This window comes from Sphaerobacter thermophilus DSM 20745, assembly GCF_000024985.1.
Taxonomy (GTDB): Bacteria; Chloroflexota; Chloroflexia; order Thermomicrobiales; family Thermomicrobiaceae; genus Sphaerobacter; species Sphaerobacter thermophilus.
This window is the reverse complement of sequence record NC_013523.1, coordinates 342690-456182: the sequence shown is the minus strand read 5'-3', so window position 1 is coordinate 456182 and position 113493 is coordinate 342690. Positions and strand designations below refer to the sequence as shown.

Sequence of the window (113493 nt, the reverse complement as noted above, 5' to 3'; positions counted from 1 at the left end):
ATCCCGACCAACACCTGATCCAGCCCGACCAGCTTGATCAGCAGCGGGCCGAGCGCGGCGAACCCCGCGAGCTGCGAGGCGGTGAAGGTCAGGTTGAAGAGCGCGTTGGCGTGTACGGTGTCTTTGGCGGGCACAACCTCCGGGATCGCCGCCCCGAGCGCCGGACCGAAGAACTGCCCGACCGTGCCGGAGATAAAGGTGATGGCGTAAACCGTCGAGAGCGCCAGCAGCGCCCGCCAGTCGTCGCCGATCAGCACGAAGCCGACTACCGCCAGCCCGCGCAGCGCGTTCGTGACGATCAAGACGGTGCGCTTCCGCGCGCGCTCCACCACCACCCCGGCGACCGGCGCGAAGAGGATGGCGGGCACGCTGAAGCTGAGCACGGCGATGCCGACGGCTGTGTTCGCCTGGCTGATCTGGTGCTGCTGCACGATGCCCGCGACCAGGATCAGCACGGCGAAGTTCACCATGTTCTGGCCGGTCTGGGAGAGCGCCTGGACGAGCCAGAGCCGGAGGAAGGGCCGGTTCCGCAGGACGTCGAGCAGGCGGCCGCGCGGCCGAGTGTGTTCCGCCACCGCCGGCTCGTGCATACCCCGAACTAGCCTTGTTCGGTGTCGCCGGGGTAGTCCGGCCCGCGGCTGACGAAGGTCTTCAGGCGCTTCTCGAGCGTGCGGCGGGGCAGGAGGACCCGGTGACCGCAGCCGTGGCAGCGCAGGCCGATGTCGGCGCCGAGGCGCACCACGGTCCACTCGCTCGACCCGCAGGGGTGCGGCTTGCGCAGGCGGACGACGTCGTTCAGGTAGAGTTCCAGCGGCATCGCCCCTCCATGAATGACCACAGTGCGAACTCGATCCACGGTGCCGCTGCCAGGACTCGGACGGGACCCAGAACCCACCTCGGCGCGGGCTCATCGGGTACCGTCCGGGCAGGCCACATCGGCCTGTGGCGAATTATAGTGCACGCGGCGCACGCCCCTGGCTCGCCCGGAGAAATCGCTGGTACACTGGCCGCGGCTGGTGGGCTGGACCCGCGCTTCGTGACAGGCTCGACGGAGATGGCACGGTGCGGTTCTTCACCCGTGTGATCCCCGCCCTCTTCCTGATTGCGGCGGCGATAGCCGCCTGGGGAGCGGTCTACTACTGCATCGTCGTGGCCGACGTCGGCGCAGAGCACGACTTCTGGGCCGGACGGCGCCTCATGGCCTACGGCGCGTTCGTGCTGGCCCCGACCCTCACGTTCCTCCCGATCGGGCGCCTGCTCCGCATCCCGCTCTACGACCTGGAGGCGATCGTCGGCTGGTCCACCCTGGCCTACGTCGTGACCTTCGTCCACCCGGGCGAGCGGCCATCGCGGGCGGTCCTGCTGCTGTTCCTGGTCCCGCTGACGATGTCGCTGGCGACCATCTTCACGCTCGTCTCCTACGCCGTCGGCCTGCGCCTGCTTACCCGTCGCAGCCAGCGCTACGACTTCGTCCGCGCCCGGCGCGAGGGGTATCTGGTCGCCATGTTCATCGTCGGCTGCCTGCTCCTCTCGCTGCTGGACGTCCTCACCGCGGTGAACGCCGCGTTGCTCGCGCTCATCCTGATGTTGCTGGAGGTCTTCCTGCTGTCCCGTGGTCCAGCACCACGCCAGCCCGCTCCGGCTCCGCTTGATCCCTACACCGACACTCCGTGACCGACGGTCGATCGGCACCGCACGCAGGACTGGGACAACACAAGAAGAGCGGCGGGGGAATCCCCCGCCGCTCGCCATGTCCGTCTGGTGGTTGTCCGCAATCCTACCCGGCCACCGCCACCACGAGCATCTGACGCAGGACCCAGATCAACAGGATCGCCACAATCGGCGAGAAGTCAATGAACCCGGCCGTCGGCAACACCCGCCGGATCGGCGCCATGATCGGCTCGGTGATCTGCACCAGGATCTGCGCGACCGGGCTGCGCATCCCGCGATCGAACCAGGACAGCAGCGCCCGCGCGATGATGGCGAACTGCATGACCGTCAGGAAGGTCATCAGGATATTGAAGATGAGTGCCACGCTCAGCGCCTCCGCCCGCGGCCGCGGGCATGGATTGCATGCAAGCGGCCCGGATGGCCGCTCACCGCAACGTTAACACGCGGCCGAATCGGTGTCAATGCGCGGAAAACCCCGACCAGCGCGCGCGATCGGCACACCCGCGCTACAATCCCGCTCACGGGTTCGCACTAATCTGGAGGGACGACAGGATGGGCAAGGATGTGCTGATCCTGACGAGCAAGTTCCGCGGTCGCGCCGACGTCGCCGCCGAGTTCCTCGAACAACGCGGCTGCCGCCTGGTCGAGCGCGAGGTGGTCTACCCGGTGACGGAGGATCACCTCTGCGAGCTGGTCCGGGACGTGGACGGGCTCATCACCGGCCTGGAGCCGATCACCGCACGCGTCCTGTCCCACGCCAACCGGCTCAAGGTCATCAGCGCGGCCGGCGTCGGCTTCGACCACATCGACGTCGAAGAGGCTACCCGCCGTGGCATCGCGGTCTGCAACTGCCACGGCTGCAACAACCACTCCGTCGCCGAGCTGGCCTTCGGCATGATGATCGGCCTCTCGCGCAGCATCTACACGCTCGACCGCCAGATCCGCAACGGTGGCTGGGGCCCCGTCCCCTTCGGTCCGGAGTTGTGGGACAAGACCCTCGGCATCGTCGGACTCGGCCGGGTCGGGCGAAGCACCGCGCTGCTTGGCCGCGCCTTCGGCATGCGCGTGCTCGCCACCGACATCGTCTGGGACATGACCTTCGCCAACGAGCACGGGATCAGCTACGTTCCCCTCGAGCGTCTGCTGCGCGAGTCGGACTTCGTCTCCCTCCACGTCCCGCTGACACCGCAAACCCGCCATCTGATCGACGAGCGGGCCCTGGCGCTCATGAAGCCGACCGCCTACCTGATCAACACCTCGCGCGGGCCGGTGGTGAAGGAGTCGGCGCTGGTCGACGCCCTCCACGCCGGGCGCATCGCCGGTGCCGGGCTCGACGTCTTCGAGGTCGAGCCGCACCCGAACAACCCGTACGTCGAGTTCGACAACGTCATCCTGACGCCGCACATCGGTGGCTCGACGCACGACGCGTCCGAGCGCGCGTTCTACCTGGCACTGACCAACGTGGCCAATGTGCTCAACGGGGAACCGGCTCACTGCCAGGTAAACTGAGCGGGCGGCAACAGTCATGAGACAGTGATGTTGCCGCGGTGCATCCCCCCGCCATCCCTGTCATCCTGAGCGGAGCCGCCTGCCGCTCCCGCCGCCCCCAGTTCCGCTCAGGATGACGGCCAAGGGTGACCAGGGCACCGAGCGTGGCGATCGTTATTGCGGAGGAAGGATCAAAGCTTGAACGAGCAGAGCAAGCGGTTTCTCTTGGATCTCCTCGACACGGCCAGCCCGTCCGGCTTCGAGGAACCGGCCGCGCGCCGCTGGCGCGCCGAGGCGGAGACCTTCGCCGACGAGGTGCGGGTCGACGTCAACGGCAACAGCTACGCCCGCCTGCGCGGTGAGGGGCCGGTCGTCGTCATCGAGGGCCACATCGACGAGATCGGTTTGATGGTCACTCACGTCGACGACGACGGCTACCTCTGGTTTCGGCCGATCGGCGGCTGGGACGACCAGATCCTGACCGGGCAGCGCGTGCGCGTCATGGGCCGGAATGGCCCGGTGCCCGGCGTCATCGGCCGGCGCCCGGCGCACCTCCTGACCCCGGATGAGCGGGACAAGGCGAGCAAGATCAAGGACCTCTGGATCGACATCGGCGCGCGCAACGGCGCCGAGGCACGGGAACGTGTCCAGCCCGGCGACCCGGTCGTCATCGAGCAGCCGCCGCTGGAACTGGCGAACAACCGGCTCGTCGGCCGGGGTATCGACAACCGCATGGGCGCCTGGGTGGCGCTGGAAACACTCCGCGCTCTCGCCAACGACCGGCCGCCCGCCGACATTTACGCCGTGGCCGCGACACAGGAAGAAATCACCTTCCTCGGCGCGCGGACCAGCGCCTTCTCCCTCGATCCGACCGTGGCGATCGTCATCGACGTGACCCATGCCACCGATCACCCCGACTCCGACAAGCGCGGTGGCGGGGATGTCAAGATCGGCGGTGGGCCGGTGCTGGGACGCGGCTCCGCAATTCACCCGCTCGTCTACGAGCGCCTCGCCGCTGCGGCGCAGTCCGAGGGAATCACCTTCGCAGTCGAGGCCCTGCCGCGCAATACCTTTACCGACGCCGATGCGTTCGCTCCGGCGCGCGCCGGCATCCCGACCGGGCTCGTCTCCGTCCCGAACCGCTACATGCACTCGCCCAATGAGCTGATCAGCCTGGACGACCTGGACGCCACCGTGCGCCTCATCGCCGCTTTCGTCCGCGCGCTCGGCCCGAACCCCGACTTCTCGCGGGTCTAGTCAACCCGTCCGAGTAGAGGCAGCCCCCCTCTCCCCTCGTGGGAGAGGGGACCGGGGGGTGAGGAGAAACCGCTTCCCCCACCCCCATTGCCCACGCCTTGCGGTCCTTGTCAGAAGCCGCCCGGGACCGTACGCTCTTGGCGAGCCGGAGGGGCGTCGGTATCCACGTCTGCCGCTGAGGAGGGGCGATGGTAGACCAGGAAACAGCCGCGCGTGAGCACATGGCACGGATCATCGCCGATCTGAGCCGGACTGAAGCCTACCCGCACCCGGTCACGGAGATCGCGATCGAGGAGACGCACGCCTCCATCGTGTTCCTCGCCGACGACCTCGTCTACAAGATCAAGAAGCCGGTCGACTTCGGCTTCCTCGACTTCAGCACGCTGGAGCGGCGTCGCCACTTCTGCCACGAAGAGATCCGTCTGAACCGACGCCTCAGCCAGGGGGTCTATCTGGACGTCGTCCCGGTCGTGGAGGTCGGGGGGCGGCTCCAGCTCTTTGGAGACGGTCCGGAGGTCGAGTATGCCGTCAAGATGAACCGGCTCCCGGACAACCAGATGCTGAACTATCTCATCACCACCGGCACGGTCGACGAGCGGGTCTTCCCTGCCCTGGCCGACCGGCTCGCCGCGTTCTATCGGGAGGCGGCGACCGGGCCCGGCGTGGACGAGTGGGGCACGGCCGAGGCGGCGCACTTCAGCATCCGAGAGAACGTGGAACAGACCCAGCCATACGTCGGCACCATCATCGCGCCGGTGCAGCACCGGCTCATCGACGAGATGTCGGCGCGCTTCTTCGCGGAGCACGCGGAACTGTTCCAGCAGCGCATCGCGGCGGGCCGGATCCGCGAGGGGCACGGTGACCTCCATCTGGCGCACATCTGCGTCCAGGGGCTGCGCCCGGAGGAACTGCAGATCATCGACTGCGTCGAGTTCAACCCCCGCTTGCGCTGCGGAGATATCGCCGTGGACATCGCGTTCCTGGCGATGGACCTGGACTACCACGGGCGCCCAGATCTGTCCCGGTCGCTGGTGAACATGCTGGCCGAGCGGCTGGGCGATGACGACCTGCCGCTCCTGGTGCACTTCTTCTCGGTGTACCGGGCGCATGTGCGCAACAAAGTGGCCTGTTTCCGGCTGGACGAGATCGCGCCCGAGCTGCCTGAGTACGTCGCCGTGAAGTCGGAGGCAGAGCGCTACATCGACCTGGCGACCTCGTACCTCGTGGAGCCGGAGCGCCCGACGTTGTTCCTGGTGGGCGGGCTGTCCGGCACCGGCAAGAGCGTCATCGCCTACCGGCTGGCGCGGGCGCTCGGGGCGTCGCTGTCGTCGTCGGATGTGGTGCGCAAGGAGATCGCCGGGCGGCCCGTGGAGAGCCACGAGCCGGTCCCGTACGGGACGGGCATCTACGAGCCGAGCTTGACCGCGCGCACGTACCAGGAACTGCTGGATCGGGCACGCGTCGCGCTGACCGCCGGGCGCTCGGCAGTGCTGGATGCGACCTTCCTCGACCCGTCATGGCGGGAGGCGGCCCGCGATATGGCCGCCGAACTGGGTGTCGATCTGCTCCTGATCGAATGCCAGGCTCCGCCCGCGGTGGTGGAGGAGCGCCTCGCGCGCCGCAGTGGCCTGATGGCCGACCCGAGCGAGGCCGACTGGGCGGTCTACCAGGAGCAGCGCCGGCGCTACGGTGACGTGCTCGCCCCGTTGGAGAACGTGCCGCAGCTCACGCTCGACACCAACCGCCCATCGGCACAGGTGCTCGACGACATCCTCACCCACATCTCGCTCCGTCCGCGGCTGTGATCCCACGGCTTGCGATCGCCGATCTTGGCGTCATCCTGAGCGAAGCGAAGGATCTCTTGCTGGGGCGACGGCGTGCGCCGGAGATCCTTCGCTTCGCTCAGGATGACAGAAGCCGCGGCGGGTGGCGGGAAAAGGCCAGCGTCAGGTGGTGTGGCCCACCAGCGCCCTTAGGTGCGGGGAGGGGCGGATTGCTCCGCGAGGAGCGGCGGCTCGGCGAGCTTGATGTAGCGACGAACGCTCATGCGGTTGCGCGAGTCGTCAGCCAGGCCGAGCAGGCGCAGCAGTTCCACCTCGTCGGCCCCCTCACGGGCACGATTGACCGCGAAGGTGTCGCGGAGCGTCTGCGGCGTCACGTGCCGCTGAATCCCGGCCGCCAGTGCGACCCGCTCCACCAGCTTGTTGAGCGACTGCGGCAGGATCGGGATCAGGTAGTCCAGCGGGCCGTGCTCTTCGACGAGCCGGCGGTAGATCGCGGTGAAGGGAGCGCCCGCGGCAAGCTTCCGCTCGCGACCCCGGTGGCGCGGGTTCTCGTAGAAGACATACACGACCGGCTGCTCGGGGTCGGAGAGATCCACATGGTCGGCGCGCAACTGCAGCACCTCGCCACGTGAGAGCCCGAGGCACAGCATCAACCAGACGGCAGCGTGCGCGCGGGGACCATCCGCCTCCGCGGCTGCGAGGATACGCTCCTGCTCCTCCCGGAAGAGGGGCCGGGGCGTCTTCAGCGGGATGTGCTCGGGGTAGAACGACTCAGTCGGGTCGTGCTCCAGCACCTGCGCCTTGTCGATAAGGAACTTGAAGAAGCCCGAGACGGACGTCAGCCGGCGCTTCCGCGTGGAGCGCGTCTGGCTGTCGTCGAGAAAGAGCGCGATGTCGCGCGGGCGAATCTCGCCGATCGGCTTGGAGCCGATCAGCATCTCGAACACCGCCAGGTCGTAGCTGTAGGAGTTGACCGTGTTGCGTGGGTGTCCGGACTGCTCCAGGTAGCGGCGATACCAGTAGCGTGCGATCTCCAGGCTGGAGTCCGGCGTGAGGTCAGGGACGAGCGCGACATGCCCACGGAGCCGCCCATCGGTGCCCAGTTCGAACAATGGCGGCTGAAGCGGGCGGCGGGGTGCCTGCGCTGGGGGCGTTCCGTCCGATCGCGACATGCGGCATCCCTTCGCCTTACGCCAACGTCTCTGGTAGGCTAACCAGGACGCGATCGAATGTCAAGCTGGGTGGGGGCCGCACCGGCGTTAGCAGGATCCCACGTGGTGCGTCCGGTAACGCTTGGCCTGGTGCATCGCCGCATCGGCGCGGGCGATCAGATCGCTGGCGCAGGTGCCATCCTCGGGGAATGTCGCCAGTCCCCAGGAAACGGTGGGGAGCAACTCGGTCTTGCTGGCCTCGGCGATCGCCTGGTCGATCTCCTGCAGGCGGGCTTGTAGCGTCCAGGGGGCCATCCCGGGGACGATCAGCGCGAACTCGTCGCCGCCGTAGCGCGCCACGACATCGCCGGGCCGGACGTGGGCCGCCAGGATCCCGGCCAGGGTGCGGATGGCATCGTTGCCCTGCTGATACCCGGCCGCGTCGTTCAGCGCCTTCATCCCGTCGGCATCCAGGATCGCGATCGAAAGCCGGTTTCCGGTCTGCCGTGCCCGCTCCACCTCCTGTTCGAGGCGCTCGTGGAAGGCCCGGTAGTTGAGCAGCCCGGTCATCGGGTCGAGGTCGGCTTGACGCTTGAGCTGGTCGTGGAGATGGGCCACCTCCATAGCCTGGGCCACATAGGTGCCGATCATCTCCAGCACCTGCTGGTCGGTCAGCGAGAAGGCGGCGGCGTGCGGGCTCTCCAGGTTGATGACACCGATGCAGCGCCCGTCGATGAGGAGCGGCACCGCCAGCTCCGAGCGCATCGGCTGGTGCCCGCGCACGACGTAGCGCGGATCCTTCCTGGTGTCGGAGACATTCTGCGAGACCCCGTGGCGGGCCACCCACCCGGCAATGCCCCGGTCCTCTTCGAGGATGTAGGTACCGGAGAGGACGGTCAGGTTCGGGTACTCGCTGTCGGGCGTGACGAGCATCAGGTAGCCTCGCTCCGGGTCGCGCAGCAGAATGTCGCAGACCGAGTCGGGGAACTCGGCCTCCAACACCGAAACCAGGCGGCGCAGGAAGCGGTCAATGTCCAGCAGCGCGCTGACCTCGGCGCTGATGCGCTGGAGTAGGCCAAGGGCGCGGGCCTCAGCGCCTGCCGCACGCGGCATCGGCAGCGATCCGGTCGGAGGCGGATCATCCCGGATCGGCTGGAGCGTGCCCGTCTCCAATGCCGTCAACAGGGCGTCCACGACCTGTGGGGCGAAGTGGCTCCCCCGGCAGCGACGCACCTCCGCCATCACGTCTTCCCAGCTCATCGCGAGGCGGTACGGACGATTGGACAGCATCGTCTCGAAGGCATCAGCGAGGCCCACGATCGCCGCGCCGAGGGGGATCTCCTCCCCGGCGAGCCCGTCCGGGTAGCCGTGTCCGTCGTACCGCTCGTGATGGTGCCGGATGATCGGGACGATGGGAGCGAGCGCCGGGTTGTCGGCCAGGATGCGGGCGCCCAGATCGGGGTGACGACGGATCATCGTCCACTCGTCAGCGTCGAGCTTGCCCGGCTTCTGCAAGACTCGATCGGGGATACCGATCTTGCCCACGTCGTGCAGGAGCCCGGCCAGCTCGATAACCTCCACCTCGGACGGCGGGAGCCCCATGGTCTGCGCAATCTGCCGGCTGTAGGCGGCGACACGCCGGGAGTGGTTGTGGGTGTATGGGTCCTTCGCGTCGACGGCGGCTGCGAGCGACGCGACCGAGGCACGGTAGAGATCGCGCGTCCGGTCGGCCAGAAGAGCACGCTCGAGGGCGACCGCCACCTGGTGCGCGAGGAGACGCAAGAGCGCGGTGTCCAACTCCCCGGGCGTGCGCGGCTCCGGGTGGAAGAGCGCAAGAGTCCCCAGCAGGTCGTCCTGCTCCCCGATGAGCGGGACGGACCAGACGGTGTGAAGCACAGGGAACCGCGCCGCCAGCTCAGCCGCACGGGGCCAGCGCGGATCGGCTGCCAGGTTGGTCGCCACCACCAGATCCCGCTCGACGGCCGCTGTGCCGCAGGGCGTGGTGCCGAGCGCGATGTGCTTGATCTCCTCGGCCGCGCCCGCTGGCAGGCCGGTGCTGGCCGTCAGCGTCAGTAGATTGTGGGGTCGATCGAAGAGATGCAGTACCGCGCCGCCGCTCCGGATCACGGCCGAGATTTCCTCGACCGCGACCTCGGCGATCGCCTCCGGCGTCGGTGCGCTGTTCAGCCGCCGTGCCAGGCTATGCACGCTCGTCAGAATCTCACGATGGCGGTCGGCGGCCTTCACCAGGCGCTCCTGCTCGATTGCGAGCGCCGCATCCTCCGCGAAGTACTCTGCGAGCGCGACCTGCTCCGCGGAGAACGGCTCCGCGCTCGCGCGGTGCAGGCACAACGCGCCGAGCAACTCATCCCCGACGCTGATCGGGAGCATCAAGCACCATGGGGACCGCCCGGCGCCGCTGAGGTCCGGACCGACCCAGCAGGTACGCCGCATCTCCGGATCATCCCATTCGGGCGGGAGCGGCGGCGGGACCAGATCGTCATGCCCACTCCCGGCGATGACGCGTGGGTGACTGTTGTGCCCCTCTCCTTCCGTCGCGTGGACAACGACAGCCGCGGCATCGCTCCCCGTCGCCGGCGCCAGCTCACGCAACGCCCCGGCGAACAGGGACTCCAGCGACTCCCCGGCGAGCAACCCACGGACAAGCGCGGCCAACACATGTGCCCTGCACGCGCCGTATGGAGATGCACCGTTGACCCCTACCGCGTGCGTGCACGCGTGTGCGACTTGGTCCCGCACGATGCTTCGCTCCATCTCTAGATACCCTGACGGGAGTATCGGCAAAGAGACGCGCATGCGGCAGGGGCGATAAGTCATGGACTATCGGGTACCCGCGTCCTGACTACCGCGTACGAACGATATCATCGGACGAGCGCGGCACCGTCCTCGGCCCTTGCCCGTGCTTGGTAGGCCCGGTTACGATGCAGACCACACGGCATGCCTGTTCCGACAAGGAGAGCGAGGCGCGGGTGGGCAAGGACTACGCGGGGTACAGCTTCTGGCTTGCGACATCGGGTGACGACCTGACGCCGCGGCCGCCGTTGGACGGCTCGATCGAGGTCGATGTGGCCATCCTGGGCGCCGGGTTCAGCGGACTGTGGACCGCCTACTACCTGCTCCAGCGGCAACCCTCGCTGCGCGTCGCTCTGATCGAGGCCGAGATCGCCGGCTTCGGCGCGTCCGGGCGCAACGGCGGATGGTGCAGCGCGAGCTTCCCGTACCCGCTGGCCAAGCTCGCCCGACGGCACGGTCGCGAGGGGGCGCTGGCGCTCGTGCGAGCGATGCGTGACACCGTCGACGAGGTGGGACGGGTTGCACGTGCCGAAGGGTTGGAGATCGACTACGTCAAGAGCGGCACGCTGCTCCTGGCCCGCGGTGACCACCAACTCCCCGCGCTGCAGGCGGCGTTCCGCAGCGCGCAGGAGCTCGGGGTTGCCGACGACTACGAGTGGCTCGACGCTCGCCAGGCCGCGGAGAGGATCCGGGTGACCAACGTCCGCGCGGCGTACTTCAACCCACACTGCGCCACGATCCATCCCGGCAAGCTGGTGCGCGGGCTGGCACGGGTGGTCGAGCGCATGGGCGCGACCATCTACGAGCAGACACCGGTGACCGCCTTCGAGCCGCGTCAGGCGGGAGTACCGGGCAGCCAGCCGCGGCTGATCACGACACGGGGCGATGTGCGCGCTGAGGTGGTGGTTCTGTGCGGGGAGGCCTACCTCTCGCGGCTGCCCGGCCTGCGCCGCCAGTTGATCCCGGTCTATACGCAGATCGCGATCACCGAGCCGCTCAGCGAGGCGCAGTGGGCCGAGATCGGCTGGGCGGGACGGGAGACCGTGGCGTCGATGCGGCTGGGGGTGGACTACCTGCAGCGCACCGCCGACGGCCGCATCGCGTTCGGGGAGCGTGGCTCACCCTACCGCTTCGGCTCTCGCATCAGCGACGACGACGATGTCTACGAACCTGCCCGCGCCGCCCTGGAGCGCATGACCCTGGAGTGGTTCCCCATGCTGCGCGGCGTGCGCTTCACCCACCACTGGGGCGGGCCGATCGGCATGCCGCGCGACCGGATGCCGACGATCGACTACAACCGCCCGACCGGGATCGCCACTGCCCGGGGCTATACCGGCCTCGGCGTCGGGACCACCAACCTGGCAGGACGGATCCTCGCCGCGCTGATCTGTGACGACGACTCCCCGCTGCGCCGCTTGCCGATCGTGGGACACCGCTCGCCCAACTGGGAGCCGGAGCCGCTGCGCTGGATCGGCACGCGCTACGTGCAGCGCACCCTGCGCAAACGCGACGAGGAGATGGAGCGCACCGGCGTCGCGCCCCGGCGGCGCTCCCTCGCCGAGCGACTCTGGCAGCGCTCATAGTCCCGCACCCCAACTCGTCGCCCTGGCCGAACAATCGTTCTCATCCTGTCCTCATGGACAGGTGACAACCGCCCATGTGTACGTATACTTAGAACAGATGATCGCATGTCAGCCGGACAGCGGTGTGTCACCGCCCGAAGGGCATCCGAGAGGGGGTCTTGATGGCGACGATCCAGCCCATTCTCCACGTGCCGGACGTCGACGCCACACTGCGTTACTACCGCGACGTCCTGGACTTCACGGTGGACTACGTCCTCCCCGATGAGACTGGGCGAACGATCCACGCGGAGCTGAACTGGCGCGGCGCTGATCTGATGCTGGCACCCACCGACACGTTGTCACCGGTGGCTCGCTCGCTCCTCGGCGCCGGGGTCATCCTGTACCTGACCGACCCCAACGGGGACATCGATACCTTCTACGAGTGCGTGCGGGAGCGAGGCGCTCAGATCGTGGACCCGATCAAGACCCAGGAGTGGGGCCACCGGACCTTCACCGTCAGCGACCCCGACGGCTACCGGCTGATGTTCGCCGCGCCGGTGCAGGAGCCGGGCCCGAGCGTGGTGGCGGACTAGTGTCGCTCACCGGCCCACCGACCGCTCAGACCGCCGCCCGGCGCTCACCGGGCAAGCGGACGCAGAGACAACCCGACGCTCGCCTCACCCCGGAGGGAGCAGCGCCATGATACCCCTCGACCCCTGGATCGCTCATCGCCTTGCCGGAGACCGGCAGGCGGAGCAGATCCAGCGCGCGGAGCAGGAGCGTACGCTCGGCGTGGCCACAACCGGCCGGGAGCCGACGCGCTCTGCCCGGCGCTTCATTGGCGGCCTGCTGATCCAGGCCGGTGTCTGGATCGCCGGGAGGCCGCTCAACCCGGAGGTGGCTGCCGGGCGCGACCGGGTACTCCCCGCGAAGACGTGACCCGTGTCGGTGGCTTCAGGCGGGCGACCCGGAGCCGCTGGCACGGCAACCCATGCGCATCGCCGGCGATCGTCCCAGAACCCGCCGGGATCATGCTCGGGGTGAGGGCTCTGCGGCGCTCACCCCGCCGCGGCCACTCCGCGCGCGAACCGCGCATGGGAAAACAACGCGATGTTGTGCGCCGTCCGGCCGTCGAGTGCCAGGTCGGCCAGCACTTCGCCGACGACGCTGGCGGCCTTGAAGCCATGGCCCGAGAAACCGCAGGCAAACACCACCTGCGGGTACTCCGGGTGCCGGTCGATCACCCAGTGCCGGTCGGGGGTCATCGTGTACATGCAGGTCAATGTCTGCATCACCTCGCCGCCCGCACCCGGCAGGTAGTCGTTCAGCCGCTCGCGCAGCGCCGCGACCTCTCCCGGGTCGATCTCACGGCGGATCGTCTCAGGCGTCGTTGGCTCGCCGACATCATGCCGGCCGAATTTGACACCGTGCCCCGGTAGCGCGGTGAAGGCGGCGTAGAACCCCTCCGGTACCTCCCACATCGCCCAGGGGCAGCGACCCAGTCCGAAGCGCTCCTCGTCGTCCGGCTGGAAGTGTGCGTGGACGATCCGCCACACCTCCAGCGGCACCCCGAGGCCTGACAGAAGCGAACCCGCCCACGGCCCGGCCGTGACCACCAGCCGCCCGGCGTGGTACGTTCCCTGCTCCGTCTCCACCCGTCCACCGTCGCCGTCGGCCGCCCACCGTCGCACCGGCTCGGCGCAGCGCAGGTGTGCGCCGTGGGCACGCGCCAGATCCAGGTGCGCCACGACGCACGCCTCCGGGTCCATCAGCCCGGCCCCCGGCTCGTAGACCGCCATCTGCCCATCGCGCAACCGGTAGGCAGGGAAGCGGCGGTTCACCTCAGCGGCATCCAGGTACTCGTGCGGCACCCCATGCGCCCGCGCGCTGGCGAGGGTCCCACTCACCAGTTCCGTGTCGGGCGCACCGAAGCAGAGCCCGCCGGTCACGGTGAGCAGCGTCCGCCCCGACGCTTCCTCCAGCTCCCGCCACAGCGCCATCGCCCGCCGCACCAGCGGCACGTACTCCGGCGCCTCGTAGTACGCCTCCCGGTAGATCCGTGTCTTTCCGTGCGACGACCCGAACGGGTGCGGCGGCGTTTGGGCATCCAGACCCAGCACCCGCGCGCCGCGGGAGGCGAGATGGTACGCCGCCGCGCTCCCCATCGCCCCTAGTCCCATCACGATCACATCGTAGGCCTCAGATGGCCGACTCCCCATCGACGCCCACCTTCCCGCTCCGGTTCCCGGAGGATGGTCCTATCGTCACCGTCTATCGCCAGTGTGCCGACATTGTACCCGTGATACCCGACCCCGCCGTGCCAGGCTGTCCCCTTACGTGGTACCAATGGGTGGAGTGCGAGGCCCTATGCAATTGTGCAGGCGGTCGGCATGTGCCCGGGGCTGAAGCCACCGGCATCAAGCGCGGGAGGCCAGGACGGGTCGCTCCCCTCTCCCAAGGTTGGGAGAGGGGTCGGGGATGAGGGCCATTCTCGGCGGATTGAGCCCGGCAGGGACGCCCGCGCGCCACGTTGCGCTACAATCGCCTCACAAACCCCGACATGAGTTGAGGTTCGAGGCGGGAGGGACCGGTGGCGAAGCCGAAGTGGACCAGCGCCGAGTTGACACCGGGAGAGCTGTCGGCGCGCAGCGGCGTCTCGATCTCCGCGCTCCATTTCTACGAGCGCAAGGGCCTCATCCACAGCCGGCGCACGCCGGGGAACCAGCGCCGCTATCCCCGGGAGACGCTGCGTCGCGTCGCGTTCATCCGGGTATCGCAGCGGGTCGGCATCCCACTGGCTGAGATCCGGGCTGCTCTGGACACGCTGCCGGAGGGCCGCACGCCCAGCCGCGAGGATTGGGAGAGACTCTCGGAGCGCTGGCGCCGTGATCTGGATCGGCGGATCGAGCAGCTCATCCGCCTGCGCGACGACCTGACGAATTGCATCGGCTGCGGCTGTCTCTCGCTCGATCGCTGCGCGCTCGCCAACCCGCGCGACCGCCTCGGCGACGAGGGCCCCGGCCCGCGCCTCCTCGCGGTTGAGGGCGACTGATTCGTCGGCCGATGCCGCGTCCGGGATCGCCGCCTACGCCGCTGCCTCCGCGCGCGGCGGGGCGAGTTGCGTGCGGTACAGCTCCGCGTAGCGGCCACGGGCCGCCAGCAGGTCGTCGTGACGGCCACGCTCCACGATCCGGCCGCCTTCCACGACGAGGATCAGGTCGGCGGCGCGGACGGTCGACAGCCGGTGGGCGATCACCACCACCGTGCGGCCGGCTAGCGCGTCGGTCAGCGCCTCGGAGACGGCCGCCTCGGATGTGGAGTCCAGGTGTGCGGTCGCCTCGTCGAGGATCACCACCCGCGGGTCGGCGAGCAGCAGCCGCGCGATCGTCAACCGCTGGCGTTCGCCGCCCGACAGCCGGTAGCCCCGCTCGCCGACGACGGTGTCCAGCCCGTCCGGGAGCGTCGCGACGACGTCCGCGAGCCGCGCCCGCCGCAGCGCGTCCCACAGTTCCTCGTCCGTGGCCTCGGGGCGAGCCAGGCGCAGGTTCGCCCGAACCGTGTCGTGGAACAGGTGCCCGTCCTGGGTCACCATTCCCACCGTCTCGCGGATCGACGCCGCCGACAGGTCGCGCACGTCGATCCCGGACAACCGCACCGCACCGCTGTCGACATCGTAGAGCCGAGGAATGAGCTGCGCGATGGTCGACTTCCCGGCGCCGGATGACCCGACCAGGGCGACCATCTGCCCTGGCTCGGCGCGGAACGACACGCCGTGGAGCACCTCGACCCCACCGCGCGTGTCGAGTTCAGCGACGTCTTCCAGCGACGCGAGCGATACCTTGTCTGCCGAGGGGTAGCTGAAGTGCACGTCGTCGAACTCGACGGAGACGGGGCCGTCGGGCACCCGGCGGGCATCCGGCTTCTCCTTGATGAGCGGTTCCAGGTCCAGCACCTCGAAAACACGCTCGAAGCTCACGAGTGCGCCCATGACCTCCACCCGCGCCCCGGCCAGGGCAGTAAGCGGCGCGTAGAGCCGGGTCAGCAGCAGGGCCAGCGCCACGACCGCGCCCGCGTCCAACTGCCCCCGGAGCGCATAGAAGCCGCCGAGCCCGTACACGAGAGCCAGTGCCAGCGCCGAGACCAGCGTCAGCGCCGTGATGAAGACCCACTGCAGCATCGCAGACCGGACACCGATGTCGCGCACCCGCCGGGCACGGGCTGCGAACTCCCGCGACTCCTCCTCCGGCCGGCCGTACAGCTTCACCAGCGTGGCGCCAGGCGCGGAGAAGCGCTCCGTCATCTGCTCGAGCATCGCCGCGTTGTGGTTGGCCGCCTCACGCCGGAGCTGCGCCAACCGCGTGCCCATGCGCCGCGCCGGGAGGACGAACAGCGGGAGCAGCAATAAGGCCAGTAGGGTGATCTGCCAGGAGATCTCAACCATCACCGCGAGCGTGAGCGCCAGCATTACCAGGTTGCTGACCACGCCGGAGAGCGTGTCGCTGAACGCACGCTGGGCGCCGATCACGTCGTTGTTCAGGCGGCTTACCAGCGCGCCGGTGCGGGTACGGGTGAAGAACGCGATCGGCATGCGCTGCACATGGTCGAACACCGCAGTGCGGAGATCGAGGATCAGCCCCTCGCCGATCCGCGCCGATAGCCAGCGATTCAGGATCCCTATCCCGGCTTCCGCGACCGCGATGGCAGCGATGAGGCTCGCCAGCAGCACGACCCGGCGTGCTGATGCTCCCGCGATGATGGCGTCCACCACGCGCCCGGCGAGGATCGGGGTGGCGACCGCAAGGATCGCCAGGACCACGCTGAGGGCCAGGAACAGCACAAGCTGTCTCCGGTGAGGCCGGGCGAACGCGGCGATCCGCCGCAGCGTGGCTCGAGAGAACGGACGCCGGTCCTGCTCCGCTCGCAGCACCTTGAACAGTGAATCCCAGGCGACGGCTTCCATGTCTGTGGCTCCTCGTGAGTCGTGGGCGACGGCGGATCGGGCTCCGGCGACCCGCGCTCCGAATGGCACCAGCCGTGCCCCCACTTGAGAGGACAGCGTACGGCTCGTGCATGGAGGTCGCCGCCACACCGGCGACGACACGCACACCTTACAACCTCAACATTGGTTGAGGTCAAGGCATTCCGGATTCGAGGAAGGTTCGGAAAGCCCGTTCAGGTTACCAGCAGCCAGAGGGCGACACCAACGCCGTAGATCAGCACCACCGCCCGCAGGCGACTCGGGCTCAGCCGCCGGGCAACGCGCACGCCGAGATAGCCTCCGGTCCAACTGGCCACGGCCATCAGCGCCGCCACCGGCCAGACGACGGGCCCGAACAGGGCAAAGTACAGAGCGGACACTCCATTGATGACCACGCTGAGCAGGCCCTTCAGCGCGTTCAGCCGCTGCATGTTGTCCCGTAGGAAAATCCCGAGGAAGGCAAGGATGAGGATCCCGAGCCCGGCAGTGAAATAGGCTCCATAGATGGACGCCAGCAACTGCGCGCCGATCACACCCGCGGAGCGCTCGCCGCTGGCGTCGTCCCCCTGGCGGCGTAGCACCCAGAGCGCCAGCCGCTCCTGCACCGCCAGGAGCGCGCAAGCGAACAGGATCAGGAACGGCACGATCTGGTCGAAGAGCCGGGCCGGGCTGGCCAGGAGGAGCACCGACCCGATCAACGACCCGACAACCGAGGTGATTCCGAGCAGGACGATGCGGTCCCGCTGGCCCTCCAGCTCGCGGCGGTAGGCCAGCGACCCGCCGATGGTGCCGGGCCAGACCGCGACGGTGTTGGTCACGTTCGCGGTGATGCTCGGGTAGCCCACCGCCAGCAGCGCCGGGAAGGAGATCAGTGATCCGCCACCGGCGACGGCGTTGATCCCACCGCCGATGAAGCCGGCGCTGCCGAGCAACGCCGCCTCCCCCAGCGTCACCATGTGGCGACCATACTCATGTCATCCCCCGCCTCACCAACCCTCGCCCGACATGACCGCACCGGGACGCGGGACACCCTGGCATTGTCCACTGCGCACCGCTGAGTGTCCACAGCCCGCCACGCAGCGCCACGTGCCGGAAGGGGCGTACGTATAGGGCTTCAGCGGAGAGCCGCAGCGTCTCTTTACTTGACACCTTACGGCGTCCGGTGTAGGATACTGATGATTACGGGCGCCCCGCCGGTTCCGAGAGGCACAGGCCATCATGAAAGTATCGACGCGTGGCGAATACGGAATGCGGGCGATGGTGTCGCTAGCCCGAATGTACGGCCAGGGGCCGGTGCCGCTGGCCGCCATCGCATCCGATTCCGCCGTGCCGGCAGCATATCTCGAACAGTTGATGGGGCCGCTTCGCCGGGCGGGCCTGGTGACGAGCACGCGCGGTGCACATGGCGGCTACGAACTGGCGCGTCCACCCGCCGAAGTTCGCGTCGGCGAGGTCTACCGGGTCATGGAAGGTCCCATCGCCCCCATGGCTTGTGTCAGCGAAGACAGTGGCGACGAGGACCTCTGCCCCATCATCGACGGCTGCGCCACCCGCGCAGTTTGGATCAAGGTCCGCGACAGCATCGCCGCCGCGCTCGACTCGACGACCCTGGCCGACCTGCTGGATCAGCACGCCGCGGCGGCACGCTGACGCCCATGACCGGCGGGCTGTCGATGGCGCCTACACCCACTCAACTCCCTGCATGCTCGCAACACATCACTTAGAGGAGGGGTCCGTGAACCAGACGGACATCTATCTCGATCACGCTGCAACCACGCCGCTGGACCCTGCGGTCCTGGAGGCCATGATGCCGTATCTCACCACGCGGTTCGGCAACCCCTCCAGCATCTACGCCGCTGGCCGGGACGCCCGCGCCGGGCTCGACTGGGCTCGGGCCAGCATCGCCAAGATCCTCAACTGCCAGGCGCGTGAGATCGTCTTCACCAGCGGCGCAACCGAGGCGGACAACCTTGCCGTCAAGGGTGTCGCCTGGAAGCACCGGCTCCAGCACCCCGACCGCCCCGGCCACATCGTCACCACCGCGTTTGAGCACCACGCCGTGCTCCACAGCGTCGAGTACCTGGAGAAGTTCGGGTTCGAGGCGACATACGTCCGGCCCGGGCCCGACGGCATCGTCCGGGTCGAAGACATCGCCGAGGCCATCCGCGACGACACTATCCTGATCTCGGTCATGTACGCCAACAACGAGATCGGGACCATTCAGCCGATCTCGGAGATCGGGAAGCTGGCCCGCGAGCGCGGCATCCCGTTCCACACCGACGCGGTGCAGGCAGCCGGCTGGCTCCCGCTCGACGTCCAGGCGCTCAACGTGGATCTCATGTCGCTGTCGGCCCACAAGTTCTACGGGCCGAAGGGTGTCGGCCTCCTCTACGTCCGCCGCCAGACCCCGATTCTCTGGCAGCAGAGCGGCGGCGCCCAGGAGAACAACCATCGCGCCGGGACCGAGAACGTGGCAGGGATTTACGGCATGGCGGTCGCCCTCCAGCGCGCCGTGCAGGAGCAAGAGGCGCGCACGGCCCATGTCCAGGCACTGCGGGACCGGCTGATCGACGCGCTGCTCACCCGCATCCCCGGCACCCGGCTCAACGGAGACCGGGAGTTGCGCCTGCCCAACAACGTCAACGTCTCGTTCGAGGGCGTCGAAGGGGAGACCGTGCTCCTCAACCTCGACATGCACGGCATCGCCGCCTCCAGCGGTTCGGCCTGCACCACCGGCTCGACCGAGCCGAGCCACGTGCTCACGGCGATCGGACTGCCCCCGGCGCTCGCCACCAGCAGCATCCGGCTCACCCTCGGCAAGGACAACACCGCCGAGGAGATCGACCGCGCCGTCGAGGTGCTGGCCGACACGGTCGCCCGCCTGCGCAAGATGGCCGTCGTTTCGGCCGACTGAGCCGCCAGCGGCTCGCAGGAGCGCCCGCACCGTGCCGGCTCACGTTTGGGACATGACCGGAGCCGACACGATGCGGGCGTTTTAGTACCCACACGATTGGACACACATGTACCAGCGAGACTACCTGCTCCGCCTGATCGCCCAGATGACGGAGGTCCTCGCCGTCGTGCTGCGGCTGAGGCGGCGCGGGGAACCGGAGCAGGCGCAGGCACTGATCGATCAGACCATGGGGCGCCTCGTCGGACTCCATCTCGCCGACGCCGATAGCCTCGACGCCGAGCAGATCGCCAGCCTCCTCCGCGTCGTCAAGGCCGATCACCCCGGCCCGCCAACGGTCGCCGAGCAACTGACCGTGATCGCGACCCTCCTGCATGAGTCTGCGGACCTGCGGACGACCGACTGGGCCTTCGAGCGGGAGTACGCCCGCCGCGTCAAGGCGCTCATGCTGTACCTGATCGTGCTCCACGATGAGGAGCCGGACTCGGCCCAGGCGATCGAAGGGGTCGACACCGTGCTCCGTGCGCTGGACGGCTACGAGTTGCCGGGAAGGGTGCGCGACGAGCTGTGGCAGCACTTCGCGCGGCGCGGGCAGTACGCCCGGGCGGAGGACTGGTTGTTCACGCTGGTCGACGACCCGGAGGCGCCGGATGACATCCTCGAACGCGGGATGGTCTTCTATATGCGACTATGTGAGCTAAGTGACGCAGACCTGGAGGCCGGGAATCTCCCCCGGGACGAGGTTGACACCGGCCTGGCCGAGCTGCGAGCCATCGCGGCTCGGGCCATGCCCGGCAAGGGCGAGGCAGAAGGAGGTGACGCATGAGCCCAAACCGGCTGGAGGGGAAGGTCGCGATCGTGACCGGTGCCGCGAAGGGCATCGGCAAGGGGATCGCGCGCGTGCTGGCGGCGGAGGGCGCCAAGGTCGTTATCGCGGATGTCGATGAGGCCCGAGGGATGGCGACGGCGGAGGAACTCCGGCAGGCCGGGCAGGAGGTTGACTTCATCCGCACCGACGTCACGAAGCGGTCGGACGCCGAGGCGATGGCGAGCTTCGCGGTGAGCCGTTTCGGCGGGCTCCACATCCTCTGCGCCAACGCCGGGATCTTCCCGTCGGCTCGGATCGAAGACATGACCGAGGCCGACTGGGACCTGGTGCACAACATCAACCTCAAGGGCACCTTCTTCACCGTCCAGGCTTGCCTGCCCCACATGCGGCAGCAGCGCTACGGGAAGATCGTCGTCACCTCTTCGATCACCGGGCCGGTCACCGGATTCCCTGGCTGGGCTCACTACGGGGCCAGCAAGGCGGGCCAGATGGGGTTCATTCGGACGCTGGCCATCGAGGTCGCGCGCGACAACATCACGGTCAACGCCGTGCAGCCCGGCAACATCCGCACCGAGGGCATGGAGGATGTCGGGGAGGAATACATCCGCCAGGCCGAGGCCGTCATCCCGATGGGGCGGCTGGGCACCCCGGAGGATGTCGCCTACGCCGTGCTCTTCCTGGCCAGCGACGAGTCGAACTACATCACCGGCCATGCCATCGTCGTGGACGGCGGCCAGATCCTGCCGGAGTCACCGATGGCCCTCTCCTGAGGGGCGCGGGCATCGCACGGTGCTTGGCCCGGGCGCGTTGGGGAGCTCATCCCTCGTCCTCGGGCCCTGGCAGGTCGTCGGGGGGAGGTGGTAGTTCGGCGAGGCTGCCGAGGCCGAAGAAGCGCAGGAACTCGGTGGTGGTGCCGTACTGGATCGGGTTGCCCGGCGCCTGGAGCCGGCCGACCGGCTCGATCAGGCCGCGCGCGAGCAGGGTCTGAAGCACGCCGCTGGAATCGACGCCGCGGATGGTATCAATCTCGCCGCGCGTGATAGGCTGACGATAGGCCACGAGCGCCAGCGTCTCCAGCGCCGCCTGCGACAGGCGCACCGTCCGCTCCAGGCCGAGGAAGCGCTGCACCTGCCGCGCATAGCGCGGCGACGACACGACCTGCACTTGATCCTCGCCGCACCACTGCACCATCAGCCCGACGGCGTCCAGGCGCGCGGCCAGCTCCTCGAGTGCAGCCCGCGCCTCGGCCAGGGTACATCCCACGTGCTGGGCCAGCACCGCCACCGGCACCGGGTCGCTCGCTACGAAGAGCAACGCGCCAAGCGCGGCGGCCCGCTCCTCTTCCGCCACCTGTTCGAGCGGCAACTGGAAGGGCTGAACCGAGGGTTCAGTCATCGGCCGCCTCCGCCGCACTGTCGAGCCGCCAGACCTCGATCTCGCCGAAGAGCGTGGACTGGGTCGCGTCGACGACCCGCTGGCGCAGCAGCGAGAGCAGCGCGATGAAGCCCACGAGGTACTCCCCCCGGCTCGGCGAGTCGCCGAGCAGCGCGCTGAACCGGCTTCGGTCGCGGAGGCGCGACAGCAGGCGGCTCGTCATCTGCGCCAGCGTGATGATCGGCGTAGGGCGGTACGGGCGCGGTGCCGGGCGGACGCGTCCGAAGCAACGGCGCAGCGCGCGGAGCAGCGACGGCAGCGGCACCGGTGCCAGGTGCTCGGTCACGGGGAGGCCATCCAGCCGCGCGGGAGGACGCGCAAAGGCACGCAGCCCGCTCCGCTCCCGCACCTGCAGATGCCCTGCCGCAGCTTTCACGGCCTGGTAGACCCGGAGCTGGCGCGTCAGATCGTCCGGCTCCGGCTCCTCCACCTCCTGCGGCGGCGCCGGGAGGAGCGAGCGCGACTTGAGCGCCAGCAGCCGCGACGCGACAGCCGTGAACTCAGCCAGCAACTCGGGCGGGGTATCCGACAGCGCCGCGACGTAGGCGAGGAACTGGTCGGTCACTGCCACCAGCGACACGTCGGTGATGTCGAGCTGGTTCCGCTCGATCAGGCGCAGCAAGACGTCCAGCGGCCCCTCGAAGGTGGGCAGCCGGAGCTGGCAGTCGGCAAGTCGCAAGGGCGGCGCGACCGTCACCCCCACCCTTCCATCCCTTCATCCGCCGCCTGGAGCAAGCGCAAGCCAGGATCCTCCACGGCCTCGGCGTGGTGGTGCGCGATGAGCCAGCACACCCGCTCGTTGCAGCCGGCCTGGCGCGCCTGTTCCGCCCCCAGGCGCGCGTGCTCCCGGGCAAGGTACAGCCCGTGCCGCCAGCGATCGCGGCCAGGGCGCGCCAATGCCGCAAGCAGCCCGGGCGCGAAGCGGCCCAGCAGCACTGCCGCGACGCGCTGCGACACACCGGTGCGCGCCCGCTCGTCCGCCTTGCCCACGTCGTGCAGCAGCGCCGCCAGCAAGACGTCACAATCCTGGCAGCCCTGAGCAACCAGGCGCCGGTAGACCCCCAGCAGGTGCGCACGGTCGGCACGGCTCAGGCGCGCCAGCAGCGCCCACTGCTCCGGGGTCACGAGTCGCCGCAACTCGCGATCCACCGCCCCGCGGCGCGGGCGGATGTAGGCGAAGAACTGCACGACCCGCTGGACCGGTCGCGCCGCCGCGCCGGCCGGGAGCGGTCCACCACCCAGCCCCATACGACACATGGCTAGATCGGCACAGGGCCGGCGATCAGCGACCTGAGGAGGCCGTAGACCGGTGCGTACATCGATACCAGGATCGGTTGGCCGATCCGCCCGATCATGATCAGCCCCAGCAGGATCAGGACACCGTACCGCTCCAGCGGCGCAAGGTAGGGGTACCAGAAGTCGGGCAAGAGCCCGGTCAGGATCTTGTGGCCGTCGAGCGGCGGGATCGGGATCAGGTTGAACGACGCCAGCAGGATGTTGACGAAGACCATTCGGTTCAGGAAGACCTCGGCCGCGTACGGCAGGTCCGCCTGCCCGAAGCGGAGCGGGATGATGAACAGCGTCGCCAGCACGATATTCGACGCCGGCCCGGCCAGTGCCGTCAGCGCCACGCCCCGCTGCCGGCCGCGCAGGCGCGCAGGGTTGATCGGGACCGGACGGCCCCAGCCGATGCCGAAGCCGGCGACGGCGATCAGCATCATGCCGAGGAACCCGATCGGGTCGAAGTGCGCGATCGGGTTCAACGTGATCCTGCCCTGACGCTGGGCGGTATCGTCGCCGAGCATCAGGGCAGACCACGCATGGCAGAACTCGTGCACGGTCGTCGCGATCACGAACGCGAGCATCGTCATGATGATAACGGTCGCGTCCGGTCGCGCGCCGGGAAAGCCGATCACGAGTGGAGCCGCTCGATCCTAGCGCTAGGCCCCCGAGTTCGGATAGAGGTGGCAGGCCACGAAGTGCCCACCGCCCTGATCCACGAACCGGGGCTCGATCGTCCGGCACACATCCATCGCGTACGGGCAGCGCGTGTGGAAGTGGCAGCCGGACGGCGGGTTGATCGGGCTCGGCACGTCGCCGGTCAGGATGATCCGCTCGCGCTTCTTCTCCACGACCGGGTCCGGGATCGGCACCGCCGACAGTAGCGCCTTGGTGTACGGGTGCAGCGGGTCCTCGTAGAGCGCGTTGCGGTCCGCCAGCTCCACGATCTTCCCGAGGTACATCACGGCCACCCGGTCCGAGATGTGCCGCACCACGCTCAGGTCGTGGGCGATGAAGAGGTACGTGAGCTGGAATTGCTCCTGCAGATCCTCCAGCAGGTTGATGATCTGCGCCTGGATCGACACGTCGAGTGCCGACACCGGCTCATCGGCCACGATGAACTCCGGGTTCGCCGCCAGCGCCCGGGCCACGCCGATACGCTGCCGCTGACCGCCCGAGAACTCGTGCGGGTAGCGGTTGGCGAAGTACGGGTTCAGACCGACCGTCTCCAGCAGCTCCTGGACCCGCTCGTTCCGCTGGTTCTTCGGCACCAGGTTGTGGATCTGCATCGGCTCGCTGATGATGCTGCCGACCGTCATGCGCGGGTTGAGCGACGCATACGGATCCTGGAAGATCATCTGGAGATAGCGCCGCATCTTGCGCATCTGGCCGGCGTCGAGCTTCGTCAGATCCTGGCCCTTGAAGAGAACCTGGCCGGCAGTCGGCTTGTAGAGCTGCAGGATAGCCCGGCCGGTGGTGCTCTTACCGCACCCCGACTCGCCCACCAGCCCCAGGGTCTCGCCCTTGCGGACCTGGAACGTGACGCCATCAACCGCCTGGACCGCGCCAACCTTCCGCTGGAAGATGATGCCGCGGGTCAGCGGGAAATGCATATAGAGGTCGCGCACGTCGAGCAGGATTTCGCCCTGCTTGACCTCGCCGTTGCTTGTCACCTGCTCCGTCGCCATCGCCTATGCCCTCGGCCCTTCCTTGCTGACTTCCTCCCAGTACCAGCAGGCTGATCGATGCCGCTCATTCACGTCAAGCAGCGGCGGATTCTTCTGCTCACACTTCTCACGCGCATAGTCGCAGCGAGGGAGGAACGGGCACATGTCCGGCAGGTCAATGAGGTCCGGCGGCAGACCGCGGATCGGCTGGAGCTTCTCCTTGACCTGCGCGTCCAGGCGCGGGATCGAGTTCAGCAGGCCAACCGTGTACGGGTGCCGCGGGTTGGCGAACAGCTCCTCCGTCGGTGCCGTCTCGACGATGTGCCCGGCATACATGACCTGGATGCGATCCGTCATGCCGGCCACGACCCCCAGGTCGTGGGTAATCATCATCAACGCGGTGTTGTGCTCCTGCTGCAGGTTCCGCATCAGGTCGAGAATCTGGGCCTGAATCGTCACGTCGAGCGCGGTGGTCGGCTCGTCGGCGATCAGCATCCGTGGGTTGCAGGAGAGGGCCATCGCGATCATCACGCGCTGGCGCATACCGCCCGAGAACTGGTGCGGGTACTGGTCCACCCGCTCCTCGGCGTTGGGGATACCCACCATCTTCAGCAACTCGATGCTGCGCTGGCGTGCCTGGCTGCGGCTCATCCCCAGGTGCAGCTCGAGTGCCTCGCTGATCTGGCGGTTGATCGTCAGCACCGGGTTGAGCGACGTCATCGGGTCCTGGAAGATCATGGCGATCTTATTGCCCCGAATCGAGCGGACCTCTTCGTCGCTCATCTTGAGGATGTCTTCACCCTCAAACAGGATCTCGCCACTGACGATCTTGCCGGGTGGCGATGGGATCAAGCGCATGATCGACATGGCGGTAATGCTCTTACCGCAGCCGCTCTCACCCACCACTCCCAGCGTCTCCCCGGGCATGATGTGGAAGGACACGTCATCGACGGCCTTCACCACACCATCCTGTGTGAAGAACTGGGTTCGCAGGTTCCTCACCTCGAGCAGCGGTTCCATTGCCTCTCCTTCACCTCTCCGCCTGCCGCCGCCACACCGTCACCCGCTCGGCAACCGCGGTGCATTCGCGCTCAACGGCTCCGCTCGCGCGGTTTCCGCGCGAGTTGAGTGCCGATTCCCAACCAGTTTCGAGGTACGGATGCTGAAGCTGCCATCTGCGTCATCGGCAGTGTAGCACGGGCGCCGCAGGTGGTCAAACCTCCCGCTGCCGGCAAATGATATACCGATCTCGATCATTCGCCTACGACCGGAACCCACTGCGCGATATCCGCACGATTGCGCACCAGGATAACGGTAATCTCGCTGCCCTGCAAGCGCTCCGATCGCGCCACCAGTACATGGGGGAACGCGAGCGGCAGGACCGGCAGATCCTGCATCACGTGCTCCTGCATCTGCGCGTAGAGCTCCGCACGCTCCGCCCGGTCAGTGGCCTCAAGTGCCTGCTGCAGCAGCGCATCCACCTCGGCGCTCGCATAGTGCCCGATATTCAGTCCATCGAAAAAGGAGTCCGAGGACCATAGCATACTCTGATCCGGGTCAACCGGCCAGCGGTAGCCCAGGAGCACCGCGTCAAAGTCGCCCTCGCGGACCACGCGCTGCCGTACCGTGCTCCAGGTCTCGAACTGCGGCTCGACCGCGATCCCCAGCGCCTGCCAGCTCCGGATCAGCCACTCCGCCACCTGCCGCCGCCGGGGATTGTCGCCGTTGGTCGTGAGCGTGAAGCGGAGCGGCACGCCGTCCTTCACGCGGACCCCATCCGGCCCGGGCACCCAGCCCGCCTCGTCGAGCAGTCGCCGGGCGGCGTCGAGGTCCGCCCGGTAGACCGTTTCGCTGGTGCGATACGCCCACGAGGCCGGTGGCAGCGTCCCGTCCGCTACGTCTGCGTGGCCTTGCCAGAATTCGGCCACCGCGGCCTCGCGGTCGAGCGCCAGCATCAGCGCCTGCCGCACGCGCGGGTCGCTGAAGAGCGTGCTCTTGGCCGGGTCGAGCTGGAGCGCGACGTAGGTCATATCGAAGCTCGGCAGCCGCTCGATCACCACCCCATCGATCTGCTCCGCCTCAGCCACCATCGCCGGGTCCAGCTCCGCCCAGTCGATCATGCCCTCCCGGAGCGCGGCGAGCAGATCCTCCGGCGAGCCAAGGACCTGGTACACGTACTCCTCGGTCGCCAACGGCCCGCCGTGGTAGCCGGCGTGGCGGCGGAAGAGTATCCGGTCGCCGCGGATCCACTGTTGCAGGCTGAACGGCCCGGTACCGACCGCTGTGCTCAGGCCGAAGGGGCTTGTGACCAGCTCCTCAGGCAGCACACCCGCGAGCGCATGCTGCGGGACGATCCCCAGGGTGGCCAGCGTCGTAAGGAAGGAAGCATCGGCGTGGACCAGGTGGAACTCGACCGTGGCGGAGTCAAGCGCCCGCACCTGACGCACGCGCTCCACAAGGCGCGAGTAGCGCGGCGACCGCACCCGGTCGTTCATCATTGCCTCGTAGGTGAAGACCACATCCCGCGCCGAGAATGGCTGTCCGTCGTGCCAGACGACACCCTCACGCAGGTGGAAGGTATAGGTCAGCCCGTCCTCGGAGACGTCCCACGACTCGGCGAGATCGGGCCGCGGCTCGGCGCTGACCGGGTCGACCGCCACCAGCCCACTGAACACCAGGGAACTGAGCGCCTCGGAGAGCGGGTCGGCGACGAAGAGGGGGTTGAGCGTGCGCGGCTCGGTCAGGCCACCTTCGACGATGCGCCCGCCCTTCACGCTGGGAGTCGACGGGATGGGGGTCGCCGGGCTACCCGCTTGTTCGGCGCCCGGCGTGGCCCACGCGGTGGGCGCCGCGGTGGGCGACGGGGCACCGCGGCCGAACGGCGAGCAGGCCGTGAGCGCCAGCACCAGCGCCAACAGCGCCGCAAGCCGGCCGACGCGGGTTGTCCCGTCCCCCACCATCCGGGACTGCGCACTCCCCCCAGCGATAGCAACTACTCGATCGGCACCCGCGTCAGGTAGTGGCGGTAGGGCGAATCACCCCCGCGCACCAGCGTGAAGAAGATGTCCTGCAGCTTCTCGGTGATCGGCCCACGTTGGCCGTCCCCGATGGGCCGACCGTCGATGGAGCCAACCGCCGCGATCTGAACGCCGGTGCCGCACAAGAACGCCTCGTCCGCGATGTACAGCTCACTGCGGTCGATCGAGCGCTCCTCGACCGGGATGCCCGCATCGCGCGCGAACTCAACGATGCTGCGGCGGGTGATGCCTTCCAGGATGTCGGACGTGACCGGCGAGGTGACCAGCGTCCCGTTGCGCACGATGAAGAGGTTGGCCCCGCTCGCCTCGGCGACCTCGCCGTGCTCGTTCAGCATGAGCGCGTCGTCGTAGCCGGCCTCGGCCGCCTGGTCCTTGGCGAGGGCGGAGTTGATGTAACCGCCGGTGACCTTGCCCCGGCTCGGGATGATGTTGTCCTCGATGCGCTGCCAGGAGGAGACCATCAGGCGCACCGGCTTGCTCAGGTCGAGGTAGTCGTCGAGCGGGATCATGTACACGGCCAGCTCGTCCTTGAGCCCGGTGAGCCGCGGCACCAACTGCAGGCTGGCCTTGTAGATGAAGGGGCGGATGTAGACGTTGTGGCGCGGCGCGTTGCGCCGGACCAGGTCGGTGATGATGCCGCACACGTCATCGGCGCTGTACGGCAGTTCCGCCCGCAGGAGCCGGCCGGAGTGAAGCAGGCGCTGGACGTGGTCCGAGAGCCGGAAGATGTTGATCGTCCGGCCGTCATTGTCGAGGTAGCCGCGGATCCCGCCGAAGGCGCCGGTCCCGTACTGCAGGGCGTGGGTCGCAATGCTGACCTTGGCCTGATCCGATGGGACAAACTCCCCCTCAAAGAACGCGTACTGTAGGAGCGGTGACGTCGTCATCTCACCACGCTTCCCTTCCGGGCCCGAAGGGCGGGCCGGTGCCGAGTGGCCGTCGATCCACCTCGCGCCACTTGCTTGCGCGGGGTACACATGCTGGCCGCATTCTAGCACGGCCCCCGGCACCCCCGCGCAACGGCGCGTTGACGTCCGGCGCATGCTCCCGTATAACCCCGACACCGGAGTGCCGTGCGATGGAGGCGGTGATGACCGAAACGGAATTCTGGCTCGGGTTCCATCTGGTGCCCGGGATCGGCGCGACCCGAGTTGCGCGCCTGCTGGAGCATTTCGGCTCGCTGGCCGCCGCCTGGGAAGCCAACGTGGAGGAGCTGCGCGCCGCGGGGCTAAGCGAGCGTGTCGCCGGGAAGCTGGTGGCGACCCGTCGGCGGATCTCGCTCGAGCGCGAGATGGAGCGCATCGCGCGGGCCGGCGTGTCGCTCGTCACGCTGGCCGATCCGGCCTACCCGCGGCTCCTGCGCGAGATCCCCAGCCCGCCGCTCCTTCTCTACGTGCGCGGCACACTCACCCCGGCTGACGAGCACAGCATCGGCATCGTCGGGACCCGGCGTGCCTCAGCCTACGGCCGGGAAATGACCCGCCGCCTCACCGGCGACCTCGTGCGCGCGGGTCTGACGATCGTCAGCGGCCTGGCCCGCGGCATCGACGCCGTCGCCCACCGCACAGCCCTGGAGATGGGCGGACGGACCATCGCGGTCCTGGGCAGCGGCGTGGACGTCATCTACCCGCCGGAGCACCGGCAACTCGCCGAGCAGGTGGCACAGCAGGGGGCACTTGTGTCAGAGTTTCCTCTTGGCACGCCGCCCGATGGGCCGAACTTCCCGGTTCGGAATCGGCTCATCAGCGGCCTGTCACTGGGCGTGGTAGTCGTCGAAGCGCCACGCCGGAGCGGCGCGCTCATCACTGCCAACTTCGCCGCCGATCAGAGCCGGACCGTCTACGCCGTTCCGGGCTCGGCTATGGCTCCGGGCAGTGAAGGGCCCCTGCAGCTCCTGCGGGATGGAGCGGTCCTTGCGGCGTCGGCAGCAGACATCCTGTCCGACCTCAAGCTGACCGTCCGGCAAGCGAACCTCGAGGCGCGCCAGGCGCTGCCGACCACGAGTGAGGAGGCGGACGTGCTCCACTATCTCGACGGCGAGCCGCGCCACATCGATGAGATCGCGCTGGAGTCGGGCCTTGCGATTAGCCGGCTGAGTGCGCTCCTCCTGGAGATGCAGCTCAAGGGCCTGGTTCGCAACGTTGGCCATCAACACTACGTTCGGGCCTGAGGTTTGAGGGAGGGACGGACGACGGTCCGTCCGACGCCCGATCCAGGCGCATGAACCAGATGTCATACTCATTGGCTTGGCGCACGTCCCGCCGCTCATAACCCTGTCATCCTGGCCGGGTATGCTGTCATCCAAAGGGCGGCGATAGAGCCTGCGCCGCCGGTCACGCCCGGTGAAAGGACGAGGCTTGATGGCGCTGTATGCAGTGATCCCCGCAGGCGGTAGCGGCACCCGGCTCTGGCCGGCGAGCCGCACGGCACGGCCGAAGTTCCTTCTGCCACTGCCCGGCCCGCTCTCGATGCTGCAGGCGACAGTCGAGCGGCTCCTGCCGCTCGTGCCCCCGGCCAACATGCTCATCGTCACCGGCGCCTCGCATGCCGACGCGGTCGCCGCACAGGTGCCGGAGATCCCGGAGGGGAACATCATCGTCGAGCCGCAGGCGCGGGGCACCGGACCGGCCATCGGCCTGGCCGCCGCACTCTTCGCCCGTCGCGACCCGGATGCGATCATGGGCTCCTTCGCGGCCGATCACCACGTCGCCGACCCGATCGCATTCCGCCAAGCGATCCGCGCCGCTGCCGAGGCTGCCAGGGAGGGCTACCTCGTCACCGTGGGCATCAAACCGACCTACCCCGAGACCGGTTACGGATACATCCGCTGTGGCGAGATCCTCTTCCACCGCGAGGGATTGGCCGTCCACGCGGTCGAGGAGTTCAAGGAAAAGCCCGATCTGGCTACGGCCGAGCGCTACGTCGCCAGCGGGCAGTATCAATGGAACGCCAGCATGTTCGTCTGGCGAGCCCAGACACTGCTCGACGCCATGCGGCGCCTGCTGCCGGACGTGTACGAGCTCCTGACGGAGATCGCCGCCGCCTGGGACCGCCCGGATCGCGCGGAGACGATGGAGCGGCTCTGGGCGCAGTTGCCGGAGGTCACCATCGACCACGGCATCATGGAGCACGCCGACAACGTCGCAGTTGTCCCGGCCTCCTTCGGCTGGACCGACCTGGGCGACTGGCACAGCCTGGCCGAGCTCCTGGCTAGCGAGAAGGACGACAACGTGGCGCTCGGCGCGGAGCACATCGCCACAGACACGCGTGGGACGCTCGTCTTCGGTGACGGGCGCGTCATCGCCACGCTGGGGGTCGAGGATCTGGTCATCGTCGACACCGACGACGTCCTCCTCGTCTGCCATCGCTCTCGTGCCCAGGATGTGCGGCGGATCGTCGAACGGCTGCGGGGACAGGGGGACCAGCGGCTCCTCTAGCAACGAGCCGGTGTAGCCGGGGTTGACACCGCTGGCTAAAATTAGTTGTCACGCCGACCGAGGCTAGGTAGTAGAACCGGCCTGGGCGCCGCACTGCGCGAGCGCCCCGCCCGGTGTGCCGACGGGCGCGTGGGCGGCACTAAGGACCATGGCACCATGAGTGCGTGCCGCCCCGATCGGAGACGTGAGACCACCGTCGCGCGCGGATCCCGCCGGGGCGAGGCCTCGGCGGTCACTACGACGCGCAGGATGGAGATTGACGACGATCACTATGGCTGAAGAGGCGAAGAGGAAGCGGACCACCACCAGCACTGAAGACGAGCAGACAACGGCCACCAGGCGCACGACGCGCCGCACGGCGGCCAAGAGTGACGGGACGACCTCCACGCGCTCGCGCGCCACGAAGAGCACCAGGACGACCAAGACGACGAAGCAAGCGAGCGGGAACGGCACCCTGGTCATCGTGGAGTCGCCGGCCAAGGCGCGCAACATCGGGCGCATACTCGGCCGGGGCTACACGGTCAAAGCCTCGATGGGCCACGTCCGCGACCTGCCCAAGTCCAAGCTCGGGGTGGAGACCGACCGCGATTTCGCGCCGGTCTACCTCATCCCGCGCGACAAGAGCAAGGTCGTCAAGGAACTGCGCGCCGACGTCAAGGAGGCCCGCGAGATCCTGCTCGCGACCGACCCCGACCGGGAGGGCGAGGCGATCGCCTGGCACCTCGTCGAGGCCACTGACCCAGGCGATAAGCCGGTCCGCCGGATCGTGTTCCACGAGATCACGCCTGAGGCGATCCGCGAGGCGCTCCGCAACCCGCGCGGGATCGACATGCGGCTGGTCGAGGCACAGCAGGCACGGCGAATCCTCGACCGGCTGGTCGGCTACGAGATCAGCCCGCTGCTCTGGCGCAAAGTCAAGCGCGGCCTGTCGGCCGGGCGAGTCCAGTCGGTCGCGCTGCGTCTGGTGGTCGAGCGAGAGCGGGAGATCCAGAACTTCGTTCCGCAGGAGTACTGGACGCTCGACGCCGAACTCGCCAAGCGCGAGGCGGTAAACGGGCGCAAGCCGAAGCCGTTCGTCGCGTCTCTGTCGCGGGTCAACGGCCAGAAGCCGGACCTGAAAGACGAGGCGTCGACGATGGCGATCGTCCGCGCGCTCGACGGCGCCGAGTTCCAGGTGGTCAAGGTCGAGGTCAAGGAGACCCAGCGGCGGCCGGCGCCTCCGTTCACGACCAGCACCCTGCAGCAGGAGGCGTCCCGCAAGTTGAACATGCCCGTGCGCCGGACGATGCAGATCGCCCAGGAGCTCTACGAGGGGATCGACCTCGGCGACGCTGGCACGGTCGGCCTCATCACCTACATGCGCACCGACTCGACCAACGTGGCCGCCTCGGCCCAGGCGCGTGCGCGTGAGGTCATCGCCGAGCGCTACGGCCCCGAGTTCCTGCCCGACCGCCCACCGGTCTACACGCGCAAGGCCAAGGGGGCACAGGAGGCGCACGAGGCCATCCGCCCGACCGACCCGGCCCGCGACCCGGAGTCGATCAAGGCGTTCCTCGGTGGGGCCAGCAGCCCGCGCTACAAGCTCTACCGGCTGATCTGGCAGCGGTTCATCGCCAGCCAGACCCGCAATGCCGTGTTCGACAGCACCGCGGTCGACATCGACGCCGGCCCGCCGGGCGGGCCGAAGCCCTACCGCTTCCGCGCAACGGGCTCGGTCATCAAGTTCCCCGGCTTCCTCGCCATCTACCGCGAGGGGCGGGACGACGACACCGTCGATGAGATCGACCGGGAGGCGCTGCCGCCGCTGACAGAGGGCGAAGTGCTCGACTTGGTGCGCCTGCTCCCCGAGCAGCACTTCACCCAGCCGCCGCCACGGTTCACCGAGGCAACGCTGGTCAAGGCGCTGGAAGAGCTGGGCATCGGCCGGCCGAGCACCTACGCACCGACGATCGCCACGCTCCAGGCACGCAACTACGTCACCGTCGAGCAGCGGCGCCTCTACCCGACCGAGCTCGGCACCGTGGTCAACGACCTACTGGTCCAGCACTTCCCGGACATCGTGGACGTGAACTTCACCTCCAAGCTGGAGGACGAGTTGGACCAAATCGCCTCAGGCGAGCAGTCCTGGGTGCCGATGGTGCGCGCGTTCTACGGCCCGTTCCACGAAACGGTCGAGCGCGCCGAGAAAGAGATCGGGCGGGTCAAGGTCGCCGACGAGCCGACCGACGAGGTGTGCGAGAAGTGTGGCCGGCCGATGGTGATCAAGCTCGGCCGCTACGGGCGGTTCCTGGCCTGCTCCGGCTTCCCGGAGTGCCGCAACGCCCGGCCGCTGCTGCAGAAGATCGGTGTCACCTGCCCCCAGTGTGGCGAGGGCGACATCGTTCAGCGGCGGACCAAGAAGGGCCGGGTCTTCTACGGCTGCAGCCGCTACCCGGACTGCAACTTCTCGAGCTGGGAGAAGCCGACCGGCGAGCCGTGCCCGCAGTGCGGGGGCGTCTTGGTGGAGACGCGCGGCGGGACAGTCCGCTGCTCCACCCAGGGTTGCCAGTACCGCGCGACACGCCTGGAACGCACCGCCTAGCCCCGAGACACAAGACGGGCGCCGCCGGGTCTGGGTATACTTGGCCCGGCGGCGCCTGTGTCGTTTCGATAGGACGAAGTGAAGCGCAATGGCAGTCTTGAAGCTCGTCTACGAAGGTGATCCCCGGCTCCGGCAGAAGGCCGTGCGTATCCGCAAGGTCGACGACGACCTGCGGCGGCTCGCGGCAGACATGCTGGAGACGATGTACGCCGCCGACGGCGTGGGCCTCGCAGGGCCACAGGTCGGGGTCATGCGCCGCATCATCGTGATCGGCGTCCCGGCCGGGTTCGAGAACGAGGACGACCCGCCGATAGAGATGGCCCTGATCAACCCCGAGATCGTCCGCGCTTCGGGACGCCAGGTTGGACCGGAGGGGTGTCTGAGCATTCCGAACTGGTACGGTGAGGTCCCGCGCGCCATGCACGTCACCGTCAAGGCACGCGACCTCGACGACCGGGAGATCCGCATCAAGGCCTCCGGCGGCCTTGCGCGCATCCTGCAGCACGAGATCGACCACCTCGATGGGATCCTCTTCACCGACCGGGTAGAGGACAAGAGCACCCTGCAGTACATTGAGCCCGCTCCCGTCGAAGAAGAGGCCCCCGCCCCTGCCGACGATTAGCCCAACGCCGCGCTCCCCCGTCTACCCACTGACGGGCAGGCCCGGCTCACCATCGGCCGACTGGAGTTGGGAGCCGGGGTTTCTGGCGTTTGCCGACCATCACGGGCATACGCGGTCGGCATGTGCCCGGAGGTAAACCCCCGGGCCCCGACCGAGGCGCGAGATCCTCTCACCACGCGGCGGACGACGACTTCCCCGCTCCTCCGACCCCGACCACAGCGCGAGGATCCGCGCACCACCCGTCCTGAGCACACCACGAGGCACGCCAGCGTCGGCAGGATCAGCGTCAGATAGTCGGTGGGAATAAGGACGCTCGGTCGGGAACGCGCTCAGACATCCCGCCCCTCGCGCGGCAGGCGCGAGTTCTCCGCCAGGATGATCGCGTCGATCTTGTCGAGCGTCTCCTCGACCCGGTCGTTCTCGTTGAAGACCACGTAGTCGAACTCGTAGACCCGCCGCAGCTCGTGAGCCGCTGTCGAGATGCGTTGCATCAGCGCCTCGGGATCGTCGGTCTTTCGACCGCGCAGGCGGCGCATCAGCTCCGCCATCGAGGGGGGTGTGAGGAAGATGAAGATGGAGTCGGGCATGATCTTTCGGATGGATGCCGCGCCCTGCACATCGACCTTCACCACGACGTTCTGCCCGGCGCGCAGCGCCCGCCGCACCCGATCCTTCGGCACGCCGTAGAGGTGGCCGTAGACTTCGGCCGACTCCAGGAACTCGCCCCGCGCCCGCGCTTCCTCGAACTCGGCGCGGGCCATGAAGATGTAGTGGACGCCGTCGATCTCACCCGGCCGCCTTGGCCGGGTCGTCGCGGTCACCGCGAAGCTGTACTCCGGGTGCCGCAGGCGCATCTGCTCGATGACGGTGTCTTTCCCCACGCCGGAGGGGCCGGAGATGACGATAAGGCGTGGGCGCGCGAGCGAGCGCAACTCTTCTATGAGTTCATCCGCCTGCTCGTTCCATCGCACCCTAGCCGCCACCAGGTTCTTCCTTCCCCGGCTCCGCTCCCCAAGCGCCATGCGCCCAGCACACGGCCGCCGTTACACTATCACAGTTGGCCGTTGCTGGGATTCGATGGCCGAGAGGGAGACGCTGAAACCATGTTCGACGTCTTGACGATCGCCGCACTGGCGGACGAACTGGCGAGCCGGCTGGTCGGTGGTCGCATCCAACGCATCCTACAAATCGATGACGCGACCATTGGCCTGGAGGTGTACGCCGAACACCAGCGGTCCATTCTGGTCGCCAGCGCCGACTCGCGAAACCCGCGACTCTACCTATCGACGCAGCGGCTCAGCGCGGACCCCGATCGCGTGACACCGCTCCTACTCCTCCTCCGGAAGTACGCCCGCGGCGGTCGCGTCGCTGCAGTACAGCAGCCACCGCTTGAGCGCATTATGCGCCTGAGTATAGCCAAGCCGTTTTACCCGGACAACCGGCGCAAGCGCGACGATGCCCCCACAGAGGACGACGAGACACCGTCCGAGCTGGTCTATACCCACCTCATTGTCGAACTGATGGGACGGCGGAGCAACATCATTCTCACCGACGACGAGGGCCGCATCCTCGACGCGATCAAGCGTGTCACTCCCGACATGAGCCGCGTCCGGCCGATCTTGCCGGGCCGACCCTACGTCCCCCCGCCGCCGCGGGAGGACGTCGTCGACCCCCGGCACCTAACGGCCGGCGCCCTCCACGACCTGCTGCGCCCAGCCCCGCCGGACGAGGAGCTGGCTCCGCTGCTCGTGCGACATCTGGCCGGGTTCAGCCCGCAGATGGCGCGGGAGGCGGTCCACCGCGCCACCGGCGAAGCCGACGCGCCCGTGCGCGCCGTCGCCAGCCGCGACGGAGCGGCGGCGCTCGCTGAGGCCATCAAGTCCGTGCTCGCACCCTTGGAGACCGGGGACTGGACGCCGAGCGTCTACCTCAACGAGGGCCGCGCCGTCGCGTTCGCCGCCATCCCACTCGACCATCTCGCGGACGCCGAGGTCGAGCGGTTCCCGACCATGTCTCCCGCGATCGAGCGCTGGCTGACACTCGCCGGGGCGCCGCAGCCGGTGGCGCAGGCGCAGCGGCGCGACAAGCTCGTGGCACAGATCCGGAGCGCGCGCGAGCGCACCGCAGCCCGCCTCCGCTCCCTCGAGGAAGAGCGAGCACGCGGCGAGGAGGGCGAACGCTGGCGCACCATGGGTGAGTTGATCTACGCCTATCTCGCCTCCATCGAGCCCGGCCAGACGGAGCTGCAGGTGGATGGCCTGACGATCCCGCTCGACCCCGCGCTCTCACCCAGTGAGAACGCGCAGGCCTACTTCGAGCGCTACCGCAAGGCCCGCTCGGCCACCGAGAATCTCCCGGAGCTGATCGAGGCGACCCGGACCGAGCTCGCCTACCTGGAACAACTGGAGACCCTGGCCGGCTTCGCCGAGGGGATGGATCAGGTCGAGCAGGTCCGCCAGGAATGGGAGAGCTACCGCGACCAGCGCCCCGATGCACCCCCGGGCAAGCGCCGCCGCCAATCCGAGCCGAAGCGCCCGAAGCCCCTGCGCACGGCGCGCGGCGACCTGATCTATATTGGCCACAACGGCCGGCAGAACGACCTCGTCACCTTCGACATCGCCAGCCCGGACGACACGTGGCTGCACGCACGCGGCCTACCAGGCGCCCACGTGATCGTGCGCTGGTCCGGTCCGGAGGACGAGGAGGTGCTGCTCCAAGCCGCAGCGCTCGCCGCCTACTTCAGCGCGGGACGGAACGCGACCAGCGTGGAGGTTGACGCCACCGCACGCCGCTACGTGCGCAAGATCAAGGGGGCAGGCCCTGGCATGGTGACCTACCGCAACGAACGCACGCTCAACGTCCGTCCCACGTCCCCCGAGGATCTCGGTCTCGCGTAGCCCCTTGGGTGCTGGCATCTGGGGTGGTCCGTTGCCGATGTGTACGGATGTGTAGGAAGGTGGGAGAAAACCGCCTGCGGTCACGTGTGTACCCGGGGGTAAACCCCTGGGCACACATCACGGCGCAGGATCCTTCGCACCCTCCGGCCGGCTCATCATTCCCAGCCAGCTTCAGCCGGCGTCATCTTGTCAGCCCGGGAGTAGATCCCGGGCACGTACCCGGATGTAGGTAACCGAATCACCGGGTTGACGCGCTATTCGGACGCACCACAGGCAAGAAAAATCGCCCCGCCGGAACACCTCCAGCGGAGCGACTCGTCAGCTACGTGGATGGCGCGGCATCCCAGCCCTTGGTCAAGCGAGCCTCGCGAGGAGGATGCCGAACTCGTAGAGGGCGTACATCGGCGCCGCCACCATGAACATGTTGAAGGGGTCGGGTGTCGGCGTGATGATCGCGGCCGCGACCAGGACCAGGATAATCATGTACTTGCGGAGCGACGCGAGCCGCTGGGCTGTCACGATGTCGAGCTTCGCCAGCAGGAAGATCACCACCGGCGTCTCGAACACCAGGCCGATCCACAGCATGAGGGTCAGGTAGAACGAGACGACCTCTTGCGCGCGGAACTCGGCCCGGAACACATCGCCGCCGAACCCGGCCAGGAACGACAGCCCGCGCGGGATCACGATGAAGAAGGCGAAGGCCACACCCGCGATGAACATCAGGGTCACAAACGGGAGCGCACGGTACAGGTACCGACGCTCGCGTCTGGTTAACCCCGGCGCGAGGAAGCGCACGAAGTGGTAGATCAGGGCGGGCATGGCCACGGCGATGCCGATGTAGAGCGCCACCTTCATGTAGGTGGAGAAGCCCTCCAGCGGCGAGATTAGAACAAAGTCCGGTCGCCCCGTCATGTCGGCCATGATGCGCAGCACGCGGAGCGTCAACGCCAGGCCGACCACGAAGCCGGCAGCGACGAACAACGCCGAGTAGAGGAGACGCGATCGGAGTTCCTCCAGGTGCTCCTGGAGGGTCATCTCCTCAAAGATCTCCTCCTCTGGTTCGGCCTCCGGCACCACAGGTGGATTGGAGCGACCGCGCATGCGGTCGAGGATACTGACCATTCCTACTCAATCTCGTCGCGCTGGCGCGGCAGGTCGCCCATGATGGTCACCCGCAGCACCCGCGCCGCGGGCGTCTTTGGCGGCAGTGCCCCGATCCCGGCAAGACTCGTCTGCTCCACTGATTCCGGCAGGCGCGGTCTACGCCGCCCCGGTGCTACTTCGCCGCCGTGTGCTCCTGGATGAACTCCAGCGCGTCACCGACCGTGACGATGTTCTCCGCTTCCTCGTCGGAGATCTCGATGCCGAACTCCTCCTCGAGCTGCATGATCAGCTCGACCAGATCGAGCGAGTCCGCATTCAGATCCTGCACGAACTCGGCGTCGGGCGTCACCTTCTCCGGATCAACCCCGAGTTGCTCCGCTACGACGCTCTGAACGCGCTCCAGAACCGAGGACGAATCCACGCCGATCACCTCCCCTGTCAGGTCGACTGATCCCAACCCCTGTCAGTTCCCGGCTATTATGCACGGATTCAAGCCCTGCGGCAACGTAGCCGGCCCGGCCTCCTAGCGCGAGGAGGCCAGGTTGCCCGCGATGGTGCCCAGCACCCCGTTGACAAAACGGCTGGAGTTGTCGCCGCCGAAACGCTTGGCCAATTCTACCGCTTCGTTGATGGCTGCCTTCACCGGCACGTCGTGCTCGTTCCGAAGTTCGTAGATCGCGATCCGCAGGATGTTGCGGTCGATCGGCGGCAACTGGTCCACCGGGAACGCCGGAGCCGCGGCGCCGATCTCGGCGTCGATCTTCTCCAGATCCTCCATCACTCCGGAGATCAATCGCTCCACATAGCGCCGCACCGGCTGCGGCAGCGACAGGTCGCTGGTGTAGCGAGCCAACACGTCCGACGCCGGGTGCTGGGCGACATCGGCCTCGTAGAGGATCTGGAGGGCCAGAGTTCTGGCCTGGTGTCGAATGGTTCCGACTGACATGGCTCCCTCGTCTCCAGCCCGTGCGACGGCCTCGTTCAGCCGGCCCCACGGCAGTGTTCCGGACGACGCCGAGCCGCTCCCGGCCCGGCGCATCTCTAATTGTACTCCGGCTACGCCGCGGTATCGCCAGTTCCGCTCGCTATTTCGGCAGCGCCTACCACCTGCCAATCTGCACGATCCGTTCCAGATCGCTGGCCGGCCGTCGCGCCTGTCATCCTGGGCGCAGTGGAGGATCTCGCGTCCGACCGGCCACGGACCGGGGAGATCCTTCGGCTCGGACGGAGTCGCCGAGCGCGGCTGGCCGCCCCCGGCTCCGCTCAGGATGACAGCAACCGGGCAAAGGGGGGGTCAGATGTGGTGTATCACCGCAATTCGTGAAACTCCATAACCCCCGGGCACGCGCCACGGCCAGCGCGGTTACAACTCGAACGACGCCGTCATGGGGCCGGAGCGGGCCAGGAACTGCTGCACGAAGCGCGTGGAGATCTGCCCGGCACGGAAGGCCGGGTCGTCCAGGAGCCGCAGGTGGAAGCCGGTCGTCGTGTCTACGCCACCGATCACCGTCTCCGCCAGCGCCCGCCGCAGCCGGGTGATTGCCTCGTCCCGCGTCGGAGCCCAGGCGATCACCTTCGCCAGCAGCGAGTCGTAGTAGGGCGGAACGACGTAGCCGGGGTAGAGGTGGCTGTCGACGCGGATGCCCGGCCCACCCGGCAGCACAAGGCCGGTGATCTCGCCACAACTCGGCTGGAAGTCGTGGTCCGGGTGCTCGGCGGTGATGCGCACCTCGATGGCGTGGCCGCGCAGGCGCACATCCCGCTGCGAGAAGTCCAGTTCCTCGCCCGCCGCCACTCGGATCTGCCATTGCACCAGGTCGATTCCGGTCACCATCTCCGTGACCGGGTGCTCCACCTGGATCCGGCTGTTCGCCTCGGTGAAGTAGAAACGGCCGTCCTTGTCCACCAGGAACTCGAACGTCCCAGCGTTGGTGTAACCGATGGCCTTGGCAGCCTTGACCGCCGCCTTGGCCAGATTCTCCCGCACCTTGTTTGAGAGGTTGGGCGCGGGCGACTCCTCGACGAGCTTCTGATAGCGCCGCTGGAGCGAGCAGTCCCGCTCGCCCAGGGCGACCACGTGGCCGTGGTGGTCGGCAAGGACCTGCACCTCGACGTGGCGCGGTTCCTCCAGATAGCGCTCGATGTAGACCGCACCGTTGCCGAAGGCTGCCTGCGCCTCGGACTGCGCCACCGGGAACACGCGGATCAGCTCTCGCTCGTCCTGGGCAATGCGCATCCCACGGCCGCCGCCGCCCGCCACGGCCTTGATGAGGACCGGATAACCGATCCGCTTCGCCACCTCGCGCGCGGCGGTCGTGTCGTGGACCGGCTCCTCCACGCCCGGGATGATCGGGAGCCCCGCCTTGCGCATCATCGCGCGGGCCGTCGCCTTGTTGCCCATCTGGGCGATGACGTCCGGCGAGGGACCAATGAAGGTCAGGTTGCACTCGCGGCAGATCTCCGCCAGTGATGGGCTCTCGGCCAGGAAGCCGTAGCCGGGGTGCAGCGCGTCGCAGCCGGTCACGATGGCCGCACTGATGATAGCCGGGATGTTGTTGTAGCTGCGCCCGGCCGGCGCGGGGCCGATGCAGACTGCCTCGTCCGAGAGCCGCACCGGGAGGCTGTCGCGGTCGGCCTCGGAGTAGGCGACCACCGCCTTGATGCCCAGCTCACGACACGCGCGCAGCACCCGCAGCGCGATCTCACCACGGTTCGCGATCAGAATCTTTCGGAACACCGGGTCTCCTCACGGCGCCTCATCAGGTCGCCATGAACAGGCCGCCATCGACGCTCAGCACGGCACCGGTGATGTACCCGGCCGCCGGGGAGGCGAGGAACGCGATCGCCTCGGCGACATCCTCCGGCTTCCCGAAGCGCTGGAGCGGGATCTGCTTCAGGGCCGCCTCCTGCAATTCCGCCGGGATGGCGTCGGTCAACCGGGTCTCGATGAAGCCTGGCGCGACCGCGTTGACCGTGATCCCGCGCGACCCGACTTCTCGCGCCAGCGACTTGGTCAGCCCGACGATCCCCGCCTTCGACGCGGCGTAGTTGACCTGCCCGACATTTCCGACCAGCCCGACGACCGAGGTCAGGTTCACAATCCGGCCGTAGCGCTGCCGCATCATCGGGCGGATCGCCGCCTTGCAGCACAGGAACGTGCTCGTCAGGTTGGTCTGCAGGACGGCGTGCCAGTCCTCCTCCTTCATCCGCATCATGAGGGTGTCACGGGTGATGCCGGCATTGTTGACGAGGACGTCGAGGCGGCCGAACTGGTTGATCGTCTCCTCGATCAGCCGGCCTACTGCATCCGCGTCGGTCACGTCGGCCTGGATCGCGATGGCGGTCCCCCCCGCCGCGACGATCTCATCAACGACTGCTTTCGCTTCCGACTCGTCACCACGGTAGTTGACCACGACCTGGTAGCCGTCGCGGGCCAATCGCAGCGCAGTCGCGCGCCCGATGCCGCGCACCGCCCCCGTGACGATGGCCGACCGCGTCACCGCATCCTCAGCCACGCTCCCCACCTCCTCGCGTGATGCGTCATGCGTCATACGTCATTCGTGCTGCGTGCTTCGTGTTGTGTGGCCTTACGCCATCGTGCCGTGTTCCACCCTGCACGTCTTTGACGTATGACGAGTGCCGTATCCTCACCCCAGCAGCGGCTCGACCGGCACGGCCTCCACGCCGGGGACGATCCGCGAGATCAGGCCGGACAGCACCTTGCCCGGGCCGATCTCGAAAAAGCGGCGGGCGCCATGTTCGTGCGCAGCGCGCACCACATCCACCCAGCGGACAGAAGCCGTGATCTGTTCCAGCAATTCGGCTCGGATCGCGTCCGGGTCGCGCAGCGGGCGGGCATCGACGTCGGCGATCAGCGGGGCGATCGGCTCCCGCATCGGCGCGGCCTCGATCATGGGCCACAGCGCCTCCGCCACCGGCTGCATCAGCGACGAGTGGAAGGCGCCGTTGACCGGCAGGGTCACGACCCGCCGCGCACCGCGCTCCTTGGCCAGGGCCGCCGCCGCTTCCAGGGCGTCGCTCCTGCCGCTCAGCGTCGTCTGGCCCGGCGCGTTGAAGTTGGCCACCTCGACGCCGGTCTCGCGCGCGACCTCCTCCAGGACCGCGTCGTCGAGACCCAGCACCGCGACCATGCCGCCGCGGCCATGCTCCTCCATCAGCTCACCCCGGCGCCGCACGATGCGCGCGGCGTCGGCGAGATCGAGCGCTCCCGCGGCAACCAGCGCGGTGTACTCGCCCAGGCTGTGTCCGGCAACGCAGACCGGGTCTGGCAGCGAGCCCTCCTCGCGCAAGACGGTGAAATAGGCGATGCTGGTAGCCAGAATGGCCGGCTGTTGATTCTTCGTCGAGACCAGTGCCTCGTCCGGCCCTTCGAAGATTGTCTGGGAAAGTGGGAAGCCGAGGGCGCTGTCGACCGTCTCGAAAACGGCTCGGGCCGCGGCGGAGCGCTCTGCCAGGGCCTTGCCCATCCCGACCCGCTGCGACCCCTGGCCGGGGAAGACCCAGGCAACGTCACTCACCACCGCTCACCCTCTCCACACCGTCGCGTCCCCAACGCACCACCGTCGCGCCCCAGGACAACCCGGCGCCGAAGCCGACGAGGACGACGTTCATCCCCGGCCGCAAGGCTCCGGCCTCTACCGCCTCCACGATGCAGATCGGCACCGAGGCGGCCGAGGTGTTCCCGTACCGGTCTAGGTTGGCCCAGATCCGCTCACGTGGCAAGTCCAGCCGCTTGGCAGCGGCGTCGATGATCCGGATGTTGGCCTGGTGAGGGATCAAGAGGTCGATATCGGCCAGCGACAGGCCCGCCTGCTCGACCGCCGCCGCGGCGGCCTCGCCGATGACACGCACCGAGAAGCGGAAGACCTCGCTACCGTTCATCTTCATGTACGGCCGCCGCAGCGCCTCGCGGTTCCCGTCCTGGACGATCCCGGTGCCCCAGCCGTCAACATAGAGGTGACAGGCACCGCGGCCATCGGAGCCGAGGACGGTCGAGAGGATACCGACCGGCTCCTCGGTCGCCTGCAGCACCACCGCCCCGGCGCCGTCACCGAAGAGGATGCACGTGCCGCGGTCGGTGAAGTCGATCATCCGGGTGAGCGTATCCGCACCCACCACCAGCACGGTGCGGGAGGTACCGGCCCGGACGAACTGGGCGGCGACGTTGATCGCGTAGATGAACCCGGCGCAGGCTGCGACCACATCGAACGCCCCGGCACGGAACGCGCCCAGCTCACGCTGGAGCAGGGACGCGGTCGCGGGCATGAAGGTGTCCGGGGTTGTGGTCGCCAGGACGATAAGGTCGAGATCCAGCGGCGAGATGCCGGCCACATCCAGCGCCTGCCGCGCTGCGGTCAGTGACAGGCTGAGGGTCGTCTCCGACGGGGAAGCGATGCGCCGTTCGCGAATGCCGGTGCGCGTAACAATCCACTCGTCGGAGGTGTCGACCATCCGCTCGAGGTCAGCATTCGTCAAGACTTGCTCCGGGAGGGCCATGCCCCACCCGGTGATGGCGGCGTTCCGCACTTTCCGAGGCTACCCCTTCCCCCACGGTGCGGTGAGCGCGCCACAGGCGCCGTGCCTGAGACTAGCCGCACGCCCCCCCGACGGCCTCGCTCCCGGCCGTGGCCGGCTACTACTGCTGGGACTGACGCCGCGATCGCTTGCTAACGTCGATGACCTGGCGGCCCTTATAGGTACCGCAGTTCGGGCAGACGTAGTGCGTCCGCTTCTTCTCGCCGCACGTGGGGCAGGTCATCAACTGCGGCAGCTTGAGCCAGTGATGCCGCCGCCGGTTACCCTGCCGGTGCCGACTGACCTTCTTCTTGGGAAGCGCTCCCATCCTCCACCATCCTCCTCGTGCCGCCACCCGGGATACGCCCGGCGGCGGGACTCGATTACCGCCACGCAGGACGGCGCTGCTCGCTATTCGGTGCCCTCATCGAGCAAGGTACGCAGCACGGCGAAGCGGTCGTCCACCTCGTCCTCCGCCGCCGGGAACTCCGGCTGAAATCCCGCGCACTGCTCGCCACACACCGGGCGCATCGGCAGCGCCAGAATAATCACCTGGCGCAACAGCGGCGCCAAATCAAGCTCATGGTTGTGGTCGATGATGAAGACGTCATCGTCCTCCGGCGCGGCCATCGGCACCCCAGTGCGCACGTCCACGCTGGGGCGGAACTCACCATCGAACACACTGCGGTACGGCTGGTCGAACTCGTTCAAGCAGCGCACGCACTGCACATTCGCGACGCCAGCCACCTCGCCATCTACCAGGATACCAGCTTCGAAGCGCGTCAGGCGGATATTCGCCTCGACATCGCGCGCCCACTGCCCCTCATCCAACGTCAGACGCTGGAGGTGAATCTGGAAGGTGCGCGTCGCTCCAACCGGCTGCTTGAGCAATTGAGCGACGTTCAGCACCGTGTCGTTTGCTAGGTTCGGCAAGCGTAGATCCATGGTGGTCCTCCTGGCGGCCTGCGCCTTCTGGGCAAGATAGGCGCAAACTGGTCTAGTGTATCATGCCGTGGCGCAGGTTGTGTACCTCGGAGCCTGCGACCAGCGACTCAGAATGACAGGGATTGCGTGGCGGACGTCCACGGCACAATCACCGTAGCCGATCCCCGGAACGCGCCAGACGACACGACGGGAGGAGCCATGGGCACGACACGCGATCCGGCAGCCAGACTCCTCGCGACGCTCGACGCCGCGTGGGCCGACTTCCACGCTTCCTACGCCGGCTTATCGGACGACGAGCTCCTCGAACCAGGCGTGAGCGGCGACTGGTCGATCCGCGACATCATGGCCCATGTGAGCTGGTGGGAAGAGGAGGCGCTGAAACACCTTCCCGTGATCCTCGCGGGCGGTCGCCCACCCCGCTACTCGGACCTCTACGGCGGCATCGACGCCTTCAATGCGCGCAAGGCTGAGGAGTGGCGCGGCCTGTCGCTCGCCGAGGTCCGCCACCGCCTCCACGAGACGCATGACCGCCTCGTCGCCTATCTCCAGCAGGTACCGCCCGACCACCTCAAGAGCGGCACGCGCTTCCGCCGCCGCCTGCGCCTCGACACCTACGGCCACTACCCGCTCCACACCCAGGCGATCCGCGAGTGGCGCACGCGGCGGGAAAGCCACTGACCGCCCGCTGCAGGAGACCGGCCAACTCTCTCGGCTCATGGAGTTTGACGAATTACCGTGATCCACCGGAGCCGACCCCGTCGCCCAGCGGCCGTCGTCCTGAGCGAAGCCGGCGGTGGCGGCCAGCCGCCCCCGGCGACTCCGTCCGAGCCGAAGGATCTCCCCGGGACGTGGCCGGTCCAACGCGAGATCCTTCGCTGCGCTCAGGATGACACGGGTGCGGTTTCGATTGCTGGCGGAGATACCAGGTCAATTCGTCCATCTCAATGAGCCGATTGGTAGAATGGCGCTGCGGGAGGCAGGTAACCACGATTACGGGAGGTGCAGGTGGCGCGGATCCTCGTCGTCGAGGATGAAGCAAGTATCCGCACGACGATCGCATACAACCTCAAAAAGGCGGGGCACGACGTGCGCACCGTCGCCGACGGCGAGGCCGCCATCGCTCAGGCCAACGCCGACCCGCCCGATCTGGTCATCCTCGACATCATGCTCCCCACCATCGACGGCTTCGATGTCTGCCGACACATCCGCCGTTCTAGCTCGGTGCCAATCCTCATGCTCACCGCGCGAGACGATGAGGTCGACCGCGTCGTCGGCCTGGAGATCGGGGCCGACGACTACGTCACAAAGCCCTTCTCGATGCGAGAACTTATGGCCCGCGTCAAAGCGCTCCTGCGCCGCCGCGAGCTGCTGGAGCAGGAACTCGCCAGCAACCCGGACGGCCGGGAGGAAGTCTTCGAGATCGGCACCCTGCGCATCGACCCGGCCGCCTACCGCGTGACCCGCAACGGCCGCGAGGTTCAGCTCACGCCCAAAGAGATGGACTTGCTGGTCTACCTCGCCCGGCACCGGGGAAACGTCTGCCCAACCCGCCGGATCCTCGAGGCGGTCTGGGGGTACGACTACTACGGCGACAACCGCACCGTGGCCGTGCATATCCATGGCCTGCGAGAGAAACTGGAGGAAGACCCGCGCCAGCCCCGGCTGATCGAGACGGTTCGCGGCGTGGGGTATCGCCTGGCAGGGTAGCATCGTGCTCCGTCGGCTCCACACGCGCCTCAGTCTCGGCTACATCGCGCTCATGGCGGGCGTATTCCTCCTGTTGGGAGCCTACCTCGTCAACTACGTCCAGGACCTGGAACGACAGGAACTGCGCGCTCGACTCGAGTCCCAGGCGTGGCTCGTGGCCCTGGCGGCCGCGCCGATGATCGGGACCACGGAGGAGCCCAACCTTCAGGAGTTCGCCCAGGACGCAGCCGGCCAGATCGACGCCCGGGTCACGATCATCGACCAGGAGGGCCGCGTGCTCGGCGACTCGGAGGCGGCCCCCGCGACGATGGAGAACCACGCGGACCGCCCCGAGGTGGCCGCGGCGCTCTCCGGCCAGATCGGTGAGTCGAGCCGCCCGAGCGACACCCTCGACCGCACCCTGATCTACCTCGCCGTCCCGATCGTGCGCGATGGCGAGCAGCTCGGCGCCGCGCGCGTCGCCCTGCCGAGCGACCAGTTCGCCGGCTGGCTGCGAAATATCGTGGTGGCGGTCGCCGCCGCCCTCGGGATCGCCGCCCTGGCGATCGCTGCACTCTCAGCCATCCTGGCGGGGGTCATCACCCGCCCGCTCAGCGAGCTGATCCAGACTGCGCGTCGAATCGCACAGGGTGACCTGGCGGCCCGCGCCCCGGAGCACGCCGGAGGCGAAATCGCGGAGCTGTCCCACGCCTTCAACGAGATGACCACCACGCTGCAGGCCAACATCGAGGCGATCGAGGCCGAGCGGGCACGCCTGAGCGCGATCGTCGAGCACCTGACCGATGGGATCCTGATTGTCGACGATCAGGGCCAGCTCGCGCTGATCAACAACGCGGCCGAACGGCTCCTGGGCACCCCCCGAGACCGCCTGCTGAACCGTCCCTACGCGCTGGCCGTGCGGGATCACGACCTGGCCGAGGTCATCGCACAGGCGCACAGCGGGGACGAACCGGTCAGGCGGCTGTTCGAGATTGGGCAGCCGCGCCGCTACGTCGAGGGGGTGGCCTACTCCATTCCCCACCGCGCGACGCCGGTCGTCGTCATTCTGCGGGATGTCACGGAGTTGCGCCGGACCGACATGATCCGGCGGGACTTCGTCGCCAACGTCTCGCACGAGCTTCGCACGCCCATCGCGTCCCTCAAGGCTCTGGTCGAGACGCTCCTCGACGGCGCGTTGGAGGACGAAGAGGTCGCGCACGAGTTCCTGGCGCGCATGGAAACCGAGGTCGACGGGCTCGCCCGGCTGGTCCAGGATCTCCTGGAGCTCTCCCGCGCCGAGTCCGGCCGGCTGACCCTGAGCCCGGTGGCCGCCGACATCAGGCGGGTGGCTGAGCAGGTCATCGCCCGCCTCCGCACCCAGGCCGAGCCGAAGAAACTCGACATCCGGATCGAGATCCCCGACGGGCTGACGCCCGGCCGTTTCGACCCGGAGCGCATCGAGCAGGTCCTGGTCAACCTGGTCCACAACGCGGTGAAGTTCACCCCGCCCGGCGGCATCATCACCGTCGGGGCAGCGGCCGAAGACGACCACCTGGTCGTCTGGGTGGCCGACACCGGCCCCGGCGTTGCCCCCGAGGATCGGGATCGAATCTTCGAGCGGTTCTACAAGACGGATCGCTCCCGCGCCGACGCCGGAACCGGGTTGGGGCTCTCCATCGCCCGGCATCTCGTCGAACTGCACGGCGGGCGCATCTGGGTCGACGGCACCGCCCGTCCCGGCACCACCATCAAGTTCACCCTCCCGCTCGCCCTCGAGCCCGCCCCAACCGGCGACTCCACTCCCAGCGCGCACCGAGCCTGAGATCGGCTCTCATCCACCGGGCACGCGCTTGCACGCTCGATCCCAGCAAGATACCCCGCTCCTTGTTGTGTCATCCTGAGCGAAGTAAAGGATCTCGTGCTGGGGCGTCCGCACTCACTGGAGATCCTTCGCTTCGCTCAGGATGACATCGGTTGCTCCGAGTGACACGGCGGGGCATCCACCTGCGCTGAAACAGCGGGTGGGAGACCCCGCCGTCACACAGCGATAGCACTCCTTTAATCGCTCCTTAATGCATCCCCCACGGTGGGCTAACACCCGGTTCCTACACTCAGGCCGGCAAGTCGGCTGGCGACGCTTGGGTCGCCGCCGCACAGCGGAACGATGAGGAGGAATCGGTGATTGCCCAATCTGGGAAGCGACTCGGCGCGCTGATCGCCCTGCTCATGGTAGCGGTCCTGGTACTGCTCGCCTGCGGCGGTGGCAGCGACAGCACCCCAACCGCCGCCGGCGGGGATGGCGCGACGTCGACCGCCATCGGAGAGGCGTCGACGAGCGCGCCCGCCGGCAGCCCCACCGGCACCGGTGGCAGTACCAGTGACGGCGGCGCTCACAGCGACCTGCAGGCGAACCTGACGGGCTCTGGTGCGAGCTTCCCCGACCCGCTCTACCAGCGCTGGATCGAGGAATACAAGAGCGTCGCACCCGGCGTCACGATCAACTACCAGTCGGTCGGCTCCGGCCAGGGCAAGAACGACTTCATCAGCGGGGTAACCGACTTCGGAGGCACCGACGCCTACATGACCGATGAGGAGCTGGCCGAAGCGCCCGACACGCTCCACATCCCGACCGTCCTCGGCGCGGTCACGGTCACCTACAACCTGCCGGGCGTCGACGACCTCCGGTTCTCCGGCCCCACCCTCGCGGGCATCTTCCTCGGCCAGATCACGACCTGGAACGACCCGGCCATCGCGGCTGACAACCCCGGCGTCGAACTGCCCGATCAGCCGATCACCGTGGTCTACCGATCGGACGGCTCCGGCACGACCGCCATCTTCACCGACTACCTGAGCAAGGTCAGCGAGGAGTGGGCATCCCAGGTCGGGAGCGGCACCGCGGTCCAGTGGCCGGTCGGCATCGGCGCCGAGAAGAACCCAGGCGTGACGGCGGCTGTCCAGCAGACGCCGGGAGCCATTGGCTATGTCGAGTTGATCTACGCGCTCGCGAACGATCTTCCGGCCCCCGCGATCAAGAACGCGGCGGGGAACTACGTCACCCCGTCGCTGGAGTCGGTGAGCGAAGCGGCCGCTGGGTTCCTGGCCGACCTGCCGGACGATCTGCGGGTGTCGATCACCAACCCACCGGAGGGTGAGAACGCCTACCCGATCGCGGGCTTCACCTGGATCCTCGTCCGCGGCCAGTACGACGACGAGGCCAAGGCCCGGGCGCTGACCGAGTTCCTCTATTGGGCACTGACCGAGGGTGATGGCTACGCGGAGGAGCTGCACTACGCGCCGCTGCCCGACCCGGTCAAGGAACTGGCGATCCAGAAGCTGGAGCAGGTCACGGTTGGCGGCACACCGGTCTTCACCTCCCCCGCGCAATAGAACTGCGCGCCCCTCCTCCCCCCTCCCCTTGTGGGAGAGGGAGCCAGGGCGTGCGGGGAACGGATTACGGACGACCGACACTGCAGAAGGAAACGGCAGGAGAGATTCTCATGATCGCGACCGGGCAGCCCGTTTCCCGGTCTCACCGGCTCCGACGGCGGCTCCGGCACGGGGATGTTCCCTTCCGGCTGCTTGCCGCTGCATTCGCGTTCGTCGTCGTCGCGCTCCTGGTGGCTATCGTCGGCGTCGCCTGGGACGGGTCGGCCGCCGCACGGGAGGTGTTCGGCCTGCGCTTCCTGACTCGCACCGCCTGGAACCCGGTCGCCGGCGAGTTTGGAGCGCTCCCCGCCATCTACGGCACGATCGTCTCCTCGGCGATTGCACTCTTGCTGGCAGCACCGCCCGGCATCATGATCGGCATCTTCCTGAGCGACCTCAGCCCGACCCGGCTGCGCGGGCCGCTCTCGCTCATGGTCGAGCTCCTTGCCGCGATCCCCAGCGTCGTCTACGGCATGTGGGGCATCTTCGTCTTCATCCCGTTCTTCCGCGGGGCCATCGCCGAGCCGGTGTCACGCGCACTCGGCGACACCGTGCCCTTCCTGGCCGGGCCCGTCACCGTCGGGCGCGGCCTGCTGGTGGCGGGGATCATCCTGGCGATTATGATCCTCCCCACGATTGCGGCTGTCTCACGCGACGTGCTCTCGGTCGTACCGACCCACCAGCGCGAGGCCCTGCTGGCGCTCGGCGCCACCCGCTGGGAGGTCATCCGCCACGCGCTGCTCCCCTACGCCCGCGCCGGGATCGTCGGCGGGATGATGCTCGGCCTGGGCCGGGCACTCGGCGAGACGATGGCGGCGACCATGGTGATCGGCAACACGCCGCGGATCGATCCGTCACTCTTCCAGCCAGCGACGACAGCCGCCTCCCTGATCGCGAGCCAGCTCCCGACCACCAACACCGAGCTGCACTCCAGCGCGCTCGTCTACCTGGCGCTGGTTCTGTTCCTCATCACCCTGCTGGCCAACTCGATCGCCCGCCTCCTCGTCTGGCGCGTGGCGGGCGCCGCCTGGAGGAGACGCTAGATGATCGACACCGTTGCGAACGCCGCCAGCGTGCGGTACCGCCGCCGGGTCTGGGTGAACCGGCTCATGCTCGGCCTCACCATCGGCTCCACCGCCGTCGCGCTGGTGCCGCTCGTCCTGATCCTCACCTACGTGGTGCGGCAGGGAGTTGGGGCGCTCAGCGTCGGGTTTTTCACCGAGACCTTCCGGCCGGTGACGATCGGCGTGGCCGGTGGCGCCGGGGGCGTGCTCCATGCCATCGTCGGCTCCGCTCTCATCGTCGGTGCGGCCCTGCTCCTGGCGACCCCGCTCGGCGTCCTGGCGGGCATCTACCTCGCCGAGTACCGATCCGGTCCCGCCGCGACCGTGATCCGCTTCTGCACGGACGTCCTGAGCGCCATGCCGTCGATCGTCGTCGGCGTGACCGCCTACGTCTTAATCGTGCAGCGGACTCGCCAGTTCTCCGGCCTGGCTGGATCGATCGCCCTGGCCATGCTGATGGTGCCGGTCATCACGCGCACGACCGAGGAGATCCTGCAGCTCGTCCCCCAGAGTGTGCGCGAAGCGGCGGCGGCTCTCGGCGCGCCGCGGTGGTGGACGACGCTCACGGTGGTGCTGCCGGCCGCGCTGGGGGGCATCGCCACTGGCGTCTTGCTCGCGATGGCACGCGCCGCGGGCGAAACAGCACCGCTGCTGGTCACGGTACTCGGCAACAACCAGCTCACCTTCGACATCTTCGGCCCGATGCAGGCCCTGCCGTTGCTGGCCTACCGGTACACCGAGCAGCCGTTCGCGGTACTCAACGAGCAGGCGTGGGGCGCCGCGCTGATCCTCGTCGTGCTCGTGCTCGGGACGAACATCCTGGTCCGCGCCCTCACCCGACGCCGGGCCGGGTAGGAGAAGGAGCATCTGTGGCGACCACACCGCCCACCGCACCGGCGATTCGAATGCCGCCCACCTCGGAGGCGCACCTGGTGTTGGAAGGGCTCACGCTGCGCTACGGCGCCCGCATCGCCGTCGCACCGACCACGCTGACCATCCCGCGCCACCGGGTGACGGCTATCATCGGGCCATCGGGGGCGGGCAAGTCGACCCTGCTGCGCGCGCTGAACCGTCTCCACGAGAAGGTCCCGGGCGCCGGTGTCGACGGCCGCGTCCTCCTCGACGGCGAGGACATCTACGGCCTTGGCGTCGACCCGATCCTCCTCCGGCGCAGGGTCGGTATGGTGTTCCAGCAGCCCAACCCACTGCTCACCCGCTCGATCGCCGAGAACGTGAGCATCGGGCTCGAACTCGTCGGCATGCCACGCCGGGAGCGCGCCGCGACCGTCGAGTGGGCGCTGCGTCGCGTGGCGCTCTGGGACGAGGTCCGCGACCGGCTGGATCACCCGGCCACCTCGCTCTCCGGCGGGCAGCAGCAGCGGCTCTGCATCGCCCGGACCCTCGCGGTCCGCCCCGAGGTGATCCTGATGGACGAGCCGGCCAGCGCACTCGACCCGATCGCCACCTCCCGCATCGAGGACCTGATTCGTGAGCTGGCGAGCGAGTTCACCGTCGTCATCGTAACCCACAACATGCAGCAGGCGGCCCGGATCGCGGACTACACCGTCTTCATGACCCCCAACGAGGACGGCGCCGGCGAGGTGGTCGAGGCCGGGCCGACAGAGGAGATCTTCACCGCGCCGCACAACCAGCGCACCGAGGACTACATCACCGGGAGGTTCGGCTAATGCAGCAAGCAGGAGTGACCACGGTGGTCCCCGAACGCCGCATCCACCTCGCCGTCGCCGGCGCCCGCGACGACGCCCCGGCGATCCCTGCAACGAGCGAGGTCAAGCTGGACATACGCAAGCTCACCATCATCTACGGGCAGCGTGTCGCTGTGCGGGACATCGATCTGCGCATCCCCGCCCAGGCTGTGACCGCCATCATCGGTCCGTCGGGGTCGGGCAAGTCGACCCTGCTCCGGGCGCTAAATCGCATGCACGACGACGTACCCGGCGTGCGGGTCACCGGCGAAGTCCTCCTCGACGGGCAGCCGGTCTACGGGCCCGAAGTGGACCCCGTCGAAGTCCGGCGCCGGATCGGCATGGTCTTCCAGCGTCCCAACCCCTTCGCCAAGTCCATCTTCGATAACGTCGCCTTCGGCCTGACCGTCTTCGGCGCTCGCCGCCTCTCCCGTCGGGAGGTGGCGGAGCGGGTCGAGCGGGCTTTGCGTCAGGCTGCGCTCTGGGACGAAGTGAAGGACCGCCTGCACCAGCCGGCCACGTCGCTCTCCGGTGGACAGCAGCAGCGGCTGTGCGTGGCCCGAGCGCTGGCTGTCGAGCCGGATGTCGTGCTCCTGGACGAGCCGACCAGTGCCCTCGACCCGATCGCCACGGGCCGGATCGAGCAGTTGATGCGGGAGCTGGTCGAGGAGCACGGGTACACCGTGGTCGTGGTCACGCACAACATGCAGCAGGCGGCTCGCGTCTCCGACGTGACCGCCTTCATGACCGTCGATGCGAGCCGCGCGGGGACACTCGTCGAGGTCGGCCCCACCGCTCGCATCTTCACCAACCCCCAGGACCAGCGGACCGAGGACTACATCACCGGCCGCGTGGGTTAGGAGCGAAGAGTCCATGACCGCACCAGGACAGCCCCGGGCTCACTACGATCGGCAGCTCGACACGCTGCGCCGGGATCTGCTGATGCTCGGCAGCGTCACCGAGAAGGCCGTCGCCCGCGCCGTCGACGCACTGCGCCGGCGCGACAGCGCGCTGGCACGCGAGGTCATCCGCGAGGATCGGAACATCGACGAGCGCAGCTACGACCTGGAGGAGCGCGCGCTCCTGCTACTCGCCACCCAGCAGCCACTTGCGACCGACCTGCGCACCATCGCGGCGACGCTCTTCATCATCACCGAGCTCGAGCGCATCGGCGACTACGCCGAGGGGATCGCTCGCATCACCCTCATGCTGGAGCCATACCCGCCGCTCAAGCCGCTGATCGACATCCCGCGCATGGCCGAGATCGCGCTGGAGATGCTCCACGGCAGCCTCGCCGCGTTCGTCGACGGGGATCTCGTGGCCTGCCAGGCCATCTGGCACCGGGACGACGAGGTGGACGCGCTCTACGATCAGGTCTACCGCGAGCTGCTCACCTACATGCTCTCCGACCCCGGCACCATCGAGCGCGCCACCCGCCTCATCTGGGCGGCGCACAACCTGGAGCGCATCGCCGACCGGGTGACCAACATCTGCGAGCGCACCGCCTTCGTCATCACCGGAAATCCCCGCGCGCTTCCGAGCGACGAGGAGGCAGCCCCCGGCGGGTGAGCGAATGCGCCGCCGCGACGACGCAGCAGGCCCACGACTGCCGTATCATGTGACCACACCGCTGAGCCCGGCAGCGCCGCACGGGAGTGAGAGGAGCAACCGCGATGAAGTACGCTGCGATCATCCAGTACGGCAATCGTGAGCAGATCGCGAAGGTCCGCCCGGTCCACCGCGAATACCTCGGGCGCCTGAAGGAGCAGGGGAAACTCTGGGCTTCCGGCCCGTTCACCGACGACAGCGGCGCCCTCATCATCTACGAAGCCGAGTCCGAAGAGGAGGCCCGCCGCCTCATCACGGACGACCCCTTCCACGCCGCCGGCGTCTTCGTCAGCTACGAGCTGAAGCCGTGGCAGCAGGTGTTCTAACTCATACGTCATGCGTCATGCGTCCCCCTCACCCCCGGCCTCTCTCGGACGGAGCCCTCCAGGGGAGAGGGGAGCAGGACGTGTGACGCATGACGCATGACGGGTGACGCATGACGCCCCCTCCCCCACCCCAATTGACATCTCCACCCCGCGAATCGTATTGTGAGGCTATCGAACCACGAGTCAGAAGCCGGCCGCGTAGATCCCATCTCCACCGATCTACCACTGCCGTCACACCAGGCGAGGAGGGAAGCATGGCCGCATCGTCCTACGCCCACGGCGCCAGCCCGATCCCCCTGCTGGGTGAGACCATCGGCGAGAACCTGCGGCGCACGGTGGAGCGCGTCGGGGACCACGAGGCGCTTGTCGTCCGCCATCAGGATTACCGCGCCACCTACCGGGAATTCTGGGAGCAGACCGGACTGGCGGCCCGTGGCCTGCTGGCCCGTGGTGTCCGCAAGGGGGATCGCGTCGGGATCTGGTCGCCCAACCGCTACGAGTGGGTCGTCATCCAATACGCCACCGCCCGCATCGGCGCGATCCTGGTCAACATTAACCCGGCCTACAAGACCGCCGAGCTCGAGTACGCACTGAACCAGTCGGGCACAAGTTTCCTGATCCTGGCGCGCGCCTTCCGGACAACGGACTATGTCGCCATGCTCAATGAGGTCCGCGACCGCTGCCCGGAGCTGCGGCAAACGCTGGTCCTCGACGACGAATGGGAGGGACTGCTCGCCGACGGAGCGGGCGTGCCGGAGGCGACGCTTGCAGAGATTGAGGCGAGCCTCCAGTTCGACGAGCCGATCAACATCCAGTACACCTCGGGTACCACCGGGTTCCCCAAAGGCGCGACCCTCTCTCACCACAACATCCTGAACAACGGCTTCTTCATCGGGGAGGGCTTGCGCTACACGGAGAACGACCGCGTGTGTATCCCGGTACCGTTCTACCACTGCTTCGGGATGGTGCTGGGCAATCTCGCGTGCACCACCCATGGCGCCTGCATCGTCGTCCCCGGCGAGGCCTACGACCCGGTCGCGGTGCTGGAGATGGTGCAGGCCGAGCGCTGTACCTCGCTCTACGGCGTCCCCACCATGTTCATCGGCGAGCTGGAGCACCCGCGTTTCTCGGAGTTCGACCTCTCGACCCTCCGCACCGGGATCATGGCGGGTTCCCCCTGCCCGGTCGAGGTGATGAAGCGCGTTCAGTCGCAGATGCATATGACCGAGGTCGCCATCTGCTACGGCATGACCGAGACTTCGCCCGTCTCGACCCAGACCGCGATCGACGACCCGCTGGAGAAGCGTGTGGGGTCCGTCGGCAAGGTTCACCCGCATATCGAGGTCAAGATCATCGACCCGGCCACCGGCGAGATCGTGCCGCGCGGCACCCCGGGCGAGCTGTGCACCCGTGGCTACTCCGTGATGCTGGGCTACTGGAACAACGAGGAGGCCACCCGCCAGGCGATCGACGCCGCCCGCTGGATGCATACCGGCGACCTGGCAACGATGGACGACGAGGGGTACGTCAACATCGTCGGCCGGATCAAGGACATGATCATCCGCGGCGGAGAGAACATCTACCCGCGCGAGGTGGAGGAGTTCCTCTACACCCACCCGGCGGTAGCCGACGTCCAGGTCATCGGCGTGCCGGACGAGCGATACGGTGAAGAGGTCATGGCCTGGGTCAAGCTGCGGGAGGGTGCGCAGGTCACCGGGGAGGAGCTGGCCGCCTACTGCCGGGGCCGCATCGCGACGTACAAGATCCCGCGCTACTGGAAATTCACCGACACCTTCCCGATGACGGTGACGGGCAAGATTCAGAAGTTCCGGATGCGGGAAATGGCGATCGAGGAACTCGGCCTGCACGGCGCCGCCGCGGTCCAGACCGCCTAGACGGTCGTCGCAGGACGGGCTGAGGCCGCCATCCCCCTCACGCCAAGCCGGGCGACACTAACCGACGCGTCGCGCGGGCGGGCACCGCCTGCCGGTCGTCCGCCCCTATGGCTGACTGCGTGACCAGCGGTCCATCCATGCCTCGCAGACCGCCCGAACCAGGCGGGGGATCGATCCAGTCCCGCCCTTGACCAGCTAGCGGGAATCTCCGGCGCACGCCCCGGCGACGCAGGCGTCCCTTCGGTGCTACTATGTGCCCTGAGCCGCCCATACCAGCGGGATGCCCGCATCTGGGCCCGGCACCAGCGAGGGATCGGACCGCGCCGGTTACGGCCGGCGTTCGCCACGGGTACTCGGGAGGTAACCACCATGGCGACAGAGGTCACCACGAAGGAGTATCGGCTGTTGATCGGCGGGCAGTTCGTCCCCGCCGCCTCCGGGGAGACCTTCCCCACCTACAACCCGGCCACCAACGAGGTCATCGCGCATGTGCCGAAGGCGGGCCGCGAGGATGTCAACCGGGCCGTCGCCGCCGCGCGCAAGGCCTTCGACGAGGGGCCCTGGGGGAAGATGACCCCGATGGAGCGCGCCAAGCGCATGCGTCGGGTCGCGGAGATCCTGCGCGAGCGGCTGGAAGAGATCGCCCGCCTGGAGACGCTCAACTGCGGCAAGATCATCATCGAGTCGCGCGCCGACGTGGCCGCCTCGGCAAACTGCTTCGATTACTACGCCAACCTGACCGGGCACATGTGGGGCGAGACGATCCCCATGAACGGCCCGCTCTTCGACTACACCGTACGTGAGCCGTACGGCGTCTGCGGGCAGATCATCCCCTGGAACTTCCCGCTGCTGATGGCGGCCTGGAAGGTCGCGCCGGCGCTCGCCGCGGGCAACACGATCGTCCTCAAGCCCGCCAGCGCCACGCCGCTCACCGCGCTCGTCCTGGGCGAGATCTGCCAGGAGGCGGATATCCCCGATGGGGTCGTCAACATCCTGACCGGACCGGGCGTCGAGGTCGGCGCGGCCATCGCCGAGCACCCAGACGTCGATAAGATCGCCTTCACTGGCGAGACGGAGACCGGCCGCGAGATCCTGCGGCTGTCGGCCGGGACGATCAAGAAGGTGTCGCTGGAGCTGGGCGGCAAGTCGCCCAACATCGTCTTCCCCGATGCCGACCTGGAGGAGGCGGTCAACGGCTCGCTCTTCGCCATCTTCACCAACGCCGGCCAGCGCTGCACCGCTCGCACCCGGCTCTTCCTCCACGAGTCGATCCACGACCAGTTCCTGTCGGACTTCATCGCCAAGGCCGGCAAGATCCGCGTCGGCGACCCACTGGAGGACGCCACGCAGATGGGCCCGGTCATCTCCAAGCGCCAGTGCGAGCGCGTGCTGAGCTTCATCGAGCGGGCGCGCAGCGAGGGCGCAAACCTGGCGCTCGGCGGCAAGCGCCCGGACGACGAGGTGCTCCAGAAGGGCAACTTCATCGAGCCGACCATCTTCACCCAGGTCCAGAACGACATGACGATCGCGCAGCAGGAGGTCTTCGGGCCGGTGCTGTCGGTCATCCCCTTCCGGGATGAGTCCGAGGTCGTGGAGATGGCGAACAACACCATCTACGGCCTGGCCGCCACGATCTGGACCAACGACCTGAAGCGCGCTCACCGGCTGGCATCCCGGATTCGTGCCGGGAACATCAGCATCAACTTCCCGACCGTCAACCCGCCGGAGGCTCCGTTTGGCGGCTTCAAGCAGAGCGGCATCGGCCGGGAGCTCAGCCGCCACGCGCTCGACCTCTACACCCAGGTCAAGAACGTGGTCGTCAACCTGGCCGACGAGCGATTCGACTGGTACGGCAAGTGGCCGGTGGGGCAGAAGTAGGAGACGGGCCCCCTCACCCCCTAACCCCCTCTCCCACCAGGGAGAGGGGGGACGGCCGGGGGTGTGGGCCGTTAACCTTTCGTCATCACCGGAAACACGGCCTCTAGCGCGTAGCGGCCGGCGCTGAGGAGCATGAGTATCGCGTAGGCGCCGAGGAGGGCTCCGAGGGCGGGGCCGGCGAGATCACGCGGCGTCGCAGCCGCCGACACACGCGCCCGGCCGAGCAGGATCAGCACCAGCGCAATCTCGAAGAGGGCCAGCACCGCCGCGCCGATCAGGAGCAGCGTGATCGGCGTGTAGAGCGCCGGGACGCCGCTCCCTGCCGCCAGCCCAAACCCACTCGCCAGCACGAGCACCGCCGCGAGGTCACGCCACCCGCGCAGTGCCGGTTCCCGGCGCGTCAGGTCTGGGCGCCAGAGCGTCGCCGCGGTGAGCAACCAGAGGAACGCCCCCAACGTTGTACCCATGAGCGCTCCGGTGATATACCGGAGCGCATTTGTTGGGGGATAGATCGCCGGAAGGCCGGTGTCGTCGAGGAGCGAGTTGAACCCGTCGATGCCCATGGCCACGGCGAACCCACCGAGCAACAGGACAATCGGAAGGGAAGGCAGCCCGGCAGCGCGCACGCGTCCCCGGGTCAGGAGGTAGAGCTGGGTCACCAGAAACCCGCCGTAGATGCCGGTCATGCGCGCGTCGAAAGGGAGCCGCACCACGCCGAACCAAAACGAATGGTCCGGGGTCTGGGCACACAGGCCGTGCAGCAGCGCGAGGGACTTCGTCTCCAGCGGCGCCGGCACGCCCAGGAACACGAGGAGTGACAATCCAGCAAGCAATACGAACACGGTCCCCCGCCGCTCACCGCCGGTGAGTGCCCGGTATGCGACCTTCGTCATCGTTGGGCTCCCTCCTCACCCGCTACCGGCATCCCCGCGTATAGTAGACTAGGTGACCCATCCCTGCTATTTTCCGGCAACGACTGCTCGTTGTACGGACATCTTGACCGTTCATTCGTTGGGGACGTACCGTTGTCGCGAGCGCAGCCGACTCCGTGCGGCTGCCGCCTGACGAGACGAAGAGCGAGCAGGCCATGTTGCGTGAGCGATTGAATCGGCGGACGTTGCTCAAGGTGGCCGGGGGCGCGCTCCTGGCGAGCGTCGTGGACCTCCGGCAACCGGGAGCACAGGCCAGCGCCATGACCCGTACGGCGTGGGTCGAGCGCGGCGTCTTCCCCACGAGCGGCCAGTATCAATCGGCCGTGTTCACCACCGAGGGCCAGTACAACAGCGTCGAGGTCGGCTGGTTCGCTGATGTCCCGGCGGGAAGCCGGCTCGACTTCGCGGTGCGCACCAGCGTCGACGGGACGACCTGGAGCGAGTGGGTCGACCTCCACACCGACCACCACCTGCACCCGCTCGAAGGCCGGCGCACCTACGCTGCCCCGCTCCTGACGGAGCCCAGCACCCACCTGCAGTACCGGGTCGACATCGTGCCGAACGCTCTGGGCGAGGCACCGATCCTCCACGAGGTCGAGATCGCGGCGGTCGATACTTCCGCTCCGGCGCAGCTCCTGGCGACTCCCCAGCTCATCGACGGCTGGATCATCCCGCGCGCCGGCTGGGGTGCTGACGAATCGCTGCGCTTCAAGGACGGCGAGGAGATCTGGCCGCCCCGGTACGCGCCGATCGAAAAGGTGATCCTGCACCACACCGTCACCCAGAACCGGCCACCGGACCCGGCCGCCGCCATCCGGTCGATCTACTACTACCATGCCGTCACCCTCGGCTGGGGCGACATCGGCTACAACTTCCTCGTCGACTGGGAAGGTCGCGTCTACGAAGGCCGGTACGGCGGCGGCGGCGTCATCGGCGGCCACGCGCTCCAGTACAACCGCGGCAGCATCGGTATCGCCGTGCTCGGGAACTTCCAACAGACGGCCGTGCCCCAGGCGGCGCTCGACGCGATCGTGCGCCTGATCCGCGAGCACGCCGGGAACGTCGACCCAGGCGGCTGGAGCTTCTTCGTCGACCGGGACAACGTCCCCAACATCGCCGGCCACCGCGACGTGCTCTCGACCGAATGCCCCGGCTCGGAGTTCTACGCTCGACTCCCCGAGATCCGGGGCTGGCTGAAGGGGACCGGGCCGATCTACGCGCCGCAGTCAGCCGACGCGCGGGGCCGTCTGGTCTCCGTCACCGTCACCCCGAAGACGACCTACGTCGGGATGCCGATCCGCGTCGACGCCGTGGTCGAGAACGTCGGATCGACCCCGCTCTACGGGCAAGAGCCCGCCGACGGGTTCACCTACGTCGAGGGGCAGGACTTCCAGAACGCCGGCTTCCCCAAGATCGCGGGCCGCTTCCGCGTCGGAATCGACTACACTGGCAACAACGGCCTCCCGAACCCCTTCCGCTGGGGCTCGCCCCGCCCGATTGCACCCGGAGAGCAGGCGACCATCACCGGCTACTTCCGCCTCGCCACCACCGGCACCAAGACGATCACCGCCAGCCTCGTCCAGGAATTCGTCCGCTACCATGAGGAGAACGCCTTCCCCCAGGAGATCACGATCGAACCCCCGCCGACCGACGCGGTACCCCGCAGTCCCAATGCGGACATGGTCTACGTCGACGTGACCGGGCACAACGTTCCCCGGATCTTCTGGGACTACTGGGAGCGCAACGGGGGCCTGATGCGCTTCGGCTACCCGCTGACCGAGCCGTTCTACGAGCCGTCGCCGGTGGACGGCAAGACGCTGCTGGTCCAGTACTTCGAGCGTGCCCGCTTCGAACACCACCCCGAGCTGGCCGGGACGCCCTACGAAGTGCTCCTCGGCCTGCTGGGTCGCGAGATCACCGCCGGGCGCGAGCACGAGGCGCCGTTCCGACCGCTGGCGAACGCCACGCCCGGCCCTGACCGCGACTTCTTCCCGGAGACGGGTCACACCCTCGCCTACGGCTTCCGCGACTACTGGTACCGCAACGGCGGGCTGCCGATCTTCGGTTATCCGATCAGCGAGGAGTTTCAGGAGCTGAGCAGGACCGACGGCGAGATGCACACGGTGCAATACTTCGAGCGCGCCCGCTTCGAGTGGCACCCGGACAAGCGCGGCACGCCCTACGAGTTCCTGCTTGGACACCTTGGGCGGGAGATCCTCATCGCCCGCGGCTGGCTGAAGGGCGCGTACTAGAGGCGCGGAAGGCACTTAGGGGAACACAATCGCGGCGGGCGTCGTGACGCCCGCCGCGTCGCGTTTCACGCCCGAGGCGGATGAGCACATGGTCTCCTTCATCCGACACCGAGCGCGGGGCAACGCCCCCGGCCGGTGCTAGACGACAAGCACCTCGACATCAATGTTGCCGCGGGTTGCCTTGGAGTAGGGGCACGCGGCGTGGGCCGCGTTGACCAACTCCTGCGCCTTCTCACGGTCCACACCGGGGATTTCAACCATGATCTTCGCCGCGAGGCCGAACCCACCCTCGGGATCGGCCCCCAGCGCCACTTCCACCTTCACGGTCGAGCCCGACACGTCCACGTCGGACTGACGACCGACCGCCATCAAGGCGCCCTGGAAGCAGGCGCCCCACGCGGCGGCGAAGAGCTGCTCCGGATTGGTCCCCTCATTGGGGCCGTCCGTCTTCGGGCGCCGGAGCTGGACATCCAGCACACCGTCGTCGCTGACGGCGTGGCCCTCGCGCCCGCCGGTCACGGTGACGGTCGTCGAATAGCGTGGAGTGATCTTTGCCATACGTCCTCCCTCTGTCTCCAACCGATCTCTTGCCGTCGTTCCTGGGATGTCCTCCCCATCGTAGCAGCGGCCATGCGGCAGCGGAACCCTGGCCGTGACCTCCCCGCCTAGTGCACCGGCTGCCCGCCGGGGTCGCTGGCGACGCCCGCCCGCCCCCGCTCGGCGGCGACGAGCGCCCGAGCCGCCGGCGCGACCTCGGACGCGAAGATCTCGATCGTCGCCGCGTCGTCCGCCGCCAGGATGAAACCACTGATGCCGTACGACAGAGCGATCGCCGCGATCTGCTCCGCCCATGCCTCCGGTGGCCCGTCGAACAGGCCGCGACCCGTGGGCGCGAACCGGCCCCCGATGTTCAGGAACCGTCGGACCGCTCGGGGGTCACGCCCCGCCTGGGCTGCGCCCTCGTCGATGTACGTGTTCATCTCCTCCAGGTCGGCCACCCCGCCCTCCAGGTAGCCGAGCGTCGGGATCCAGCCGTCCGCGCGGCGACCGACGAGGCGCAGCATCCGCGGCTTGTAGGCACCGATCCAGATCTCGATGTCGTGCGCGGGCGCGGGGCCCCGCTTGGCGCCCTTGACCTGATAGTACGTGCCGTCGAAGTACACCCCGCGGCGCTGATCGGCCGCCCACAGCTCGCGGATGATCTGGATCGCCTCCTCCAGGGCCTCGACCGCCTGGCCGGGCGTCCGGCGGGGCCCGCCCATGGCAGCGATGGGCCCCCAAAACCCACCCGCCCCGAGACCCAGTTCGAAGCGGCCGCCGCTCAGCCGGTCCAGGCTGGCGGCCGCGCGGGCGAGGACGGCAGGCTGCCGCAGCGGCAGGTTGAGCACGTTCCCGGCGACGCGGATACGCTCTGTCCGAGACGCCACGAAGGAGAGCAGCGTCCAGGTGTCGTGGAAGGCCGGCTGGTAGGGGTGGTCCTGAAACGTCACCAAATCGAGCCCGGCGCGCTCCGACACAAGGGCCAGATCCACCGCGTGCATCACCGGCTGCGCCACCGGTGTGATGAAAGTCCCGAAGAGCAGTTCGTGTCCGTAGTCGGTCATGGCGCCTCCTCGATGCTGGTTCGATGTGCCGGATCAGCGGGCGAGCACACCCGGCGCGATGTTGAAGTTGTCGCGGAAGACGTTGTCCGGGTCGTAGCGGGCCTTCAACTCGCGCAGGCGCTGGAGCGTCCGCGGCGGGAACGCGTCGGCGATCCGCTCCGGGCGCGGGTCAGTCTCAAAGTTGAGGTAGATCCCGGTGAAGTGGTGGTGCAGCGCATCCCACTCGGCATCGACACGGGCTCGGTTAGAGCCGAACGCGGTCACGTGGAAGTTGGCCGAGCGGTGGGCGTAGGCCGTGGCGTCGGGGTCGACATCCGCCACCGCGCCGCCGACGGACCGGATCTGAAAGAAATACACCGCCCCGCTGCGGATGAGTCGCTCCGCCGCGGCGGCGAACTCGGGCGTGATGTGCTCGATGAGCCCCGATCGCCCGACCGGCTCACCCTGCCCGTCGTGGTAGCCACCCTGCGCGTTGGCCATGATGCTCGCGTACGGTGTGATCACGGCGTACTGGTCGTAGAGCGGCGCGACGGTGGCGAGCGGCTGCAAGCGGTCGACGATCGTCTCCGGCTGGTCAGAGGCGACCACGGCCATCACCTGCGCCACCAGCGGCTGCCCCCGGCGCGGGCGGCCCATGACCAGGAAGCTCGTCAGATCGCGCGGCGCTGATTCGACCGCCGCACCCCACCGTTCCAGGAACCCGGCCGTATCGCTGGCGTCGAAGACGAACTGTGCCCAGCCGACATTACCCACCGCGTCGGCCTCGAACTCGAACGACGTCACGATGCCGAAGTTGGCCCCGGCGCCCCGCACCGCCCAGAACAGGTCCGGGTTCTCGTCCTCGCTGGCGCGCACGACCGACCCATCGGCGAGGACCATCTCCACCGCCCGCAGGTGGTCGATGGTCAACCCGTGCAGGCGGGAGAGCCAGCCGATACCGCCGGCCGTCGCCAGCCCACCGACGCCGACACCGCCGTAGTCACCGGAGCTGAGCGCCAACCCGTAGGGAGCCAGGGCCGCGGCGACATCGCCCCAGCGGGCGCCCGGCCCGAGCCGGACGCGGCGCGCCACCGGGTCCAGCACCTCGATGCGGTTCATCCGGCCCAGGTCGATGACGATGCCGCCGTCATTGGTCGACCGGCCGCTGATCCCGTGCCCGCCGCTCCGGATCGAGAGCGGCACGTGCGGGTGGGCACGCGCAAAGGCGAGCGCGTCGATCACCTGCTCGACGCTGCTCACCGGGAGCACAATGCCGGGCGAGCCACCGCGCATGTACGTCGACCGGACACGCGCGTACTCCGTGTCTCCCGGCTCGATCGCTACGTCGACTAACGACGGCGGGACGGCATCGTAGTCGATCCCCGGGTGGCGTCGGGCGCGTGCCGCGGCACGGCGGATTCGGACGCCGAAGTGCCCCTCCGGGAACGCCCGCTCCGCCTCGGCGCGCAGGGCCGGGGCCACCTCGGTCGCAAACCGCTCGATCGTCTCCGGGTCGTCGGACGCGAGGATGATGGTGCCGATCCCGTCTTCCACCACCAGCGGCAAGAGGTCTTCGACCCACTGCTCGCTCGGCCCGTTGAGGAAGCCGCCGCGCGACGATGAGAAGCGTCCGGAGACATTGACCAGCCTGCGGATCTCTCGCGGGTCCCGCCCGGCCGCGCGGGCCGCCTCGTCGATGATCCGGTTCCCGGCGGCGATGTCGCCCAGCTGGATGTACCCCAGCGATGGAAGCCAGCCGTCCGCCTTCCGGCCGATCAGCCGCAGCATCCGCGGCTTGTACCCGCCGATCCAGATCGGGATATCGTGCGCGGGCACCGGCCCGGGTCGCGCGCCCTCCAGCCGGTAGTGCTCGCCCGCGAACCGTAGGGAGCGGGCGGCGGTGGTGTCCCAGATCGCGCGGATGACATCGATCGCCTCGTCGAGCGCATCCACCGCCTCGCCCGGGCTGAGCCGCCGCCCACCCATCGCCGCAATGGCGTCCCAGAACGCCCCCGCGCCCAGGCCCAGTGCCAGGCGACCGCCGGAGAGCAGGTCCAGGCTCGCCGCTGCGCGTGCGAGCACCGCCGGAGAGCGCAGCGGCAGGTTGGCCACGTTGGGCGCCAGGTGGATACGCTCGGTCTGGCCCGCAACCCAGCTCAGCAGCGTCCAGGCGTCAAGAAACCGCGGCTGGTAGGGATGATCCTGGAAGGTCACCAGATCCAGCCCCACCCGCTCGGCGAGCCGGGCAAGCTCCACCACCGCCTCCGGATCCTGGCTTTGTGGGGTGATGAAGACGCCGAATTGTAACTCGTGACCGTAGTTCGCCATGACGCTCCTCCGACGGCTCCTGGTCGACCGGCCAACTATACTCCCGCAAATGTTGACATGTCAACCATTGGAGGGGTAGAATCAGCGCCATGAATACCGAGGCATCGTCGCGACCGCTGTCAAACATGGAGATATGGCGCCGCCACAGCCTCGTCTACGCGCACCTGATGAGCTACCTGGCGCGCCAGCTCACCCGAGCCACCGGGCTGTCGGAAGCCGACTACCAGGTCCTGGACGCCCTGCTCGACGCGCCCGGCCAGCGTGCCCGCGCGCGGGAGTTGCGCTGGACACTGCAGTGGGAAAAGAGCCGGCTGTCGCACCAGCTCCGGCGCATGGTCGCCCGCGGCCTGATTGACCGGCAGGCCTGTGCCGAGGACGCGCGGGGCGCGGACGTCATCCTCACCGACGCCGGACGCGAGGCCGCGCAGCGTGCGCGGCAGGTGCGGGAAGAGTCGCTGCAGGCGATCGTCTTCGATACCCTAGGGCCGGAGCACATGGCCCGCCTAAACGAGGCGACGACGCTGCTCGCAGATCGGCTCGCCCGGGCGGCCGAGGAGGACCCGGACTGCCAGGCGGCCTACGCAGAGGCCTTCGAGACTGACGAAGGAGCCTGACCGGAGCACGGCCCCGCCGACGGGACGCGACGCGGTCATGCGACATCGTGAGGAGGCAGAGATGAACCAGCAACCGGCCGAGCACGCCGGCCCGGTGACCGGTGAGCAGCGCTCGCCACAGCCGGCCGGGACGGCCGCGAACGAAAACAATGAGACGACCACGCCCCCGGCCGCGCCGGGCCTCGTGATGATCACCACCGACGACGCGGGCGTTTGCACCGGCGACGCCTGCACCCTACCGGTAAAGGACGACTGAGCAATGCGGGTTGAGATCTGGTCCGACATCGTGTGCCCCTGGTGCTACATCGGCAAGCGCCGCTTCGAGCGGGCACTCGCCGGCTTCCCCCACGCCGACGAGGTCGAGGTCGTGTGGCGCAGCTTCCAACTGAACCCCGACCACCCCAAGGGGGCACGCGTGCCGCTGGAAGAGTCGCTCGCCGCCAAGATGGGCGCCACCGTCGAGCAGGTCCGCGCCATGAACGCCCGGGTGAAGGCCATCGCCGCTGAGGAGGGGCTGGAATACGACTTCGACCGCTACAACGTCGTCAACACCTTCGACGCCCACCGCCTGACCCATCTGGCCAAGGCGTACGACCTCAACGCCGAGCTGCACGAGCGCTTCCTCCGCGCGCAACTGGTCGAGGGTGAGGTGCTCGACGACCCGGACACCCTCGTCCGGCTGGCTGCCGAGGTGGGTGTGCCCGAGGCCGAAGCACGCCGGGTGCTCGAGAGCGACGACTTCGCAGCCGAGGTCGAGGCAGACAGCGCAGAGCTCCGCGCCCTGGGCGGCAACGGCGTGCCGTTCTTCGTGATCGACCGCCGCTTCGGCATCTCCGGCGCGCAGCCCACAGAGGTCTTCGAGCGCGCCCTCGCCATGGCCCACGAGGCCGCAACTCAAGAGTCCTCCTCCAGTCGATAACCGGAGCACGACGCGTCCAGCCCGGATCGACGGGCTGGACGCAGCCCCCCATCGCCGGGCTGGGTTCTCCCTACCCGAACAAACCCAGATGCAACGAGACAATGAGTCGGCCGGGTGGTGAGAGGGTACTTTAGCCGTGGCATGTGCCCGGGGAGTAGAGATGGCGTTTGACGAATTCCATGGATGTACGCGCTCGGCCCGTGCCCGGGGCTAAAACGCTTGGTGTGAGTTAGGGCGCCGTGGCTACCAGGTGATCAGGTTCGCCACGGCCAGCAGCGGCCGCCCCTGCTGCCGATTCAGCCAGCAACAGAGGTTGTGCAGCGCCACCTTGGCCGCCAGTCGCGCCTGGAAGCCCGCCAGGGTGTGCGGGCGCTCCCGCTCGAGGCCGAAGGTGTGCAGCAGTCGTCCAACGACCGTCTCCACGATCTGGCGATGGCGGGCCACCCAGCGGCGGACCGCCTTGGGCCAGCGCCGCCGACTGCCCCGCTGCGGGGTGGCCACCAGCGTCACGCCATAGGTGGCCGCCAGGTGCGCCTTGTAGTCCTCGCCGGCAAAGCCACTGTCGGCCAGATAGGTCGCCACCGGCGTGCCGACACTGGGCAGGCGGGGATCGGGGTGGGCCCGACAGGCAATCAGGGTCTCGGCGAGGGACCGCTCATTGGTGCTGGCCGGGGCCACGCCCCAGCCGGTGATCGCCCCCTCCAGGCTGACGGCGGTCAGCACGCGGAAGCCGGCAAACCAGCCCAGGCGCAAGCTGAAGCCGATGTTGGCCTCGCCGGCCAGCCAGCCCCGCCCGCGGCGCTTGGCGTTGCGCACCGGAGCCGGCGCCACATCGAGCACATCCACCGCCACTGGCCCCCGGCCAAGTTGGTCTGCCAGGTAGAGGGCGAACTGGGCCAGGGCGACCTGATGCCGCCGCAGCAGCCGGTTGTATTGGCTGCGGTGGGGCAGGGTCGGGAAGTAGGGGCGCAGGTGGCGCTCGGCGTAGCGGTAGAAGTCCTGCTCACTGGAGAACCTCATCCACTGCCCGAAGATGGCCAGGGTCAAGACCTCGCTGCGGCTCAGGGCCGGCGCGGGGCCGGGGCGGTGGGGCTCCGGGGGCAGGTGGGTCTGGCAGAAGGTGTCGACCAGGACATAGACTGTAATCAGGAAGGTGTCCACATCCATCGGGTGCTCCTTTCGTGGGAGACGGATACGAGCTATCTCCCGTATGGAAGTGGGCACCTTCCTGTGTCAAGAGGGCACAGCATGCCCCGGCTAACTCACACCAAGCGTTAAAGCCGCCGGGCTGACCACGAAAGCCGGCTGAAGCCGGCTGAGGACGCTGGGTCCGATCGGTGACCGAACCGGGCACGCCGGGGTGTGGGCAGCACAGCCCCTTCAGTGGGCTTACCCCTCTTCAGCCCGGCGGCTTTAGCCCCGGGCACGGGTCGAGCGGCGCGCACCGTAACACCATGGGGTACACCCAGGTTCGCCCCAGCCGGCTTTAGCCGGCTTCGCTTTGTCAGCCCGGCGGCTTGAGCCCCGGGCACGCGCCACGGCGTGAGATCCTTCACGCCACCCATCCGCAAGCACGCGCCACATCCCGCCGCATACCAAAGCGGCGGCTCGGGCCGCCGCACTCCAAATCGTTCTCCAGCCGGCTTCAGCCGGCTTCTGTTGTGAGCCCGGCGGCTTGAGCCCCGGGCACGTGCCTGGGCGTTGGCGACCGGATCACCGGGAGCGATGTCCTGAAGGGTTCCAGCCGGCTTATGAACTTTGACGAATTAATCCGGTAAATGCGACAGCCGTCCGCGCCCCCGCGTTGTCATCCTGAGCGGCGCCGGGGGCGGCGGCCAGCCGGCCCCGGCGCAGCGAAGGATCTCCCCGCTGCGTGGCCGGTCCGACGCGAGATCGTTCGCTCCGCCGCCCGGCGCTCCGCGCCGGCCGGCTCCGCTCAGGCTGACAGCCGTGCCGGAACGGGTGGCGGGAAGACGAGAATAATTCGTCAAACTCCATCAGCCGGCTTTCCTTGTCAGCCCGGCGGCTTGAGCCCCGGGCACCGACTACCGCACGGGATTCCTTCACCACCCATCGCGGAGACGGTCGGCAGCCGCTCGCGCCGACTTCATGTGATTCGTCAAAGTCCATCACGGCGCGCGTCAACCGGCTCTCCCGCGTCGAACACCGGCTGGCTGACACGAATGACACCCATACACCGTCCCATGACCGCGACGCGTCGACCGCGGCGGACTATGCTAGTGCCCAACACCCGGACCGCAATGCCCGGCGCGGGAGGATGCGGACCGAGAGCGACTGCCGGGGAGCAACCATCCCACTTCCAGGAGGTGACATGATGCCGCACTGGCTCTTTACCGCGCAGTTGCTGCTCCACGCCCACTTCGCCGCGTCGTACCTCGTCCCGCTCGACGAGACAAGCCAGGGAGCGTTCGGCGGCCTGCTGCGGTGGGTCTGGCCCTGGGCCGTGGGCAACCGTGGGCCGCTGGGCACCGTGACCAAGTCCGCCTCCCCGCTCACCGGGTTCTGGCTGGCTGTCACCTCAGCACTCGCGTTCCTCCTCGCGGCCCTGGCCGTGGCCGGGCTCTGGGTGCCCCTCGCCTGGTGGCGCCCGCTGACGATCGCGGGAGCCATCCTGTCGCTCTTCCTGCTGGTAGCCTTCATCAGTCCGACCAAGCTCCTGCCGATCGCCCTGAACCTCTTCCTGCTCTGGAGGGCCGCAACCGATCGGTTGCCCGCAACCGCCAGTTGAGCCCGCCCGGACCGCGGCCGGCGATGGTATGGTGCTGGCAATGAGCGACAACGAGCGCTCAGACGGGCCGTGAGGCCGATCGGAAGGAGCACGCCATCGTGTGGTGGGCTGACCTGCTGTGGGGGTTCTGGAACGGCCTGACGGCCTGGGTTGTCCTGATCGTCCACATCTTCGGCGGCTGGGAGCAATATCCCTTCTACGACGTGGCACGTGCGGGCAACTGGTACGACTTCGGATTCCTCGTCGGCGCAGGCTCTCCACTCCTCGGCGCCCTCGGCGGCACCAGCCGCCGCGCCCCGGCGTAAGGCGGCGCCGATCGGCCTCAGGTCAGCGATGTCGCGCTGTCACCCGCGTTGCGCCGGAAACCCCAGCCCCATCCGCCGCAGGGAGCGGAACTGGTTGTGGCCGACGATGAGGTGGTCGAGGAGGTCGATGCCGAGTAACTGTGCGGCCTGGACCAGTTGAGCGGTGAGCGCGACATCGGCGGCGGACGGGGTCGGGTCGCCCGACGGGTGGTTGTGCAGGATCGCGATGGCGGGGGCGTTCAGGCGCACGGCGTCGCGGAAAACCTCGGCGACGCGCACTTGGGCGCTGTTGACGCTCCCCTGGTAGAGCGTCACCGTGCGCAGCACGCGGTTCTTGGTGTCGAGCACGACCACCCGGAGCTGTTCCTGGTCGAGCGCGCCCATGTCGCTGCCGGCCACGGCGTAGATGTCCTCCGGAGTCTGCACACGCGGGCGATCCTCCGGCTGGGCGACGGTGAGGCGTCGCCCCAGCTCAAGTGCAGCCTTCAGCTTGGCGGCCTTGGCCTCGCCGATGCCGTGCGACCTGCGGAGATCCTCGAAGTCGAGGCGCGCAAGCCCCGGCAGCCCGTCGTGCTCGACCAGCAGGCGGGTCGCAACGTCGAGCACCGTCGCGCCGCGCACACCGGTGTTCAGGATGATCGCCAGCAGCTCGGCGTTGGTGAGCGCGGCAGCGCCGCGCAGGCGCAACTTCTCGCGCGGGCGCTCATCGGCCGGCATCTCGCGCATGGTCAGGTGGTAGGTTGCCCGCGAATCAGCACCCATGGCACGTCCTGGTCTTGTCTCCAGTCGACACCGACACTATCGCTGATGTCGCCGACATGATCAAGTCCTCGCCCGTCGGATCGCGTTCTGCTACGCTGATTCAGTGAACGGCAACCCCATGGACCTGCGCATCCGCTGGCCGCGCCGTGCTCACCGCTGTCGAGGAGGCAAGCGATGTTTGGCAGACGCAAGCGGATCAATCAACTGGAGCGGCAGATGCAGGCGCAGCAGGCTGAGATCCAGCAATTGCGCGAAGAGCTGCGCAGCGTCCAGGCCACGGCTCGGCGCGATACCCACGTCGAGGTCCGCGTCCGCAGGCGCGACGCCTTCTGGGTAGCTTCTGGTGGGGGATTTTCCAGGGGCTGAAGCGCTAGCTCCTCGCCCGCTTCCCAGGCGGCACGAGCAGGTCGCCTATCAATGGTATACTTGTCTTGCGCCGCGCCGGAGGTTTACGGCGCGGCTTTACGCACTAAGACACAGAGAATCCCACCGACAGCGAGGGCCGATTCGTGGTATTTAGCAGGCTATTTCGCCGGCGCGCCGAGCCAGAGCCAAAGATCGAAGCTGGTCTTAAGAAGACGCGCCGCGGCATCTTCAAGGACATCGCAAACCTGTTCGAGCGGAGCGAGATCACCGAGGACCTGTTCGAGGACCTCGAGGCGCTCCTGATCCAGGCCGACCTCGGCGTGGAAACAACCCTGGAGTTGCTCGATAACCTGCGCGATCGGATCGACCGCGAGCGGATCAAGCAGCCGGCCGACGCCCGCGAGGCGCTGCGGACGGAGATGATCGCGCTGCTGGAGAACGCCACGCGCAACCGCAAGATCAAGATCTACCAGCGCGGGGTTCCCTTCGTCATCCTGGTGGTCGGCGTCAACGGTACGGGGAAGACGACGACGATCGCGAAGCTGGCGAAGTACCACCAGGACCAGGGACGCAACGTCATGCTCGTGGCCGGGGACACCTTCCGCGCCGCCGCGATCGACCAGCTCAAGGTCTGGGGCGAGCGGCTGAAGGTCCCGGTGATCGCCCACGACCCGGGGGCCGACCCCGGCGCGGTCGTCTTCGACGGCATGCAGGCCGCCTACAACCGGAACGCCGACATCCTGCTCGTCGACACCGCCGGCCGGCTGCACACCAAGTACAACCTCATGGAGGAGCTGAAGAAGATCCGCAAGGTGATGCAGCGGCATGTGGCGGAGGCGCCGCAGGAGGTGCTGCTGGTGATCGACGCCACCACCGGACAGAACGGCCTGGTGCAGGCCAAGAAGTTCGCCGAGGCGGTCGAGATCACCGACATCGCCATCGCCAAGCTCGACGGCACCGCCCGCGGCGGCATCGCCTTCGCCATCGCCCGGGAGCTGGGCACGCCCATCAGCTACGTCGGCACCGGGGAGCAGGTGACGGCCCTGGCCGAGTTCAACCCGGTCACCTACGTCGACGCCCTCTTCTTCGGTGAGGAGGAGGAACTCTAGTCATGTTCGAGACACTTAGCGACCGGTTGACCGCGGTCTTCCAGCGCATCGGCAACAAGGGCCGCCTCACCGAGCAGGACGTCGACGAGGCCATGCGCGAGGTCCGCCGCGCGCTCCTGGAGGCGGACGTCAACTACAAGGTCGTCCGGGACTTCGTCAGTGCCGTGCGCGAGCGCGCCGTCGGCGAGGAGGTTCTGAAGGCGCTGACCCCCGCCCAGCAGGTCATCTCCATCGTGCGGGATGAATTGATCAAGATCCTGGGCGAGGAGCGCGTGCCGCTGCAACTGGCCCAGGTGCCGCCGACCATCGTGATGGTGGTCGGCCTCCAGGGTTCCGGGAAGACGACCCACGTCGCCAAGATCGCCAACCTCCTCAAGAAGGAGGGGCGCCGGCCCCTCATGGTCGCCGCCGACGTCTACCGCCCGGCCGCCATCGACCAGCTCCAGACCCTCGGCGGGCAGATCGACGTGCCGGTCTACAGCGAGGGCACCAAGGCCAACCCCGTCGACATCGCCAAGAACGCGGTCAAGCTGGCCAGGGACCGTGGGTACACGGTCGTCCTGATCGACACCGCCGGCCGGCTGCAGATCGACGAGCCGATGATGCAGGAGGTCGAGCGGATCGCCGAGGCGGTCAAGCCGCATGAAATCCTCCTGGTGGCCGACGCTATGACCGGTCAGGAGGCGGTCAACGTCGCCCAGGAGTTCCACCGGCGACTGGCGCTGACCGGGTTGGTCCTGACCAAGATGGACGGCGACGCCCGCGGCGGCGCCGCGCTCTCCATTCGCTCGGTCGTCGGTGTGCCGATCAAGTACATCGGCACCGGCGAGCGCATCGACGCGGTCGAGCCGTTCTACCCTGACCGGCTGGCCTCGCGCATCCTCGGCATGGGCGACGTCCTGACGCTGATCGAGCGCGCCCAGGCGGAGATCACCGAAGAGGAGAGCCGCGCACTCGAAGAGAAGGTGCTCGCCGGCCAGTTCAACTTCGAGGACTTCCTGAACCAGCTCCAGCAGATCAAGCGGATGGGGCCGCTGACGCAACTCCTCGAGATGATTCCCGGTATCGGGCAGGCACTGCGCCAGCAGCAGGTGCAGATCAGCGACGACGAGTTCAAGCACATCGAGGCCATGATCTTCTCGATGACGCCCGAGGAGCGCCGCAACCCGGACATCCTGAAGCCGAGCCGCCGCAAGCGCATCGCGGCCGGCAGCGGCACCTCGGTGGCCCAGGTCAACCAGCTCGTCAACCAGTTCAAGCAGATGCAGAAGATGATGGCCCAGTTCGGGGAGCTGGCCGGCGGCACGGGCGGCCGGCGCGGGCTGCGCGGGCTGATGCGCAGCCGCCAGGCGCTGGCCGGCTTGGGAGACGCCGACCTGGAGGCGCTGATGCAGCAGGGCGCCTTCCCGCCCGGGATGGGCAACCCCGCCCTCGGTGGGCCGGTACCGCGCAAGGCAACCAACTCGCCCAAGAAGGGCAAGAGCAAGAAAAAGAAGTCCAAGGGGCGGCGGCGCTAACCCGCCGCCTCGCCGTTTCTCACCCGACCGCCGGGACCTCCAGGTGGACCACGCCCTGCATCTCCATGACGTAGCCCGCGCGAACCTGGACAACGCGCATCTGGACCGACTCGCACGCCGGGCAGCGGAGCACCGCCCCCATCTCCCCGCCGTACAGGAGCAGCGCCCCGAGCGGCGAGATCTGCCCGCAGCCGGCGCAGGTGCTGCGCGCCATGGTGACGTCGAAGGCGAAAAGCTGCCCCAGCAGCCCGGCCGCCGCGTTGCCGTCGAGCCGCAGCGTCTCGGCGCTCATGCTCACCCTCCCGTCGGCCCGAAGCGCTCGGTCTTGACCGACGCCGGGTCGTACCCCAGATCCACCAGCAACGTCGCCACCGCCTCGACCAGCGGCGTCGGCCCGCAGACGAACGCCCGCGGCCGCTCCTCCGGCGCCCAGGCGACCTCGTTCAGCATCTCCCGGTCGATCCGCCGCCGGTAGCCGGTCCAGCCCTTCGGCTGTGCGCGCGTCAGCGTGTGGATCACCGCCAGGTCGGGGTCGTCCGCCGCCAACCGCTCCAGCTCGTCCCGGTAGATGATGTCGTCGGCGGAGCGCGACGAGTACAGGAGCCGGACCGGCACCGGGCTCCGGTGCGCCGCGCGGTGCCGCAGCATCGCCATCAGTGGCGCAATCCCGGACCCGCCCGCGACCAGCAGCAGCGGCCCACCCTCCCGTGTGTGCCAGGTGAACCAGCCGCCGATCGGCCCGCGAAGCTCCAGCAGGTCGCCGGGGCGCAACTCATCGGCAAGGTAGGGCGATACCTCACCGTCCTCCAGCCGCTCGACGGTGATCGTGATCCACGGCTCTTCGGGGGCCGAGGCGATAGAGTAGCTGCGCTGCGCCTGGTACCCGTCTTCGGCGGTCAGGCGCACGTCGATGTGCTGCCCGGCGCAGTGCCCCTCCCAATCCGGGACGTCGAGCACCAGGCTCACAACCCGCGCCGTCTCCGGCACGATCTCCCGGACGGTCACGACGCGCCAGGTGAGTCGCGGTCGCGTGGCCACCATCACTCATCACCCCAGTATCGCTGCTCCCGCCAGGGATCGCCGTACATGTGGTAGCCAAGCGACTCCCAGAAGCCGGGCTGGTCCTCCGGCAGCAACTCCAGCCCCCGTACCCACTTCGCGCTCTTCCAGAAGTAGAGGTGTGGCACCAGCAGCCGCGCCGGACCGCCGTGCTCCGGCTCCAGCGGCTGTCCCTCGTACTCGTAGGCGATCCACGCCTTGCCGCCGGTCACGTCCTCCAGCGGCAAGTTGGTCGTGTAGCCCCCATCGCAGAACGCCAGCACGTAGTCGGCGCTCGTCTCCACCCCGGCCAGCAGCGTGTCGACCGACACGCCCTTCCAGGTCGTGTCCAGCTTGCTCCACTTGGTGACGCAATGGATGTCACGGGTGATCTCCTCGGCCGGGAGCTGGAGGAATTCCGCCCAGGTCCAGCGCCGGGCCTGATCCACCTGGCCGACGACCGAGAAGTCCCAGCGGTCGAGCGGCGTGCGTGGCGTGGGTCCCGCCGAGAGGACGGGGAACCCATCCACCACGTACTGCCCCGGCGGCAGCCGCCCCGCGACACCCTCGGTCCGCCGTCGCCCCTTGAAGCCACGGGAAATGAAGCTCACAACCCCCACCTCTCGGCTGTCGCGTTCGGATTACGTCGAGCCAGCGACCGCACAGCCTGTGCCGCGTGTCGGAGGTCGTGGCGTTACTTGCAAGAGGGTCAGGATCCCGGGGAAGGCACTCGCCGCAGCCGATGCACGCGGACGTGCACCCCGGCGTCGTTGGGGTCGGGCCAGGGGCCGTCCCACTCGCCGTCTGATTCGCTCAGTTCCCAGTCCTGCGCGCAGGCGATCTCGATGAAGCGGGCCGCCACCGGCCGCCGCGGCTCCGCCAGCCAGAGCAGCCCACCAGGCGCGACCAGCCGGCCGAGCAGCCCCAGGAGCGGCTGCACATCGCGCGATTCATAGAGAACGTCCGCCGCAAGCACCACCGGGAAGCCCTCCCCGGCCAGGTCAAACAACTCGTCCGGCGGCTTGCGCCAGTTCATCTGCAATGTGGACGGCTCACGTCCGGCGTTGGCGAGGCAATTGGCACAGGCGAGCAGCAGCGACTCCGGCGCGTAGTCGGTGACGGTAAGATCGGCCCCGGCGTTGAGCGCGGCAATCGCCGTCACTCCCAGCCCGCAGCCGATCTCCAGCACGCGGAATCCCGCGACCGTCTGCGGGCGCAACGCAATCGCATCCGCCAGCGCGATCCCGCTCGGCCAGAGCTCCGCCCAGTAGGGCAGGTTCTGCTCCGGGTCATCCGCCACGGCGTCGATCAGCGGGTCAATATCCGCCGGGTGCATGATGCGGAGAGATCGGCCACTCCGGGGAAGGCGAACATCAGTGGTAACAAGGGGAGTGATGAAGCGTTCGATCATCGGGTCGCCAGCTGCCGGGTCGGAGGACGCCTCGTGGGCGCCACATGCGTCATCCCCACAGGTGACGAAGAACCTTCCGCAACCACTCGCCCCGATTTCTTGTCCCGCACAGAGAGGACCACAGTGTAGCCAAGCGCACCGAGGTACCGCTGAAGCGTCGCGAGTGTGATGTTGGTAGCCGCGCGCTCAAGTCGGCTGATGGCTTGCTGCTGTAGCCCGGATCTTGCTGCGGCTTCCTTCTGTGTTAGGCCGCGATGAAGCCGCGCGTGATACAGCAGGTGCGCGATATCAAGCGCCTCCGACGCAGCAGCAATCTCAGCACGCTCACCTTCATTCAGAGTGGCGATGTATGCGTCCAAATCATCGTTCATCTGCCTGTAATCGCTCATTGATGTCGCTTCTCCCAATCAGCCTTGTATCGGCGTGCTCGATCGAGTTCCTTCTGGTTAAGCGTTTGTCGTTGTTTGACGTAGCCGTTCGTAACGATGATTTCTGCACCATGCTGGAAGAAGAAGAAGAACGCTCGCGCGATATTGGCGTGCCCCACGCGAAGTTCGTAGATCTTGTTCTTCCGGTCGACGCAGGCCGTCAGTGGTGGACCGTGACGGTTACGGCTGCGTAGCTTGTCGAGCCCGGCAAGGACGAGCGCGTGAAGGGTTGGTTGTTGGTCCCGAAGTTCGTTCAGCCATTCGGTCATCGGCACATGGCCAGTCGCCGTGGCGTAGAAGCGGACCCGAAACTCCATCTCGCTCCCTACAACATCTATATTGTATCACGCGCGTGGGCAGCCACAAGCTCCCTACCTGCCCGACTAAGGTGGACATCATGACACCATCATAGCGAATACCGCGAAATGCTGAAATCTCGGGGACACACTGAAACATGAAAGGAGGAGAGGGAGCCCGCCCCGGACTCCCTCTCCTGAAACCTGCGCACGACTCCCGCTGGCTTTTTTCACCCCTCCGCTCGCGCGCCGGCGAGGCGGCCGACCTTAGTGATGCCGACGGCAACACGCTCCTTGCCCACCTTGATCTCCTCGCGGTGGAAGCCGTCGGCCTCAGGGTCACCGGGCCGCAGGTCGGTCGAGAGCGTCTCGCCCTTGATGTAGTCGGCAAAGCGTTCGATGGCCTCAGCCAGCTCGCCGGTCGCCTGGTAGACCGTCTCGATGGTGTCCTCGATCTGCAGGCCCGCATTCTTGCGCGCGTCCTGCACACCGCGGACGAAGTCGCGCGCCATCCCTTCGAGCCGCAGCTCCGGCGTGATGGTCAGGTCAATCGCGACCATGAAGTCGCGGTCCTCGGCGACGCTGTAGCCCTCCCGGTCCTGGACCTCGACCAGCAGCTCGTCGGGGGTCAGCTCGACCGTCTCGTCGTCGACCGTGAGCGTTACCGGGCGCCCGGCGCGCTGGAGCTGGCCGATGCGCGCCGGGTCGGCGGCTTCCAGCGCCTTCCGGATCGCGCCGAGCTTCGGGCCGTACTTCGGACCGAGCACCGCGAGGTTCGGACGCACCCGGTAGGTAACGTACTCGTCCGGGTTCGCGACGACCTCGAATTCCTTGACGTTCAGCTCGTCGAGGAGCTGGTCCTTCAGACGCTCAATCGCACCAACCGCCCCGTCCTGCCGCGAGCCGACCAGCACGCGCGGCAGCGGCTGGCGGACCTTGACGTTCGCCCGGGCGCGGGCGGCCCGCCCGAGGCCGACGACGTGCAGCAGCGCCGCCATGTCGCGGTCGAGGTCCGGATCGACCTTCGACTCGTCCACCTCAGGGAAGTCGGTCAGGTGGACCGACTCCGGCGCCGACGGATCCACGCTCAGGACCAGGTTGCGATACATCACCTCGGTCATGAACGGAAGGAAGGGCGCGAGCAGCTTGGTGACCGTGACCAGCACCTCGTGCAGCGTCAGGTAGGCGGCCGCCTTGTCCCGGTCGCTCTCCGTCTTCCAGAAGCGGCGCCGGTTCCGCCGGATGTACCAGTTCGACAGGTCCTCGACGACGAACTCCTCGATGGCGCGCGCCGCGTTGAGCGAGTCGTAGTCGCTCAGGCGGTCGCGGACTACCCGCACCACCTCCTGCAGCCGGGAGAGGATCCAGCGGTCGAGCAGGGTCCGCTCAGCCAGCGGCACGTCGTGCTCGGCCGGGTTGAAGCCGTCGAGCGCGGCGTAGTTGGCGAAGAAGGCGTAGGAGTTCCAAAGCGGCAGGATGAACTGCCGCCGCGCCTCGTCGCCGAGCGAGAAGCCGAAGTTGAGGTTCTGCGCCGGGTTGTGCTTCAGATAGAGCCAACGCATGACGTCGGCGCCCATCCGCTCCGCGGCGTCATCGAACCAGATGGCGTTGCCCTTGCTCTTGTGCATCTCCTCGCCGCGCTCGTCGCGGAGCGTGGCGAAGCCGAGCACCGTCCGGAACGGTGCCTGCCCAACGAGCACCGTGCTCTGCGCCAGCAGCGAGTAGAACCAGTTGCGGAACTGGCCCGGGAACGACTCGGTGATGAAGTCGGCCGGGAACCACTCGCGCCAGTACTCGCGGTCATGCCGGTAGCGCAGCGTCGAGAACGGCACGATGCCGGCGTCGAGCCACGGGTTGCCGACGTCGGGGATGCGCGAGGCGATCTCGCCGCACTGTTCGCAGCGGATCTTCACCGCGTCGATCCACGGCCGGTGCGGGGTATGCCCCTCGAACTCCTGCCAGCCGGCGACGGCCCGCTCCTTCAGCTCGGTCTCGCTGCCGATGACGTCGAACCAGCCGCAGGCGTCGCACGTCCAGATCGGGAGAGCCAGACCCCAGTACCGCTTCTTGGAGATCATCCAGTCGTCCATGTTGCGGAGCCAGTCCAGCTCGCGCTCCAGGCCGAACTCGGGGATCCAGCGGACCGTCTTGGCGACCTCCATGATCTGCTCACGCCACGGGTCGACGGCGATGTACCACTCCTCGACCAGGCGGAAGACCAGGTCGGTGCCGCAGCGCCAGCAGGTCGGGTAGCGGTGGGTGTGCGCGTAGGCGTGGTAGAGCAGGCCCTTCTCGCGCAGGTTCTCGACGATCGGCTCGGCCACGGTCGCGACCTGCATCCCGGTGAGCCAGTCGAAGCCGTCGAGGTAGACGCCGTTCTCGTCCAGCGGCGCGACGACCGCCAGGTTGTGCTCCTTGCCGAGCTGGTAGTCCTCACGCCCGGCTCCGGGGGCGATGTGGACGATGCCGGTACCCTCAGCCGCGTCAACGGCGTCCCACGGGATGACGCGGTGCTCGACCCCCTGCTCGGCGGGCAGCTCGTCGAACGGGCCACGGTAGCGCCAGCCGAGCATGTCGCTTCCCTTGACCTCGCCCACGACCTCGTACTCACCCCGGATCGCGTTCGGGACCGCCTCGCGCGCCACGTAGTAGATGTCGTCGCCCTGCTTGACCTTCTGGTAGGTCAGGTCCGGGTGAACAGCCGCGGCCACGTTCGCCGCGAGCGTCCAGGGCGTCGTGGTCCAGACGAGCAGGTACTCTCGATCCCGACCCTCCAGCGGGAAGCGGGCGTAGAGGCTCGTGTGGGTCCGCTCCTGGTAACCCTCGCTCACCTCCATCTCGGACAGGCCGGTCGCGCAGCGGGGGCACCACGGCATCACGTCGGCGCCGCGGTAGATCCAGCCGCGCTCGTGGCACACCTTCAGGAAGTGCCAGATCATGTAGTTGTTCTCGTCGGACATCGTGTAGTAGGAGTTGTCCCAGTCCATGAAGTAGCCGAGGCGCTTGGACTGCTCGGTCTGCACCGCGGCGTACTTCCAGACCCGCTCCTTGCACTTCTCGACGAAGCGCGCGATGCCGTAAGCCTCGATGTCCTGCTTGGAGGTGAACCCGAGTTCCTTCTCGACCTCGACCTCGACCCACAGCCCCTGGCAGTCGAACCCGTTCTGGTAGCGCTGGCGCTCACCTAGCATGGTGTGGAAGCGCTGGTACAAGTCCTTATAAGTTCGACCCCAGGCGTGGTGCACCCCCATCGGGTTGTTCGCGGTGATGGGGCCGTCGATGAACGACCAACGCTTCTTGGACTTTTCGTTGCGCTTCAGGTACTTCTCAACGACGCCGCTCTCATACCACCAGCGCAGCGTCTCCCGCTCCATGGCTGGAAAGTCAACCTTGGTTGAAACGGGCTTGAACACGGCCGACCCTCCTGCTTTCTCTCCGCGCCGTCGGTCGCATCCGGCGCGGCGTCACTCGCAATATCCAACGGTGCCAAAACACCAAACCCCGTCCTCAAATTGAGGACGGGGTTCACCCGCGGTACCACCTCAGTTGACCCGCGCTGCGGGCCCACTCAGCGAGATGCTGTCCGCCGCCCCTCCGGGCATGCGGCTCTACATCTCCGTCACGATAACGGGTGACGACTCCGGCCACGTCTACTAGGCGACGGCGTCGCCGTTCGGGTGGCGGCTCGGGAAGGATTTTCCGCGGGGATCCGACGCATCCGGCTCACACCAACCCCGGACTCGCTGGGCCGATCGCGCCGCGTACTCGTTTCCGTCGCAGCCGTTGCATTATCGTTGAAATGTTACCAGTTTCACGACACCGGGTCAACGCAGGTGCCGGTTCGGCCCGCCCACGCGTCTACAGCCGCCCGGTCACGCTGCCGATGAGGCGCAGGCCGAAGGCCAGAATCACCGCGCCGACGATCGCCGGGATAACAGCGATGCCGCCGATGTGCGGCGGGATGCTGCCGATCAGGAGCGTGCCGAGCCAACTCCCGGCAAGCCCGGCCACGATCGCGCCAAGCACGCCGTAGGGGAGCCGTCCAGGAACGATGTAGCCTGCCAGGAAACCGATCACCGCCGCCACAAGCAGCGTGAAGACCAGCCCGACCAGCGTGAAGGTGATCTTGATCAGGATCAGGAGGACAATCAACGCTGCAATGAGGCCGATCGCGACACCCACCTCTGTCGCCTCCTCGCTTCACCACGAGCCCCGTCAGGGGTGTGCTCCGTCCCTCCAAGGTATACCAAAACCGGTACCCACCGCGTGTGGTGCACGGACTCGTGCATGAGGATCCGGTGCGTGTTCAGAACCATTCTCCTATGCCATCCGATACCATTGGCGCGCTGAGACGTTGTACCGTTTAAGGGGACACAGGCGACGTGTGCGGCCCGATCCGGATGGACCCCGGGCCGCCGCACACGTCGCCTGCTCGTCGCGTACGGGGAAGGGACGGGACCACCATGACACAGCACCGGACGCCCCCGCGGGGCAGATCGCGCCTCCGCACCTGGCTCTACCTACCGCTGGCACTCCTCCTCACCGCGCTGCCCGTACTCTCCGCCCAAGCCCCCGTGAAAGCAGCCGACCCCTTCGATGAGGTGCTCGCCACGATCAACACCTACCGTGCCTGGCTCGGCCTCCAGCCGATGAAGCGACACCCAGCCCTCGACGCTGCGGCCCAAGGCCACGCCCGCTACTACCAGCTCAACTTCGGCGATCCCAACCTCGCCGGAATGGGGCTGCACGCTCAGCAGCCGGGTAGGCCGGGCTTCACCGGCGCCACGATGCAGGACCGCGCCCGCGCCGCTGGCTACACCGGCTGGGTCAACGAGAACATCGGCATCAGCGGCTCGATGGCCGCCAGCGTCGACTGGTTCATCGCAACGATCAACCATCGGCTGACCCTTATCGACCCGCGCTACACCGAAATCGGGTTCGGCGCCGTCAACGACGGCAACGTGCGCATCGAAGTGATCGACGTCGGCGCGCCGTCCTGGAGCGACACGGCCACCCCGGAGTGGGTCGCCTGGCCGCCGGACGGGACCACCGGCGTCGGCCTCCGGTTCTGGGGTGAGGCCCCCAACCCCTTCCCCGGCGCCAGCTACCCCGTCGGCTACCCGATCACGCTCAAATACCACGGTCCGGGGAACGTGACCTTCGAGCGCGCCACCCTGATGGCCAACGGTCGCACCGTCCCCGTGATCGCGCAGACGGGCAACGGCTGGCTCACGCGACGGACCTACATGATTGCCGCCACCAGCCCGCTTGAGCCGGGCACCACGTATACGATCACCGTCGAGGGCCACGTCGACGGCGCGCCCTTCTCCCGCACCTGGTCGTTCCGCACCGCCAACGGGGACGGTGAGCGCCTAGGCCGCCCCGGCCCGGTGCCCGTCGCCCCGCCGCTGGCCGCGCTCCCGCCGGGCGTCGCCGCCGCGGACCGCGCGGTGCAGGACCTCTGGCGCACGACCGACGGCTACATCGCGCAGGGCGCCGACGCGCGCAGTTGGCTGTGGGGACCCGATACCTTCGCCGCACTGAAGGAGGCATACGCCGAGTCGCCCGGCGGCAGCCGCCAGGTCTATTACTTCGACAAGAGCCGCATGGAGATCACCAACCCGGGCGGCGACCGCACCAGCCCCTGGTTCGTCACCAATGGCCTGCTGGTGCGCGACATGATCCGCGGCGAGATCCAGATCGGGGACAACGCGTTCCAGTCGGTCGGCCCGGCCGCTGTCCCGGTCGCGGGGGACCCTGCTCCCCAGAACCCCGACGCGCCCACCTACGCCTCGCTGCGAGGTGTCGCGACCGTCGCCAACGACCACCGGGCGCCCAACCGCATCGGCGCCGCCGTGCAGGAGACCCTGAACAAGGCCGGCGCGGTCGGTGTGGAGCCGACGCTGGCCGGGTACACGACGCTCGCAGCCTACGACGAGGTCACCGGACACAACGTCGCCGCGGTGTTCCATAACTGGCTGACGCAGCAGCCCTGGAATCCGATCTACGTGGTCGGGCGCCCGATCACCGAGCCGTACTGGGTTCGCGCGCGGGTGCAGGGCGTCGACCAGTGGGTGCTGGTCCAGGCCTTCGAGCGGCGCCTGCTGACCTACACGCCCGCCAACGCGGACGAATGGCAGGTGGAGATGGGCAACGTCGGGCGCCACTACTACCAGTGGCGCTACGGCTCGCCCCCGCCATCTCCCTAGCGGCGCTCTCCACACCCGATAGCCGCCTGCCCTGGGAGCCGGGCGACCGCTACAATTGCGGCACGATGCCCGCGGCCGGGTCCACCCGGCCTCGCTCCCAGGAGGCACCATGACCAGCTACAAGGGCGTCGACCACTACGCCACTGTCCGCGAGCGCGTCAACGACCTCTTCCGCAGCACCGAGAGCGTGCAGGCCATCTTCGACGGCGTCTGCGCGATCCTCACGGAAACCCTCCCCCACCACACCTGGGCCGGGATCTACCTGGTCGAGGGCAACGATCTCGTCCTGGCCGCCTGGCGTGGCCCGGCTGCGACCGAGCATGTGCGCATCCCAATCGGCGAGGGGATCTGCGGCTATGCCGCCGCGCACGGAGAGTCGATCATCGTACCGGACGTCTCCAAGGACCCGCGCTACCTCCAGTGCTTCGCCGAGACGCGCGCCGAGATCGTCGTCCCGATCCTGGCGGGCGATCGGGTGCTCGGCGAGATCGACGTCGACTCGAACCAGCTCAACGCCTTCGGCGCGGCCGACCAGGAGATCCTGGAGGAACTGGCCGACCGGCTGGCCAGCACCATCCTGAAGGGGGATCGAGCCTAGCCCCCTGGCTGGCACGCCCCTTGCACCCTCCCCCCGGATCAAAGTGGTTCAACGTGCGACGAGTGCCGGGCAAACCCGGCCGGTCGTCGCCCCAAGGGGAGAAAGCATGACCGTACCGGGTGACACAGGCGGATGGAACCGTGACAAGCTCCAGGCAGCGCTGGCGGGAGGCTACCGGACCGTGATCGGCGTCTTCCCCTCGGTAGACGATGCCCGCTCCGGCCTGGAGCGCCTGCACAGTGCCGGGTTCGACCGCGACATGCTCTCGCTCGTCACACGCGGCACCGACGCCGCAGCAGAGATCCCGTCACAGGCGGCGTCCGACCAGGCCTCCAGCTCGTCCCTGGCGGGCGCGCTCGGCGGTGGTGTCGTGGGCGGCGTACTGGGCGGGCTGGTCGGCGCCGGGCTCCTGGCGATACCGGGGGCGGGGCCGCTCCTGGCCGCGGGCTGGCTGGCCTCGGCGCTGGGCGGCGCGGCCGTGGGCGCAGGCGCCGGCGGCTGGATCGCTTCCGTGGCCGGGCTCGGCGTGCCCAAGGATCTCGCCGCGCACTACAAGCAGCTCGTCGAGCAGGGCAACTTCCTGGTGATGGTCCTGGCCAAGGAAGGCGAGCAGGTCACAACCGCGGAGCGGCTCCTCAATGCATCCGACGCCCGGGACATCGCCAGCTACCGCTACCAGGCCCACCCGGAAGCCTTCCCCGGCTCCGAATCCCCTGCCGAGGACCACCCGCAGTAGCGCTTCCAGCGCCAGCGTCCCATAAAGCCTCGCCGGTCCCTCGCGCCCGGCTCCCCTCTCCCAACGTTGGGAGAGGGGACGGGGGTGAGGGCCCTCTCTACGGGCAAGGCGCGACTCCGTCCGACGCGCGTGATCCTGCTCCTACCGGCTCGCGATGGCGTCGCGGATATCTAGCGGCGTGTTGCTGGCGATGCCGTCGACCCCGGCCCGGGCAACGCGGGCGGCTTCGCCGGGGTCGTCCACGGTCCAGGTGAAGACCCGGTAGCCGCGCCGGCGGAGGAAACGCACCAGCCACGGGGTGACCACCCGGTGCTGGAGCATCACCGACCGCGCCCGGGAGATCCACAGGCCGGGCAGCAGCATCAGGAGGAGGGTGAGCCGCAGCCAGCGGGCTGCCAACGGCTGCAGCGGCGGGGGTGCGCTGGAGGCGAGGTGCCCGCGGGACAGCCCCAGCGCCAGCTCAGGCACCATCCGGCCGAGCCGCCGCAGGCTCCAGATGTGGACGCTTGACACCAGGGCCTGAGCCACCACGTCGTGGCGCCGGAGCGCGGCCGCGATCTCCGCTTCGTAGCCGCGGGCCTTCATGTCGAGGTTGAACGGGCGCACCTTCCCGAATTGCTCGAGGAACTCGTCCAGCGTCAGCAGTCCCGGCACGGCTGCGCGCAGGTCAGCGACCGGCGTCTCCGCCACGTGGAACCGGCGACCGCCCACGTGGACCGTGGCGTCGTGGACAAGGATCAGTGCGCCGTCGACCGTGCGGCGGACGTCGAACTCCACCATGTCGACAGGCATCTGCTCCGTGCGGGCGAAGACGGGGGCGGTGTTTTCCTCGTTGCCCCGGGCGCCGCCGCGGTGGGCGATCAGGATCGGCCGGCCGCTCCCCGGCCCGTCAGCCGCGCGGCGCTCCGGACCGGCCATCCTATCCGTCCTGTCCGTTGTCCGCGTGGAGCCACGACCGGACCCACCGGTACACCGTCACCAGCCCCAGCAGGTAGGCCAGGCCGAGCAGGTAGGAGGCGAGCACGTCGGTCAGCCAGTGGTGGCCCAGGTAGACGCGCGACGGCCCGACCAGCGCCGCCATCGTCGCGATGAAGCCAGTCGTGACCCAGCGCACGACGCCGTTCCGCACCTTGGTGAAGATGAGGTACGAGAAGAATCCCCAGAACGCGACGTAGTGCAGCGTGTGCCCGCTCGGGAAGCTCGAGTCGCGGATGTTCGCCTCGACCACGCGGAACAGCTCGCCGTCCGGTCGAGGGCGCTGCACGAAGAGCTTGGTGGTGAAGCTGAGGAAGCTGGCGCCCCAGGCAGCGATGAGGAAGAGGGCCTCGGTGCGGAACCGCAGCAGCCACGCCCCTGCGATGGCCGTGGCCGGCAGGATCAGGCTCTGCGGGCGGAATCCGAACCAGCTCACGGCGGACATCGCCCGCACGAGCATCGGGTGCTGTGTCCGCTGGATGCGCATGGTGGCGGCCACATCCGCCTGGAGCGACTTATTGGCGCGGACCACCACCATGAGTGAGAGGTAGCCGACCAGTGCGATTGCCGACGCGAGCAGGAAGAACCGTCCCCGGCGACGCTGCACCCGGCCTGGAACGACCGCGCGGTGCGCCCGGCGAGCCGCCTCATCCGCCACGTCGGAGGCGTGCTCGATCAAGTCCGCCATCGCCGCTCCTCTCGCTCCAGCGCGCCGCCCGCAGCCGGCGCGGTCCCTACGCGATACGGCGGCCCCTGCGAGCCGCCGTTCGGATGCTACGCTGCGCTTCCACCGAGCGATGCCCGGGGCTAGTAGGCCGGGACGTCGTCCAGGTCGCGGTAGCGAATGCCATCCTCGGGCGGGGCGAAGCCCTGCCCCACCAGCCAGTCGACCACGCCCTCGATCACGTCGTCCGGGGTGGAGGCCCCGGCCGTCACGCCCACGACCTCGACGCCGTCGAGCCAGGCCGGCTCGATCTCTGCCTCGCTCTCGATGTGGTAGCTGGGCACGCCGTAGCTCCGGCCGACCTCGGCCAGCCGAGCCGTGTTCGAGCTCTTCTTACCCCCGATGGCCAGGATCAGGTCGACCTCGCCGGCCAGCCGCCGCAGCGCGTTCTGCCGCTCCGAGGTCGGCTCGCAGATCGTGTTGCACACCCGGATCTCACCGCCGTCGCGGGCGACCATCGACGTCAACTGGGTGACGAACTCCATGAATTCGTCGACGTTTTTGGTCGTCTGCGAGACGACCGCCACCTTGCGCGGGGGTACCTTGGCGTCCGGGTCGGTCGACCCGCGCGGCGCGTTCCAGGGCAGGTCCTCGATATGCTTGGCGGCGACGGCACGTGAGGTTTCGGCCCAGGCGAGAACCCCGCGCACCTCGGGGTGGAAGGAATCGCCATAAACCACCAGGAAGTACCCCTGCCGCACCAACTTCTGCCCGAGACGCTGGACCTTGGTCACCAGGGGGCAGGTCGTGTCGATCAGCTCCAGCCCGTGCTCGGCAGCCAGCCGCGCACGCTCCGGACCGGCGCCATGCGCCGTGATCGCTACCCGCCGGAAGCCGCGCTGCGCGGCCTCTTCGACCGACTCAGCGGTGTCCACGCCTCGCGCCTTGAGACGCTGCACGACCTGGGGGTTATGGATCACGTCGCCGATGGTCGCGACCGGGTTGTTCGGGTCGCCCGCCTCGGTGATGATCTCCAGGGCGCGGCGGACACCCCAACAATACCCCAGCTCCTCCGCCATCACTATGCGTCGCGTCATCGCGCTTTCTAACCACCTCTCCGGTCGGCTACGTCGGGGTAGCGGATGACCGTCTTGTCGCTGGCCCGGTCCTCCATGAAGCGCTCGGCCAGCCACTCGGGTAGAGTGTCGGGGATGGTCACCGTGTCCGGGTTCCCATCACTGGCATACATTATAGCTGGGTTGTCTGCCGCGTATGCGAACCACTCGGCCAGCACCTCCTCGGTGGCCTGGATCCGCGGCGTCCAGAAGGGGTCGAATTCCGCGTCCACCGGCGACGGTGCCGGGTTGGCGCCCACCATCAGCGCGCCGGTGAAGCGGTACTCCCGGCCCTCGTAGGTGAAGCCGCGCAGCAGCGTATCGTCCCCACCCGGCGGGTACATCCCGAACGGCAGCGCGATCACCTCGACCTCAGCGTCCGGCACGTACTCGCGGATCATATCGACCGCACCGGCCAGCTCCGCCTTGATCTCCTCGTCCGACAACTCGCGCAGGTTGGCGTGACTCAGGGTATGGTTGCCAATCTCGTACCCGTGCTCCACGAGCCAGCGCAGCTTCTCCTCGGCGTATTCCAGTTGCTCCGGCTCGTCGGGCCAGGCGAACGGCGCCCGCGGCAGGATCGAAAAGAGCCCACCGCGCCCGAAGTCCGGGTGGCGCGTGAAGAAGTCTTCCAGGATGCCTACGGCGCAGTTTGGGTCAATCGTCTTCTGGCCATTCTCGTCGACCAGGTAGCGGAACTGGCTGACCACGCCGTCGTCGAAGGTCAGGACCACCGGGCGCTTGCCGGGCGGTGCGCTGATGCGGTTGGTCAGGTAGTCGCGGATCGGGATGACGTAGTAGCCGTTGTCGTAGAGCCACTGGAGGTCCTGCCGGAAACCGTCGGGGGTGCGGTCGTACTCGCCGCCGTCCTCGGTGATGCCGTGGTACATCAGGACCATGACCTGGCCCATCTCGTTCGGCTGGTAGGTCGCCAGTTCCTCCGGGGTCAGCGTGGGTGTCGGCTCCGGCGTCGGGGTCGCGGTCGGGGTTGGCGGTTCGGTCGGGGTCGGCGACGGTGTCGCTGTCGGTTCCGAGGCGGCTCCCCCGCACGCAAGCGAGATCGTTACAAGCAACAGCGTCATCACCCGCGACATCTGCCGCCAGCGCATCCCTATCCCTTTCCCTGCAGCACCGCACCCGGTCGGATCAGCGGCTCACCCCGGCGTTACCACCCTCTGGCGGGGAGGAGCCGGGTGACGCGCGGAGCCTACCGGGTGCCGTCGAACCCGAAGAGCGGCAGCAGCTCGCGCAGGTTCGCAATCGTGTAATCGGGCGGCGGGCCACCGGGCCACTCCCGGCCGTTGCGATTCACCCACACGCTGGCAAGGCCCGCAGCCCGGGCGCCGGCCACGTCGTGCTCCGGGTTGTCCCCCACGTACACCGCCTCGTGCGGCGCCGCCTCACCGAGCTCCAGCGCGCGCTGGAAGATTGCCGGGTCCGGCTTCCAGACTCCGACCTCCTCCGAGACGAGGATGAACGGGAAGGCATCCGCGATCCGCAGGCGTGCGATCTTGTCGCGCTGGATCACGCTCGGACCGTTGGTGATCATCCCCACCCGCGCGTGCTGCCGCACGGCGTCGACCACCTCCAGCGCCTCGTCGAAGAGTTTCAGGCCGCGGTAGCGATCGCTCACGTAGGATGCGACCGCGCGCTCGACCCGCTCCGGTGTCCCGGCTCCGACCTGCGCCAGGATGTCGGCGAAGTGGTCGGTACCAAAGACGGAGCGCGCGACCGACGCCTCGACCAGCGCATCCAGGTCAACATCATCCAGGCCACGGCAAGCTTCCGCGAACGCCATCCGAAGGCGCAGCCGCAGCGACGCATTATGGTCGCACAGCGTGTCGTCGAGGTCGAAAAGGACCAGTTTAGGACGGAAACCGCTCGTGGCCATCTATCATTTTCCTCCAGCCGTACGACCGACGAGCCAAGCCTATTCCTGAACAGGCGACAGCGTCAAGCAACGCTCAGCTCGACCAGAGCCAGCCGGCTCACCTGGTACTGCTCCTGCTCGCGCAGCGGGCCGTCGCCCGAACTGGGACGTGTCGAGACGGTGCCGCTGACTCCCCATGAGGTGTCAAGCGGACGGCGCCTGCCCGGCTCCCGTGTCCTCACCGTGGCTCGCCGGGCGCAGCCGCGCCATGGCCAGGGCGTCGACATATTGTCCGGCCCGGAACGCGTAGTCGACGAACCGACCTTCCACCACGAAGCCGAACTTCTCGTAGAGGTGGATCGCCGCGGCATTGTCGGCGTAGACGGTCAACTCGACCCGGTGCAGACCGAGCCAGTTGTCGGCCAGGTCGATCATCGCTGCCATCAGGGCGGTCCCGACGCCCCGCCCCTGAAACTCATCGTGCACCGCCATCCCGATCGAGCCGACGTGCCGGCGCCGCGCATGGCGCTCGACATGGAGCCCGAGGGTTCCCACCACGCGGCCGTCCACCTCGGCCACCAGCCGGTGGACGTCAGGGTCGTGGTCCGTACCCCGTTGTCGCCGCTCCGCGACCGAGCGATAGGGGAGCTGGAGCGTGCCATAGACCACGCCGGGGCAGTTCAGAATCTCGGTGATGGCCGGTACGTCCTCCGGCTCGGCCCCGCGAACGACAATCCTCTCCATCGCGGCCCCCTCTCCCTGCCGGGCGAACAAACGGGTGCGACGCGAAGGTCAACCGTTTGGTATTCTAAAGCGATGACCTCGCAATGAGGCAGGACGATTCAAGACGGTGCCGAACGGCACCGAGCCTACAAGGAGGAGCATGGCGCGTTACACTGGACCCAAGCACAAGATCTCCAGGCGGGAGGGCATCAACCTGACCGGTACCCGGTCGCGCTCGCTGGAGCGGCGGCTCAAGACCCCGCCCGGCGCCCATGCCCATGCCCGCCCGCGCCGCATGACCGAGTACGGCCGCCAGCTTCGCGAGAAGCAGAAGTTGAAGCGGCATTTCGGCATGCTTGAGAAGCAGTTCCGCCGGACGTTCCAGGACGCCCGCCGGTCGAAGGAGCCGACCGGAACCGCGCTGGTCAAGCTGCTTGAGTCGCGGCTGGACAACGTCGTCTACCGGCTGGGCTTCACCCCGACCCGCCCCATGGCCCGCCAGCTCGTGAATCACGGGCATGTGCTGGTCAACGGCCGCCGGGTCGACATCCCCTCCTACCGGGTGTCCCCGGGCGATACGATCGCGCTGACCGAGAAGGCGGCGGAGATCCCGGACGTCCAGGAGGCACTCCAGGACGCCGGACATCAGATCCCGTCGTGGCTCTCCCGCGAGGGCACACAGCCGGTCGGCCGGGTGATTTCGGAACCCAATCCCGAGGAGCTGGACATCCCGGTCGACATCGAACTGATCATCGCGTTCTACGCGCGGTAGGAACTCACACTGGCACCCAAGGCCCGGCATTGCCGGGCCTTGGAAACCGGTATCCGCGGTGATGCCGGTAGCCGTGCTCAGTTCGCCCCGTAGTCGCCCTCCAGCCAGTCGGGGGCGTCGCCCGGTTGCTGGCTCAACTCCAGCCGGCGCTTCAGCCAGAGCTGGTCCAATTCCTCCTGGATCTGACGCAGCCGCTCGGCCCGCTTTGTTGCGGCAAGCCCGTACACCTGCGCGTTCAGCAGGCGGCGGCGTTCCTCATTCAGTGCATTGATCCGCGCCAGAGTGTCGCTGTCGTGTCGCAGCGCGCCGCCGTACGGCTCCACCTGTTCGTCCAGCTCCGGCATGTCGCCCCGCGGCACATCCGACACGCTCAAGTCCGGGTCAGGAACACGGCGGCGCAGCAATCGTGCTCGGTCGTCTCGGGACATCGATCCGCTCCACTCCAAGCGTTCAAGGGGTACTCGGTCGCCCCTGCCTTGAACGGCTTTCACCGATCCCACAGTGCGCGACCTTCAGCATGTTCGTGACCATGAGGTACGCAGCAGACGCCTAACCGGTCAGCAGATCCGCCACATAGGAGAGCGCCGCCCCGGCCGATGCCTGCACGACAAAGTCGGCCAGAGGATCCAGCGGAGTCGGCTCACGGTTGATGATCGCCAGGACTGCGCCCTGCTGGGCAGCGATCAGCGGCACCTTGGCCGCCGGGTTGACCTGGAGCGACGACCCGACAACCAGCATCAGCTCACAGTCCCGCGCGATCTCTAGCGCGCGGCGCAGGTCGTCTGCCACGAGCGACTCCCCGAAGGAGATGGTCGCCTCCTTGACGATCCCGCCGCAGACCGGGCAGACCGGCTCCTCATCCCCCTCCGGCAGCGGGAACTCCGCGGCCGGGAACCGCCGCTCGCACTCCAGGCAGCGGATCTCGTGGACCGTGCCGTGGAGCTCGATCACCGACTCCGGATCGGCCCCGGCCCGCTGGTGCAGCCCGTCGATATTCTGCGTGATGATCGTTGACAGCAGACCGGCTTCCTGTAGCCGCACGAGCGCCAGGTGTCCCGCGTTCGGTTCCACCTGGACCATCTGAGGATAGCGCTCCCGCCGTCGCCGCCAATAGGCAGCCCGGACCTCCGGGTCGTTCAGGAATTCGCGGAACGTCGTCGGCCTGACCCGCTTCCAGAGGCCGTTCGGCCCCCGGTAATCGGGGATCCCCGACTCCGTGGAGATGCCCGCGCCGGTGAACGCCACCACCGGGCGGCGCACGCGGATCTCCCCGGCGAGAGCCTCCAGGGTCTCGCGCTGCTGCTCGGTCAGCGTCGCTCGCGTCGATGTCATTTCGTGCATATGTCCCTCTCCACCCCCCCAATTAAACGATGGCTGTCAACCAAGAGGGTCCGTTCGACATGGGGACCGAGAGGCACGGGCCATGCCACGCACCTCTAGAATGCTGAGGAGCGATGCCCTCCTCGACACACAGCAGCACGCACCACCCGGCGGACTCGTGCGGCACTGCCAACACGGCGACGCGGCGTGGAGGATACCGTGCCGCGTCCGTGGGGTGTAACAAGTCGATCGGGTGTAGGCGGTCGGCACGAGCCAGGGTTAGGTGGCGGGAGGATCTTCGCGCTGTGGTCGGATCCCCTCGCACTACCGGGGCACGTGTCGACCGTGCACATGCGATGACAGGGTCAACCTTGAGGCGCCCCGGGCACGCTCCGCTGCTGCCGCCAGCCGAAGAGCGCCATTGCGCCTACTCCCAGCAGGGCCAGGAGTGACACCGCAGCGCCGGCGCGCGCGAGGGGTGGCTGGAAGCGCCAGACGACCTCGTGCTCACCCGCCGGCACCGTCACCGCGCGGAACAGCCCGTAGGCGGTGGCTGACTCCGCCGGCTCGCCATCCACCGTCGCGACCCAGCCCGGATAGTCCGGGTCTGCCAGCACCACGTACGCAGGGCGGTCGGTCTGGACCCGCACGTGGACGCGGTTGGCCTCCAGGCGCTCGATCGTGACCTCCCCCTGGCCGCCCGGTTCTGCAGGCGGGAGTTCGCCGGTGAGGTAGAGCGTCTCGCGTGGATCGAAGTCGGCTTGCCGGATCGCCGCCAGCGCCGTCTCGGAATCCACCTGCTCCGCTGTGTAGGCCAGCCAGACCCGGGGCATCGCGTCCTGGTTCTCCCAGATGACGAGCCCATCGTCGGTCTCGTGGACGCGGCGGAACGAGGCTCCCGGCGGCTCCGCATCCGCGTCAGTGATCAGAAACCGCGCGCCGAGCAGGTCGTAGAGTCCCTGGTCCCGGTTGTCCACCGCCGCGCGGCGGGCAGCGTCGTAGTCCCGCGGCTGCATCGGGTCGTACAGGCCACCCACGTCGTCGAGCCCGACCACCGCGGCCAGGTCCGGCTGCCAGCGTGCTGTCGCCGCCTCGATGCGGAAGGGGCCGGACCGCTCTGCCTCGGTCCGGAGGTAGTCGACCGCCTCTGCGTGTCGGAACCCGCCCGTGATGTCGTCCGGCGACGGGTTGAACGTCGCCGTTGCCCCGAACAGGTCGACCACGATCAGCACTGTGGCGGCCACAGCTACCGCCGGACCCTGCAATCGACCTCCGAGCACCGCCCAGAGGAGGACGGCGGTCAGTGCCAGATAGAGGAACAACAGGTTCAGCCCATCGACGGCGATCACCGGGCGATTCGACAGGTCGTTGGCGCTGAGGATGATCGAGTAGAAGACGGGGATGACGAAGAGCGCCAGCGCCGCCGTCCCGGCCAGGACCACTCGCAGGGCGAGACGAACGGCACCTGCTACGCGCGAGGCCAGCCTATCCGCATGCGCCGCCAGCTCGCTCACGCCGAACCCGGCGAGGAGCGCCAGCGCGAGGTCTAGGTAGAGCACCGCGCGGGCCGGGGCGCGGATCAGGTCGTACAGCGGCACGAAGCGGTAGAACCAGCCGTGCAAGGGCGTGTACGGGCCGAGCGCGAAGAGGAGGGCAGCCAGCCCCAGGCCGCCGAGGAGGAGCCGGACCGGTTCGGGACGCGCGACCAGCGCGATCCCGGCCAGAACCAGGGTTGCGATGCCCGCGTAGGCCCAGATCTCGCCGTTGGAGAACGGACCCCAGTAGTCGGTCGGATTGCTGCCGAACGCCTTGGGGACCAGGAGGTGCAGCAGCGCCACCGGCTGGATGCTGAACTCGCTCGCCTGCTCGTAACTCAGACCGGTGCGGACGGAGAGCCGCGCCATCTCCAGTGACGGCAGCACCATCGGCGCAGCCAGCGCCACGCCGCTGCCGACCGCGAGCCCTGCCCGGAGGGCATCGCCGACGAGCGACCACCAGGGCCATCGGCGTAACTCGCCCGGGATCACGCCGGTATCCGGTTGGACCGTCGCGGTGCCCTCGGCCCCGCCGGTGATCGGCCGCAGCATCCCCGGTAAAAGGCGATGCCGGTGCGCGACCCAGAAGAGCCACCAGGCCCCTCCCACTGTGAGGGCGTAGACGAGCGTCTGTTGGTGTCCGGCGCTGGTGATCAGGAAGGTCACGACTGCCGCGGCCGCTGCCCAGCCCCAGGAGGCACGGACGACCATCAGCCGCAACGCAAGCAACAGGAGCGGCACCCAGGAGGCCGCCGCCAGCATCCCGTAGTGCCCCAGGTGCGCCACCAGGAAGCCGCTGTAGGGGAAGACGATCCCGGGCACGACCGCCGCCAGCGGGCGCATCCCCAGCGTCCGCGCCAGCAGGTAGGCGCCGATACTGGCGATCCCGAAGTGGGCAATCGCCAGCAACTCCAGCGCGCCGTAGCTGAACGGGCGCGCCAGGAGGTACGTCAACAGATTCAGCGGATAGAGCACCGCCGCCTGGAAGTTCGCCAGGTGCGGCATCCCGCCGTGGAGGTGCGGGTTCCACAGCGGAATGATCCCCTCCCGGATCTGGGCCGCGCTGAAGGCGTGGAGCGGGAAGACGAACGAGACCAGATCACCGCCCCCGCGCGGGACCTGGGTGGGGGTGAGCAACGGGCGCCAGAAGAAGAGGAGGTGCGCTAACCCGAGGGCGCCGAGTGCCACAACATCGCCCAGCAGCCCGGGCCACCGTGACCGCAGCGGCCCCCGCGCCAGCCAGACGAGCCCCAGCCAGAGCAACGCTCCGGCGGGCACCAGCCACAGGGGGATCAACCCGGCCGTCCGCGGGGCGAGATCGACCATCGGCACATGCGCACTCCATGGTCCAAACGTCAACGGTATCTTAGGCACGCCCGCACGGGAATGGAAGCGTCATCGGGAGTGCGGCCCCGATGGGGCACTCTGCCACGCTGCCCCGCGCCGCACGAGCCTGGGACGGGGAGATGTTGCGTGTTGCGTGTTGCGTGTTCCGTGCAACGTCCGGCTCGGACGAGGCCGCATCCGGCGCCCGCACTCGCTCGTCTCGCGTCTCGACTCTCATCCACCGCCGCGGGGTCGGTTCCCCCACGCGAACTGAGCCGGTGGGAAGGACACCAGAAGAAGCACGACCCCGTCCTCGCCGGGACGACAGGTTGGGCGGATTTCGCCCATCCCTCTGGATCACACGTTGAACAGGAAGTGGACGATGTCCCCGTCCTGGACGATGTACTGCTTCCCCTCCAGGCGGAGCTTGCCCGCCTTGCGCGCTTCGGGCAATCCCCCGGCGGCGATCAGGTCGTCGTAGCTCACCACCTCCGCCCGGATGAAGCCGCGTTGGATGTCGGTGTGGATCTCCCCGGCTGCCTCGACGGCCGGCGTCCCCCGGCGGATCGTCCAGGCGCGCACCTCGTCCGGTCCGACGGTGAAGAACGAGATCAGGCCCAGCAGCGCGTACGAGAGGCGGATGACCCGATCCCGGCTCGACTCGGTGATGCCGAGGTCGGCCATGAAGAGGGTGGCATCTTCCTCGTCGAGCACCGCGATCTCCGCCTCGATCTTGCCCGCCAGGGCATCTACCTCCACCCCGGGTCGCCCGAAGCGCGCCCGCGCCTCCTCGACCAGCGCCTGCGCCGGCGCACCCAATTGTTCCTCGCCCACGTTGAGGAGGATCAGCAGCGGCTTGGCGGTCAGGAAGCCGAAGCCGCGCAGCAGCCGCTCCTCCTCCGGCTGAAGCTCCACCTCACGGATCGGCGTCCCCTCCTCCAACGCCGTCTTGAGGCGCCGGAGAACCTCGGCCTCTCGCTCGTTCGCCTCGCGCTCGGCTCCGCGCAACTTGGGGATGTTCGCCTCCAGGCGCCCCAGCCGCTTCTCGATCAGCGCCAGGTCGGAGAAGGACAACTCCAGGTTGAGCGTCTCGATGTCACGCGGGGGATCCACCGAACTCTCGGGATGGGGCACCGACGGGTCCTCGAAGGCCCGAACCACGTGGACCAGCGCCGCGCCCTGACTCAGGTAGCCAAGCAGCCGCCCGCTCATGCCCTGCTCGTGGATGCCCTTCGCCAGCCCGGCGATGTCGTAGTACTGGACGTCGGCCGGCACGGTACGCCGGGGATTGAACATCCGGGTCAGCACGTCCAGCCGCTCGTCGGGCACCTTGACCGTCGCCAGGTTCGGCTCCTCCTCACCGGTGGAGAAGACGCCGGTGGGCGCCTCAGACCGCGTCAGCGCGTTGAACACGGTCGTCTTGCCACTCTGTGGGAGCCCGATGATGACCAACTGCAGCGCCATACCGCCTCCGCCTGCCTCCTCGGTACCCCGGCACTCCCCCACGGCCGGGCCGCGTAGGTTGTACCACGCCGGTCCTCGCCCGGCAGCCCGCCCCTGTTACCTTGGCCGCCCGACCAGCGGGTCGACCGCACCGGCCGCCGCGAAGGCCTCGGCCCGCAGGCGACACGAATCGCACACACCGCAGGGCGACTCGCCGCCCTGGTAGCACGACCACGTCAGCCCGTAGTCCACGCCGAGCGCCAGGCCCAGCCGCACCGTCCCGGCCTTCGAAAGGTGCAGCAGCGGCGCGACGACCGGGATCGACCGGCCTTCCTCGACGAACTGCTTGCTCGCGAGATCAGCCGCCCGCTGGTACGCCTCCAGGAACTCTGCCCGGCAGTCGGGGTAGCCCGAGTAGTCAACCTGACTGACCCCGATGTAGATTGCCCTGGCCCCGACCACCTCGGCGTAGCCGGAGGCCACGGCCAGGAAGATGTGGTTGCGCGCGGGCACCCAGGTGCTCGGGATGCCGTCGGTCACTCCACCGGTCGGGATCTCCCCATGGCCGGTCAGGGAGGAGCCACCGATGCCGGCCAGATCGATGCGGACCACGCGGTGCTCGACCGCCTCGACCGCCCGGGCCACCGCCGCGGCGGCGTCCAGCTCCCGCCGGTGGCGCTGGCCGTAGTCGAACGACAGGGCATAGATGGCGTAGCCGCTGGCCCGCGCAAGGTAGGCAACCGTCGTACTATCCACGCCGCCGGAGAGCAGGACCACCGCGCCCGGACGTTCATTCGCCTGTGCCTGCATCTTGCGTAATACTCCGATCCCTGGGTATCGTGATGCCGTCGACGACCGTAGGGGATGGTACCGGTGAATACGCGTGCATCACAAGGACCGGCCCGTACACGTCCGGCGCGGGGGGATTCCGAGACCGGGCCGCCCCCCTGGGCCGCGATGCTCTCCCTGGCCGCGGCGATGCTGGCCGCGCTGGCGACCGCCACCTGGCATCACCGCTGGGAGCGTGCCGCCAACGGCACCCCCGAGCGCGGGGTGCTCGACGGTCTGTGCCACGCGGGGACCGCGCTGACCGTGGCGCTGCCCGTCCTCCCCTACGTGCGGGAGCAGGGGACGTTCCTGCGCGTGGCCCTCGCCAGTGCGCTCCTGATCGACCTCGACCACATCGCCGCCGCCCGCTCTCTGCGGCTCGACCGCTGCATGACCATGGCCACCCGGCCGTTGTCCCACTCGCTGCTGACCCCGGTGCTCCTCGCCATCCTGGCTGAGCGATTGGCGCCGGAGCGGCACCTGGGGCTGGCCGCGCTCCTCGGCCTCGGCTCCCACCTGCTGCGCGACCTCTACACCGGCGGGGTGCCGGTGCTGCACCCCCGTCACGTGGTGTCGCTCCCGCCCCGCGTTGTCATTCCTCTCCTGGGACTAATGGCGATCTTCAGCCGCAGCGCCACCCGCCGCCGCCTCGGGACCCGGCTCCTGCGGCTCGCATTGCCGTGATGCGCGCCCAATCTCTGAACTATCGGGTATAATGACCGCGGGCCAACTCGCGGCCCAACGACGGCCCACCCGGACCGGCTGCCAAGGAGGTGGCGATGAATCAGGCACACGGCGGACTCGGTGAGTTGCTGGTGATTGTCTATCTCGGGATCGCGATCGCGTCGTGGATCCTGGCGCGGCGTCAGGGTCTCCCTCCCTGGCTGACCGGCACCGCCCACGCCCTGCTCGGCGTCCAAATCATCATGGGGATCATTCTCTTCGTCCGGAACCCCAACCTCGTCCCATGGACGCATGTCCTCTTCGGGCTGCTGACCATCCCGGCCATCATGCTGGTCGTCCCGCTGCGCCAGCGCATCGGCCGCAATCCCGCCATCGCCGTATCGTCCGCTGCCGCCGGTCTCTGCGCGCTGGTCGCCGTCATCATCGCCATGACGCGCTGAAACTGAGCCCGGTGCGCCGGCTTCTCGCCCGCCCCCCACACGCAACTCCCCTCTCCCAACGTTGGGAGAGGGGACGGGGGTGAGGGCCGTTCTCGCGGACTGAGGACGGGCGAGGCTCCGTCCGACGCTCGCGCTCCTGGCTACAACTCGCTGATGACCGGGAGAATCATGGGGCGGATCTTGGCGTCGCGGTAGATCTGCCGGCTGAGCACGTTCTTCGTCCGGCTCACGAGGTAGCCGTAGCTGAAGCCGCCCTTCTGCCGCTTCTCCAGGAAGCGCCGCAGCTCGTCCTCGGCGCGCTTCAGTACCTTGGCGTCGATCTGCCCGTCCAGTCCCTGGGCGGAGACGTCGGGGCCCGCGATCAACTGGCGGCTGTCCCGATCCACGATCATCGTCGCGATGATCACCCCGCTGGCTGCGATCTCATCCCGCTGCCGCAGGATCACGTTCCGGTTGCCGATGATATCCACCAGCACTGCGCCCGATTCCACCGTCTGCTCCCGGCGACCGGAGTCGCGGCCGAAGCTCAACACGTTGCCGATCTCGGGCAGCAGCACCTGCGCATCGTTGTAGCCCATCTCCAGCGCCAGCTCACGATAGAGCGCCAGGTGCCGGTACTCGCCGTGGATCGGCACCACGAACCGGGGCCGCAGCAACCGGAGCATGAAGCGCAGTTCATCGCGGCTGGCATGACCCGAGACATGGATCGTCGGCTCGATAGCCGAGTAGACGACGCTGACGCCGCGGCGGAACAACTGGTCGATCGTCTGCGAGACGGTGTCCTCGTTTCCCGGAACCGGGGTAGCGGAGAAGATCACCGTATCGCCGCGCTGCAGTTTGATCGCCGGGTGCTCGCCACTGGCGATGCGCGCCAGCGCCGCCGACGCCTCCCCCTGGCTGCCGGTCGTCAGGAAGAGCACCTGCTCACGAGGCAGCTTGACCGCCACATCCAGCGGGATAATCGTGTCCGGCGGCGGCTTCATGTACCCGAGATCCTGCGCGATCCGGGTGCTCTGCTCCATGCTGCGCCCGGAGATGGCCACCTTACGGCCGTGGCGGTAGGCCGCGCGGATCGCCTGGTCGATGCGGGTGATGTTCGAGGCGAAGGTCGTCAGCACCACACGCCCCTTCGCCTCCCCGATCACGCGGTAGAGCGTCTCGCTCACGACCGCCTCCGAGGGCGTGTGCCCTGGCCGCTCGACGCGCACGGCGTCGGACAGGAGCAGCAGTACCCCCTCGTTCCCCAGCTCGCGGAGCCGGGCCTCGTCGGTGGGCGGGCCGAGCGGTGGGGTCGGGTCGAACTTGAAGTCGCCCGTGTGCACTGCCCAGCCGAGCGGGGTGCGGAGGGCAACCGCGAAGCTGCCCGGGATACTGTGGGTGACCGGCACGAACTCGGCCGTCAGGTACCGCCCCAACTGGTAGTGCTGGCCCGGCTCGACGACGTGGAACTCGGCCAGATCGAGCACACCCGCCTCGTCCAGCTTCGCCTCAGCATACGCCATCGCCAGCGCCGAGCCGTAGAGCGGGATCGGCGCTCGCGACTTCAACTGCGGCAGCAGGTACGGCAGGCCACCGATGTGGTCCTCGTGCCCGTGGGTGATCAGGATGCCGCGTAGCCGGTCCACCCGCTCCTTGACGTAGGTGATGTCGGGCACGATCAGATCGACGCCGCGCATCTCCTCCTCCGGGAACTTCGCCCCGGCGTCGATCATCACCAGATCCCCGCGATACTCGTAGACCGTGAGGTTCTTTCCGACCTCCCCAACCCCGCCGAGCGGGATGACTCTTACCCGTGGCCGCGCCATGCGCTCGCTGTCTCCCTGTAATGTTCGTTCCGCATCCCGCGCCATCCGCGGGCAGTCGGCCTAATCATCTCATGCTCCCGCGGCCCTGACGAGTCGCCGGTCCCGAAGTTCGAACGTATACGGACCGACGTAGACGGTCGCCGGCCGCTGCGCGTCCCGCAGGCGGACCATGACCCGCTGGTCCTCAATGACGAACTCGTGCTCCGGGTTGGGTACATGCGGCTCGACGAAGAGGTGCTCGACCGCCTCCATACCACCCAATCGCTCGATCGCCCGGGTGGCGAGGTCCCGGGCGCGTGTCTCATCCATCGCTCTGTCTCCCAATCGACTGCTCTATCGCACTCGCGCCGCGGGCACGCGAATACGTTGCCCACTGGCGCACTGCCTCCGGGAAACCGCAAGCGTGGTGCCGGTGCTGGCAGTTGACATTCGCCCTACCCGTTCCTATGATCGCCCCCTACCATATGACTGCGGGTTTGGTCGAGGAGTGAGATCGGTGACTGCCCTGCTCTATCTGGACGACAGCTACCTGCGAACGTTCGATGCGACCGTGACCGCGGTGGTCGGGGAGACCGGCGTGGTTCTCGACCGCACCGCGTTCTACCCCGGCGGCGGCGGCCAGCCCCACGACCTCGGCACGCTAACCGACGGCACACACTCCTGGCAGGTCGTGCGCATCGCCCGCGAGGACGGTCAGATCGTGCACGTGTTGGAAGGTGGTGCTCCGCCCCCGCCCGGCACCGCGCTCCGGGGTGAGATCGACTGGGATCGACGGTACCGTCTCATGCGCATGCACTCCGCGCTCCACGTCCTCTGCGGCGTCGTCTTCCGCGAGTACGGCGCGCTGGTCACCGGCGGCAACATGGGCCCCGACAAAGCACGCATGGACTTTGAACTGGAAGACCTCAATCCGGAGCGCGTGGCCCACATCGAGCGGACCGCCAACGAGCGGATCGCCGCGGGACTGCCGATCTCCTGGCGCACCCTGCCGCGCGAGGAGGCATTCCAGATCCCCGACCTGATCCGCACCAAGATCAACCTCTTGCCCGCCCACATCCAGGAGGTGCGGGTGGTCGAGATCGAAGGGCTCGATCTGCAGGCCGACGGTGGCACCCACGTGCGCAACACCCGCGAAATCGGCGGCCTGAAGGTCATCGGCACCCGCAGCAAAGGCCGCATCAACAAGCGGCTGGAGATCGCGCTGGTCGACGACGCCGTAGACGAGGAGCGCGGGGAGTGAGCACTGACTGGGGCACCCACCTGGCCCACCGCGCCGCACGGATCCAGCCGAGCCTCCGCCTCGACCTCGACCCGCTGCTCACCGACCCCGGAACGATCTACCTCGGCGGGGGGACGCCACCTGTCGAGTGCCTGCCGATCGACCGCCTGGCGGAGGCCGCGCGCCAGGTCTGGGCGGAGCTCGACCCGGCCACGCTCTATTACGACGAGACACCCGGCCATCGTCCCCTTCGCGAGCTGATCGCCGCGCGCATGCGGCGGCGCGGCGCCGAGGTCGACCCTGACAACATTCTGATCACGGCCGGCGCGCAGCAGGGGATCGACCTCGTCGCCCGGTTGCTGCTCAATCCCGGCGACCGGGTCGTCATCGAGGAGCCGGGCTACTTTGGTGGCTTCCAGGTGTTCGACCACTACGAGGCGCAGTACCTCACCGTCCCCGTCGATGACGAGGGGATCGTCCCGGAGGCGTTAGCACGCGCGCTCGACACCTCGCCGCGCCCCAAGTTCATCTACACGGTGGCGACCTTCCAGAACCCGACCGGCGTCACCGGCAGCCCGGCTCGGCGCCGGGAGATCCTGGCCCTGGCTCGCGAGTTCGGCGTGCCGGTGGTGGAGGACGACCCGTACGGCGAGCTCTGGTTCGAGCGCGACCCCGGCCCACTCCGCGCGCTCGACCCGGACGTGATTTACATCGGCACCTTCTCCAAGACCCTCGCCCCGGCGCTGCGCATGGGCTGGGTAGCCGCCCCGCAGGAGCTGATGCGCCTCTTGATCGACGCCAAGGAGGCGGTCGACATCCAGAGCGACCGAATGATGCAGCGGACCGTCGTCCAGGTCTGCGCCGATGGCTGGCTCGACGCGCACCTCGACCAAGCACGCGCCGTCTACCGCGCCCGCTGGGAGGCCGTCCGCGCCGCGCTGGAGCGCGCCATGCCGCCCGGTGTCCGCTGGACGGAGCCTGAGGGCGGCTACTTCTTCTGGGTAACGCTGCCCGACGGGATCGATACCAGCGCGCTGCTGCCGGAGTGTGCCGCGGCCGGTGTCGTCTACCTGCCTGGCAGCCTCTTCTACCCCGACATGCGGCCCAGTGCGTCGCTCCGCATCGGCTTCTCGACGTTGCCGCCGGAGGACCTGACGCTAGGGATCGAACGACTCGGCCAGGTATTCCACGGCGCTCTGGCCGGGGGAAGGCGGGCCGGACCATGAGCGGCGAGCAGGCAGACATCCAGGTGCTCCAGGTCGACGGGCGCGAGATCGTCGTCACCAGCCCGGACAAGGTCCTGTGGCCGCAGGACGGGCTGACCAAGACCGACCTGCTCGACTACTACCAGGCCGTGGCCCCGGCCATGCTGCCCTACCTCCGCGATCATCCGGTGACCCTGCGCGTCTTCCCCGGCGGGATCGATCGACCGGGCCACTACCGCCGCGACCTGCCGAAGGACGCACCTGATTGGCTGCCGAGTGCGACCTACAGCCCGGCGTCACGCGCCGGGGAGCTGCACCCGCCGCTAATCCCGGACGCGGCGGCTCTGCTCTGGTACGCGGAGCGCGGCGCGATCGAGTTTCATATTTGGCTTGCGACCGCAGACCGCCTGGAACAGCCGGACTGGGCCGTGTTCGACCTCGACCCGGGCGACGAGGTGGACTTCCCCGCGGTGCTGGACGCTGCGCTGCTGGTCCGCGACACGCTGGCGGCGCAAGGCATCGACGGCTACCCAAAGACCAGCGGCGGGCGGGGACTGCACGTCTTCGTCCCGCTCGAACCCGTCCACGACTTCGCGGCGGTGCGCGACTGGGTGCGGGGCATCGCCGCCCAGTTGGCCGAGGAGCACCCGGACCAGATCGCGGTCGCCGCCCGCGGGACACACGAGGGGCAGCGCGTGACCGTCGACCACGCACAGAACAGCGTCGCGCGCAACACGGCGGCGCCCTATACCGCGCGCGGGCATCCAGGGGCCCCGGTCTCCGCGCCGGTCACCTGGGACGAGGTAGCCGCCGGCACGATACGGCCAGACCAGTTCACCCTGCGCACCATGCCCGAACGGATCCAGCAGCTCGGCGATCTCTGGGCCCCCGCCCTGAACGCGCCCCAGCGCCTGCCAGGCTGAGTGCGTCGCCCCGCGCGCACCTCGAGAGCGGCGAGCCTGGCACGGGCCGGGGGACGCCACGGGAGCAACGGGGCATACGTACCAATGCGAAGCAGCGCACCCCGAGGGTGCGGCGGGGCGAAAATGGTAGAATCTAACTTTGAAGGGCGGCTGGCTCACTGAGCCGGCGGCCTCTACGACGGAGCGGACATGCAGAACCAGTCCACACGGTGGCACGCCACGACCATCCTCGGCGTCCAGCGGGATGGGGATGTCGCGCTCGCCGGGGACGGGCAGGTCACCTACGGCGACGTGGTGATGAAGCACGGAGCGCGGAAGATCCGCACGCTCCTCGACGGCCAGGTCGTGGCCGGCTTCGCAGGCGCCGTCGCCGATGCCCTCACGCTGTTCGAGAAGTTCGAAACCCACCTGCGCGACTGGGACGGTAACCTGCGCCGTGCGGCAGTGGAGCTCGCCAAGGAGTGGCGCACTGATCGCTACCTGCGCCGCCTCGAAGCGCAGTTGATCGTGGCCGACGGCGACTCGCTGCTGGTGATCTCCGGCGAGGGTGATGTGATCGAGCCGGACGACGGGGTGGCCGCGATCGGCACTGGCGCGCCCTACGCCACCGCCGCGGCACGGGCGCTGCTGCAGCATACCGACATGCCCGCCCGCGAGATCGCCGAGGCGGCCATGCGTGTGACCGCGGACCTGTGCATCTACACCAACGACCACATCGTGATCGAGACAACCAGGCGGCAGGATGAAGCCCAGAACGACTGACCAGATGACCCACGACGCAGCCACCAGAGACCCGATCGGCGCCATGACGCCGCGCCAGATCGTGGAGGCGCTCAACCGCTACATCGTCGGCCAGGATCAGGCCAAGCGGGCAGTGGCGATCGCGCTCCGTAACCGCTGGCGCCGCCAGCATCTCCCCGAGGGGCTGCGGCAGGAGGTCATGCCCAAGAACATCTTGATGATCGGACCGACCGGGGTCGGGAAGACGGAGATCGCCCGCCGCGTCGCAACCATCGCCGACGCGCCCTTCCTCAAGGTGGAAGCAACGAAGTTCACCGAGGTTGGCTACGTCGGCCGCGACGTCGAGACGATCGTGCGCGATCTCGTCGAGGTCAGCATCGGCATGCTCCACGGGCAGCGGCTCGAAGCCGTGCGGGAGGAGGCCAGCTCTGCCGCCATCCAGCGTCTGGCCGACTTGCTGATCGAGCAGCGCGCCGCTAACCGGCGCGGACGACGCAAGGAAACGCCGCGCGAGGCCGAGGCGATCCAGGACCCCGAGCAGCGACGGCGGCACGAGGCGAACGTCCGCCGCCGGCTGGCGCGGCAGCGCGCCCGGATGCTCGACCTGCTCCAGAAGGAAGCGCTCGAGGATGAGACGGTCGAACTGGAGACCGATCAGGAGTTCGACGCGATCATCCCGCTGGAGTTCGCCGCGGGCATGAGCCCCGAGGAACTCCACGAGACCTTCAGCGAGTTGCTGGAGGGCTTCGCGCCGCGCCGTCGCTCGCGCAAGGTCTCGGTTCGGGAGGCGCGCCAGATCCTGACCCAGCAGGAGGCAAACCGGCTGGTGGACTTCGACTCGGTGGTCGAGGAGGCGGTCCGCCGCGCCGAGGAGCACGGCATCATCTTCATTGACGAGATCGACAAGCTGATCAATCCCAACGGCGACTACGGGCCGGACGTCTCGGGGGAAGGCGTCCAGCGTGACCTGCTCCCCATCGTCGAGGGGTCGGTGGTCAACACCCGCTACGGGCCGATCAAGACCGACCACATCCTCTTCATCGCGGCGGGTTCGTTCCAGACCGTGCGCCCGTCCGACCTGATCCCGGAGCTGCAAGGGCGGTTCCCGATCCGGGTCGAGCTGGACCACCTGAGCGAGGACGACCTGTTCGCGATCCTGACCCAGCCCGACAACGCGCTCACGCGCCAGTACCAGGCCCTGCTCGCCGCCGAGGACGTCGAGCTCGTCTTCACGGAGGATGGCCTGCGGGAGATTGCACGCATCGCCGCGGAGGTGAACGCCCGCACCGAGGACATCGGTGCCCGGCGCCTGCACACCATCGTCGAGCGCGTGCTGGAGGACATCTCCTTCGAGGCCCCCGACCGTAGGGGTGAGCGGGTGGTCATCGACCGCGACTATGTACTCCAGCGCGTGGAAGACATCGCGGCCGACGACGACCTGAGCAAGTTCATCCTCTGAGCCTGTGCCCCGGCCGCGCAGCGCCATGCGCCGCGGCCGGGCGGGGAGGGGAAACAGGGGAGGGAGGGGAACGCTGGACCAGCAGCGGATTCGGGTGCGGCTCCAGAAGCTCTCGGTCATCTTGCCGGTCTACAACGAGGCAGACACGCTCGGGGAGATCCTCCAGCAAATCCGCGCCGTCGAGTTGCCCTGCGACCGCGAGATCATCGCCGTTGACGACTGCTCGACCGACGGCAGCCGCGAGTACCTGCTGGCAGAGGCGGCGCGCAGCAGCGACCTGATCGTCCTGACGCACGATCGCAACCTGGGGAAAGGCGCGGCCGTGCGTACCGCGCTGGGGGCCATCACCGGCGACGTCGTCGTCATCCAGGACGCCGATCTGGAGTACGACCCGCGCGACTACACTCGGCTGCTGCGACCGATCCAGGAGGGTCGCTCGAAGGTCGTCTACGGGTCGCGCTTCCTGGGCGAGCACAAGGCAATGTACTTCTGGTACGCGGTCGGCAACCGCTTCCTCACCCTGACGACCAACATCCTGTTCAACACGACCCTCACCGACATGGAGACCTGCTACAAGGTCTTTACCGCAGACGTGGCCCGCTCGATCAAGCTCCGCTCCAACCGCTGGGGCTTCGACCCCGAGATCACCGCCAAGATCCTCAAGCAGGGACACCGGATCTACGAGGTGCCCGTCGCGTACAATGGGCGGGAGTTCTGGGAGGGGAAGAAGATCACCTGGAAGGACGGGCTCACCGTCCTGGCGACCCTGCTGCGCTACCGCCTGTTCGACTAGCTGCCGGATGCAGGGTGACGGAGAGAGGGAGACCGATGAGTGACGCGGCCATCGCCGTCGATCTGGGTGGGACGAACATCCGCGCCGCTCTCGTGACGCGCGACGGCGCGATCCGGCACCTGATCCGCCGCCCGACCCTGGCACAGGAGGGCCCGGAGGCCGTCATCGACCGGATCGTCGCCCTGATCACAGAGGTGGCGGACCGCGAGGGAGCGGACACCAGCATCCCCGTCGGCTTGTCGGCGCCGGGTCCGCTCAACCCGATCGCCGGTGTGGTCTACTTCGCCACCAACATGCCCGGCTGGGACGACATCCCCATCCGCGACATCCTGCAGCAACGCACGCAACGCGCGGTTATGATCGGCAACGACGGCAACAACGCGGCGCTCGGCGAAGCGATGTTCGGTGTGGCCCGAGGCGTGCAGCACATGATCTACATTGCCCTGGGAACCGGTGTCGGCGGCGGCATCATCTCCCACGGACAGTTGATCGAGGGCACCCGCGGGCTCGGCGGCGAGGTGGGTCACGTCTCGATCGACCCGTCCGGGCCGCGCTGCCACTGCGGCGGCATCGGCTGTGTCGAAGCCTACGCCGCCGGCTGGGCCATCGCGCGCGATGGCGAGTTGCTCGTCCACTCCGAGCGATCCCGCACCATCGCCGAGATCGCCGCGGGTGGGCCGATCACCGCTGCGGTCGTGGCCGAGGCCGCCCGCGCAGGGGACCCCGCCGCGCGCGCCGTCTACGAGCGGGCTGGTCGCGCCCTCGGCGTCGGGCTCGCCGGCTTCGTCAATCTCTTCAACCCCGAGATGATCGTCCTCGGGGGCGGCGTGGCCGAGTCGGCCGACCTGCTGCTCGACGCGCTGCGCGAGACCCTGCCCCGCTACGCGATGGCACAGATCTACCCCGACGTGCGGATCGAACGGTCGGCACTCCGTGCCCACACCGGGATCGTCGGCGCGGCCGCGCGCGTCTTCTACACTGAGAGCGGGAACCTCGGCGCCCCCAGCGCCTGACGCGCCACGGCCGCTCGGTGAGAGCGAGCACGATGCCCAGACAGGACCGCCATCCGCAGCCCTCTTCGAGGCCCAGCCCGGCCGCCGCCGCCCGGCTGAGCCGCCGCGCGTTGCTGGCCGCCGGAGCGCTCGCGCTGCTCGCGGCCTGTCGCGGCGGCAGCGCCGGCTCCGCAACTGACTCCACACCCGTCAGCCGGGGCAGCCAATCTCCCGCCGCTCGACCGTCGCCCGCCGGTGCGGCGTCCCCCCAGCCGACATCGCCAGCCACGGCCCTCAGCACGCCGCCGGCGAGCGGCCCCCAGGTCTTCTACCAATGGGGCTTCGCGGCCGACCCGATCAGTCACGACTTCAACGCCAACCGCTACTGCGGCGGGGAGCCGGAGTTGTGGGCCGGGCTGCTGACGCTCACCCCCGACTTCGAGCCGGTCGCGGACTGGGCCGAGGCCTGGAGCACCAGCCCGGACGGGCTCACCTGGACCTTCCGGCTGCGGCCTAACAACCGCGGCTGGTCCAACGGCGACCCCGTCACCGCTCACGACTTCGTCTGGTCCTGGCAGCGGAAACTCAATCCCGAGACGGCCGCGCCCGACGCGCCGCTCCTGTACGACATCGTGGGTGCCCGGGAGATCCACACGGCGGGCGCGCCTCCGGAAGCCCTGGGCGCCCGCGCTGCCGACGACTGGACGCTCGACGTCGACCTCACCGGCCCCAGCCCACGCTTCCTCGTCATCATCGCCTCCGTCGCCGGGTTCCCGGCCCACCGCCCCTCGGTTGAGCGCCACGGCGACCGCTGGACCGAGGCCGGCAACTGTGTCTCCAACGGCCCGTTCATCCTGACGCGGTGGGAGCGCGGCGTGGCGTTCGAAATCGCCCGCAACCCCAACTACTGGGACGCCGCGCGGGTCGCGCTCGACCGCTGTATCACGCCGATCCTCCCGCTCGACCAGGGTCTGGCTCCCTACGACGACCGTCAGGTGGACTACATCGCCGTCCCGCGGCCGGACCTGCCGGTGGTGCGCAACAGCCCGAATCTGTCGCGCCAGCTCGGCCGCGCCGTCGAGGCGGCCGTGTGGTGCCTCATCCCGCAGGTCACCATGCCGCCCTTCGACGACCTCCGCGTGCGGCAGGCGATCAGCCGCGCCATCGACCGGGAGCGCATCGTCCAGATCACCGAGGGACGTGCCCTGGGCGCCACGAGCCTCATGCCGGTCGGCATGCCCGGGCACTTCAACGATGCTGAGATCGTCCAGATCCAGCAGTTCGACGTCGACGCCGCGCTGGCGCTCCTGGAGGACACGCCCTTCGCCGGGGGGCAGAACTGGCCACCGCTAACCCTCACCATGCGCCAGTCCGATTCGGATGCGGAGCTGATCGCCAACGACGTGATCAGCCAGCTCCGCGAGAACCTCGGCCTCAGCCTCTCACTCGACATCCTCGAACGCGAGGACTTTGACGCCGCGGTCCGGGCGCACGAGCCCGCGCTGATCTGGCTCCGCTGGTGGTTCCACTACCCGGACCCGCACAACGGCTACGGCGACCTCTTCGCGCCCGAGGATCCGCTGCCGCGGCGGCTCGCCTGGGAGGATCCCGCCTACACCGACCTGGTACGCCGCGCCCGCGAGGAGTCTGATCCTGCGGCGCGCCTCGATCTATACCGTCAGTGCGAGCAGACACTGCAGAGCGCGGCAATCTACATCCCGGTCGCCTACCCGGTCACCTGGTATCTCTTCAAGCCGTGGGTGAGCGGCATCCCCACCAACAGCCGAGGCGACTGGCTCCCCCGCGGCGAACTCTTCACCCGCATGAAGGCCCATCTGCGCATCGAGAACCGCCCCGAGGCATAGGTCGTCCTGGCTGGGACGCATTGGTTGTAGGACTCAACGCACGCGTGTGCTATCCTGCACGGCGAATCGTCCATTGGAAGACGCCCCGCCACGCGGCCGGGGGTGATGAGAGCGGGAGACGCCGATGTCAGAAGCACACCCGAAATATCTCTGGTGGAACGGCCGTCAGATGCCATGGGAAGATGCGACCATCCACGTGACCGAGATCGGCTGGTCCACGGTCGGCGCAATCTTCGAGGGCATCCGGGCGTATTGGAACCCCGACCATGGGGAGGCGTACATCTTCCGGCTGCGCGAGCACATGGAGCGCTTCAGCCAGTCGATGAAGCTTGTCCGCCTGGACCAGGACTACTCCACCGACCAGCTCATCGATGCCATCGTCCAGCTGGTGCGTGACAACGAGCATCGGGAGGACGTGTACATCCGTCCGCTGGCCTACCGCAGCGGCGACGGCAAGTCCTTCAGCGGGTTCGGCAGCGAGGCGTCGATCCTGATCAACACGCGACCGATGCCGTCGCACCTCCTGACCGGCAAGACGCAGCACGCCGGCATCAGCTCCTGGACGCGCATCTCGGACAACGTGATGCCGCCGCGGGTCAAGAACCTCTCCAACTACCGCAACGGGCAACTGGCCAACATGGAGGCAGCGGCCAACGGCTATGACACCGCCATCCTGCTCAACGCACAGGGGAAAGTCGCTGAGGGCCCCGGCGCCTGCCTGATGCTGGTCCGCAACGGCAAGCTGATCACCCCGGATGTCACCAGCAGCATCCTGGAGAGCATCACGCGTGACGCGCTGATCACCATGGCCCGGCAGGACCTGGGGCTGGAGGTGGAGGAGCGGCCGGTCGACCGGACCGAACTCTACGTCGCCGACGAAGTCTTCTTCTGCGGCACGGCGGCCGAGATCACGCCGATCGTCTCGGTCGACCGCTATCAGGTGGGCGACGGCACGCCCGGCCCGATCACCCGCCGGCTGGAGCAGCTCTACCACGACGTCCTGCGCGGCATCGACCCGCGCTACGCCGAGTGGCGCACCCCGGTCGGCCTCGCCAAGCTCGCCCCGACCGGCGACTAAGCCACTCCCAGGGAGACGGCATCTCGCCGGCGCCAACCTGGAGGACACGAACGATAACCGCCCGCGGCGTGTGCCGCGGGCGGTTCCGTTCCGGATGCGTCGATAGCCCTCGGTGTCGTCGGGGATGCGGCCGCCTGCCCCTTCAGAACCCGGCGGCGTGGCCGCCACGGCGGGGATCGGCCGCGCCATGAAGGCGACCGGACTCGTCGCGCATCACCGTCTGCACCGAGCCCATGTGCCAGTTGTAGTCACCCAGCGACGCCACGTCGATGCCGAGCCGCACCAGACCCCGCAGCGTCGCTTCCGGGAAGCGGGTCTCGACCGCGATCGTGCCGATCTCCCAGCCCATCCCCCGGCCGCCCTCGGCCCGCAACTGCAGGCGCGGCGCATCGATCGCCGCCTCGAGGTCCATGCGGTGGTGAAGCAGGTTCAGGAGGACCAGCGCCACGGCCTGGCAGGCAGCACCGGGCGAGCCGATTCCGATCCACGGCTGGCCGTCACGCAGCACGAGGACCGGTGCCAGCGGCGTCGTGATCCGCCGGCCGGGTCCCACCGAGACGCCTCCGAAGTAGCTCGGATTCCCGCTGTTGACGCTGATCCCGTCGACCACCAGCCCCGTGCCGAACGGCGTGCCGTAGACCGTGTGCAGCATCGTCAGCCAGTTGCCCGCAGCGTCGACGATGACGATGTGGTTGCTGTCGGTCGACCCCGGACCAGGCTGCGGCGGCGCCGCGACGAGGTTGTCATCAGGCAGAGGCAAATCCACCGTGGGGAAGCTCTCCGTCAGCAGGCGAGCTTGCAGGCTCAGGAACTCGTCCGACAGCAAGATGTCGAACGGCACCCCGAACGCGGTGGGGTCCTGGCAGTAGCGGGCGGTATAGTGCGCCGCCACACCGAGCGCCCGCGCCACCAGCGCCGTGGCGCGGGCCGACCCGTGCCATGGCTCGGCCGGGTCGATGCCCACGCGCTCCAGGATCCCCAGCGCGACACCCACGAACGCCGCGCCGTACTCCGGCGCGTCGCCGCCGAGCAGGTCATAGCCGAAGGCGCGGAAGCGGAGCGGCTCAGCCCAGCGCGGCTCATAACCCGCCATATCCTCCAGCGTTACCGAGCCGCCGGTCTGCTGCACCGCCTCGACGAAGCGCTGCGCCCACTCGCCCCGCTGGAACCACTCGACGCCGTCCGGCTGGGCCAGCCGGCGCAGCGCCGCCGCGAGCGCGGGCTGGCGGTGCAGGTGGCCGACCGGCGTCAGGTAGCCGGCAGGGGTGTAGAACGCCCGCCCCGACGGGTAGTGGGTCAGCCGGTCGTAGGATGCGGCCATCTCGCCGTAGAGGAAGGAGTACATCGGGAAGCCGTCGTCCGCCACCTTGATGGCCGGCTCGAAGTAGGAAGCCCACGGCCGGGTGCCGAAGCGTTCGGCCAGGGCCTGCATCCCGCGCACGGTGCCCGGCACAGCGATGCGCTGACCCGACTCCTCCGGCGCGTCCCTGGGCGGGATCGGCCCACCCGACGGGCGGTCCAACTCCGCATTCAGGTAGTAGGCCCGCCCGGAGGCCGCCTCCCAGTAGACCAGGCCGAAGCCGCCGGCCAGCGTCGACATGTGCGGCTCGACCACGTGCTGCAGCGGCATGGCGGTCAGCAGCGCGTCGATCGCGTTGCCCCCCTCGCGCAGCACCTGCACCGCGGCCTCGGTGACCATCGGGTGCGAGGTCGAAACCATCGCCCGCTCACCGACGGCCACCTCCTTCGGCCCCTGCTCCGGCGCCGGGAGATGGTCGAACGGCCATGCCGGATTGTCGCTGGGCATCCGTGTTCCCCTTCCCTTGCGGCGACGTGCCCTAGGCGCCCGAGAAGAGCCCCTCGTCGGCCATCCGAGCGACGGTGCGGTCGAACGCCTCGATGGTCTTGGCGATGTCCTCCTCCGAGTGGGCCGCGCTCAGCAAGCCGCCGCCGTGGAAGAGATCGACCCCCTCGTTGATCATGCCCTGGTGCAGCGCCAGCGAGAGCTTCGGCGCCGGGCCCCGCTTGAGCACCACCGGGTCGACACCCTCCGGCATGCGCAGGTCTCCGCTCGTCATGTTGGAGCACTCCACCCCAAGCATGACGTGGAAGACCGAGGACTCGCCATAGCAGAAGCCCGGAACCCCGCGGCGCACCAGCACCTCATTGAAGCCGGCGCGGATCTTCGCCGCCATCTCGTCGGCGTGGCGTTGCACCCGCGGGTCGGCCACCATCTGCAGACAGGTCGCCCCGGCCACGGCTGAGAGCGGGTTGGCGTTGAAGGTTCCCGGATGCCCGACCTTGCGCCACCCCGGATCGTCGCGGAACTCCAGCAGCGCCATCACGTCGTCTCGGCCGCCGACCGCTCCGCCCGGCAGACCACCAGCCACAATCTTCGCCATGGTGGTCAGATCCGGTGTGACGTTGAAGCGCTCCTGCGCCCCACCCGGCGCCCAGCGGAAACCGGTGATGACCTCGTCAAAGATCAGCAGCGTGTCGTGCTTCTTGGTGACCTCACGCAGGCGCTGGAGGAATCCTTCCGGCAGCGGGATCGTCGCGTATGACGCACCACTCGGCTCCAGGATCACCCCCGCGATATCGCCGGCGGCCAGGCGCTGCTCCACGAAGTCCAGATCGTTGACCGGCGCCACCACCACCGTGTCGGCCACGGCCTGCGGGACACCCGGCGGCGGCGGGCCATCGAACGGCGGCTGCTCCCCTTTGATGGCGTAGTCCTGCCAGCCATGGAAGTGGCCGGCGAACTTCATGATCTTGTCCCGCCCGGTAAAGGCTCGTGCCAGCCGCATGGCCATCAGCGTCGCCTCGGTACCGGACGAGGTGAACTTGACCCGCTCGACCGACGGCACCAGGTTGCAGACCCGCTGGCCCCACTCGATCTCCAGGTCGTGCCCAGCCCCGAAGTGCGTGCCGCGGCGCACCTGATCAGCCACCGCCTCGGCGATCTCCGGATGGCTATGCCCCAGGATCAGC

At 68.4% G+C, this 113493-nt stretch carries 108 protein-coding genes (2 of these 108 running past the window's edge); 53 read left to right on the top strand and 55 right to left on the bottom strand.

Annotated elements, in window-relative coordinates; translation table 11 throughout:
- Together STHE_RS02030 and STHE_RS02025 are read right to left on the bottom strand one after the other, a co-directional pair.
- Positions 1-575 carry the beginning of an MFS transporter gene (locus tag STHE_RS02030; protein ID WP_169308171.1) on the bottom strand. It extends 742 nt beyond the left edge of the window, so 575 of the gene's 1317 nt are visible here — the first part of the coding sequence; it begins with the start codon at positions 573-575; its stop codon lies beyond the left edge, outside the window.
- A 23-nt stretch (positions 576-598) separates the two neighbouring features.
- Complete coding sequence (locus STHE_RS02025) at positions 599-817, bottom strand: DUF951 domain-containing protein (protein WP_012870898.1); 219 nt, start codon at positions 815-817, stop codon at positions 599-601.
- Positions 818-1062: 245 nt separating this feature from the next.
- On the opposite strand from STHE_RS02025, the gene STHE_RS02020 reads away from it, so the two are divergent.
- Entirely contained in the window at positions 1063-1674 is a 612-nt protein-coding gene (locus STHE_RS02020) for a hypothetical protein (protein WP_012870897.1), read from the top strand.
- Between the two features lie 103 nt (positions 1675-1777).
- On the opposite strand, the gene STHE_RS02015 is transcribed toward STHE_RS02020, so the two are convergent.
- A complete protein-coding gene (locus tag STHE_RS02015) occupies positions 1778-2035 on the bottom strand; it encodes a YggT family protein (protein ID WP_012870896.1) in 258 nt (85 codons plus the stop codon).
- A gap of 188 nt (positions 2036-2223) precedes the next feature.
- On the opposite strand from STHE_RS02015, the gene STHE_RS02010 reads away from it, so the two are divergent.
- From STHE_RS02010 to STHE_RS02000, 3 genes are all read left to right on the top strand, one after another.
- Positions 2224-3180 (top strand): phosphoglycerate dehydrogenase, encoded by a 957-nt coding sequence (locus tag STHE_RS02010; protein WP_012870895.1) that lies wholly within the window; start codon positions 2224-2226, stop codon positions 3178-3180.
- Between the two features lie 177 nt (positions 3181-3357).
- The gene (locus tag STHE_RS02005) at positions 3358-4416 is read left to right on the top strand and encodes a M42 family metallopeptidase (RefSeq protein WP_012870894.1); all 1059 of its coding nucleotides are present in this window, start codon (positions 3358-3360) and stop codon (positions 4414-4416) included.
- A 188-nt stretch (positions 4417-4604) separates the two neighbouring features.
- Complete coding sequence (locus STHE_RS02000; protein ID WP_012870893.1) at positions 4605-6221, top strand: bifunctional aminoglycoside phosphotransferase/ATP-binding protein; 1617 nt, start codon at positions 4605-4607, stop codon at positions 6219-6221.
- A 167-nt stretch (positions 6222-6388) separates the two neighbouring features.
- Here the strand turns inward: STHE_RS02000 and STHE_RS01995 are convergent, their stop codons facing one another.
- Positions 6389-7372 (bottom strand): tyrosine-type recombinase/integrase, encoded by a 984-nt coding sequence (locus STHE_RS01995; RefSeq protein ID WP_012870892.1) that lies wholly within the window; start codon positions 7370-7372, stop codon positions 6389-6391.
- An 87-nt stretch (positions 7373-7459) separates the two neighbouring features.
- Entirely contained in the window at positions 7460-10027 is a 2568-nt protein-coding gene (locus STHE_RS17685) for a GAF domain-containing protein (RefSeq protein ID WP_169308170.1), read from the bottom strand.
- Between the two features lie 266 nt (positions 10028-10293).
- On the opposite strand from STHE_RS17685, the gene STHE_RS01985 reads away from it, so the two are divergent.
- From STHE_RS01985 to STHE_RS01975, 3 genes are all read left to right on the top strand, one after another.
- Positions 10294-11748: an NAD(P)/FAD-dependent oxidoreductase gene (locus STHE_RS01985; RefSeq protein ID WP_012870890.1), complete on the top strand. Its 1455-nt coding sequence runs from the start codon at positions 10294-10296 to the stop codon at positions 11746-11748.
- 161 nt (positions 11749-11909) lie between these two features.
- Positions 11910-12320 (top strand): VOC family protein, encoded by a 411-nt coding sequence (locus STHE_RS01980; RefSeq protein ID WP_012870889.1) that lies wholly within the window; start codon positions 11910-11912, stop codon positions 12318-12320.
- Positions 12321-12426: 106 nt separating this feature from the next.
- On the top strand, positions 12427-12666 hold the full coding sequence (locus STHE_RS01975; protein WP_012870888.1) for a hypothetical protein: 240 nt from the start codon (positions 12427-12429) through the stop codon (positions 12664-12666).
- 119 nt (positions 12667-12785) lie between these two features.
- On the opposite strand, the gene solA is transcribed toward STHE_RS01975, so the two are convergent.
- Positions 12786-13946 carry an N-methyl-L-tryptophan oxidase gene (solA, locus tag STHE_RS01970; RefSeq protein ID WP_012870887.1) on the bottom strand — a complete coding sequence of 387 codons (1161 nt, stop codon included), beginning with the start codon at positions 13944-13946 and terminating at the stop codon, positions 12786-12788.
- Positions 13947-14317: 371 nt separating this feature from the next.
- Between solA and soxR the strand changes: the two genes are divergently transcribed.
- Entirely contained in the window at positions 14318-14779 is a 462-nt protein-coding gene (gene soxR, locus STHE_RS01965) for a redox-sensitive transcriptional activator SoxR (protein WP_012870886.1), read from the top strand.
- Between the two features lie 33 nt (positions 14780-14812).
- Here the strand turns inward: soxR and STHE_RS01960 are convergent, their stop codons facing one another.
- Both STHE_RS01960 and STHE_RS01955 read right to left on the bottom strand, forming a co-directional pair.
- On the bottom strand, positions 14813-16687 hold the full coding sequence (locus tag STHE_RS01960) for an ABC transporter ATP-binding protein (RefSeq protein ID WP_012870885.1): 1875 nt from the start codon (positions 16685-16687) through the stop codon (positions 14813-14815).
- Between the two features lie 212 nt (positions 16688-16899).
- Entirely contained in the window at positions 16900-17661 is a 762-nt protein-coding gene (locus STHE_RS01955; RefSeq protein WP_012870884.1) for a sulfite exporter TauE/SafE family protein, read from the bottom strand.
- 262 nt (positions 17662-17923) lie between these two features.
- Between STHE_RS01955 and STHE_RS01950 the strand changes: the two genes are divergently transcribed.
- The 4 genes from STHE_RS01950 to fabG (STHE_RS01935) all read left to right on the top strand — a co-directional run bounded on the left by STHE_RS01950 (position 17924) and on the right by fabG (STHE_RS01935) (position 21215).
- Positions 17924-18355 carry an RrF2 family transcriptional regulator gene (locus tag STHE_RS01950; protein ID WP_012870883.1) on the top strand — a complete coding sequence of 144 codons (432 nt, stop codon included), beginning with the start codon at positions 17924-17926 and terminating at the stop codon, positions 18353-18355.
- Between the two features lie 85 nt (positions 18356-18440).
- Positions 18441-19619, top strand: coding sequence for a cysteine desulfurase family protein (locus STHE_RS01945; protein WP_012870882.1), 1179 nt, complete (start codon positions 18441-18443; stop codon positions 19617-19619).
- Positions 19620-19725: 106 nt separating this feature from the next.
- Entirely contained in the window at positions 19726-20442 is a 717-nt protein-coding gene (locus tag STHE_RS01940) for a DUF6483 family protein (protein ID WP_012870881.1), read from the top strand.
- Entirely contained in the window at positions 20439-21215 is a 777-nt protein-coding gene (fabG, locus tag STHE_RS01935) for a 3-oxoacyl-ACP reductase FabG (RefSeq protein WP_012870880.1), read from the top strand. Before STHE_RS01940 ends, fabG (STHE_RS01935) begins: the two co-directional genes overlap by 4 nt.
- Before the next feature lie 46 nt (positions 21216-21261).
- Here the strand turns inward: fabG (STHE_RS01935) and scpB are convergent, their stop codons facing one another.
- The 8 genes from scpB to STHE_RS01895 form a co-directional block, all read right to left on the bottom strand.
- Entirely contained in the window at positions 21262-21840 is a 579-nt protein-coding gene (gene scpB / locus STHE_RS01930; protein WP_012870879.1) for an SMC-Scp complex subunit ScpB, read from the bottom strand.
- On the bottom strand, positions 21833-22582 hold the full coding sequence (locus STHE_RS01925; protein ID WP_148219875.1) for a segregation and condensation protein A: 750 nt from the start codon (positions 22580-22582) through the stop codon (positions 21833-21835). The genes scpB and STHE_RS01925 overlap by 8 nt, the downstream gene beginning before the upstream one ends.
- On the bottom strand, positions 22573-23136 hold the full coding sequence (locus STHE_RS17680) for an HDIG domain-containing metalloprotein (RefSeq protein ID WP_012870877.1): 564 nt from the start codon (positions 23134-23136) through the stop codon (positions 22573-22575). The genes STHE_RS01925 and STHE_RS17680 overlap by 10 nt, the downstream gene beginning before the upstream one ends.
- A 2-nt stretch (positions 23137-23138) precedes the next feature.
- A complete protein-coding gene (locus STHE_RS01915) occupies positions 23139-23795 on the bottom strand; it encodes a site-2 protease family protein (protein ID WP_012870876.1) in 657 nt (218 codons plus the stop codon).
- A 24-nt stretch (positions 23796-23819) separates the two neighbouring features.
- A complete protein-coding gene (locus STHE_RS01910; RefSeq protein ID WP_012870875.1) occupies positions 23820-24848 on the bottom strand; it encodes an ABC transporter ATP-binding protein in 1029 nt (342 codons plus the stop codon).
- 3 nt (positions 24849-24851) lie between these two features.
- Positions 24852-25847, bottom strand: a complete 996-nt coding sequence (locus STHE_RS01905; protein ID WP_012870874.1) for an ABC transporter ATP-binding protein — start codon at positions 25845-25847, stop codon at positions 24852-24854.
- A 233-nt stretch (positions 25848-26080) separates the two neighbouring features.
- Positions 26081-27787 carry an ABC transporter substrate-binding protein gene (locus STHE_RS01900; protein WP_012870873.1) on the bottom strand — a complete coding sequence of 569 codons (1707 nt, stop codon included), beginning with the start codon at positions 27785-27787 and terminating at the stop codon, positions 26081-26083.
- A 32-nt stretch (positions 27788-27819) separates the two neighbouring features.
- Positions 27820-28752, bottom strand: coding sequence for a branched-chain amino acid transaminase (locus STHE_RS01895; RefSeq protein WP_012870872.1), 933 nt, complete (start codon positions 28750-28752; stop codon positions 27820-27822).
- Between the two features lie 203 nt (positions 28753-28955).
- On the opposite strand from STHE_RS01895, the gene dprA reads away from it, so the two are divergent.
- The 4 genes from dprA (at position 28956) to def (ending at position 34505) form a co-directional block, all read left to right on the top strand.
- Positions 28956-30035: a DNA-processing protein DprA gene (dprA, locus tag STHE_RS01890; protein WP_012870871.1), complete on the top strand. Its 1080-nt coding sequence runs from the start codon at positions 28956-28958 to the stop codon at positions 30033-30035.
- A 190-nt stretch (positions 30036-30225) separates the two neighbouring features.
- Entirely contained in the window at positions 30226-31302 is a 1077-nt protein-coding gene (locus tag STHE_RS01885; RefSeq protein ID WP_012870870.1) for a mannose-1-phosphate guanylyltransferase, read from the top strand.
- Between the two features lie 271 nt (positions 31303-31573).
- Positions 31574-33883, top strand: a complete 2310-nt coding sequence (gene topA, locus STHE_RS01880; protein ID WP_012870869.1) for a type I DNA topoisomerase — start codon at positions 31574-31576, stop codon at positions 33881-33883.
- A gap of 88 nt (positions 33884-33971) precedes the next feature.
- Complete coding sequence (gene def, locus STHE_RS01875) at positions 33972-34505, top strand: peptide deformylase (protein ID WP_012870868.1); 534 nt, start codon at positions 33972-33974, stop codon at positions 34503-34505.
- Between the two features lie 329 nt (positions 34506-34834).
- On the opposite strand, the gene STHE_RS01870 is transcribed toward def, so the two are convergent.
- Positions 34835-35488: a guanylate kinase gene (locus tag STHE_RS01870; protein ID WP_012870867.1), complete on the bottom strand. Its 654-nt coding sequence runs from the start codon at positions 35486-35488 to the stop codon at positions 34835-34837.
- Positions 35489-35608: 120 nt separating this feature from the next.
- Here STHE_RS01870 and STHE_RS01865 point away from each other — a divergent pair, with 120 nt between their 5' ends.
- On the top strand, positions 35609-37402 hold the full coding sequence (locus STHE_RS01865) for an Rqc2 family fibronectin-binding protein (RefSeq protein ID WP_012870866.1): 1794 nt from the start codon (positions 35609-35611) through the stop codon (positions 37400-37402).
- Between the two features lie 354 nt (positions 37403-37756).
- On the opposite strand, the gene tatC is transcribed toward STHE_RS01865, so the two are convergent.
- From tatC to STHE_RS01820, 9 genes are all read right to left on the bottom strand, one after another.
- Positions 37757-38524, bottom strand: coding sequence for a twin-arginine translocase subunit TatC (gene tatC, locus STHE_RS01860; RefSeq protein WP_012870865.1), 768 nt, complete (start codon positions 38522-38524; stop codon positions 37757-37759).
- 154 nt (positions 38525-38678) lie between these two features.
- Entirely contained in the window at positions 38679-38927 is a 249-nt protein-coding gene (gene acpP / locus STHE_RS01855; protein ID WP_012870864.1) for an acyl carrier protein, read from the bottom strand.
- A 102-nt stretch (positions 38928-39029) separates the two neighbouring features.
- On the bottom strand, positions 39030-39452 hold the full coding sequence (gene nusB / locus STHE_RS01850) for a transcription antitermination factor NusB (RefSeq protein WP_012870863.1): 423 nt from the start codon (positions 39450-39452) through the stop codon (positions 39030-39032).
- 417 nt (positions 39453-39869) lie between these two features.
- On the bottom strand, positions 39870-41243 hold the full coding sequence (gene accC / locus STHE_RS01845) for an acetyl-CoA carboxylase biotin carboxylase subunit (protein ID WP_012870862.1): 1374 nt from the start codon (positions 41241-41243) through the stop codon (positions 39870-39872).
- Positions 41244-41265: 22 nt separating this feature from the next.
- On the bottom strand, positions 41266-42021 hold the full coding sequence (gene fabG, locus STHE_RS01840) for a 3-oxoacyl-[acyl-carrier-protein] reductase (RefSeq protein WP_012870861.1): 756 nt from the start codon (positions 42019-42021) through the stop codon (positions 41266-41268).
- 132 nt (positions 42022-42153) lie between these two features.
- Positions 42154-43047, bottom strand: a complete 894-nt coding sequence (gene fabD, locus STHE_RS01835; RefSeq protein ID WP_245534866.1) for an ACP S-malonyltransferase — start codon at positions 43045-43047, stop codon at positions 42154-42156.
- Positions 43037-44053: a beta-ketoacyl-ACP synthase III gene (locus STHE_RS01830; RefSeq protein WP_012870859.1), complete on the bottom strand. Its 1017-nt coding sequence runs from the start codon at positions 44051-44053 to the stop codon at positions 43037-43039. Before STHE_RS01830 ends, fabD begins: the two co-directional genes overlap by 11 nt.
- Positions 44054-44162: 109 nt before the next feature.
- Positions 44163-44369 (bottom strand): 50S ribosomal protein L32, encoded by a 207-nt coding sequence (rpmF, locus tag STHE_RS01825; RefSeq protein WP_012870858.1) that lies wholly within the window; start codon positions 44367-44369, stop codon positions 44163-44165.
- An 83-nt stretch (positions 44370-44452) separates the two neighbouring features.
- The gene (locus STHE_RS01820; RefSeq protein ID WP_012870857.1) at positions 44453-44986 is read right to left on the bottom strand and encodes a YceD family protein; all 534 of its coding nucleotides are present in this window, start codon (positions 44984-44986) and stop codon (positions 44453-44455) included.
- 198 nt (positions 44987-45184) lie between these two features.
- Between STHE_RS01820 and STHE_RS01815 the strand changes: the two genes are divergently transcribed.
- The 12 genes from STHE_RS01815 (at position 45185) to STHE_RS01760 (ending at position 58575) form a co-directional block, all read left to right on the top strand.
- The gene (locus STHE_RS01815; protein WP_012870856.1) at positions 45185-45664 is read left to right on the top strand and encodes a DinB family protein; all 480 of its coding nucleotides are present in this window, start codon (positions 45185-45187) and stop codon (positions 45662-45664) included.
- 327 nt (positions 45665-45991) lie between these two features.
- Positions 45992-46693: a response regulator transcription factor gene (locus tag STHE_RS01810; protein WP_012870855.1), complete on the top strand. Its 702-nt coding sequence runs from the start codon at positions 45992-45994 to the stop codon at positions 46691-46693.
- A gap of 4 nt (positions 46694-46697) precedes the next feature.
- Positions 46698-48494 carry an ATP-binding protein gene (locus tag STHE_RS01805; protein WP_012870854.1) on the top strand — a complete coding sequence of 599 codons (1797 nt, stop codon included), beginning with the start codon at positions 46698-46700 and terminating at the stop codon, positions 48492-48494.
- 356 nt (positions 48495-48850) lie between these two features.
- On the top strand, positions 48851-50059 hold the full coding sequence (gene pstS, locus STHE_RS01800; protein ID WP_012870853.1) for a phosphate ABC transporter substrate-binding protein PstS: 1209 nt from the start codon (positions 48851-48853) through the stop codon (positions 50057-50059).
- A 50-nt stretch (positions 50060-50109) separates the two neighbouring features.
- Entirely contained in the window at positions 50110-51141 is a 1032-nt protein-coding gene (pstC, locus tag STHE_RS01795; RefSeq protein WP_217155839.1) for a phosphate ABC transporter permease subunit PstC, read from the top strand.
- Complete coding sequence (gene pstA / locus STHE_RS01790) at positions 51142-52017, top strand: phosphate ABC transporter permease PstA (RefSeq protein WP_012870851.1); 876 nt, start codon at positions 51142-51144, stop codon at positions 52015-52017.
- A gap of 50 nt (positions 52018-52067) precedes the next feature.
- Positions 52068-52850, top strand: coding sequence for a phosphate ABC transporter ATP-binding protein (locus STHE_RS01785; protein WP_041399253.1), 783 nt, complete (start codon positions 52068-52070; stop codon positions 52848-52850).
- Positions 52850-53728: a phosphate ABC transporter ATP-binding protein PstB gene (pstB, locus tag STHE_RS01780; RefSeq protein WP_012870849.1), complete on the top strand. Its 879-nt coding sequence runs from the start codon at positions 52850-52852 to the stop codon at positions 53726-53728. The genes STHE_RS01785 and pstB overlap by 1 nt, the downstream gene beginning before the upstream one ends.
- Before the next feature lie 13 nt (positions 53729-53741).
- Entirely contained in the window at positions 53742-54437 is a 696-nt protein-coding gene (phoU, locus tag STHE_RS01775) for a phosphate signaling complex protein PhoU (RefSeq protein ID WP_012870848.1), read from the top strand.
- Positions 54438-54541: 104 nt separating this feature from the next.
- Positions 54542-54802 (top strand): YciI family protein, encoded by a 261-nt coding sequence (locus STHE_RS01770; RefSeq protein ID WP_012870847.1) that lies wholly within the window; start codon positions 54542-54544, stop codon positions 54800-54802.
- A gap of 254 nt (positions 54803-55056) precedes the next feature.
- Entirely contained in the window at positions 55057-56697 is a 1641-nt protein-coding gene (locus STHE_RS01765; protein ID WP_012870846.1) for an AMP-binding protein, read from the top strand.
- Between the two features lie 369 nt (positions 56698-57066).
- Entirely contained in the window at positions 57067-58575 is a 1509-nt protein-coding gene (locus STHE_RS01760) for an aldehyde dehydrogenase family protein (RefSeq protein ID WP_012870845.1), read from the top strand.
- 71 nt (positions 58576-58646) lie between these two features.
- Here STHE_RS01760 and STHE_RS01755 read toward each other — a convergent pair whose 3' ends face one another.
- Entirely contained in the window at positions 58647-59468 is an 822-nt protein-coding gene (locus tag STHE_RS01755; protein WP_012870844.1) for a DUF2085 domain-containing protein, read from the bottom strand.
- A 194-nt stretch (positions 59469-59662) separates the two neighbouring features.
- Here STHE_RS01755 and STHE_RS01750 point away from each other — a divergent pair, with 194 nt between their 5' ends.
- On the top strand, positions 59663-61759 hold the full coding sequence (locus tag STHE_RS01750) for an N-acetylmuramoyl-L-alanine amidase (RefSeq protein ID WP_012870843.1): 2097 nt from the start codon (positions 59663-59665) through the stop codon (positions 61757-61759).
- A 138-nt stretch (positions 61760-61897) separates the two neighbouring features.
- Here STHE_RS01750 and STHE_RS01745 read toward each other — a convergent pair whose 3' ends face one another.
- The 3 genes from STHE_RS01745 to STHE_RS01735 all read right to left on the bottom strand — a co-directional run bounded on the left by STHE_RS01745 (position 61898) and on the right by STHE_RS01735 (position 65670).
- Positions 61898-62317, bottom strand: a complete 420-nt coding sequence (locus STHE_RS01745) for an organic hydroperoxide resistance protein (protein ID WP_012870842.1) — start codon at positions 62315-62317, stop codon at positions 61898-61900.
- A gap of 107 nt (positions 62318-62424) precedes the next feature.
- A complete protein-coding gene (locus STHE_RS01740; protein ID WP_012870841.1) occupies positions 62425-63363 on the bottom strand; it encodes an LLM class flavin-dependent oxidoreductase in 939 nt (312 codons plus the stop codon).
- A gap of 33 nt (positions 63364-63396) precedes the next feature.
- On the bottom strand, positions 63397-65670 hold the full coding sequence (locus STHE_RS01735; RefSeq protein ID WP_012870840.1) for an LLM class flavin-dependent oxidoreductase: 2274 nt from the start codon (positions 65668-65670) through the stop codon (positions 63397-63399).
- A gap of 89 nt (positions 65671-65759) precedes the next feature.
- Here STHE_RS01735 and STHE_RS01730 point away from each other — a divergent pair, with 89 nt between their 5' ends.
- The 3 genes from STHE_RS01730 (at position 65760) to STHE_RS01720 (ending at position 67203) form a co-directional block, all read left to right on the top strand.
- Positions 65760-66284, top strand: coding sequence for a MarR family winged helix-turn-helix transcriptional regulator (locus tag STHE_RS01730; RefSeq protein WP_012870839.1), 525 nt, complete (start codon positions 65760-65762; stop codon positions 66282-66284).
- A gap of 61 nt (positions 66285-66345) precedes the next feature.
- Entirely contained in the window at positions 66346-66540 is a 195-nt protein-coding gene (locus STHE_RS01725; protein WP_012870838.1) for a hypothetical protein, read from the top strand.
- 3 nt (positions 66541-66543) lie between these two features.
- Entirely contained in the window at positions 66544-67203 is a 660-nt protein-coding gene (locus STHE_RS01720; protein ID WP_012870837.1) for a DsbA family oxidoreductase, read from the top strand.
- Positions 67204-67446: 243 nt separating this feature from the next.
- Here the strand turns inward: STHE_RS01720 and STHE_RS01715 are convergent, their stop codons facing one another.
- Complete coding sequence (locus STHE_RS01715) at positions 67447-68370, bottom strand: IS982 family transposase (protein ID WP_012870543.1); 924 nt, start codon at positions 68368-68370, stop codon at positions 67447-67449.
- Between the two features lie 1165 nt (positions 68371-69535).
- On the opposite strand from STHE_RS01715, the gene STHE_RS01710 reads away from it, so the two are divergent.
- Both STHE_RS01710 and STHE_RS01705 read left to right on the top strand, forming a co-directional pair.
- Positions 69536-69952, top strand: coding sequence for a hypothetical protein (locus STHE_RS01710; RefSeq protein ID WP_012870836.1), 417 nt, complete (start codon positions 69536-69538; stop codon positions 69950-69952).
- Positions 69953-70050: 98 nt separating this feature from the next.
- Complete coding sequence (locus STHE_RS01705) at positions 70051-70257, top strand: hypothetical protein (RefSeq protein WP_012870835.1); 207 nt, start codon at positions 70051-70053, stop codon at positions 70255-70257.
- A 39-nt stretch (positions 70258-70296) separates the two neighbouring features.
- Here STHE_RS01705 and radC read toward each other — a convergent pair whose 3' ends face one another.
- Entirely contained in the window at positions 70297-71019 is a 723-nt protein-coding gene (gene radC, locus STHE_RS01700; protein ID WP_012870834.1) for a RadC family protein, read from the bottom strand.
- A 174-nt stretch (positions 71020-71193) separates the two neighbouring features.
- Between radC and STHE_RS01695 the strand changes: the two genes are divergently transcribed.
- The 3 genes from STHE_RS01695 (at position 71194) to ffh (ending at position 74011) form a co-directional block, all read left to right on the top strand.
- Positions 71194-71385, top strand: a complete 192-nt coding sequence (locus tag STHE_RS01695) for a hypothetical protein (protein WP_012870833.1) — start codon at positions 71194-71196, stop codon at positions 71383-71385.
- Positions 71386-71528: 143 nt separating this feature from the next.
- On the top strand, positions 71529-72494 hold the full coding sequence (gene ftsY, locus STHE_RS01690) for a signal recognition particle-docking protein FtsY (RefSeq protein WP_012870832.1): 966 nt from the start codon (positions 71529-71531) through the stop codon (positions 72492-72494).
- Positions 72495-72496: 2 nt separating this feature from the next.
- A complete protein-coding gene (ffh, locus tag STHE_RS01685; RefSeq protein ID WP_012870831.1) occupies positions 72497-74011 on the top strand; it encodes a signal recognition particle protein in 1515 nt (504 codons plus the stop codon).
- A gap of 19 nt (positions 74012-74030) precedes the next feature.
- On the opposite strand, the gene STHE_RS01680 is transcribed toward ffh, so the two are convergent.
- From STHE_RS01680 to STHE_RS01645, 8 genes are all read right to left on the bottom strand, one after another.
- A complete protein-coding gene (locus STHE_RS01680; RefSeq protein ID WP_012870830.1) occupies positions 74031-74303 on the bottom strand; it encodes a DUF6510 family protein in 273 nt (90 codons plus the stop codon).
- Positions 74304-74305: 2 nt separating this feature from the next.
- Positions 74306-75052, bottom strand: coding sequence for a ferredoxin reductase (locus tag STHE_RS01675; RefSeq protein ID WP_012870829.1), 747 nt, complete (start codon positions 75050-75052; stop codon positions 74306-74308).
- Positions 75052-75660, bottom strand: coding sequence for a sulfite oxidase-like oxidoreductase (locus tag STHE_RS01670; protein WP_012870828.1), 609 nt, complete (start codon positions 75658-75660; stop codon positions 75052-75054). The genes STHE_RS01675 and STHE_RS01670 overlap by 1 nt, the downstream gene beginning before the upstream one ends.
- 98 nt (positions 75661-75758) lie before the next feature.
- Positions 75759-76385: a class I SAM-dependent methyltransferase gene (locus STHE_RS01665; protein WP_169308169.1), complete on the bottom strand. Its 627-nt coding sequence runs from the start codon at positions 76383-76385 to the stop codon at positions 75759-75761.
- A gap of 71 nt (positions 76386-76456) precedes the next feature.
- Positions 76457-76849, bottom strand: coding sequence for a helix-turn-helix domain-containing protein (locus tag STHE_RS17675; RefSeq protein ID WP_012870826.1), 393 nt, complete (start codon positions 76847-76849; stop codon positions 76457-76459).
- Positions 76846-77205: a type II toxin-antitoxin system RelE/ParE family toxin gene (locus STHE_RS01655; protein WP_012870825.1), complete on the bottom strand. Its 360-nt coding sequence runs from the start codon at positions 77203-77205 to the stop codon at positions 76846-76848. Before STHE_RS01655 ends, STHE_RS17675 begins: the two co-directional genes overlap by 4 nt.
- A gap of 209 nt (positions 77206-77414) precedes the next feature.
- Entirely contained in the window at positions 77415-80597 is a 3183-nt protein-coding gene (gene ileS / locus STHE_RS01650) for an isoleucine--tRNA ligase (protein WP_012870824.1), read from the bottom strand.
- 445 nt (positions 80598-81042) lie between these two features.
- A complete protein-coding gene (locus STHE_RS01645) occupies positions 81043-81366 on the bottom strand; it encodes a GlsB/YeaQ/YmgE family stress response membrane protein (RefSeq protein ID WP_012870823.1) in 324 nt (107 codons plus the stop codon).
- 281 nt (positions 81367-81647) lie between these two features.
- Here STHE_RS01645 and STHE_RS17670 point away from each other — a divergent pair, with 281 nt between their 5' ends.
- The 3 genes from STHE_RS17670 to STHE_RS01630 all read left to right on the top strand — a co-directional run bounded on the left by STHE_RS17670 (position 81648) and on the right by STHE_RS01630 (position 84727).
- Positions 81648-83393: a CAP domain-containing protein gene (locus tag STHE_RS17670; protein WP_012870822.1), complete on the top strand. Its 1746-nt coding sequence runs from the start codon at positions 81648-81650 to the stop codon at positions 83391-83393.
- Between the two features lie 109 nt (positions 83394-83502).
- Entirely contained in the window at positions 83503-83991 is a 489-nt protein-coding gene (locus STHE_RS01635; RefSeq protein WP_012870821.1) for a GAF domain-containing protein, read from the top strand.
- A gap of 106 nt (positions 83992-84097) precedes the next feature.
- Positions 84098-84727, top strand: coding sequence for a hypothetical protein (locus STHE_RS01630; RefSeq protein WP_012870820.1), 630 nt, complete (start codon positions 84098-84100; stop codon positions 84725-84727).
- 141 nt (positions 84728-84868) lie between these two features.
- Here the strand turns inward: STHE_RS01630 and STHE_RS01625 are convergent, their stop codons facing one another.
- The 6 genes from STHE_RS01625 to STHE_RS01600 form a co-directional block, all read right to left on the bottom strand.
- Positions 84869-85645, bottom strand: coding sequence for a glycerophosphodiester phosphodiesterase (locus STHE_RS01625; RefSeq protein WP_012870819.1), 777 nt, complete (start codon positions 85643-85645; stop codon positions 84869-84871).
- A gap of 1 nt (position 85646) precedes the next feature.
- Positions 85647-86390, bottom strand: coding sequence for a phosphatase PAP2 family protein (locus STHE_RS01620; RefSeq protein ID WP_012870818.1), 744 nt, complete (start codon positions 86388-86390; stop codon positions 85647-85649).
- 119 nt (positions 86391-86509) lie between these two features.
- Positions 86510-87463 carry a 4-hydroxy-3-methylbut-2-enyl diphosphate reductase gene (gene ispH, locus STHE_RS01615; protein WP_012870817.1) on the bottom strand — a complete coding sequence of 318 codons (954 nt, stop codon included), beginning with the start codon at positions 87461-87463 and terminating at the stop codon, positions 86510-86512.
- An 8-nt stretch (positions 87464-87471) separates the two neighbouring features.
- A complete protein-coding gene (locus STHE_RS01610; protein ID WP_012870816.1) occupies positions 87472-88590 on the bottom strand; it encodes a polysaccharide deacetylase family protein in 1119 nt (372 codons plus the stop codon).
- 98 nt (positions 88591-88688) lie between these two features.
- On the bottom strand, positions 88689-89372 hold the full coding sequence (locus STHE_RS01605; protein ID WP_012870815.1) for an HAD family hydrolase: 684 nt from the start codon (positions 89370-89372) through the stop codon (positions 88689-88691).
- A 183-nt stretch (positions 89373-89555) separates the two neighbouring features.
- Positions 89556-90095 carry a GNAT family N-acetyltransferase gene (locus STHE_RS01600; protein WP_012870814.1) on the bottom strand — a complete coding sequence of 180 codons (540 nt, stop codon included), beginning with the start codon at positions 90093-90095 and terminating at the stop codon, positions 89556-89558.
- A 139-nt stretch (positions 90096-90234) separates the two neighbouring features.
- On the opposite strand from STHE_RS01600, the gene rpsD reads away from it, so the two are divergent.
- Complete coding sequence (rpsD, locus tag STHE_RS01595; RefSeq protein ID WP_012870813.1) at positions 90235-90846, top strand: 30S ribosomal protein S4; 612 nt, start codon at positions 90235-90237, stop codon at positions 90844-90846.
- Between the two features lie 77 nt (positions 90847-90923).
- Here the strand turns inward: rpsD and STHE_RS01590 are convergent, their stop codons facing one another.
- The 5 genes from STHE_RS01590 to queC all read right to left on the bottom strand — a co-directional run bounded on the left by STHE_RS01590 (position 90924) and on the right by queC (position 97280).
- Positions 90924-91274, bottom strand: a complete 351-nt coding sequence (locus tag STHE_RS01590; RefSeq protein WP_012870812.1) for a DUF2630 family protein — start codon at positions 91272-91274, stop codon at positions 90924-90926.
- A gap of 121 nt (positions 91275-91395) precedes the next feature.
- Positions 91396-92178: an SIR2 family NAD-dependent protein deacylase gene (locus tag STHE_RS01585; RefSeq protein WP_148219870.1), complete on the bottom strand. Its 783-nt coding sequence runs from the start codon at positions 92176-92178 to the stop codon at positions 91396-91398.
- Between the two features lie 353 nt (positions 92179-92531).
- A complete protein-coding gene (locus STHE_RS01580) occupies positions 92532-95027 on the bottom strand; it encodes a YfhO family protein (RefSeq protein ID WP_245534908.1) in 2496 nt (831 codons plus the stop codon).
- A 357-nt stretch (positions 95028-95384) separates the two neighbouring features.
- Positions 95385-96491, bottom strand: a complete 1107-nt coding sequence (ychF, locus tag STHE_RS01575) for a redox-regulated ATPase YchF (protein ID WP_012870809.1) — start codon at positions 96489-96491, stop codon at positions 95385-95387.
- Between the two features lie 96 nt (positions 96492-96587).
- The gene (gene queC / locus STHE_RS01570; protein ID WP_012870808.1) at positions 96588-97280 is read right to left on the bottom strand and encodes a 7-cyano-7-deazaguanine synthase QueC; all 693 of its coding nucleotides are present in this window, start codon (positions 97278-97280) and stop codon (positions 96588-96590) included.
- Positions 97281-97427: 147 nt separating this feature from the next.
- Between queC and STHE_RS01565 the strand changes: the two genes are divergently transcribed.
- Together STHE_RS01565 and STHE_RS01560 are read left to right on the top strand one after the other, a co-directional pair.
- Positions 97428-97982 (top strand): metal-dependent hydrolase, encoded by a 555-nt coding sequence (locus STHE_RS01565; protein ID WP_012870807.1) that lies wholly within the window; start codon positions 97428-97430, stop codon positions 97980-97982.
- 95 nt (positions 97983-98077) lie between these two features.
- The gene (locus tag STHE_RS01560) at positions 98078-98422 is read left to right on the top strand and encodes a hypothetical protein (RefSeq protein ID WP_012870806.1); all 345 of its coding nucleotides are present in this window, start codon (positions 98078-98080) and stop codon (positions 98420-98422) included.
- 140 nt (positions 98423-98562) lie between these two features.
- Here the strand turns inward: STHE_RS01560 and STHE_RS01555 are convergent, their stop codons facing one another.
- Positions 98563-100227: a ribonuclease J gene (locus STHE_RS01555; protein ID WP_012870805.1), complete on the bottom strand. Its 1665-nt coding sequence runs from the start codon at positions 100225-100227 to the stop codon at positions 98563-98565.
- A gap of 69 nt (positions 100228-100296) precedes the next feature.
- Entirely contained in the window at positions 100297-100536 is a 240-nt protein-coding gene (locus STHE_RS01550) for a hypothetical protein (RefSeq protein WP_012870804.1), read from the bottom strand.
- 187 nt (positions 100537-100723) lie between these two features.
- Here STHE_RS01550 and alaXM point away from each other — a divergent pair, with 187 nt between their 5' ends.
- From alaXM to STHE_RS01505, 9 genes are all read left to right on the top strand, one after another.
- Entirely contained in the window at positions 100724-101467 is a 744-nt protein-coding gene (gene alaXM / locus STHE_RS01545) for an alanyl-tRNA editing protein AlaXM (protein ID WP_012870803.1), read from the top strand.
- A complete protein-coding gene (locus STHE_RS01540; RefSeq protein WP_012870802.1) occupies positions 101464-102672 on the top strand; it encodes an aminotransferase-like domain-containing protein in 1209 nt (402 codons plus the stop codon). The genes alaXM and STHE_RS01540 overlap by 4 nt, the downstream gene beginning before the upstream one ends.
- Positions 102669-103574 carry a non-homologous end-joining DNA ligase gene (gene ligD / locus STHE_RS01535; RefSeq protein ID WP_012870801.1) on the top strand — a complete coding sequence of 302 codons (906 nt, stop codon included), beginning with the start codon at positions 102669-102671 and terminating at the stop codon, positions 103572-103574. Before STHE_RS01540 ends, ligD begins: the two co-directional genes overlap by 4 nt.
- Positions 103575-103763: 189 nt before the next feature.
- A complete protein-coding gene (gene hslV, locus STHE_RS01530) occupies positions 103764-104336 on the top strand; it encodes an ATP-dependent protease subunit HslV (protein ID WP_012870800.1) in 573 nt (190 codons plus the stop codon).
- A 4-nt stretch (positions 104337-104340) separates the two neighbouring features.
- A complete protein-coding gene (hslU, locus tag STHE_RS01525) occupies positions 104341-105774 on the top strand; it encodes an ATP-dependent protease ATPase subunit HslU (protein WP_052295243.1) in 1434 nt (477 codons plus the stop codon).
- A gap of 94 nt (positions 105775-105868) precedes the next feature.
- Positions 105869-106567, top strand: coding sequence for a glycosyltransferase family 2 protein (locus STHE_RS01520; protein WP_012870798.1), 699 nt, complete (start codon positions 105869-105871; stop codon positions 106565-106567).
- A 35-nt stretch (positions 106568-106602) separates the two neighbouring features.
- Positions 106603-107580 carry an ROK family protein gene (locus STHE_RS01515; RefSeq protein WP_012870797.1) on the top strand — a complete coding sequence of 326 codons (978 nt, stop codon included), beginning with the start codon at positions 106603-106605 and terminating at the stop codon, positions 107578-107580.
- Between the two features lie 32 nt (positions 107581-107612).
- Complete coding sequence (locus tag STHE_RS01510) at positions 107613-109424, top strand: peptide ABC transporter substrate-binding protein (RefSeq protein WP_012870796.1); 1812 nt, start codon at positions 107613-107615, stop codon at positions 109422-109424.
- Positions 109425-109548: 124 nt separating this feature from the next.
- Positions 109549-110502, top strand: coding sequence for a branched-chain amino acid transaminase (locus STHE_RS01505; protein WP_012870795.1), 954 nt, complete (start codon positions 109549-109551; stop codon positions 110500-110502).
- Positions 110503-110644: 142 nt separating this feature from the next.
- Here the strand turns inward: STHE_RS01505 and STHE_RS01500 are convergent, their stop codons facing one another.
- Both STHE_RS01500 and STHE_RS01495 read right to left on the bottom strand, forming a co-directional pair.
- Entirely contained in the window at positions 110645-112309 is a 1665-nt protein-coding gene (locus tag STHE_RS01500) for a gamma-glutamyltransferase (protein ID WP_012870794.1), read from the bottom strand.
- Positions 112310-112340: 31 nt separating this feature from the next.
- Positions 112341-113493, bottom strand: the 3' portion of a protein-coding gene (locus tag STHE_RS01495) for an aspartate aminotransferase family protein (RefSeq protein WP_012870793.1). It continues 221 nt past the right edge of the window; 1153 of the gene's 1374 nt are visible here — the last part of the coding sequence; the start codon falls outside the window, past its right edge; its stop codon occupies positions 112341-112343.

What these genes read in the sequence shown, in the direction of transcription:
- STHE_RS01515 (WP_012870797.1), top strand. Translation starts at nt 106,603, where the DNA reads ATGAGTGACGCGGCCATCGCCGTCGATCTGGGTGGGACGAACATCCGC.
- STHE_RS17675 (WP_012870826.1), bottom strand. Translation starts at nt 76,849, where the DNA reads ATGAGCGATTACAGGCAGATGAACGATGATTTGGACGCATACATCGCC.
- STHE_RS01560 (WP_012870806.1), top strand. Translation starts at nt 98,078, where the DNA reads ATGAATCAGGCACACGGCGGACTCGGTGAGTTGCTGGTGATTGTCTAT.
- STHE_RS01585 (WP_148219870.1), bottom strand. Translation starts at nt 92,178, where the DNA reads ATGACATCGACGCGAGCGACGCTGACCGAGCAGCAGCGCGAGACCCTG.
- STHE_RS01590 (WP_012870812.1), bottom strand. Translation starts at nt 91,274, where the DNA reads ATGTCCCGAGACGACCGAGCACGATTGCTGCGCCGCCGTGTTCCTGAC.
- STHE_RS02025 (WP_012870898.1), bottom strand. Translation starts at nt 817, where the DNA reads ATGCCGCTGGAACTCTACCTGAACGACGTCGTCCGCCTGCGCAAGCCG.
- ligD (WP_012870801.1), top strand. Translation starts at nt 102,669, where the DNA reads ATGAGCGGCGAGCAGGCAGACATCCAGGTGCTCCAGGTCGACGGGCGC.
- ffh (WP_012870831.1), top strand. Translation starts at nt 72,497, where the DNA reads ATGTTCGAGACACTTAGCGACCGGTTGACCGCGGTCTTCCAGCGCATC.
- STHE_RS01730 (WP_012870839.1), top strand. Translation starts at nt 65,760, where the DNA reads ATGAATACCGAGGCATCGTCGCGACCGCTGTCAAACATGGAGATATGG.
- STHE_RS01610 (WP_012870816.1), bottom strand. Translation starts at nt 88,590, where the DNA reads ATGCGCTGGCGGCAGATGTCGCGGGTGATGACGCTGTTGCTTGTAACG.
- STHE_RS01620 (WP_012870818.1), bottom strand. Translation starts at nt 86,390, where the DNA reads ATGGCGGACTTGATCGAGCACGCCTCCGACGTGGCGGATGAGGCGGCT.
- STHE_RS01665 (WP_169308169.1), bottom strand. Translation starts at nt 76,385, where the DNA reads ATGCACCCGGCGGATATTGACCCGCTGATCGACGCCGTGGCGGATGAC.
- STHE_RS01600 (WP_012870814.1), bottom strand. Translation starts at nt 90,095, where the DNA reads ATGGAGAGGATTGTCGTTCGCGGGGCCGAGCCGGAGGACGTACCGGCC.
- STHE_RS02010 (WP_012870895.1), top strand. Translation starts at nt 2,224, where the DNA reads ATGGGCAAGGATGTGCTGATCCTGACGAGCAAGTTCCGCGGTCGCGCC.
- STHE_RS01655 (WP_012870825.1), bottom strand. Translation starts at nt 77,205, where the DNA reads ATGGAGTTTCGGGTCCGCTTCTACGCCACGGCGACTGGCCATGTGCCG.
- STHE_RS01910 (WP_012870875.1), bottom strand. Translation starts at nt 24,848, where the DNA reads ATGGCGACGGAGCAGGTGACAAGCAACGGCGAGGTCAAGCAGGGCGAA.
- ychF (WP_012870809.1), bottom strand. Translation starts at nt 96,491, where the DNA reads ATGGCGCTGCAGTTGGTCATCATCGGGCTCCCACAGAGTGGCAAGACG.
- STHE_RS01745 (WP_012870842.1), bottom strand. Translation starts at nt 62,317, where the DNA reads ATGGCAAAGATCACTCCACGCTATTCGACGACCGTCACCGTGACCGGC.
- STHE_RS01720 (WP_012870837.1), top strand. Translation starts at nt 66,544, where the DNA reads ATGCGGGTTGAGATCTGGTCCGACATCGTGTGCCCCTGGTGCTACATC.
- STHE_RS01755 (WP_012870844.1), bottom strand. Translation starts at nt 59,468, where the DNA reads ATGACGAAGGTCGCATACCGGGCACTCACCGGCGGTGAGCGGCGGGGG.
- STHE_RS01555 (WP_012870805.1), bottom strand. Translation starts at nt 100,227, where the DNA reads ATGGCGCGGCCACGGGTAAGAGTCATCCCGCTCGGCGGGGTTGGGGAG.
- STHE_RS01815 (WP_012870856.1), top strand. Translation starts at nt 45,185, where the DNA reads ATGGGCACGACACGCGATCCGGCAGCCAGACTCCTCGCGACGCTCGAC.
- queC (WP_012870808.1), bottom strand. Translation starts at nt 97,280, where the DNA reads ATGCAGGCACAGGCGAATGAACGTCCGGGCGCGGTGGTCCTGCTCTCC.
- STHE_RS01505 (WP_012870795.1), top strand. Translation starts at nt 109,549, where the DNA reads ATGTCAGAAGCACACCCGAAATATCTCTGGTGGAACGGCCGTCAGATG.
- STHE_RS01950 (WP_012870883.1), top strand. Translation starts at nt 17,924, where the DNA reads ATGAAAGTATCGACGCGTGGCGAATACGGAATGCGGGCGATGGTGTCG.
- STHE_RS01740 (WP_012870841.1), bottom strand. Translation starts at nt 63,363, where the DNA reads ATGACCGACTACGGACACGAACTGCTCTTCGGGACTTTCATCACACCG.
- phoU (WP_012870848.1), top strand. Translation starts at nt 53,742, where the DNA reads ATGACCGCACCAGGACAGCCCCGGGCTCACTACGATCGGCAGCTCGAC.
- STHE_RS01510 (WP_012870796.1), top strand. Translation starts at nt 107,613, where the DNA reads ATGCCCAGACAGGACCGCCATCCGCAGCCCTCTTCGAGGCCCAGCCCG.
- STHE_RS01630 (WP_012870820.1), top strand. Translation starts at nt 84,098, where the DNA reads ATGACCGTACCGGGTGACACAGGCGGATGGAACCGTGACAAGCTCCAG.
- ispH (WP_012870817.1), bottom strand. Translation starts at nt 87,463, where the DNA reads ATGACGCGACGCATAGTGATGGCGGAGGAGCTGGGGTATTGTTGGGGT.
- STHE_RS01955 (WP_012870884.1), bottom strand. Translation starts at nt 17,661, where the DNA reads ATGGTGACGCTGGGGGAGGCGGCGTTGCTCGGCAGCGCCGGCTTCATC.
- STHE_RS01675 (WP_012870829.1), bottom strand. Translation starts at nt 75,052, where the DNA reads ATGGTGGCCACGCGACCGCGACTCACCTGGCGCGTCGTGACCGTCCGG.
- STHE_RS01565 (WP_012870807.1), top strand. Translation starts at nt 97,428, where the DNA reads ATGCTCTCCCTGGCCGCGGCGATGCTGGCCGCGCTGGCGACCGCCACC.
- rpsD (WP_012870813.1), top strand. Translation starts at nt 90,235, where the DNA reads ATGGCGCGTTACACTGGACCCAAGCACAAGATCTCCAGGCGGGAGGGC.
- STHE_RS17680 (WP_012870877.1), bottom strand. Translation starts at nt 23,136, where the DNA reads ATGTGTCGTATGGGGCTGGGTGGTGGACCGCTCCCGGCCGGCGCGGCG.
- STHE_RS01735 (WP_012870840.1), bottom strand. Translation starts at nt 65,670, where the DNA reads ATGGCGAACTACGGTCACGAGTTACAATTCGGCGTCTTCATCACCCCA.
- dprA (WP_012870871.1), top strand. Translation starts at nt 28,956, where the DNA reads ATGACCGAAACGGAATTCTGGCTCGGGTTCCATCTGGTGCCCGGGATC.
- STHE_RS01975 (WP_012870888.1), top strand. Translation starts at nt 12,427, where the DNA reads ATGATACCCCTCGACCCCTGGATCGCTCATCGCCTTGCCGGAGACCGG.
- STHE_RS01550 (WP_012870804.1), bottom strand. Translation starts at nt 100,536, where the DNA reads ATGGATGAGACACGCGCCCGGGACCTCGCCACCCGGGCGATCGAGCGA.
- STHE_RS01895 (WP_012870872.1), bottom strand. Translation starts at nt 28,752, where the DNA reads ATGACGACGTCACCGCTCCTACAGTACGCGTTCTTTGAGGGGGAGTTT.
- topA (WP_012870869.1), top strand. Translation starts at nt 31,574, where the DNA reads ATGGCTGAAGAGGCGAAGAGGAAGCGGACCACCACCAGCACTGAAGAC.
- STHE_RS01625 (WP_012870819.1), bottom strand. Translation starts at nt 85,645, where the DNA reads ATGGCCGGTCCGGAGCGCCGCGCGGCTGACGGGCCGGGGAGCGGCCGG.
- STHE_RS01695 (WP_012870833.1), top strand. Translation starts at nt 71,194, where the DNA reads ATGTTTGGCAGACGCAAGCGGATCAATCAACTGGAGCGGCAGATGCAG.
- STHE_RS01995 (WP_012870892.1), bottom strand. Translation starts at nt 7,372, where the DNA reads ATGTCGCGATCGGACGGAACGCCCCCAGCGCAGGCACCCCGCCGCCCG.
- scpB (WP_012870879.1), bottom strand. Translation starts at nt 21,840, where the DNA reads ATGACTGAACCCTCGGTTCAGCCCTTCCAGTTGCCGCTCGAACAGGTG.
- STHE_RS01770 (WP_012870847.1), top strand. Translation starts at nt 54,542, where the DNA reads ATGAAGTACGCTGCGATCATCCAGTACGGCAATCGTGAGCAGATCGCG.
- STHE_RS01980 (WP_012870889.1), top strand. Translation starts at nt 11,910, where the DNA reads ATGGCGACGATCCAGCCCATTCTCCACGTGCCGGACGTCGACGCCACA.
- STHE_RS01710 (WP_012870836.1), top strand. Translation starts at nt 69,536, where the DNA reads ATGATGCCGCACTGGCTCTTTACCGCGCAGTTGCTGCTCCACGCCCAC.
- hslV (WP_012870800.1), top strand. Translation starts at nt 103,764, where the DNA reads ATGCAGAACCAGTCCACACGGTGGCACGCCACGACCATCCTCGGCGTC.
- fabG (WP_012870880.1), top strand. Translation starts at nt 20,439, where the DNA reads ATGAGCCCAAACCGGCTGGAGGGGAAGGTCGCGATCGTGACCGGTGCC.
- STHE_RS01765 (WP_012870846.1), top strand. Translation starts at nt 55,057, where the DNA reads ATGGCCGCATCGTCCTACGCCCACGGCGCCAGCCCGATCCCCCTGCTG.
- STHE_RS01680 (WP_012870830.1), bottom strand. Translation starts at nt 74,303, where the DNA reads ATGAGCGCCGAGACGCTGCGGCTCGACGGCAACGCGGCGGCCGGGCTG.
- STHE_RS17670 (WP_012870822.1), top strand. Translation starts at nt 81,648, where the DNA reads ATGACACAGCACCGGACGCCCCCGCGGGGCAGATCGCGCCTCCGCACC.
- nusB (WP_012870863.1), bottom strand. Translation starts at nt 39,452, where the DNA reads ATGTCAGTCGGAACCATTCGACACCAGGCCAGAACTCTGGCCCTCCAG.
- STHE_RS01580 (WP_245534908.1), bottom strand. Translation starts at nt 95,027, where the DNA reads ATGGTCGATCTCGCCCCGCGGACGGCCGGGTTGATCCCCCTGTGGCTG.
- STHE_RS01865 (WP_012870866.1), top strand. Translation starts at nt 35,609, where the DNA reads ATGTTCGACGTCTTGACGATCGCCGCACTGGCGGACGAACTGGCGAGC.
- STHE_RS01785 (WP_041399253.1), top strand. Translation starts at nt 52,068, where the DNA reads ATGCCGCCCACCTCGGAGGCGCACCTGGTGTTGGAAGGGCTCACGCTG.
- STHE_RS01820 (WP_012870857.1), bottom strand. Translation starts at nt 44,986, where the DNA reads ATGGATCTACGCTTGCCGAACCTAGCAAACGACACGGTGCTGAACGTC.
- STHE_RS01900 (WP_012870873.1), bottom strand. Translation starts at nt 27,787, where the DNA reads ATGGTGGGGGACGGGACAACCCGCGTCGGCCGGCTTGCGGCGCTGTTG.
- tatC (WP_012870865.1), bottom strand. Translation starts at nt 38,524, where the DNA reads ATGGTCAGTATCCTCGACCGCATGCGCGGTCGCTCCAATCCACCTGTG.
- hslU (WP_052295243.1), top strand. Translation starts at nt 104,341, where the DNA reads ATGACCCACGACGCAGCCACCAGAGACCCGATCGGCGCCATGACGCCG.
- STHE_RS01885 (WP_012870870.1), top strand. Translation starts at nt 30,226, where the DNA reads ATGGCGCTGTATGCAGTGATCCCCGCAGGCGGTAGCGGCACCCGGCTC.
- STHE_RS01750 (WP_012870843.1), top strand. Translation starts at nt 59,663, where the DNA reads ATGTTGCGTGAGCGATTGAATCGGCGGACGTTGCTCAAGGTGGCCGGG.
- STHE_RS01635 (WP_012870821.1), top strand. Translation starts at nt 83,503, where the DNA reads ATGACCAGCTACAAGGGCGTCGACCACTACGCCACTGTCCGCGAGCGC.
- STHE_RS01940 (WP_012870881.1), top strand. Translation starts at nt 19,726, where the DNA reads ATGTACCAGCGAGACTACCTGCTCCGCCTGATCGCCCAGATGACGGAG.
- def (WP_012870868.1), top strand. Translation starts at nt 33,972, where the DNA reads ATGGCAGTCTTGAAGCTCGTCTACGAAGGTGATCCCCGGCTCCGGCAG.
- STHE_RS01985 (WP_012870890.1), top strand. Translation starts at nt 10,294, where the DNA reads ATGCAGACCACACGGCATGCCTGTTCCGACAAGGAGAGCGAGGCGCGG.
- STHE_RS01715 (WP_012870543.1), bottom strand. Translation starts at nt 68,370, where the DNA reads ATGGATGTGGACACCTTCCTGATTACAGTCTATGTCCTGGTCGACACC.
- STHE_RS01725 (WP_012870838.1), top strand. Translation starts at nt 66,346, where the DNA reads ATGAACCAGCAACCGGCCGAGCACGCCGGCCCGGTGACCGGTGAGCAG.
- STHE_RS02000 (WP_012870893.1), top strand. Translation starts at nt 4,605, where the DNA reads ATGGTAGACCAGGAAACAGCCGCGCGTGAGCACATGGCACGGATCATC.
- STHE_RS01605 (WP_012870815.1), bottom strand. Translation starts at nt 89,372, where the DNA reads ATGGCCACGAGCGGTTTCCGTCCTAAACTGGTCCTTTTCGACCTCGAC.
- radC (WP_012870834.1), bottom strand. Translation starts at nt 71,019, where the DNA reads ATGGGTGCTGATTCGCGGGCAACCTACCACCTGACCATGCGCGAGATG.
- pstA (WP_012870851.1), top strand. Translation starts at nt 51,142, where the DNA reads ATGATCGACACCGTTGCGAACGCCGCCAGCGTGCGGTACCGCCGCCGG.
- STHE_RS01905 (WP_012870874.1), bottom strand. Translation starts at nt 25,847, where the DNA reads ATGGAACCGCTGCTCGAGGTGAGGAACCTGCGAACCCAGTTCTTCACA.
- STHE_RS01960 (WP_012870885.1), bottom strand. Translation starts at nt 16,687, where the DNA reads ATGGAAGCCGTCGCCTGGGATTCACTGTTCAAGGTGCTGCGAGCGGAG.
- STHE_RS01500 (WP_012870794.1), bottom strand. Translation starts at nt 112,309, where the DNA reads ATGCCCAGCGACAATCCGGCATGGCCGTTCGACCATCTCCCGGCGCCG.
- STHE_RS01760 (WP_012870845.1), top strand. Translation starts at nt 57,067, where the DNA reads ATGGCGACAGAGGTCACCACGAAGGAGTATCGGCTGTTGATCGGCGGG.
- solA (WP_012870887.1), bottom strand. Translation starts at nt 13,946, where the DNA reads ATGGGGAGTCGGCCATCTGAGGCCTACGATGTGATCGTGATGGGACTA.
- rpmF (WP_012870858.1), bottom strand. Translation starts at nt 44,369, where the DNA reads ATGGGAGCGCTTCCCAAGAAGAAGGTCAGTCGGCACCGGCAGGGTAAC.
- pstB (WP_012870849.1), top strand. Translation starts at nt 52,850, where the DNA reads ATGCAGCAAGCAGGAGTGACCACGGTGGTCCCCGAACGCCGCATCCAC.